The sequence below is a fragment of the Streptomyces sp. NPDC093546 genome (genome assembly GCF_044765045.1).
In the GTDB taxonomy this organism is placed as follows: Bacteria; Actinomycetota; Actinomycetes; order Streptomycetales; family Streptomycetaceae; genus Streptomyces.
This window is the reverse complement of the sequence record NZ_JBIWJG010000009.1, coordinates 31006-146348: the sequence shown is the minus strand read 5'-3', so window position 1 is coordinate 146348 and position 115343 is coordinate 31006. Positions and strand designations below refer to the sequence as shown.

General features: G+C 72.4%; 93 protein-coding genes and 2 pseudogenes (1 of these 95 running past the window's edge). 43 read left to right on the top strand and 52 right to left on the bottom strand.

The window, feature by feature from the left end; all coding sequences use genetic code 11:
• Positions 1–1135 carry the 3' portion of an AAA family ATPase gene (locus tag ACIRNI_RS21005; protein ID WP_403553087.1) on the top strand. Its footprint begins 143 nt before the window's first position, so only the last 1135 of its 1278 coding nucleotides appear in the window; its start codon lies off the left edge, out of view; the stop codon is at positions 1133–1135.
• Positions 1136–1257: 122 nt separating this feature from the next.
• Positions 1258–2568 carry a VWA-like domain-containing protein gene (locus ACIRNI_RS21000; protein WP_403553085.1) on the top strand — a complete coding sequence of 437 codons (1311 nt, stop codon included), beginning with the start codon at positions 1258–1260 and terminating at the stop codon, positions 2566–2568.
• A 33-nt stretch (positions 2569–2601) separates the two neighbouring features.
• On the opposite strand, the gene ACIRNI_RS20995 is transcribed toward ACIRNI_RS21000, so the two are convergent.
• Both ACIRNI_RS20995 and ACIRNI_RS20990 read right to left on the bottom strand, forming a co-directional pair.
• Entirely contained in the window at positions 2602–3012 is a 411-nt protein-coding gene (locus tag ACIRNI_RS20995) for a VOC family protein (RefSeq protein ID WP_403553083.1), read from the bottom strand.
• Positions 3013–3124: 112 nt separating this feature from the next.
• Positions 3125–3415, bottom strand: a complete 291-nt coding sequence (locus ACIRNI_RS20990; protein ID WP_403553081.1) for a hypothetical protein — start codon at positions 3413–3415, stop codon at positions 3125–3127.
• Between the two features lie 202 nt (positions 3416–3617).
• Here ACIRNI_RS20990 and ACIRNI_RS20985 point away from each other — a divergent pair, with 202 nt between their 5' ends.
• Positions 3618–4646 carry a LacI family DNA-binding transcriptional regulator gene (locus tag ACIRNI_RS20985; RefSeq protein WP_403553079.1) on the top strand — a complete coding sequence of 343 codons (1029 nt, stop codon included), beginning with the start codon at positions 3618–3620 and terminating at the stop codon, positions 4644–4646.
• A gap of 49 nt (positions 4647–4695) precedes the next feature.
• Here ACIRNI_RS20985 and ACIRNI_RS20980 read toward each other — a convergent pair whose 3' ends face one another.
• From ACIRNI_RS20980 to ACIRNI_RS20970, 3 genes are all read right to left on the bottom strand, one after another.
• Positions 4696–5583, bottom strand: a complete 888-nt coding sequence (locus ACIRNI_RS20980) for a carbohydrate ABC transporter permease (RefSeq protein ID WP_403553077.1) — start codon at positions 5581–5583, stop codon at positions 4696–4698.
• The gene (locus ACIRNI_RS20975; RefSeq protein WP_403553075.1) at positions 5580–6584 is read right to left on the bottom strand and encodes a carbohydrate ABC transporter permease; all 1005 of its coding nucleotides are present in this window, start codon (positions 6582–6584) and stop codon (positions 5580–5582) included. The genes ACIRNI_RS20980 and ACIRNI_RS20975 overlap by 4 nt, the downstream gene beginning before the upstream one ends.
• A 99-nt stretch (positions 6585–6683) precedes the next feature.
• The gene (locus ACIRNI_RS20970; protein ID WP_403553073.1) at positions 6684–8006 is read right to left on the bottom strand and encodes an ABC transporter substrate-binding protein; all 1323 of its coding nucleotides are present in this window, start codon (positions 8004–8006) and stop codon (positions 6684–6686) included.
• Positions 8007–8267: 261 nt separating this feature from the next.
• Here ACIRNI_RS20970 and ACIRNI_RS20965 point away from each other — a divergent pair, with 261 nt between their 5' ends.
• Positions 8268–10670 carry a glycoside hydrolase family 2 protein gene (locus ACIRNI_RS20965; protein ID WP_403553071.1) on the top strand — a complete coding sequence of 801 codons (2403 nt, stop codon included), beginning with the start codon at positions 8268–8270 and terminating at the stop codon, positions 10668–10670.
• Positions 10667–11695 carry a LacI family DNA-binding transcriptional regulator gene (locus ACIRNI_RS20960; protein WP_403553069.1) on the top strand — a complete coding sequence of 343 codons (1029 nt, stop codon included), beginning with the start codon at positions 10667–10669 and terminating at the stop codon, positions 11693–11695. Before ACIRNI_RS20965 ends, ACIRNI_RS20960 begins: the two co-directional genes overlap by 4 nt.
• 57 nt (positions 11696–11752) lie before the next feature.
• Here ACIRNI_RS20960 and ACIRNI_RS20955 read toward each other — a convergent pair whose 3' ends face one another.
• From ACIRNI_RS20955 to ACIRNI_RS20930, 6 genes are all read right to left on the bottom strand, one after another.
• Positions 11753–13384: a cellulase family glycosylhydrolase gene (locus ACIRNI_RS20955; RefSeq protein WP_403553067.1), complete on the bottom strand. Its 1632-nt coding sequence runs from the start codon at positions 13382–13384 to the stop codon at positions 11753–11755.
• Positions 13385–13638: 254 nt separating this feature from the next.
• Positions 13639–14865, bottom strand: coding sequence for a mannose-6-phosphate isomerase, class I (gene manA, locus ACIRNI_RS20950; protein WP_403553065.1), 1227 nt, complete (start codon positions 14863–14865; stop codon positions 13639–13641).
• 39 nt (positions 14866–14904) lie between these two features.
• Positions 14905–15855: an ROK family protein gene (locus tag ACIRNI_RS20945; protein WP_403553063.1), complete on the bottom strand. Its 951-nt coding sequence runs from the start codon at positions 15853–15855 to the stop codon at positions 14905–14907.
• Between the two features lie 142 nt (positions 15856–15997).
• Complete coding sequence (locus ACIRNI_RS20940; protein WP_403553061.1) at positions 15998–17140, bottom strand: acyl-CoA dehydrogenase family protein; 1143 nt, start codon at positions 17138–17140, stop codon at positions 15998–16000.
• Between the two features lie 52 nt (positions 17141–17192).
• Complete coding sequence (locus ACIRNI_RS20935; protein WP_403553059.1) at positions 17193–17825, bottom strand: TetR/AcrR family transcriptional regulator; 633 nt, start codon at positions 17823–17825, stop codon at positions 17193–17195.
• Positions 17826–17872: 47 nt separating this feature from the next.
• A complete protein-coding gene (locus tag ACIRNI_RS20930) occupies positions 17873–19705 on the bottom strand; it encodes an AMP-dependent synthetase/ligase (RefSeq protein WP_403553057.1) in 1833 nt (610 codons plus the stop codon).
• A gap of 236 nt (positions 19706–19941) precedes the next feature.
• Between ACIRNI_RS20930 and ACIRNI_RS20925 the strand changes: the two genes are divergently transcribed.
• Positions 19942–22107 carry a 3-hydroxyacyl-CoA dehydrogenase NAD-binding domain-containing protein gene (locus ACIRNI_RS20925; protein WP_403553055.1) on the top strand — a complete coding sequence of 722 codons (2166 nt, stop codon included), beginning with the start codon at positions 19942–19944 and terminating at the stop codon, positions 22105–22107.
• Here ACIRNI_RS20925 and ACIRNI_RS20920 read toward each other — a convergent pair.
• Positions 22098–22817, bottom strand: coding sequence for a TetR/AcrR family transcriptional regulator (locus ACIRNI_RS20920; protein WP_403553053.1), 720 nt, complete (start codon positions 22815–22817; stop codon positions 22098–22100). The two genes, ACIRNI_RS20925 and ACIRNI_RS20920, sit on opposite strands and share 10 nt — an antisense overlap.
• 140 nt (positions 22818–22957) lie before the next feature.
• On the opposite strand from ACIRNI_RS20920, the gene ACIRNI_RS20915 reads away from it, so the two are divergent.
• From ACIRNI_RS20915 to ACIRNI_RS20900, 4 genes are all read left to right on the top strand, one after another.
• Entirely contained in the window at positions 22958–24187 is a 1230-nt protein-coding gene (locus ACIRNI_RS20915; RefSeq protein ID WP_403553051.1) for an oxygenase MpaB family protein, read from the top strand.
• A 72-nt stretch (positions 24188–24259) separates the two neighbouring features.
• Positions 24260–25483 carry an oxygenase MpaB family protein gene (locus ACIRNI_RS20910; RefSeq protein ID WP_403553049.1) on the top strand — a complete coding sequence of 408 codons (1224 nt, stop codon included), beginning with the start codon at positions 24260–24262 and terminating at the stop codon, positions 25481–25483.
• A gap of 77 nt (positions 25484–25560) precedes the next feature.
• A complete protein-coding gene (locus ACIRNI_RS20905; RefSeq protein ID WP_403553047.1) occupies positions 25561–27939 on the top strand; it encodes a molybdopterin cofactor-binding domain-containing protein in 2379 nt (792 codons plus the stop codon).
• A 15-nt stretch (positions 27940–27954) separates the two neighbouring features.
• Entirely contained in the window at positions 27955–28431 is a 477-nt protein-coding gene (locus tag ACIRNI_RS20900) for a (2Fe-2S)-binding protein (RefSeq protein ID WP_403553045.1), read from the top strand.
• 136 nt (positions 28432–28567) lie between these two features.
• Here ACIRNI_RS20900 and ACIRNI_RS20895 read toward each other — a convergent pair whose 3' ends face one another.
• Together ACIRNI_RS20895 and ACIRNI_RS20890 are read right to left on the bottom strand one after the other, a co-directional pair.
• Positions 28568–29398: a LuxR C-terminal-related transcriptional regulator gene (locus tag ACIRNI_RS20895; protein WP_403553043.1), complete on the bottom strand. Its 831-nt coding sequence runs from the start codon at positions 29396–29398 to the stop codon at positions 28568–28570.
• A gap of 662 nt (positions 29399–30060) precedes the next feature.
• Positions 30061–31401, bottom strand: a complete 1341-nt coding sequence (locus tag ACIRNI_RS20890; RefSeq protein ID WP_403553041.1) for a PLP-dependent aminotransferase family protein — start codon at positions 31399–31401, stop codon at positions 30061–30063.
• Between the two features lie 226 nt (positions 31402–31627).
• Here ACIRNI_RS20890 and ACIRNI_RS20885 point away from each other — a divergent pair, with 226 nt between their 5' ends.
• Both ACIRNI_RS20885 and ACIRNI_RS20880 read left to right on the top strand, forming a co-directional pair.
• The gene (locus ACIRNI_RS20885; RefSeq protein WP_403553039.1) at positions 31628–32194 is read left to right on the top strand and encodes a hypothetical protein; all 567 of its coding nucleotides are present in this window, start codon (positions 31628–31630) and stop codon (positions 32192–32194) included.
• Entirely contained in the window at positions 32187–32834 is a 648-nt protein-coding gene (locus ACIRNI_RS20880) for a LysE family translocator (RefSeq protein WP_356647993.1), read from the top strand. Before ACIRNI_RS20885 ends, ACIRNI_RS20880 begins: the two co-directional genes overlap by 8 nt.
• Here the strand turns inward: ACIRNI_RS20880 and carB are convergent.
• The 11 genes from carB to ACIRNI_RS20825 all read right to left on the bottom strand — a co-directional run bounded on the left by carB (position 32756) and on the right by ACIRNI_RS20825 (position 47770).
• On the bottom strand, positions 32756–36145 hold the full coding sequence (gene carB, locus ACIRNI_RS20875; protein WP_403553037.1) for a carbamoyl-phosphate synthase large subunit: 3390 nt from the start codon (positions 36143–36145) through the stop codon (positions 32756–32758). The genes ACIRNI_RS20880 and carB overlap by 79 nt on opposite strands.
• Entirely contained in the window at positions 36138–37283 is a 1146-nt protein-coding gene (gene carA, locus ACIRNI_RS20870; protein ID WP_403553035.1) for a glutamine-hydrolyzing carbamoyl-phosphate synthase small subunit, read from the bottom strand. The genes carB and carA overlap by 8 nt, the downstream gene beginning before the upstream one ends.
• Positions 37280–38530: an acetyl-CoA carboxylase biotin carboxylase subunit family protein gene (locus ACIRNI_RS20865; RefSeq protein ID WP_403553033.1), complete on the bottom strand. Its 1251-nt coding sequence runs from the start codon at positions 38528–38530 to the stop codon at positions 37280–37282. Before ACIRNI_RS20865 ends, carA begins: the two co-directional genes overlap by 4 nt.
• Positions 38527–38817, bottom strand: a complete 291-nt coding sequence (locus ACIRNI_RS20860; protein WP_355360508.1) for a hypothetical protein — start codon at positions 38815–38817, stop codon at positions 38527–38529. The genes ACIRNI_RS20865 and ACIRNI_RS20860 overlap by 4 nt, the downstream gene beginning before the upstream one ends.
• A 135-nt stretch (positions 38818–38952) precedes the next feature.
• Complete coding sequence (locus ACIRNI_RS20855; protein ID WP_403553031.1) at positions 38953–40206, bottom strand: ATP-grasp domain-containing protein; 1254 nt, start codon at positions 40204–40206, stop codon at positions 38953–38955.
• Positions 40207–40276: 70 nt separating this feature from the next.
• Complete coding sequence (locus tag ACIRNI_RS20850) at positions 40277–41230, bottom strand: TauD/TfdA family dioxygenase (protein WP_355360515.1); 954 nt, start codon at positions 41228–41230, stop codon at positions 40277–40279.
• Between the two features lie 41 nt (positions 41231–41271).
• The gene (locus ACIRNI_RS20845; protein WP_403553028.1) at positions 41272–41421 is read right to left on the bottom strand and encodes a hypothetical protein; all 150 of its coding nucleotides are present in this window, start codon (positions 41419–41421) and stop codon (positions 41272–41274) included.
• A gap of 126 nt (positions 41422–41547) precedes the next feature.
• Complete coding sequence (locus ACIRNI_RS20840) at positions 41548–43386, bottom strand: carbamoyltransferase (RefSeq protein WP_403553026.1); 1839 nt, start codon at positions 43384–43386, stop codon at positions 41548–41550.
• Between the two features lie 99 nt (positions 43387–43485).
• Positions 43486–45759, bottom strand: a complete 2274-nt coding sequence (locus ACIRNI_RS20835) for an iron-containing redox enzyme family protein (RefSeq protein WP_403553025.1) — start codon at positions 45757–45759, stop codon at positions 43486–43488.
• 216 nt (positions 45760–45975) lie between these two features.
• Positions 45976–46989, bottom strand: coding sequence for an Inducer of phenazine A (locus tag ACIRNI_RS20830; protein ID WP_403553023.1), 1014 nt, complete (start codon positions 46987–46989; stop codon positions 45976–45978).
• Complete coding sequence (locus ACIRNI_RS20825; RefSeq protein ID WP_403553021.1) at positions 46973–47770, bottom strand: SDR family oxidoreductase; 798 nt, start codon at positions 47768–47770, stop codon at positions 46973–46975. The genes ACIRNI_RS20830 and ACIRNI_RS20825 overlap by 17 nt, the downstream gene beginning before the upstream one ends.
• Before the next feature lie 540 nt (positions 47771–48310).
• Here ACIRNI_RS20825 and ACIRNI_RS20820 point away from each other — a divergent pair.
• Positions 48311–48877, top strand: coding sequence for a VanZ family protein (locus ACIRNI_RS20820; protein WP_403553019.1), 567 nt, complete (start codon positions 48311–48313; stop codon positions 48875–48877).
• A gap of 110 nt (positions 48878–48987) precedes the next feature.
• On the opposite strand, the gene ACIRNI_RS20815 is transcribed toward ACIRNI_RS20820, so the two are convergent.
• The 4 genes from ACIRNI_RS20815 to ACIRNI_RS20800 form a co-directional block, all read right to left on the bottom strand.
• Complete coding sequence (locus ACIRNI_RS20815) at positions 48988–49575, bottom strand: hypothetical protein (RefSeq protein ID WP_403553017.1); 588 nt, start codon at positions 49573–49575, stop codon at positions 48988–48990.
• 10 nt (positions 49576–49585) lie between these two features.
• Positions 49586–50965: a (2,3-dihydroxybenzoyl)adenylate synthase gene (locus ACIRNI_RS20810; protein ID WP_403553015.1), complete on the bottom strand. Its 1380-nt coding sequence runs from the start codon at positions 50963–50965 to the stop codon at positions 49586–49588.
• 95 nt (positions 50966–51060) lie between these two features.
• Positions 51061–51627 (bottom strand): protease inhibitor I42 family protein, encoded by a 567-nt coding sequence (locus tag ACIRNI_RS20805; RefSeq protein ID WP_403553013.1) that lies wholly within the window; start codon positions 51625–51627, stop codon positions 51061–51063.
• A gap of 41 nt (positions 51628–51668) precedes the next feature.
• Positions 51669–53612, bottom strand: coding sequence for an SMI1/KNR4 family protein (locus ACIRNI_RS20800; RefSeq protein ID WP_403553011.1), 1944 nt, complete (start codon positions 53610–53612; stop codon positions 51669–51671).
• A gap of 240 nt (positions 53613–53852) precedes the next feature.
• On the opposite strand from ACIRNI_RS20800, the gene ACIRNI_RS20795 reads away from it, so the two are divergent.
• Entirely contained in the window at positions 53853–55058 is a 1206-nt protein-coding gene (locus tag ACIRNI_RS20795) for a PP2C family protein-serine/threonine phosphatase (RefSeq protein ID WP_403553009.1), read from the top strand.
• 112 nt (positions 55059–55170) lie between these two features.
• Here ACIRNI_RS20795 and ACIRNI_RS20790 read toward each other — a convergent pair.
• From ACIRNI_RS20790 to ACIRNI_RS20770, 5 genes and pseudogenes are all read right to left on the bottom strand, one after another.
• A pseudogene (locus ACIRNI_RS20790) lies at positions 55171–55308 on the bottom strand (class I SAM-dependent methyltransferase); the annotation flags it as partial.
• Between the two features lie 34 nt (positions 55309–55342).
• Positions 55343–56962, bottom strand: coding sequence for a PfaD family polyunsaturated fatty acid/polyketide biosynthesis protein (locus ACIRNI_RS20785; protein ID WP_403553007.1), 1620 nt, complete (start codon positions 56960–56962; stop codon positions 55343–55345).
• On the bottom strand, positions 56959–59427 hold the full coding sequence (locus ACIRNI_RS20780) for a 3-hydroxyacyl-ACP dehydratase (protein WP_403553006.1): 2469 nt from the start codon (positions 59425–59427) through the stop codon (positions 56959–56961). Before ACIRNI_RS20780 ends, ACIRNI_RS20785 begins: the two co-directional genes overlap by 4 nt.
• Positions 59420–65377: an SDR family NAD(P)-dependent oxidoreductase gene (locus tag ACIRNI_RS20775; protein ID WP_403553004.1), complete on the bottom strand. Its 5958-nt coding sequence runs from the start codon at positions 65375–65377 to the stop codon at positions 59420–59422. Before ACIRNI_RS20775 ends, ACIRNI_RS20780 begins: the two co-directional genes overlap by 8 nt.
• A gap of 199 nt (positions 65378–65576) precedes the next feature.
• The gene (locus ACIRNI_RS20770; RefSeq protein WP_403553002.1) at positions 65577–67886 is read right to left on the bottom strand and encodes an MMPL family transporter; all 2310 of its coding nucleotides are present in this window, start codon (positions 67884–67886) and stop codon (positions 65577–65579) included.
• A 183-nt stretch (positions 67887–68069) separates the two neighbouring features.
• On the opposite strand from ACIRNI_RS20770, the gene ACIRNI_RS20765 reads away from it, so the two are divergent.
• The 3 genes from ACIRNI_RS20765 (at position 68070) to ACIRNI_RS20755 (ending at position 71280) form a co-directional block, all read left to right on the top strand.
• Positions 68070–68702: a hypothetical protein gene (locus ACIRNI_RS20765; RefSeq protein ID WP_403553000.1), complete on the top strand. Its 633-nt coding sequence runs from the start codon at positions 68070–68072 to the stop codon at positions 68700–68702.
• A gap of 132 nt (positions 68703–68834) precedes the next feature.
• Entirely contained in the window at positions 68835–69617 is a 783-nt protein-coding gene (locus ACIRNI_RS20760) for a diiron oxygenase (protein ID WP_403552998.1), read from the top strand.
• Positions 69618–69912: 295 nt separating this feature from the next.
• Positions 69913–71280 carry an MFS transporter gene (locus tag ACIRNI_RS20755; protein ID WP_403552996.1) on the top strand — a complete coding sequence of 456 codons (1368 nt, stop codon included), beginning with the start codon at positions 69913–69915 and terminating at the stop codon, positions 71278–71280.
• Between the two features lie 45 nt (positions 71281–71325).
• Here ACIRNI_RS20755 and ACIRNI_RS20750 read toward each other — a convergent pair whose 3' ends face one another.
• The 4 genes from ACIRNI_RS20750 to lnt all read right to left on the bottom strand — a co-directional run bounded on the left by ACIRNI_RS20750 (position 71326) and on the right by lnt (position 76337).
• Positions 71326–73314 (bottom strand): helix-turn-helix domain-containing protein, encoded by a 1989-nt coding sequence (locus tag ACIRNI_RS20750; protein WP_403552994.1) that lies wholly within the window; start codon positions 73312–73314, stop codon positions 71326–71328.
• Positions 73315–73384: 70 nt separating this feature from the next.
• Entirely contained in the window at positions 73385–74182 is a 798-nt protein-coding gene (locus ACIRNI_RS20745) for a 3-hydroxybutyrate dehydrogenase (RefSeq protein ID WP_403552992.1), read from the bottom strand.
• Positions 74183–74242: 60 nt separating this feature from the next.
• On the bottom strand, positions 74243–74722 hold the full coding sequence (locus ACIRNI_RS20740) for an NUDIX hydrolase (RefSeq protein ID WP_403552990.1): 480 nt from the start codon (positions 74720–74722) through the stop codon (positions 74243–74245).
• A 10-nt stretch (positions 74723–74732) separates the two neighbouring features.
• Positions 74733–76337 carry an apolipoprotein N-acyltransferase gene (lnt, locus tag ACIRNI_RS20735; RefSeq protein ID WP_403552988.1) on the bottom strand — a complete coding sequence of 535 codons (1605 nt, stop codon included), beginning with the start codon at positions 76335–76337 and terminating at the stop codon, positions 74733–74735.
• 326 nt (positions 76338–76663) lie between these two features.
• Between lnt and ACIRNI_RS20730 the strand changes: the two genes are divergently transcribed.
• On the top strand, positions 76664–77737 hold the full coding sequence (locus tag ACIRNI_RS20730) for an O-antigen ligase family protein (RefSeq protein WP_403553282.1): 1074 nt from the start codon (positions 76664–76666) through the stop codon (positions 77735–77737).
• On the opposite strand, the gene ACIRNI_RS20725 is transcribed toward ACIRNI_RS20730, so the two are convergent.
• Positions 77646–78248 carry a hypothetical protein gene (locus ACIRNI_RS20725; protein ID WP_403552986.1) on the bottom strand — a complete coding sequence of 201 codons (603 nt, stop codon included), beginning with the start codon at positions 78246–78248 and terminating at the stop codon, positions 77646–77648. The genes ACIRNI_RS20730 and ACIRNI_RS20725 overlap by 92 nt on opposite strands.
• An 84-nt stretch (positions 78249–78332) precedes the next feature.
• Positions 78333–79124 carry a glutamate racemase gene (locus ACIRNI_RS20720; RefSeq protein WP_403552984.1) on the bottom strand — a complete coding sequence of 264 codons (792 nt, stop codon included), beginning with the start codon at positions 79122–79124 and terminating at the stop codon, positions 78333–78335.
• Positions 79125–79182: 58 nt separating this feature from the next.
• Here ACIRNI_RS20720 and ACIRNI_RS20715 point away from each other — a divergent pair, with 58 nt between their 5' ends.
• The 5 genes from ACIRNI_RS20715 (at position 79183) to ACIRNI_RS20695 (ending at position 85572) form a co-directional block, all read left to right on the top strand.
• Positions 79183–80370, top strand: coding sequence for a glycosyltransferase (locus ACIRNI_RS20715; RefSeq protein WP_403552982.1), 1188 nt, complete (start codon positions 79183–79185; stop codon positions 80368–80370).
• Positions 80371–80617: 247 nt separating this feature from the next.
• A complete protein-coding gene (locus ACIRNI_RS20710) occupies positions 80618–81121 on the top strand; it encodes a DUF6643 family protein (protein WP_403552981.1) in 504 nt (167 codons plus the stop codon).
• A gap of 37 nt (positions 81122–81158) precedes the next feature.
• Entirely contained in the window at positions 81159–81992 is an 834-nt protein-coding gene (locus tag ACIRNI_RS20705; RefSeq protein ID WP_403552979.1) for an MOSC domain-containing protein, read from the top strand.
• Positions 81993–82339: 347 nt separating this feature from the next.
• Positions 82340–82948, top strand: a complete 609-nt coding sequence (locus ACIRNI_RS20700) for a hypothetical protein (RefSeq protein WP_403552978.1) — start codon at positions 82340–82342, stop codon at positions 82946–82948.
• A 170-nt stretch (positions 82949–83118) separates the two neighbouring features.
• On the top strand, positions 83119–85572 hold the full coding sequence (locus ACIRNI_RS20695) for a right-handed parallel beta-helix repeat-containing protein (protein WP_403552976.1): 2454 nt from the start codon (positions 83119–83121) through the stop codon (positions 85570–85572).
• Here ACIRNI_RS20695 and ACIRNI_RS20690 read toward each other — a convergent pair.
• On the bottom strand, positions 85542–87896 hold the full coding sequence (locus ACIRNI_RS20690) for a hypothetical protein (protein WP_403552974.1): 2355 nt from the start codon (positions 87894–87896) through the stop codon (positions 85542–85544). The two genes, ACIRNI_RS20695 and ACIRNI_RS20690, sit on opposite strands and share 31 nt — an antisense overlap.
• A gap of 194 nt (positions 87897–88090) precedes the next feature.
• Here ACIRNI_RS20690 and ACIRNI_RS20685 point away from each other — a divergent pair, with 194 nt between their 5' ends.
• Together ACIRNI_RS20685 and ACIRNI_RS20680 are read left to right on the top strand one after the other, a co-directional pair.
• Positions 88091–88957: a DeoR/GlpR family DNA-binding transcription regulator gene (locus tag ACIRNI_RS20685; RefSeq protein ID WP_403552972.1), complete on the top strand. Its 867-nt coding sequence runs from the start codon at positions 88091–88093 to the stop codon at positions 88955–88957.
• Positions 88958–88965: 8 nt separating this feature from the next.
• Positions 88966–89409, top strand: a complete 444-nt coding sequence (locus tag ACIRNI_RS20680; RefSeq protein WP_403552970.1) for an SRPBCC family protein — start codon at positions 88966–88968, stop codon at positions 89407–89409.
• A gap of 58 nt (positions 89410–89467) precedes the next feature.
• Here ACIRNI_RS20680 and ACIRNI_RS20675 read toward each other — a convergent pair whose 3' ends face one another.
• Positions 89468–90619 (bottom strand): PLP-dependent cysteine synthase family protein, encoded by a 1152-nt coding sequence (locus ACIRNI_RS20675; protein ID WP_403552968.1) that lies wholly within the window; start codon positions 90617–90619, stop codon positions 89468–89470.
• A 189-nt stretch (positions 90620–90808) separates the two neighbouring features.
• On the opposite strand from ACIRNI_RS20675, the gene ACIRNI_RS20670 reads away from it, so the two are divergent.
• From ACIRNI_RS20670 to ACIRNI_RS20655, 4 genes are all read left to right on the top strand, one after another.
• Complete coding sequence (locus ACIRNI_RS20670) at positions 90809–91180, top strand: hypothetical protein (RefSeq protein WP_403552967.1); 372 nt, start codon at positions 90809–90811, stop codon at positions 91178–91180.
• A gap of 202 nt (positions 91181–91382) precedes the next feature.
• Entirely contained in the window at positions 91383–91931 is a 549-nt protein-coding gene (locus ACIRNI_RS20665; protein ID WP_403552965.1) for an ATP-binding protein, read from the top strand.
• 119 nt (positions 91932–92050) lie between these two features.
• Positions 92051–92635, top strand: coding sequence for a TetR/AcrR family transcriptional regulator (locus ACIRNI_RS20660; RefSeq protein WP_403552963.1), 585 nt, complete (start codon positions 92051–92053; stop codon positions 92633–92635).
• A 12-nt stretch (positions 92636–92647) separates the two neighbouring features.
• The gene (locus tag ACIRNI_RS20655; protein ID WP_403552961.1) at positions 92648–93232 is read left to right on the top strand and encodes a DUF4865 family protein; all 585 of its coding nucleotides are present in this window, start codon (positions 92648–92650) and stop codon (positions 93230–93232) included.
• Positions 93233–93255: 23 nt separating this feature from the next.
• Here the strand turns inward: ACIRNI_RS20655 and ACIRNI_RS20650 are convergent, their stop codons facing one another.
• The 3 genes from ACIRNI_RS20650 to ACIRNI_RS20640 all read right to left on the bottom strand — a co-directional run bounded on the left by ACIRNI_RS20650 (position 93256) and on the right by ACIRNI_RS20640 (position 96183).
• Positions 93256–94428 (bottom strand): MFS transporter, encoded by a 1173-nt coding sequence (locus tag ACIRNI_RS20650; RefSeq protein WP_403552960.1) that lies wholly within the window; start codon positions 94426–94428, stop codon positions 93256–93258.
• A 130-nt stretch (positions 94429–94558) separates the two neighbouring features.
• Positions 94559–95155, bottom strand: a complete 597-nt coding sequence (locus tag ACIRNI_RS20645) for a TetR/AcrR family transcriptional regulator (RefSeq protein WP_403552958.1) — start codon at positions 95153–95155, stop codon at positions 94559–94561.
• Positions 95116–96183, bottom strand: a complete 1068-nt coding sequence (locus ACIRNI_RS20640; protein ID WP_403552956.1) for a hypothetical protein — start codon at positions 96181–96183, stop codon at positions 95116–95118. The genes ACIRNI_RS20645 and ACIRNI_RS20640 overlap by 40 nt, the downstream gene beginning before the upstream one ends.
• A 114-nt stretch (positions 96184–96297) precedes the next feature.
• On the opposite strand from ACIRNI_RS20640, the gene ACIRNI_RS20635 reads away from it, so the two are divergent.
• Entirely contained in the window at positions 96298–96903 is a 606-nt protein-coding gene (locus tag ACIRNI_RS20635; RefSeq protein WP_403552954.1) for a TetR/AcrR family transcriptional regulator, read from the top strand.
• Here the strand turns inward: ACIRNI_RS20635 and ACIRNI_RS20630 are convergent, their stop codons facing one another.
• Complete coding sequence (locus tag ACIRNI_RS20630) at positions 96904–98151, bottom strand: ROK family protein (protein ID WP_403552952.1); 1248 nt, start codon at positions 98149–98151, stop codon at positions 96904–96906.
• Positions 98152–98323: 172 nt separating this feature from the next.
• Here ACIRNI_RS20630 and ACIRNI_RS20625 point away from each other — a divergent pair, with 172 nt between their 5' ends.
• The 4 genes from ACIRNI_RS20625 to ACIRNI_RS20610 all read left to right on the top strand — a co-directional run bounded on the left by ACIRNI_RS20625 (position 98324) and on the right by ACIRNI_RS20610 (position 101492).
• Complete coding sequence (locus tag ACIRNI_RS20625; protein ID WP_403552950.1) at positions 98324–98983, top strand: endonuclease; 660 nt, start codon at positions 98324–98326, stop codon at positions 98981–98983.
• A 15-nt stretch (positions 98984–98998) separates the two neighbouring features.
• Entirely contained in the window at positions 98999–99358 is a 360-nt protein-coding gene (locus ACIRNI_RS20620) for a hypothetical protein (protein ID WP_355360653.1), read from the top strand.
• Positions 99359–99455: 97 nt separating this feature from the next.
• Positions 99456–100733: an MFS transporter gene (locus tag ACIRNI_RS20615; RefSeq protein ID WP_403552948.1), complete on the top strand. Its 1278-nt coding sequence runs from the start codon at positions 99456–99458 to the stop codon at positions 100731–100733.
• A gap of 12 nt (positions 100734–100745) precedes the next feature.
• Positions 100746–101492, top strand: a complete 747-nt coding sequence (locus ACIRNI_RS20610) for a maleylpyruvate isomerase family mycothiol-dependent enzyme (RefSeq protein ID WP_403552946.1) — start codon at positions 100746–100748, stop codon at positions 101490–101492.
• A 33-nt stretch (positions 101493–101525) separates the two neighbouring features.
• Here the strand turns inward: ACIRNI_RS20610 and ACIRNI_RS20605 are convergent, their stop codons facing one another.
• Positions 101526–101942, bottom strand: a complete 417-nt coding sequence (locus ACIRNI_RS20605) for a MarR family winged helix-turn-helix transcriptional regulator (RefSeq protein ID WP_403552944.1) — start codon at positions 101940–101942, stop codon at positions 101526–101528.
• An 86-nt stretch (positions 101943–102028) separates the two neighbouring features.
• On the opposite strand from ACIRNI_RS20605, the gene ACIRNI_RS20600 reads away from it, so the two are divergent.
• The 4 genes from ACIRNI_RS20600 to ACIRNI_RS20585 all read left to right on the top strand — a co-directional run bounded on the left by ACIRNI_RS20600 (position 102029) and on the right by ACIRNI_RS20585 (position 105215).
• Positions 102029–103534 carry an MFS transporter gene (locus tag ACIRNI_RS20600; RefSeq protein ID WP_403552942.1) on the top strand — a complete coding sequence of 502 codons (1506 nt, stop codon included), beginning with the start codon at positions 102029–102031 and terminating at the stop codon, positions 103532–103534.
• 76 nt (positions 103535–103610) lie between these two features.
• Positions 103611–103865 (top strand): DUF6332 family protein, encoded by a 255-nt coding sequence (locus ACIRNI_RS20595; RefSeq protein ID WP_403552940.1) that lies wholly within the window; start codon positions 103611–103613, stop codon positions 103863–103865.
• Positions 103866–103945: 80 nt separating this feature from the next.
• Positions 103946–104662 (top strand): BTAD domain-containing putative transcriptional regulator, encoded by a 717-nt coding sequence (locus ACIRNI_RS20590; RefSeq protein WP_403553280.1) that lies wholly within the window; start codon positions 103946–103948, stop codon positions 104660–104662.
• A 97-nt stretch (positions 104663–104759) separates the two neighbouring features.
• Complete coding sequence (locus tag ACIRNI_RS20585) at positions 104760–105215, top strand: hypothetical protein (RefSeq protein ID WP_403552938.1); 456 nt, start codon at positions 104760–104762, stop codon at positions 105213–105215.
• A gap of 58 nt (positions 105216–105273) precedes the next feature.
• Here ACIRNI_RS20585 and ACIRNI_RS20580 read toward each other — a convergent pair whose 3' ends face one another.
• Positions 105274–106497, bottom strand: coding sequence for a geranylgeranyl reductase family protein (locus ACIRNI_RS20580; RefSeq protein WP_403552936.1), 1224 nt, complete (start codon positions 106495–106497; stop codon positions 105274–105276).
• A gap of 176 nt (positions 106498–106673) precedes the next feature.
• Here ACIRNI_RS20580 and ACIRNI_RS20575 point away from each other — a divergent pair, with 176 nt between their 5' ends.
• Entirely contained in the window at positions 106674–108062 is a 1389-nt protein-coding gene (locus tag ACIRNI_RS20575; RefSeq protein WP_403552934.1) for a dipeptidase, read from the top strand.
• A 97-nt stretch (positions 108063–108159) separates the two neighbouring features.
• Complete coding sequence (locus tag ACIRNI_RS20570) at positions 108160–108885, top strand: MBL fold metallo-hydrolase (protein ID WP_403552932.1); 726 nt, start codon at positions 108160–108162, stop codon at positions 108883–108885.
• A gap of 22 nt (positions 108886–108907) precedes the next feature.
• Here the strand turns inward: ACIRNI_RS20570 and ACIRNI_RS20565 are convergent, their stop codons facing one another.
• Positions 108908–109948, bottom strand: a complete 1041-nt coding sequence (locus ACIRNI_RS20565) for an NUDIX domain-containing protein (protein ID WP_403552930.1) — start codon at positions 109946–109948, stop codon at positions 108908–108910.
• A gap of 115 nt (positions 109949–110063) precedes the next feature.
• On the opposite strand from ACIRNI_RS20565, the gene ACIRNI_RS20560 reads away from it, so the two are divergent.
• Together ACIRNI_RS20560 and ACIRNI_RS20555 are read left to right on the top strand one after the other, a co-directional pair.
• Complete coding sequence (locus ACIRNI_RS20560; protein WP_403552928.1) at positions 110064–110678, top strand: TetR/AcrR family transcriptional regulator; 615 nt, start codon at positions 110064–110066, stop codon at positions 110676–110678.
• Positions 110675–112153, top strand: a complete 1479-nt coding sequence (locus ACIRNI_RS20555) for an MFS transporter (protein WP_403552926.1) — start codon at positions 110675–110677, stop codon at positions 112151–112153. The genes ACIRNI_RS20560 and ACIRNI_RS20555 overlap by 4 nt, the downstream gene beginning before the upstream one ends.
• Positions 112154–112159: 6 nt before the next feature.
• On the opposite strand, the gene ACIRNI_RS20550 is transcribed toward ACIRNI_RS20555, so the two are convergent.
• Positions 112160–112720 carry a hypothetical protein gene (locus tag ACIRNI_RS20550; protein WP_403552924.1) on the bottom strand — a complete coding sequence of 187 codons (561 nt, stop codon included), beginning with the start codon at positions 112718–112720 and terminating at the stop codon, positions 112160–112162.
• Positions 112721–112806: 86 nt separating this feature from the next.
• On the opposite strand from ACIRNI_RS20550, the gene ACIRNI_RS20545 reads away from it, so the two are divergent.
• A complete protein-coding gene (locus tag ACIRNI_RS20545; RefSeq protein ID WP_403552923.1) occupies positions 112807–114036 on the top strand; it encodes an FAD-dependent monooxygenase in 1230 nt (409 codons plus the stop codon).
• A gap of 45 nt (positions 114037–114081) precedes the next feature.
• Here the strand turns inward: ACIRNI_RS20545 and ACIRNI_RS20540 are convergent, their stop codons facing one another.
• Positions 114082–114747: a class F sortase gene (locus tag ACIRNI_RS20540; protein WP_403553279.1), complete on the bottom strand. Its 666-nt coding sequence runs from the start codon at positions 114745–114747 to the stop codon at positions 114082–114084.
• Positions 114748–114945: 198 nt separating this feature from the next.
• Positions 114946–115343: pseudogene (locus ACIRNI_RS20535) on the bottom strand (hypothetical protein); the annotation flags it as partial.

Here is a 115343-nt window from a genome sequence, read left to right as displayed (position 1 = left end):
CCTGGCCGTCGCGGCCGACCTGCCCGTCCTGCTCTGGGGCGAGCCGGGCATCGGCAAGACCGCGGCCCTGACGCAGCTCGCCGCCACGCTCGACCTGCCGCTCACGACGGTGATCGCCAGCGTCCACGAACCGTCCGACTTCTCCGGGCTGCCCATCGTGGGCGACGACCCGGCGGTGCGGGGCGTGCCGATGGCGCCGCCGCAGTGGGCGGTGGAGCTCGTACGGGCGGGCCGGGGGCTGCTCTTCCTCGACGAGCTGTCCACCGCCACCCCGGCCGTCCAGGCCGCGCTGCTCCGGGTCGTCCTGGAGCGGAGGGTCGGTGAGCTGCGACTGCCTCCGGGGGTACGGATCGTGGCCGCCGCCAATCCGCGCGCGTCGGCCGCGGACGGCTGGGAGCTGAGCCCGCCGCTGGCCAACCGGTTCGTGCACCTGTACTGGGTGCACGACCGGGAGGTGGTGGTGCGCGGGCTCGGCGGCGTCTGGCCCCGGGCGGAACTGCCCCGGCTGGTGCCGGAGCTCCTGCCGGAAGCGGTGACCTTCGCCCGGCGCGCGGTCTGCGGCTTCCTGAAGGCCCGGCCGACGCTGATCCACCGGCTGCCGAGCACCGAGACGCGGCGCGGCGGCGCCTGGCCCTCGCCCCGGAGCTGGGAGGCGGCGCTGACCCTGCTCGCCTTCGGTACGGCGGCCTCCGTCTCCCGGGAGGTGCTGGCTCTGCTGGTGCGCGGCGCCGTGGGTGACGGGCCGGGGCTGGAACTCCTCGCCCATCTCGACCGGATGGACCTGCCGGACCCGGAGGCGCTGCTGGCCGATCCCGCCGCCGCCGAGCTGCCGGAGCGGGGCGACCTGCGCCAGGCGACGCTGGAGGCGGTGGTGGCCGCCGTCGGGGCGCGGCCGGAGCGGGAGCGGTGGGAGGCGGGGTGGGCGGTGCTCGTCCGGGCGCTGGAGACGGGCGCCCCGGACCTGCTGGTCGCCCCGGCGACGACGCTGGCGGCGCTGCGGCGCAACGACTGGGAGGTGCCGGACGCCGTGGAGCGGCTGACCAGCGTGATCGGTCTCGCCCAGCGGGCGGACCGGTCGGTGGGACGCGCCACGGCGGCGACCGGCGCCGGAACCGCGGCAGGGGCGCGCCGATGACGGAGCCCGCTCAGCGCCCGGACCCGCTGCACGCGCCACACCCGGCCCCGCGCCCGGCCTCGGGCCCCCGCCCCGGTCCGCACGCGAGACCGCTGCAGGTCCCGCGCCCGCTGCCTCGCCCGATGTCCCGGCCCGCGCCGCCGCGCCCGGTGCGGCCCACGCCGCCGGAGCCGCCGCCGGGCTCGGGCGGGTCGGCCGACGGGCCCGTACCCGTACTGCCGCTGGACTGGGAGAAGTTGCTCACCGCCCGGCTCCACGCGGTGAAGGTCCGCCCCTATCTCGCCGACGCGCTCTTCGCGCTGCACGTGGTGGAGGACCGGTCGGTGCCGACGATGGCGGTGGACGCGCACTGGCGCTGCTACGCCTCCCCCGCCTTCGTGGCCCGCACCCCGGTGGAGGAGCTGGCGGGTGTCTGGGTGCACGAGGTCTCCCATCTGCTCCGGGACCACCACGGGCGGGGCGAGCGGTACGCGCGGGAGCACGAGGCGTACGGCGCGGGCGAGCGGCTGCGGCGCAACATCGCCGCGGACTTCGAGATCAACGACGACATCTACGGTGACGGCCTGCCCATGCCGACCGGCGTGGTGCTGCCGAAGATGCTGCGGCTGCCCGAGGGCCTGCTGATGGAGGAGTACCTGCGGACGGCGTCGATGTCCGGGCTCGCCGCGGAGCTCGCCTGGCTGGACTGCGGCAGCGGGGCCGACGGGCAGGAGCGGCCCTGGGAGTTGGGGGCCGACGGGGCACACGGCCTGAGCAGGCAGCAGCGGGACGCGGTCCGCTTCCGGGTCGCGGAGGGCATCAAGGGCAAGCCGGGCAGCGCGCCGGAGGGGTGGCGCCGGTGGGCGGAGGAGGCGTTCCATCCTCCGCAGCCGTGGCGGAAGTTGCTGGGTGCGGCGGTGCGCTCGGCGGTCGGGGCGCCGGGGGTGGGCGAGAACCACAGCTACCGGCGCCCGTCCCGGCGCTCGGCCGGCGTTCCCGGGGTGCTGCTGCCGAGCCTGCGCCGTACGCCGCCCCGGGTCTGCGTCGTGATCGACGCCTCCGGGTCGGTCAGCGACGCCGAGCTCGGCAGCGCGCTGCTGGAGGTGGCGGCGATCTCGCGGGCGGTGGGCGGGCGGCGCGACCTGGTCTCGGTGATCTCCTGCGACGCGGCGGCCCGGGTCGCCGTCCCGCTCTGCCGCGCCGAGAGCATGGAACTGATCGGCGGCGGAGGGACGGACCTGCGCTCCGGTTTCGCCCGGGCGCTCCGCTCCGGGCCGCGCCCGGACGTCATCGTCGCCCTGACGGACGGTCAGACTCCGTGGCCCTCCGCGCCCCCGCCCTGCCGCACCGTCGTCGGTCTCTTCCCCCGCCCCGCCCGGGCCACGAGTGAGAGGAACCCCGACTACGTCCCGGACACCCCGCCGCCGTGGGCGCGTGTCGTCACCATCGGCTGAGCGAGCCCGGTGGCGCGGCGCTCTCCCGTTGGCTCAGCCCTGCGCGGCCCGGTCGGCGTCCGAGTCGGCGTCCTGCGGATACCAGCGCAGTTCGACGGTGTTGCCGTCGGGGTCCCTGACGTAGACGGACTGGGCGGTGCCCCGGGCGCCGAAGCGGCTGACCGGGCCCTCCAGGACGTCGAACCGGCCGGAGTCGATGACCTCCTGCCAGTCCACGGGGTCCACCACCAGGCAGATGTGGTCCACGTTGGACTCGCCGCGGGGGCGCTGCAACAAGTCGATGATCATCGTCGGGCTGACCCGTACGGACGGGAACGGCACCTTGCCGGCCCGCCACTCCTCGACCCGTACCGGCTCCAGGCCGAGGGGTCCGCAGTAGAACTCCAGGGACCGCTCGACGTCCTCCACATTGAGCACCACGTGGTCGAAATCCTTGACCCTCACAGGGCCACCCCCTCCAGTGGTCCGGGCCGCACGGCCGGGACCGCTCGTACGACGGACGGACGGTCTCCCGGTGTTACGGGTGACCGTCCGCCCACAGTAGCGAGGTGCCCTGTCAGCTGACGCCGGGCACCAGCCCGAGCACGGGTGCCACCGGCGCGACGAGCTGCCGAAGCTCGCCGAGGCGATGCACCCCGCCGAGCCCGCCGAGCTGCCGGCTCAGCCTCGGCACCTCGGAGCGGCGCTCCGGGGGCACGGAGCTCACCAGCAGTTCATCGACCTGGCTGAGGAGGGACGGCCCCTGCGGCCCGATGGGAAGGGCGGCCGCGTCCGCCGTGGGGGCGGTCAGCGCGGAGGTTGCGGCGGCGAGGGCGAGGGAGGCGAATACGCGTTGGGTCTTGGTCACGACCGGACCAACGCCGTGCCCCGGCGGAGGATGCGGCCCGCTACGCCATAGGGGTGCGGTGCGGCCTCGCCTCCTTGACCACCGCGCCGCCGTACACCCGGGCGCCCGGTCCGGCGCCTGCGGGACACCGGCCCGTCCCCGGCCGGTAAAGTCACCGGCGGGTACGAAGGACCTGATCAGGCTCGGGTGGGAGGCGTGGCGAGTGAAGCGGCCGACGATGGCGGACATCGCGCGTCGCGCCGGCGTCTCCAAGGTCGCCGTCTCGTACGCCCTCAATGACCGGCCCGGCGTGTCCGACGCCACCCGGGCGGCCGTCAAGGCCATCGCGGAGGAGCTCGGCTGGCGTCCCAACAGCGCCGCCAGGGTGCTCGGCGGGGCGCGGGCCCAGTCGGTCGGGCTGGTCGTGCGGCGGCCGGCGCGCACGCTGGGTGTCGAGCCCTTCTTCATGGAGTTCGTCAGCGGCATCGAGAGCGTCCTGTCCGCGCGGTCGTACGCGCTGATGCTGCAGATGGTCGATTCCCACGAGCAGGAGAGCGCGGTCCACCGGCGGTGGTGGGGCGAGGGTCGGGTGGACGGCGTCTTCCTGGTGGACCTGCACTCCGCGGACCCGCGCGTGCGGGCGGTCGAGGAGATGGGTCTGCCCGCCGTCGTCGTCGGCCCTCCGGAGACCTCGATGTCCCTCCCGTCGGTGTGGTCCGACGACGGCGAGAGCATGCGCGAGATCGTGCGCTACCTCGCCGCGCTCGGCCACCGGCGGGTCGCCCGGGTGGCGGGCCCCGCCGCGCTGGCCCACACGGCCGCGCGCGACGCGGTGATGCTGGACGTCTGCCGGGAGGCGGGCCTGCCGGGCCCCGCGATCGTCCACACCGACTACACGGGCGACGAAGGGGCGCGCGCGGCACGGCGCCTGCTGATCGGGCCGGACCGCCCCACCGCGATGGTCTTCGACAACGACATCATGGCGGTGGCGGCCCTGTCGGTGGCCCAGGAGCTGCGCCTCGACATCCCGGGCGACCTGTCCATCGTGGCCTGGGACGAGTCGCCCCTCACGCAGGTCGTCCGCCCCGCGCTGTCCGCCGTGTCCCGGGACATCCCGGCCTACGGGGCCCATGCCGCCGAGGCGCTGCTCTCCCTCATCGCCGGTGAGTCCGTCACCGATGTGCGGGAGGCCCACGCCCGGCTCGTGCCGAGGGGCAGCACCTCCCCTCCTGCGCGTACCGGTGCCGCCTGACGGTGACGGCCCATGACCGTCCATGACGGTCTAGACGGTCTATTTCGTGCTATTTCGTGGCGCCTTGCGCGAATCCGTTGTAGATCCAGCGCTGGAGCAGCAGGAAGACGATCAGGGTGGGGACGATCACCAGGATCGCGCCCGCCGAGATGGCCTCCCAGTGCGCTCCGAAGGGGCCCTTGAAGCGGAAGAGGGCGGTGGAGATGGTGCCGAGGTCCTCCGAGTGGAGGTAGAGGAAGGGGATGTAGAAGTCGTTGTAGGTGGTGATCCCCTTGATGATCACCACGGTCGCGATCGCCGGCTTGAGCAGGGGAAAGATGATCTTCCGGTAGATGGTGAAGGCGTTGGCTCCGTCGAGCCGGGCCGCCTCGTCCAGCGACACGGGGATGGAGCGGATGAACTGCAGGAAGATGTAGACGGAGACGATGTCCGTCCCCATGTAGAGCAGGATGGGCGCCCAGCGCGTGTCCACGAGCTCGAAGCTGTTGATCACCTGGAAGGTGGCGACCTGTGTCGTCACGCCCGGCACGAGCGTCGCCACCAGGAACAGCCCCATCACGAGCTTCTTGGCGCGGAACTCGAACCGGTCGATGGCGTACGCCGTCATCGAGCCGACGATCACCGTGCCGCCGATCGAGAAGAACAGGATGAACGCGGTGTTGCCGAAGGCGGCGAGCATGTGGCCGTCGGTGAACGCCGTGGCGTAGTTGTCGACGTTCAGCCAGTTGCCGGGGAGCGAGAGGGCGTTCCCGCCGGAGACCTCCTCGGGCGTCTTGAGGGAGGTGAGGAAGACGACGGCCAGGGGCAGCAGGACCACCAGCGTGGCGGTGAGCAGCGACAGATAGGTCAGGACGGTACCGAGAGGGAGACGGCGGCCGGCGGTCGGGGCAGTCGGAGCGGTCAAGGCGGTCGGGGCGGCGGTCGGGTTCGTGGTCATACGAGGTCCACCTTGTCGTCGGGCACGAGGCGGCGCTGGATCCAGGTGATCAGGAGGATGATCGCGAGCAGCACCACGGCGGCGGCCGAGGCCAGGCCGGTCTTGTTGAACTGGAAGGCGAGCTTGACCGTCTGGATCACGAAGGTCGACGTGCCGGTCGCGCCGCCGGTCATGATGTAGGGGATCTCGAACACCGACAGCGAGCCGGAGATCGCGAGGATGGCGCTGAGACCGAGCACCGGTTTGATGCTCGGGGCGATGATGTGCCGGAACTGGTGCCACTTCCCGGCGCCGTCGAGCTGGGCGGCTTCGTAGAGCTCGCCGGGGATGGACTGGATCGCGCCGAGGAAGAGGACGAAGTTCAGCCCGGTGAAACGCCATACGGAGACACCCGCGAGCGAGACGTTGGCCGAGGTCGGGTCGCCGAGCCAGGCGTGGTCCGTCCGTACGCCGAGCCAGGACAGGACGGAGTCGAGCGTGCCGCCGTCCTGGAAGAAGTACAGGAAGACGAAGCCGATCGCGACGCCGTTGACGAGGTAGGGGAAGAAGAGGATCCCCTTGAAGAAGTTCCGGAAGCGGAGGTCGAAGCTGAGGACGGTCGCGAAGTAGAGCGCGACGGCGATCTGGAGGACGGACGCGGCCAGGTAGTAGCCGCTGACGAAGAAGACCCGGAAGAGCTCGGGGCGGCTGAAGATCTGTACGTAGTTGTCGACGCCCGTGAGGTTCCGGTCGGGGCTGACGCCGTCCCAGTCGGTGAAGCTGTAGAAGACCATGTTCGCCACCGGGACGTAGGTGAACGTGATCAGCAGGGCGAGTGGCGCCGCCAGGAACAGCCACGGCGTGCTCCGCCGGAGCGGCGAGCGGCGCCACGAGCGCCCCTGCGGCTCCCGGCCGCCCGGGTGCCGGGCCGCCCCGCGCCCGGTCGTCCGGCGGGCTTTCCCCGGCGAACGCCGCGAGCCCGCGAAAGCGGCCCGGGGTGCGGTGTCGGTCGTCTCGGTCATGTCGGCCTTTCGTATCCGCGGGTGGGAGAGGGACAGGGGGCCCGGGTCGTCGCACCCCGGGCCCTCCTGGTCGCGGGGCGCCGGACGTTGGGGGCGAGGTCAGGAGCCGGCGGACTTCGCCGCCTCGTTCCACCGCTTGTCGAGCTCGGCGAAGTAGTCCTGGAGGCTGCCCTTCTGGGCTCCGCGCGCGAGGTCGATCAGCTTCTGGCGGTAGTCGGGCTTGTTGAGGCCCACCTCGGCCGCGTTGTCGATGGCGTTCACCTCGCCCGTCCGTGCCTCGGACCGCTCCACGAAGGTGACATCGTTGTCAACAAACTCCTTGAGCGTGGCCGGCATGGGCGCCGCCTTCAGCGCCGGCACCGCCCCCTCCTTGGCGGAGTAGCCGGACTTGGCCGTGAACCAGTCGATCCAGGCGCGGGACGCCGACTTGTGCGCGGAGTGGATGCTGACGGCCTGCTGGTAGTCGGAGACCAGCGTGGCGCAGAACCTGCCGTCCCGCTGCGCGGGGAAGGGCATGAAACCGATGTCGTCCGGGGAACCGCCTGCGTCCTGCGCCGCCGCCCGCATCTGGGTGACGGCCCAGGACCCGAGCATCATGGCGCCGATCTTCCCCTTGCCGAGAAGCCCCTTGGACGCCTCCCAGTTGGTGGTCGTCGGGTCCTTCTCCGACAACCCCTGCCGCACGATGTCGTGGAGCAGCGTGTCGATGGCCCGGAGGTCGCCGCCCTCCCTCCAGGGCGAGACCGCGCCCGCCAGCCCGTCGGTGGCCTTCGCGTCACAGCCGACCGAGCCGACGTTGGCGGTCCACTGGACGAGGGGCCAGCCGTCCTTGAAGTTGGTGTAGTACGGGACCGCACCGGTCTTCACCTTGACCGCCTCCAGCGCGGCCGTGAACTCCCGCGGCGTCCTCGGCCACCGCGTGACGCCGGCCCGCTTCCACAGCGCCTTGTTGTAGACGAAGCCGTTGGCCGTGCCGAACTGCGCGATGCCGTAGACCTTGCCGCCCACCTCGGTCTTGTCGCTGAAGCGGTACGTACGCGACAGCTCCGCCGCGGTCCCGAGCGGGGCGAAGAACTTCGGGTAGTCGTTCTTGGCGACCGCCGCGGGGATCATCAGGACGTCGCCGTACGCCTTGGTGTTCATCCGTATCTTGACCTCCCCCTCGTAGTCGGTGATGCCCTCGAAGGTCACCTTCACCTTGGGGTAGGTCTTGTTGAACTCGGCGGCGTACCGGTCCATCGCCCCGCTCTGGACCAGGTCCGTGCGGTGCGTCAGCACCTTGATCTCGCCCGAGACCGCGCCCGGGTCGGCAGGGGCGGCCGCCGTCTCGCCGGAGGCGCCACCGCCTCCGCCGCCGCATCCGGTCACGGTCAGCATCGCGGCGGCGAGAAGCGCGCCCGCGAGCCTCTTCGACTTCCCCATGTGCCCAACTCCTTCAGGGTTACGGCTCAGGTCTACGGGTGGGATGTCGGCACTATGTCAGCCGTGAGGTGAACCGGTAAAGCAAAAGCGTCCGCCGTGATGCGCAATCGTTACCGATATCCCAAGACCACCGCGTCTGAGCCGCACAGTTGCCCTTCACCGTCCAGCTTTACCGGTTCATGGACACGGAGAGTTGATCCGGTTAGGTTGTCCCGCGTCGCACACGCACCCCGCCTCGTCAGGCGATTGGAGCCGCACACCATGAAGGACGTCACCCCACTGACCGACGGCTGGAGCCTGCGCCACGACGGGGCGCTGCTCCCGGCCCGCGTTCCCGGCTGCGTTCACACCGACCTGCTGGCCGCCGGGGTCATCCCCGACCCGTTCGTCGGGCAGAACGAGACCGAGACCGCGTGGGTCGACAGGCAGGCCTGGTCGTACGTCACCGAGCTCCGCCACGGCAGCGCGCACGAGCGCACGGACCTGGTCTTCGACGGCCTGGACACGGCGGCCACGATCGCCCTCGCCGGCGAAGTCCTGGGGACGACGCGCAACATGCACCGCGGCTACCGCTTCGACGTCACGGGGCGCACGGGCTCCCTGGAGGTTCGTTTCGCCTCCGCGTACGACGAGGCCGCGGCCGTCCGCGCGCGGACCGGTGAGCGGCCGAACGTCTACCCGGAGCCGTTCCAGTACATCCGCAAGATGGCCTGCTCCTTCGGATGGGACTGGGGCCCGACCGTGGTGACGGCGGGCATGTGGCGCCCGGTGCGGCTGGAGCACTGGTCCACGGCGCGGATCGACCGCGTCCGCCCCCTGGTCACGGTCGACGGCGGGACGGGCCGGGTGGAGGTACGGCTCCGGGTGGAGCGCACGGAGCGCGGCGCCGGGCGTCCGCTGACCGCCCGCGCCACCGTCGAGGGCCGCGAGGCCGAGGTCACCTTCACGGGCGAGGAGGCCGTGCTGCGCCTGGAGGTCGCGGAGCCCCGGCTGTGGTGGCCGCGCGGCTACGGCGAACAGCCCCTGTACGACCTGGAGGTGACGCTCCTCGACGACGGGTCGGCGCTGGACGCCTGGCGGCGGCGGATCGGATTCCGCGCCGTCGGGATCGACCGGTCGGCCGACGCGCACGGCACCGGCTTCACCTTCGTCGTCAACGGCGTACGCATCTTCGCGCGCGGCGTCAACTGGATCCCCGACGACGTCCTGCCGTCCCGCGTCACCCCCGAGCGGTACCGGGCGCGGCTGGCCCAGGCGGCGGAGGCGAACGTCGACCTCGTCCGCGTGTGGGGCGGCGGCATCTACGAGGACGACGCCTTCTACGACGCCTGCGACGAGCTCGGCCTGATGGTCTGGCAGGACTTCCTCTTCGCCTGCGCCGCCTATCCCGAGGAGCAGCCGCTGCGCGGCGAGGTCGAGGCCGAGGCGCGCGACAACGTTGTCCGCCTGATGCCCCACCCGAGCCTGGTGCTGTGGAACGGCAACAACGAGAACCTGTGGGGCTTTCGCGACTGGGGCTGGGAGCCCTCTCTCGCGGGTGACTCCTGGGGCGAGGGCTACTACCTGGGGCTGCTCCCCCGGATCGTCGCGGAGCTCGACCCGACCCGCCCCTACACGGCCGGCAGCCCCTGGTCGGGCTCCTGGGACCACCACCCGAACGACCCGCGGCACGGCACGCACCACTCCTGGGAGGTGTGGAACCGCGAGGACTACGCCGCGTACCGGGCGAGCGTGCCGCGCTTCGTGGCGGAGTTCGGCTGGCAGGCGCCGCCCGCCCTGGCGACGCTGCGGCGCGCCCTGCCCGGTGAGGAGCTCGCCCCGGACTCCCCCGGCATGCTGCACCACCAGAAGGCCGAGGACGGCAACGGCAAGCTGAACCGCGGTATCGCCCGCCACTTCGCGCTCCCCGAGGGCGACTTCGACCGCTGGCACTACCTGGCCCAGGTCGTCCAGGCCCGGGCGGTCGCCTCCGGCATCGAGCACTGGCGGGCGCATTGGCCGGTGTGCGCGGGCACGGTCGTCTGGCAGCTCAACGACTGCTGGCCGGTGAGCTCGTGGGCGGCCGTCGACGGCGACGGCCGCCCCAAGCCGCTCTTCCACGCGCTGCGCCGGGTGTACGCCGACCGCCTGCTGACCCTGCTCCCGGGCGACGAGGGACCGGTGCTCGCCGTCGACAACCAGTCCGCCGCCCCCTGGCGTACGGCCGTGACCCTGCGGCTGCTCGAAGCGGACGGCCGGGTGGTCCGGGAAGCCGTCATCGAGGTGGCGGCCGAAGCGCGGTCGGTGGTGCGGACGGTGCTTCCGGAGAAGCTCTCTCCGGCCCCGGGCTCGTCGAAGGAGTTCCTGGTCGCCGACGCGGACGGGCTGCGCGCGCTCCACTTCCCCGTACCGGACAAGGAGTTCGCGTACCCCCGGGCGCGGTACGACGTGCGTACGGAGCCGGTGCCCGGGCAGAGCGGCGCCGTCGATGTCGTGGTCACGGCGCACACCCTGCTCAGGGACCTGCTGCTGCAGGCGGACCGGCTCGGGCCCGGAGCGGTCGCGGACAGCGGTCTGCTGACTCTGCTCCGGGGTGAGGAGGCCCGGATCCGGGTGACGGGGTGCGACGCGGGCGTGGAGGCGGCGGCGGTCCGCGCCGCGCTGTTCAGCGTGGACCCGGCGTGAACCCGGCCTCCCCGCGCGTCACCATCAACGACGTCGCCGCGCGCGCCGGCGTGTCGAAGGGCGCCGTCTCGATGGCGTTCAACAACCGGCCGGGGGTCTCCCAGGCCACCCGGCAGCGGATCTTCGAGGCCGCTCGCGAGCTGGGTTGGTTCCCGCACCAGACGGCGCGCAGCCTCTCCAGCCGGCGGGTCGACATCGTCGGCCTGGCGATCTGCCGCCCGGCGAGGCTCCTCGGCCTGGAGCCCTTCTACATGGAGTTCATCTCCGGCATCGAGAGCGTGCTGGCGGAGCGCTCGTGTTCGCTCCTGCTCCGCCTGGTGCGCGATCTGCGCGAGGAGATCACGCTGTACGAGGGGTGGTGGCGCGGCAAGATGATCGGCGGCGCCATCCTGGTCGACTTCCACGAGAACGACCCCCGGGTCCCGGCGCTCCGCGCCATTGGCCTCCCCGCGGTCGCGGTGGGGCACCCGTCGCTGACCGGCGGCTTTCCTTCCGTGTGGACGGACGACGCGACGGCCGTGTCGGAGGCGGTGCGGTACCTGGCGGCGCTCGGCCACCGGCGCATCGCCCGGGTGGGCGGCCCCGCCGGTCTCGGGCACAGCGGCATCCGGGCGGCGGCCTTCGAGGCGGCGATGGCCGGACTCGGCCTGGACGGCCGCCGCCAGGTGGCCACCGGCTTCGCGGGCGAGGACGGCGCCCGGGCGACCCGCGGTCTGCTGCTGGCGCCGGAGCGGCCGACGGCGATCGTGTACGACAACGACATCATGGCCGTCGCGGGCGCGGCGGTGGCCTCGGAGATGGGGCTGACCGTGCCGGACGACGTGTCGCTGCTCGCGTGGGACGACTCGCAGCTGTGCCGGCTGACGCATCCGCCGCTGTCGGCGATGAGCCACGACGTGCACCACTTCGGTGCGGTGGTCGCCCGCGGCCTGTTCGGGGTGATCGACGGCTCGGGTGGCGCGTCGCTCCAGGTCCCGACACCGTCGCTGACGCCCCGCGGGTCCACCGGGCCGCCGCGGCGTTAGCGGTACGCGGCCGGGGCCGGGTTTCCGGGCCCGGCCCCGACGTACGCGCGGTCCGGGTCAGCTCTTGGCGCAGGCGGCGCCGTTGAGGGTGAAGGCGGCGGGGACGCCGTTGCCTCCGGTGGAGGAGCCGTTGATGCCGAAGCTCACCGATCCGCCGGCCGGGATGGTGGCGGTCCACTGCTCGGGGGTGGCGCGGACCTGGGCGCCCTGCTGGACGGCCTTGGCGTTCCAGGCGGAGTTGAGCGTCTGGCCGCCGGGGAAGGCGAAGTCGAGCTGCCAGCCCTTGATCTCCCGGGTACCGGTGTTGCGGATGGTGACGTCGGCGTTGAAGCCGCTGCCCCAGTCGCTCAGGCGGTAGGAGACGGCGCAGGTGCCGGCGGCGGGACCGTCGGCGGTGGTGACGACGACGGTGGCGGAGCGCGGGGAACGGTTGCCGGCGGCGTCGCGGGCGTAGACGGCGAAGGTGTGGGCGGTGGCCGGGGTCAGGCCGGTGAGCGTGGCGCCGGTGGTGGCGGTGGTGGTGACGGGCGTTTCCCGGGCGCCGTCGACGCGTACGACGTCGTAGGCGGTGACGCCGGTGTCGTCCGTGGCCGCGGGCCAGGCCAGCCGTGCTCCGGTGGCGGTCACGTCCGAGGCGGTGGGCCTGCCGGGGGCCGTCGGGGCCTGGGTGTCACCGCCGCCTCCGGAGCCGTACACGCTGGCCTCGCGGGAGGTCTGCTTGATCCCGTTCTGGCCGTCGAAGAAGCGCGTGCCCCAGGGGGACAGCCGGCCCGCGTCGAAGCCGGTGGCCATGTCGAGGTACTCGACGCCGCCGCCGTTGCCGCTCCAGGACCAGCCGAGGTAGCCGAGGTCCAGCTGCTGGGCGGTCGCCATGATGGCGTCCTCGTCGGGGTTGCCGTCGGAGTGGGCGTCGCCGAACTCGCCGACCACGATGGGCAGTCGGCGGGAGACGAACCGGCCCAGGTAGTCCTGGACCTCGGCGGCGGTGTCGTACACGCCGTACATGTGGATGGAGAAGACGGTGTTGCCCTGCGGATCGGCGGCGAAGACCGCCGGCGCGTTGTCCCGCATGGTGAAGGACCAGTCCTGGCCCCAGTTGGGGGCGTCCGCCATGAGGGTGTGCTGGAACCCGGCGGCCCGCATGCGCGTGATGGCGTTCGTGGTGTCCGCGGTCCAGGCCGCGTAACCGGTGTTGCCGTGCGGCTCGTTGCCGAGGTTCAGGATGACGTACTTCTCCTGCCCCTTGACCGCGTTCTGGACCTCGATCCAGTAGTCGACGGCCTTGGAGAGCGAGACCGCTCCGCTCTGTTCGCCGTACCCGGTGGTGTCATGGGGTTCGAGGACGCAGACGAGCCGGTTGGCCTTGCACTGGCTGACGACGTTCGCGACGTCGGCGGTGTCGTTCTTCGTCCAGCGGTCGCCCGTACTGAGCACGACGCGCACCGAGTTGGCCCCCAGGGCCTTGATGTCGGTGAGGGCCTGGGTCGTTCTGGTGGTGTACCAGGTGTGGGCGTGGTTCACGCCCCGGAGGACGAAGTCGTTGCCGTTCGCGTCGAGGAGCCTGCCGTCCCGTACGTGGAAGCCGGCGGCGGCCGGCTCCGCGGCCGCCTGGGCGGCCGGGGGGCCGGTGAACATGGTGGCGGCGACGGCCAGCAGCGCTCCCGCCGCGGTGGCCAGTTTCCTGCTCATGGGGTGCTCCGATTCGGTCGCGCGCACACCGCGGTCGTGAACTGCGCGGCGTGCGGCTGTCCTGGTGTGGAGGGTGCTGTGCGCCCGGTGGCTCGACGCGTGCTCCGACGGCTGTCGGCGGTCTCCTCGGTGGCCGTCGGGGTGGTACGCGTACGGGCGTCGAAGCCGACCGGTGGCCCGCTGAGGAGCGGGCGCGGTCGAGGCTAGAGCGGGGCGGTAAGCGAAAACAAGAGAAACAACGGAACCGGTTAAGTTTAGTGAGGGGTGCGGTTCGGCCCCTCGCCGGTCACGCCGGCGGTGGTCACACCGGCGGTGGCGCGGAAGACCTCGCCGTCACCGGCCACGGTGACGTGTTCCCAGGCGGGTACGTAGACGGCACCGCCCGGTCCGATCCTCAACGAGGCGTCGACGGACGCGAGGTGTGCCTCCCCCCGGGTGCACAGGACGATCTGCGCGTCGCCGGGGTCGAGCGGCAGTGGCGCCGTCTCTGGGTGGAGTGGGATGCGGGAGAGGCGGAAGTCGTCGACGGGCGCGGGATACACGAGCTCCGCCCCTTCCCGGCGGGGGACGAGGGCGCGGCGGGGCGGGGCGTCGAAGCGGACCACGCGCACCAGCTCGTCGCGGTCGACGTGTTTGCCCGTCAGGCCGCAGCGCAGGACGTTGTCGGAGCCGGCCATGATCTCCACGCCGAGACCCGAGAGGTACGCGTGCGGCACGCCCGCCCCGAGGAAGAGCCCCTCCCCGGGGGCGAGTCGCACGTGCCGCAGCATGAGCGCGGGCAGGAGGCCGGGGTCCCCGGGGTGGGCGCGTGCGACCGCCCGGTAGGCCACGAGGTCCGCGCGGTGCGGTCCCGCGCGGTCCACCTCGCGCGCCACCGCCTCGGTGACGCCGTCGAGCAGGTCGGCACCTGGTGACAGGAAGGCGGTGAACACCTCCTTCAAGGCGGCCTCCGCCGGGCCGGTGCGCAGCCTGCGCAGGTGGGGCTCCAGGCCCGGCACGCCCAACCGTTCCAGCAGAGCGGCGCACGCGCGGGGCGTCCTGAACCCGCAGAGTCCCTCGAACGGCGTGAGGGCAACGATCATCTCCGGCTTGTGGTGGCCGTCCCGGTAGGTGCGGTGCGGCGCGTCCACGGGGATGCCCCGGGCGTTCTCCGCCGCGAAGCCCGCCGCGGCCCGGGCGGCGTCGGGGTGGACCTGGAGCGAGAGCGGGGCGTCGGCGGCGAGGAGTTTCAGCAGGAAGGGCAGCCGCGGCCCGAACCGGCGCACGGCGGCCGCGCCCAGCTCCCTCTCGGGGTCGGCGGCGATGACGCGGTCGAGCGGCAGCGCGCCACCGCCGCGGTCGACCCGCGAGGGCGCGGCGGGGTGCGCGCCCATCCACAGCTCGGCCTGGGGTTCTCCGGTGGGCGGTGTGCCCATCAGCCGGGGCAGTGCGGTGGTGGAGCCCCAGGCGTAGGGCTGGACGGTGTTGGCCAGCGGGTCCATGACGTCGGCGTTCCTTGTTGTTGCGTGGCTGGGGGTGGCTCAGGGGCGGGCGGCGGGCAGTCCGGTGGCTGCCGCGGCGACGGCCGCCGCACCGATCAGGCCCGCGTCCAGGGCGAGTTCGGCGGGTACGACCGGCACGTCGCGGGCGAAGTCGAGGACGGCGTAGGCGTCGAGGTGGCGGCGGAGCGGGCCGAAGAGCGTCTCCCCGGCCTGGGCGACGCCGCCGCCGATCACCACGAGATCGAGTTCGACCAGGTTGATCGTCGCGGCGATGCCCGCCGCGAGCGCCCGCGCGGCGCGGTCGAAGGCGGCGAGTGCCCGCGGGTCGCCCTCGCGGGCGGCCTCGGCGACGGCCGCCGCCGTCGGTGCCACGCCGGCCGGTGTCGCCCAGCCGGAGTCCAGCGCGTGGGCGGCGATGGCCGTACCGCTGGCGAATCGCTCCACGCAGCCGCGCGCGCCGCAGGGGCACAGGGGGCCGTTCACGTCCACGGTGATGTGACCGATGTGGCCCGCGTTCCCCGAACCGCCGGTGTGCGGGGCGCCGTTGAGGATCAGTCCGCCGCCCACGCCGGTGGAGACCACCATGCACAGGGCGTCGCGCACCCCTCGGGCGGCACCTCTCCAGTGCTCGGCCGCCGCCATCGCGACCGCGTCGCCGACCAGCACGGGCCGGATGCCGGCGGGCACCCCCGGGTGTGCGCGCACCCGCTCCACGAGCGGGAACGCGCGCCAGGACGGGATGTTGACAGGGCTGACCGTACCGGCGACGGTGTCGACGGGGCCGGCGCTGCCGATGCCCAGACAGGACAGCTCGGGCCATCTCCGGTGCGCGGCCAGCTCGTCCAGCACGGCGTCGACCGCCGCCATGAGCTCGTCCGCCGGCCCCTGGGCCGGGGTGGCGCGTCGGCAACGGGCCACCAGGCGGCCGTCGGCGTCGACGAGCGCCCCGGCGATCTTCGTACCGCCGATGTCGAGTGCTGCGTACACCATCGCATGGACCCTTCCGTCGCGGTGAAGCTGCGGGTGTGTGTCCGTCACTGTGCACGCGGGTTGACAACGTTGTCCAGTAAACCAGTTCAGTTAAGTCAGCGTTCAGTAAAGGAGCAGGTGGCCCCCCTGGGGGGGGCGGTGCCTACAGTCCGTACGACCTGCCGATGATGTCCCGCTGGATCTCGCTCGTCCCGCCGTACACCGTGGACACGACGGCCGAGCGCAGCAGGGCTTCCATGCCGTACTCCGTGGCGTAGCCGTACCCGCCCATCATCTGCATGCCCTCCAGCGTCACGTGCTTGGCGAGCTCGGTGCACTTGAGCTTGGCCATGGAGGCCTCGCGGGCGAAGACCCGGCCGGGCTCGGCGTCGATCGCGGCCGCGGTGTCGTCCAGCAGCAGCCGGGCGCACTCGAGTTCGGTGGCCATGTCCGCGATGCGGTGCTTGAGCGCCTGGAAGGAGCCGACGGGCCGGCCGAACTGCTCCCGCTGCCGTACGTACGCGAGGGTGTCGTCGAAGGCGCGCCGGGCGAGGCCCAGCATCAGTGCGGCGAGGATCATCCGCTCCAGGTTCAGCCCGGCCATCAGCTGTGTCCAGGCCCGGCCGGGCGTGCCGACGACCGCCGCGTCCGGTACGAAGCAGTCCGTGAAGTACAGGTCGTTGACCTCGCGGCCGCCCATCGTGTCGATGCCGCTGATCCGCAGGCCCTCGGCGCCGGTGTCCACCATGAACTGGGTGAGCCCCCGGTGCTTCGCGTCCTCCCGCGACGTACGGGCGATGAGCAGGACGTGGTCGGCGAGGTGCGCGTTGGAGCACCAGGTCTTCTGGCCGTTGATCAGGTAGCCGCCGCGGGTGCGCTCCGCGCGGCAGGTGAGCGCGCCGACGTCGGACCCGGCGCCGGGCTCGGACATCGAGACGGCTTCGACCCGTCCCTTGACCACCCCTTCGAGGACGAGCCGCTTCTGCTCCTCGGTGCCGAACCTCTCGTACGCCGCCGCGGCGATGACCGTGGTCCCGAAGCCGCTGATCGGCGCGAGCCCGTAGGAGGTCTCCTCCAGGAACAGGCACAGCTCCGCCATCCCCTGGCCCCCGCCGCCGTACTCCTCGGGGAGGGAGATGCCCAGCCAGCCGAGGTCCGCCATCTTCTCGTAGAGCCCCTGGTGGTGCGGCTCCCGGCCGTGGGCGGTGAGCTCGTCCCGCTGTTCCTTGGTGCCGCACTCGCGGCGGCAGAAGTCGCGTACCGCCGTGACGAGGTCGCGGCGCTCGTCGGTGAGGGCTCGGGGCATGGGGTGCCTTCCTCCTTGAGGCGTCGGTGACGCCCGTCATCGGTGACGCCCGTTACCGGTCGTCGTCCCCCCGCACGGCGGGGAAGACCGTGTGCACGAGGTGGAGCACCGTGCGCGTCAGCATCACGTGCAGGTCGCCGCGGCTGAGCGTGCCGCGCACCAGCCATTCCCGCGAGGCGGCCTTGAGCATGCCGCTGTGGGCGCGGATCATCGCCCGCAGCTTCTCCCGCCCCTCGGTGACGTCGGCCATCATCGCGGCCTCGAGGACGCGGTCGGTCGCGATCTCGTCGGCCTCCAGCATGATCCGGTCGATCTCCGGGTCGTTGCCGAGGGCTTCCAGGCCGATCGCGGACAGCCACATCTCCCGGTTGCGCTCCACGACTTCGAGCCAGCGGTCGACGCAGATGGACAGGCGCTCCTCGGGGGTGGTCGGGGGCAGCCGCTCCGAGACGGAGGCCGGGACGACCATCATCTGGCGGACCACTTCGAGGTAGAGCTGCCGCTTGCCGCCGAAGTAGTGGTTGATCAGCGCCCGGGCGACCCCGGCCTCGGCCGCGATGTCCGAGGTGGACACCGTGGAGTAGCCGTGCGCCCCGAACCGCCTGCGCGCTGCGCCGAGGATCTCGGCGCGCCGGGCGTCCGGCTCCATCCTGCGTCGCTGTGCCGCCTGGCGCTGACCGCCCATGCCGTCGTTCCTCTCGTCGTTCTCGTGCCGTCGTGCCGTCGGCCGGCCTATGTGCGCGTCGACGTGTACATCGACGCGATCGTCGCGGTGTGCAGGTGTGCGATGGCCTTCCGCCGCAGGCTCAGTTTCGGCGTCAGCTCCCCCGACTCCGCCGTCCAGGGCCCGGCGAGCACGCGGTACGTCTTCACCTGCTCGGCGCGGGAGAGCGCCGCGTTCGCCTCCGCGACCGCCTCGTCGAGCGCGGCGAGGACGTCGGGGTGGCGCGACAGCTCCTCCGGGTCGGTGGTGGGCAGGCCGTTGGCCTTCGCCCACACCGGGGCCGCCTCCTCGTCCAGCACCAGGAGCGCGGTGACGTACGGGCGCCGGTCGCCGATCGCGACGGCGTGGGCGACCAGCGGGTGGGCCCGGAGCAGGGACTCGATCCTCGTCGGGGCGATGTTCTTGCCCCCGTCGGTGATGATGATCTCCTTCTTGCGGTCGGTGATGGTGACGATGCCCCGCTCGTCGACCGTGCCGATGTCGCCGGTCGGCAGCCAGCCGTCCGGGTCGGTCGCGGGCTCGATGCCCCCGTCGGCCCGGAGGTATCCGGGGACGACCACGGGGCCGCGTACGAACAGCTCCCCGTCGTCGGCGGCCCTGACCTCGACGCCGGGCCCGGGGCGTCCGACCGCGCCCAGGGCGAACACCTCGGGCGTGCTCACCGTCGCCGCCCCGGTGGTCTCGCTCAGGCCCCACACCTCGTACACGGGCAGTCCCACGCTCGCCAGGAACTCCAGGACCGCGGTGGGGATCGGTGCCGCTCCGCTGAAGGCGCGGCGGCAGTCGTCGAGTCCGACGGCGGCCCGGACGGGCCGCAGCACCTGCGCGTCGAGCTGTTCCAGCGGCGCGGTGAGCTCCGCCGGGACGGCCTTGCCCGCGGAGCGCAGGCGGAACACCTCGAGCGCGATGCCGCGCGCCTGTTCCACCGCCGCGGCCTGCTCCCGGGGAAGCGTGCCGAGGGTGGCCCGCAGGCCGGCGGCGAGCTTCTCCCACACCCGGGGCACGCCGAAGAACCCGTGCGGGCGCACCGCGAGCAGTGTGGGGAGGAGCTGTCCGGGGTCCGGGCAGAGGGTGACGTGGCCGGCGTTGCAGATCGGCATGTAGATCCCGAGGACCCGCTCCGCGATGTGCGCCATCGGCAGGTACGCCACGGACCGCGGGTGCTCCGGTACGGCGACGAGCTGGTCCTGCATCAGGGACTCGTGGATGACGTTGCGGTGGGAGAGGACCACGCCCTTGGGGTCGCCGGTGGTGCCCGAGGTGTACACCACGGTCAACGGCTGGTCGGTGCCGGCCGCGTCCGTGAGCGCCTCGAACGCGGCGGCGTCGGGCCGTACGGCGCCGCGCACCGCCGCGTAGGCGACGAAGCGCGGGTCGTCGGCCGGGGCGGCGTACGGATCGAGGACGACGACGGCCCGCAGGTGCGGCAGGTCCTCCTCAAGGACCGGCTGCCAGCGGCGCAGCTGCTCCTCGCCCTCCAGGACGAGGACGGTGGCCGCGCTGTGCCGGGCGACGAAGCGGATCTGCTCGGTGCTGAGCGTGTCGTACGTGCTGCAGGGCAGGGCGCCGAGGTGGATCGCGGCCAGGTCGGCGATCCAGTGCTCCGCCCGCTTGGACATCGCGATGAGCATCCGGTCGCCCCGGCGCAGGCCGAGCGCGGAGAGACCGCGGGTGAGGGCGGCGACCTCGGCGCGCAGCTGCGACCAGGACAGGGTGAGCGCGTCCGGCCCGATGCCGGTGGTGAGCGCGGGACGGTCGGCGAACTGCCGGCCGTTGCGGCGCAGCAGTCCGGTGATCGTCAGGCCCTCGACGGACTGGTGCAGCTGCTCTGCTGTGGCCACGGCGGGCTCCCTCCCTCGCGAACCGTGCACGGACTCGTCGAGCGGTCCCACGGTGGACCTGTTGTTGTCAGGGTGTCAATGGGTTGCGCACGAAGCGGTGCCGAGGCACCGCACGTCATGGCATTTCCCGTACACCGCAAGGCTTTTGAAGGCTCACCCCTCTATTGACAGGGCGCCAACAGCTGTCCTTACCTGTCCACGCCGGACACAGCCTTCTCGGAAGGAACGCCGTCCCCATGCCGGAGAAGAACATGATCCGTTGGGAACAGGGCTCAGACGGTGTCGTCGTGCTGACCATGGACGACCCCGACCAGCCGGTCAACACGATGAACCGGACGTACATCGACGCAATGGAGGCGGCCGTCGTCCGCCTCGAGGCCGAGCGGGAGAACGTCACCGGGGTCGTCCTCACCTCCGCGAAGAAGAGCTTCTTCGCCGGCGGCGACATCGGTTTCATGAGCAGGGCACGGCCGGAGGACGCCGCCGAGCTGAGTGAGGTGTGCACGGTCCTGAAGTCCCAGCTGCGCAGGCTGGAGACGTTCGGCAGGCCGGTGGCCGCCGCCCTGAACGGCACGGCGCTGGGCGGCGGGTACGAGATCGCGCTCGCCTGCCACCGCCGCATCGCGCTGGACGCCCCGGGCAGCCGCATCGGCCTGCCGGAAGTGACCCTGGGGCTGCTGCCGGGGTGCGGCGGAGTCAGCCGGACCGTCCGGCTCCTGGGACTGGAGCGCGCGCTGGCGGACGTCCTGCTCCGGGGGCAGCGGTACCGGCCGGCGGACGCGCTCGCCAAGGGGCTGGTGCACGAACTGGCCCGGACGCCCGGGGAGATGCTGGCCAGGGCCCGGGAGTGGGTCCTCGCGCATCCCGGGGCCGCGCAGCCGTGGGACCGCCCGGGATACCGGATCCCCGGTGGCGCCCCTTCCCACCCCAGGGTCGCGGCGGCTCTCCCGGCGTACGCGGCCCGCCTGCGCAGGGAGTTGCGGGGGGCGGACCTGCCGGCGCCGCGCAACATCCTCGCGGCCGCGGTCGAGAGCGCGCAGACCGGCTTCGAGACGGGGCAGGGGATCGAGACGAGCTATCTCGTGGAGCTGATGACGGGGCAGGTCGCGAAGAACATGATGGGGGCGCATTCCGACCTGCGGCACATCCGCTCCGGCGGCAGCCGCCCGGCCGGCCACCCGCCCCACGCGGCGCGGAAGGCGGCCGTGCTGGGCGCCGGCATGATGGGCGCGGGGATCGCGTACTCCTGCGCCCGGGGCGGCTTGCGGGTCGTCCTCAAGGACGTGTCGTACGAAGCTGCGCAGAGGGGCAAGGAGTACGCGGGGAGGCTGCTCGCCACAGCCGTGGCCCGGGGGCGGATGTCGCGGGAGGACGCCGACGGGGCCCTCGCGCGGATCACGCCGACCGCCGATCCCGCCGACCTCGCCGGCTGCGACCTGGTCATCGAGGCGGTCTTCGAGGATCCGGCCCTCAAGCGCCGGGTCTTCCGGGAGATCGAGGACATCGTCGCGCCGGACGCCGTCCTGGCGACCAACACCTCCACGCTGCCGGTCACGGGGCTGGCCGAAGGCGTGGGGCGGCCGGAGGACTTCATCGGGCTGCACTTCTTCTCCCCGGTCGACAGGATGCCCCTGCTGGAGATCGTCACCGGCGAGAAGACCGGCGACCGCACCCTGGCGAAGGCCGTCGACATCGCTCGGCAGATCGGCAAGACACCCATCGTCGTCGACGACGGCCGGGGCTTCTTCACGAGCCGTGTCATCGCCGTGTTCCTCGACGAGGCGGTGGCGATGGTCGGCGAGGGCCTGCCGCCCGCCTCCGTGGAGCAGGCCGGCGCCCAGGCCGGCTACCCGGTGCCCCCGCTGCGGCTGCTGGACGAGCTGACGCTGACCCTGCCCCGGACGATCCGCGAGGAGACCAAGGCGGCGGTGCTCGCCGGGGGCGGGCGGTGGCGCCCGCACGGTTCGGAGGCGGTCGTGGACCGCATGATCGACGAGTTCGGCCGGCGCGGGCGCTCCTCGGGCGCCGGCTTCTACGCGTACGCGGAGGACGGCGGGCGCACGGGCCTGTGGCCCGGTCTGTACGAGCACTTCACCGTGGCGGGACGACGGATCCCGTTCGCGGACATGAAGGAGCGGATGCTCTTCGCCGAGGCGCTCGAGGCGGTGCGGTGCCTCGACGACGGCGTGCTGCGGTCGGTGTCCGACGCGAACGCCGGCTCGCTCCTGGGCATCGGCTTCCCCGCGTGGACCGGCGGCGTCCTGCGCTACGTCGACGGCTACGCGGGCGGGCCGTCCGGCTTCGTCGCGCGGGCCAGGGAGCTGGCCGACCGGTACGGGGAGCGGTTCGAGCCGCCCGCTTCGCTGGTGGCCCGGGCCGCGAGGGGCGAACGCTACTCCTGAGCGGGGACAGTGGGGACAGCGGGAACAGTGGGGAGAGTGGGGCCCGGCGGCTCGAGCATCGGGACGAGGAACCGCCGGGCCACCGCGCGCATCTGCTCCTCGTCGTCGACGTCGAGGACGTGGCTCGGGACAACCAGGAACGACGCGGAGACCCGGACCATCATCTCCGCCACGACCTCCACGTCCACGTCGCCGGAGACGGTTCCCGCCTGCTGCTCCCGGCGGAGCCTGCCCGCGAGGAACTGCCGTACGGCGGCCAGCGTACGGCCGCCGTCGCCGGTCATGGACAGCACGACGGCGTCCGGTTCGACGGCCATCAGGCCGCCGATGAGGGGGTTGTGGCGAATGGCCCGCAGCGAGCTCACGAAGCCCAGGACGACCCGGTCCGCGACGGTCTCGGCCCCTTGGATGTCGAGGATGAACCGGTCGAAGTACCGCCGGAACTCGCGCCGTACGACGTGCTCGACCAGCACGTCCTTGGAGGCGAAGCGGCGGTAGACGGTGATCCGGGAGACGCCCGCGAGCCGTGCCACGTCCGCCATCGTGGACCGCTTGATGCCGATCCGCTGGAAGGAGTCGTACGCGGCGTCGAGCACGCGCCTGGTCGTCTCGTCGTCCTGGCCGGCGCCTTCGGCGGCCTCGGTGAACGCGAGCTCCAGCAGCGACGGGGCGTCCGAGGCGCCGCCGAGCGCCGGCAGCGCGGGTTCCACGGTTGCTTTCCCCGAGTCCACGGTCGCCTCCCTGTTCCTGTGTGCGGCCTCTGGCGTTCATGTCCTGTCTGTGCTCCTCTGGGGATACACAGATACACGAAGTGTTTCACCGTATCAGGACTCAGGAGGAGTTCGGAGCGATGGAGGAACTCAGCAGGCGCAGGATGTTGCTCGCGGGCGGGGCATTAGGGGCGCTCGGCGCACTGGGCATGGCGTCACCGGCCCGGGCGCGCACCCTGTGGACGTGGTCGCCGAGCGGTTCGGTGGCGGGGTCGGGCGCGGGCACCGACCCGGAGTGGGTCTGGGACGAGGAGGCCGACCCCCTGCTCGCCGCCGTGATCGACCGCGGCGACGTACCCAAGGTCAACCAGCTCCTGCGGTCCTGGACCCGCAACGACCAGCCACTGCCCGACGGACTCCCGCCGGACCTGCGGGACTTCATGGAGAGGGCACGCCGACTGCCCTCCTGGGCGGACGCGCGCAAGCTGGAGGTCGCGGCCGGCTTCAACGAGACCAGGGGCATCTACCTCAACCTGCTCAACGGGGTGGGCGGCGGCATGCTGAGCACCGCCATCCCGCGGGAGGCGCGCGCCGTCTACTACTCCAAGGGCGGCGCCGACATGGAGGACCGGGTCGCCAAGACGAGCAGGCTGGGGTTCGCCATCGGAGACCTGAACGCCTACCGGCCCGACGGGAAAGTCATCGTGGAGGCCGTCAAGACCCGGCTGGTGCACGCGGCCGTGCGGCACCTGCTGCCCAAGTCACCGGGGTGGTCCCAGACGAGCGGCGGCCAGACGATCCCCATCAGCCAGTCGGACATGCTGGTCACCTGGCACAGCCTGCCCACCTACACCATGCGGAAGCTGATCGAGTGGAAGGTCCCGATCACCCCCGCCGAGTCGGCGGCCTATCTGCACCTGTGGCAGGTCACCGCGCACATGCTCGGCATCCGCGACGAGTACATCCCCGCCACCTGGGACGAGGCCGACGCCCAGTCACGGCAGATCCTCGATCCCGTCCTGGGCCCCACGCGCGAAGGCGTCGAACTGACCGACATCCTGCTGGGCCAGCTCGCCGAACAGACGAGCCCCGGCGGCATCGACCGCCCGCTCGTCAACGCCCTCGCCCGCTACCTGGTCGGCGACCGGGTCGCCGACTGGGACGGCATCCCGCGCGAACCGTTCTGGGAGAAGGCGATCGCGGCCGCCTGGCCGAAGCTGGTGGCCTTCCGGGAGAAGCTCATTCCGCTGCCGCTGGTGCCGCCGCTCGCCTGGACGATCGACGAGGCGGCGCGGCAGTACATCATGTTCTACCTCACCAAGGGGCGGGGCACGCAGATCGAGATCCCCGACACCAACCGCCCCTCCTGACGCACCCCGCTCTCCTGAAGCACACCACCCCCTGGAAGCCCACCCCACGGAACGCGAAGAGGAGTGCACGGCATGGACGAACTCAGCAGGCGCAAGATGTTGCTCGCCGGCGGAGCGTTGGGAGCGCTCGGCGCACTGGGCATGGCGTCACCGGCCCGGGCGCGCACCCTGTGGACGTGGTCGCCGAGCGGTTCGGTGGCGGGGTCGGGCGCGGGCACCGACCCGGAGTGGGTCTGGGACGAGGAGGCCGACCCCCTGCTCGCCGCCGTGATCGACCGCGGCGACGTACCCAAGGTCAACCAGCTCCTGCGGTCCTGGACCCGCAACGACCAGCCACTGCCCGACGGACTCCCGCCGGACCTGCGGGACTTCATGGAGAGGGCACGCCGACTGCCCCCCTGGGCCGAGCAGAGCAAGCTCGACGCGGGGGCCCGGTTCACGAAGAAGAAGGGCATCTACACCGGCGCCCTGTACGGGCTGGGCAGCGGTCTGATGAGCACCGCCATCCCGAGGGAAGCGCGCGCCGTGTATTACTCCAAGGGCGGCGCCGACATGAAGGACCGTGTCGCCAAGACCGCGAAGCTCGGGTACGACGTCGGGGACCTGGACGCCTACCGGCCCTCGGGCTCGATGATCGTGACCGCGGTGAAGACCCGGCTGGTGCACGCGGCCGTGCGGCACCTGCTGCCGAAGTCCCCGGGCTGGTCGCAGACGAGCGGCGGGCAGACCATCCCGATCAGCCAGGCGGACCTGATGGTCACCTGGCACAGCCTGCCGACGTTCGTCATGCGCAAGCTGCTGGAGTGGAAGGTTCCGGTCTCCCGCTCCGAGTCGGACGGCTTCCTGCACGTGTGGCAGGTGACGGCGCACATGCTCGGCATCCTCGACGAGTACATTCCGGCCACCTGGGACGAGGCGAACGCCCAGTCCAAGCACGTCCTCGATCCGGTCCTGGGCCACACCGCCGAAGGCGCCGAACTGGCCGACGTACTGCTCGACATCGTCGCCGAACTCGACGCCGGCCTCACCCGGCCCCTGATCAACGCGTTCTCCCGGTACACGGTCGGCGACCGCATCGGCGACTTGATCGGACTGGACCGCGAGCCCTTCTGGCAGCCCCTGATCGGCGCCGCATGGCCGCTGCTGGTGGCCTTCCGCGAGGGCCTGATCCCCCTGCCGCTGGTTCCGGAGGCCGCCTGGGCCGTGGAGGAGGCACTCCGCAAGTTCGTGCTGCTCTTCCTGTCGGAGGGTCGGGGCATCCAGCTCGAAATCCCCGACGCGAACCGTCCGTTCTGAGCCACACCGGTGCCGCCGGGGCACGGGATCCCGCCGCTCCCCGGCGGAAACGAGTGGCGGGAGGGGAAGATGACGAGATGACGGGTCCTGATCGAACGAGTCACCCCGAGCCCGGTGCGCCCGCGCCTGCGGCTGGGGTTGCGGCTGCACCCTCGCCCGCGCCTGCGGCCGCGCCCGCCCTCGCGAGGCGGCGGTTCCTCGGTTACGTACTGGCCGCGCCGACGCTGGTGACCGCCGCCGAGCTCGGTCCGGCGCCGAGGGCCGCCGCGGCCGAGGCCGCCTCGCCGGCCATCCCCTCACCGGACGTCACGGAACTGGTCGACCTCAACGACGTGATGACCGCGGCGGCTCTGCCGACCTCGCACCTGATCACCGTCGAGGTCAACGCGGACGGCACCGTGTCGTTCGCGCTGCCGCGGGCCGAGGTCGGGCAGGGCATCACCACGTCGACCGCCATGCTGATCGCCGAGGAGATGGACGTTCCGCTGGAGCGGGTACGGGTCACGCTGGCCGACGCCCGCCCGGAGCTCGTGTTCAACCAGCTCACCGGCGGGTCGAACACGACCATCTCCACCTACACCCCGATCCGGGTCGCCGCCGCCCTCGCCCGGGCCCGGCTGCTCCAGGCGGCGGCGAGCGAACTCGGCGCGGCCGTCACCGACCTCACTCTGAAGGCCGGAGTCGTCACCGGCCCGGCGGGCCGGAGCATCGGCATCGGCGACCTGGCCGGGAAAGCGGCGAGCACCGCGACACGGCGGATGTCCGTGGAGCTCAAGCCGCGTGAGCGGTTCACCGTCATCGGCAGGCCGCACAGCCGTGTCGACGCGCTCGCCGCGGTCACCGGGCGCAAGAAGTTCACGATGGACCTCGACGTCCCGGACGCCAAGCCGACCATGGTGTGCCGTCCGCCGACCATCAACGGCAAGGTCGGTTCGGTGGAGAACCTCGACGAGGTCCGCGCCATGCCGGGCGTCACCGATGTCGCGGTCGTCTCCACCGGCGTGGCGGTGCGCGCGGAAACGTTCGGCCAGTGCATCGACGCCGTGCGCGCCCTGCGGGTGTCGTGGAAGCCCGGCACCGCGGAGGGAAAGTCCGACGACTCCGTACGCAAGGAGCTGCAAGCCGCCGAACTGCCGCTCGGGCTGCCGCCGCTGACGCCGACCGTGGAAGGGAAGTTCACCTTCCACTTCCGGAGCAACAGCGCGCTGGAGCCCAACTGCGCGATAGCCGACGTGCGGCCCGACCGCGCCGAGATCTGGTCGAGCCTCAAGGCGCCGATCGTCGCGCAGCAGACCATCGCCGCCAAGCTGAGGCTTCCGACGCACGCGGTCAGGGTGCACGTCACCGAAGGCGGGGGCTCCTTCGGGCGCAAGTTGTTCTTCGACGCCGCGCTGGAAGCCGCCGAGATCTCCCAGCGGATCGGCAAGCCGGTCAAGCTCATGTGGCACCGCGCCGACGACGCCCGCCAGGGGCTCACCCACCCCATGGCCACCTCGCGCGTGCGCGTCGCGTACGCCGGCGACACCGTACTCGGCTACAAGCAGCGGCACACCAGCGTCTCCACCGACTTCGGCCACGGCTTCGGCGAGATCCTCACCGCCATGGCGGCGAGGCTTCCGGTGGGCGACATCGGGTTCTCCGAGACGTTCTTCCAGCTCTCCCAGTCGATGCCGTACGACTTCGGCCCCACCAGCCAGCTCCTGAGCGAAACCGACAAGGGCTTCAACACGGGCAGCATGCGCAACGTCTACTCCCCCGACGTCACCTGCGCCCGCGAGCTCATCGTCGACCGGCTCGCCGCGAAGATGGGCAAGGACCCCTTCCGGTTCCGCCGGGAGTTCCTCCGCGACGACCGCTCCCGGGCGGTGCTGGAGAAGGTCGCCGAGGCCGGGGAGTGGGGCCGGTCCATGCCGGCCGGCACGGCGCAGGGCATCGCGTTCCACTCCGAGTACCACGCCGTCAGCGCCGTACTGGTGGAGATCGACTGCCGGTCCGAGACCGTCGACCGCCCCATCCGCGACGGGGTGGCCGGGCCACGGGTCACCAAGGCGGTCGTCGCCGTGGACGTCGGTCTCGCCGTCAATCCGCTGGGTCTGGAGGCGCAGATGATGGGCTGCGTCATGGACGGCATCGCCCAGACCCTGACGGCCGGCCTCCACCTGCGGGACGGGCACTTCCTGGAGGCCAGCTGGGACAACTACTTCTACACCCGGCAGTGGAACACGCCGCCCGAGTTGCAGGTCATCGTCATGCCGGCCACCACGGAAGAGCCCGGCGGCGCGGGGGAGCTCGGCGTCGCCGCGTCGATGGCCGCGGTCGCCTGCGCCTACGGCCGCGCCACGGGAACCATGCCGACCACGTTCCCCATCAACCACGGCACGCTCTCCTTCACTCCGAAACCGACCGTGCCGCCCATCCCGCAGTCCCCCACCGACGGCCTGGACCACGTCCGCTGACAGCTTGGAGATCACGTGCCGGAGCACACGTTCCGCCTCAACGGGAAGCAGGTCACCGTCGACGTCGCCGACGACATGCGGCTGCTGTGGGTGCTGCGCGACGTCCTGGGCGTCACCGGACCGAAGTACGGGTGCGGCATCAACGTCTGCAAGGCGTGCACGAGCCACCTCAACGGCAGGGCGGTCAACCCGTGCGCGGTCCCCGTCAAGGACCTGGGTCCGACCGACGAGGTGACCACGATCGAAGGGCTTCCGGCCACGGTGGGCGCGGAGCTGCACCCGATGCAGCGGGCGTGGCTGGAGCAGGACGTGGCGCAGTGCGGCTACTGCCAGCCCGGCCAGATCATGGCCGCCGTCGCGCTGGTGCGCCGGGTGGCGGAGGAAGGCCGCGAGGTCACCGAGGAGGACCTCGACTCCCTCCGCAACATCTGCCGGTGCGGCACCTATCCCCGGATCCGCGAGGCGATCAGGACGGCCGCCGCGCAGATGTGAGCGGCCGTGCGCGAGCAGGCGGCACCGGGGTCGGCGCCCCGGTGCCGTGCGGGCGTGAAGGCGCCGCCGGGTCCACCGGCGGCGGTACAACGATGTCACGGCGCCCGGGCGGTGTGAGGCGCGGGAGGCGGGAGCGTCAGCCGCAGTGCTCGCGGGTGGTCTGCCGGCGCGGGCGCGTCTGGGGGCGGGGGGTTTCCCCGGGCGGGGCGGCGTCCGGTTCGAGGAGGCGCCGCTGGGACAGGAGGTAACCCAGCTCGGCCCTGCTGCGGCTCCCCAGTGCTTCGGAGACCTTCCGGATGTGCGTGGAGACGGTACGGGCGCTCACACCCAGCCGGGCCGCGATGGTCTCGTCCGTGTGGCCGGTCACGACCATGCGGAGGACGGTCCTGCGCACGGAGTTGGTGAGTAAGTCGGGACGGTGCTGCTCGGTGGCGAGGGCGATCGGCTCCGCCCGCTCCCACATGTGCTCGAACACCTTGGTGAGGAACTCGATCGCACCGGGGTGCCGGATGGCCAGTGCGGCGCTCTTCCGCTCCGGAGCACCGGGGATGAAGGCGATCGAGCGGTCGCAGATGATGACGCGTTCGAAGATCTCGTCCAGCGTACGGACCTGGGCGCCTTCGGCCAGGACCTGCTCGATGTACGCCAGGGTGGGGCCGTGCGACCGCACACTGTGCTGATAGAGGGTGCGTTGTCGTACCCCCTTCCGTACGAGCGCGAGGTCGCGGGGCAGCGCCTCGGCGAGCAGCGCGGGCGAGCGGCCGCCGCCGGGCTGCGCGGTGAGCAGCTCCTCCTTGCAGGAGCCGACGGCCAGCCGCAGCGCCTCTCCGATGACCTCCTCGCCGCCCAGGTGCTCGATGGGAAGCTCCGCTTGGCGCTGGACCTTTCGATAGACGGCTTCCGCCGTGAGAAAGGAGGAGCGCAGGGCCTCCAGCGTTTTCCGGCGCTGTTCGATGTCACGCTCCACGGGACGCGTGAGCTGCGCCTCCGCGATTTTCGGAGGAACGGGGACGAACAAGTTCTGCCCCCCGGGCAGCGGCCTCAGGAGCCCGCACCGGATGAGGCACCCGGGCACATCGCCCGATACCGTCCCCGTCTCCAGCGCCTCGCGGTACCACCGCAACCCCTCTTCACACAGGCGTACCACTTCGGAAGTTGCCGCTATGTCCGAATGTTGACGCATTTGCCCATCCTTCGTGTTGCCGCAGTTCGCGATCAGGATGGCAGTCAGGCTCGCATCGCCGCCGGAATATGCGCAGGATGGATGTGACGCAAAGAAAGTGGCCGAACGAAAGAGAAGTGACACCTTCCGGAAGCCGGTTCACCGGAATCCGCGCCGGATGTTTCACACTCAGGAACCGCGCACCGTTAAACGTGGAAACAATCACATCGATAAGGTGACGATATGTGTTGGACCGTCAGCGCTGCATACACTTGCTTTTCCGCGCCCACACACCCCACCCCTCACGTGCGGTACGACTCGGCCTGGGGCTGACACACGTAGGCCACAGACCGCGCAATTCGCTATCCGGCCCTTTTTTCCCCTCGATTTCACCTCGATTTGTCTCATCATGTGAGACACATCGAGGTGGCCGCACGTCGGCCGCCCCACGGTCCGCCTTCCCGGGTCTAGTCATGGGCGAGGTCGTCCGGGGCCGACCGGGCGAGGTCGCCCAGGGTCTCGAGGGCGCGCGAAAGGGTACTGGTTCCGGGTGAGGCAAGGCCGAGACGGATAGCGTGCGGGGCGCGGTGACGCCCGACCGAGAACGCCGCGGCGGGGGTCACCGCGATGCCGTGCCGCGCGGCGGCGGCGACGAAGGTGTCGGCACGCCACGGGCGCGGCAGCTCCCACCAACGGTAGTACGAACGGGGATCGCCGCGCGTCACGAAGTCGCCGAGGTGGCGTTCGGCGATCTCCTGCCGTGCCGCGGCCTGCCGCTGCTTGGCCCGTACCAGCGTCCGTACGGTTCCGTCCGCCTGCCACTGGGTCATCGCCTCCAGCGGGAACCGCATGGGCGCCCAGCCGCCCGAGCGCAGCGACGCGGCGACACCGCCCGCGACGGCGGCGGGAGCGACCGCGAACCCGAGGGACAGCCCCGGGGACACCCGCTTGGACAGGCTGTCGACGAGGACCGTCCGCCCGGCCGCACGCGACGCGAGGGGCGGCAACTCGTCCCGCAGGAAAGCCCAGACGGCGTCCTCGATCGCATGGATTCCGCAGGTCAGCAGCGTATCGGCCAGGTGGTCCAGCCGCCGCTCCGACATGGTGAGCGACAGCGGGTTGTGCAGGGTCGGCTGGACGTAGACGGCGTGCAGCGGGCCGGCGCGGTGCGCTTCCTCCACCGCCTCGGGGATGAGCCCGTCCTCGTCCATGGCCAGGGGCACGAGGGTCACCCCGAGCCGGGTGGCGATCGCCTTGAGCACCGGGTACGTCAGCTCCTCGACGCCCAGCCGCGCGCCCGGCCGCGTCAGCGCCGCGACGACCGCCGAGATCGCCTGCCGGCCGCTCCCGGCGAACAGCACCCGCGCCGGGTCGGGGCGCCAGCCGCCGCGCGCCAGCAGATCGGCCGCAGCCTCACGCGCGGCGGCGGTGCCGGCCGGGCCGACCGGCCGCAGCACCGACTCCAGGCTCTCCGGGTGCAGCAGCCTGCCGAGCCCCTCGGCGAGCAACCCCGGCTGCTCGGGGACCACCGGGTAGTTCAGCTCCAAGTCGACGCGACTGTCGGCCGGTTCGGACAGTGCGGGGACGGCGGTCGCGGCGGAGGCCGCGCGCACGAAGGTGCCGCGGCCCACATGACCGACGGTGAGACCCCGGCGGGCGAGCTCCTGATAGACGCGCGTGGCCGTGGAGTTGGCGATGCCGTACTGCTGGGCGAATTCCCGTTGCGCGGGAAGCCGGTCGCCCGTTCTGAGCCGCCCCGCTCTGATCTCCTCCGCCACCGCGTCCGCGACGCTCCGATAGTCCGCCATTGGCCGCACCTCCCGTACCGATCGGCATCGAAGCACAGGATTGCCCTGAGTTCAATATTGCGGATTGAACCGAGGAAAGGATGGAGCTTACACTCGAGTTGCTCCGATGTTTGACTCCGCGGCAGACCGGAAGTGCGCTGAACGGCCGTGAGAATTACCGCAGTTGGAACCAGTAGAGACCAGAGTTGGAGCCGTCGAAGCTTCCCAAGGAAGGAACCTTGAGCCGGTGAGCACCACGGCCCGCACGACCCCGAGCCGGACCGCCCTTCCGCCGCCCCGGTGCGGCCGATGCGAGTTCACGTCCCTGCCGTACGACCGCGAGCGGGCCGCGGGCCTGCTCCTGGAATACGCGGGCCGCTGGCAGCGGGTGCTGGCGCGTCCCGACACCGGACGGCGCTCCAGCGGCGCGCCCGTACGGTCACCGCTCCAGCAGGGCTGCCATGTGCGGGACATGTGCCTCTTGTTCCACCGGCAGATCGACGTGACGCTCGGGGCACCCTCGCCGGCCGCACCGCCGGCTCACCAAGACGAGGACGCGGGCCGCGTCTCCGAAGAACTGGGCAGGGCGGCCGAGGCGTTGGCGGAACGTTTCACGGGGCTGACCGCCGCCGACTGGGAGCACGAGGACCCTCGCCTCCCGGAGCTGCGGCTCACGGTCGACTTCCTCACCCGTCATTTCCTGCACGACATCGTCCACGACCTCTCCGAGGTACTGCGCGGCGCCCACGAGGACCCCTCGGGTGCGGCGGCACATCACGGATTCGCACAGAAAGCGGCGGGCAGCCATGGTTGAGTTGAGCGGAGTACTCGGTGTCGCGATGGTGGCCCTGGGGATGGTGCTCACCCCCGGTCCGAACATGATCTACCTCGTCTCCCGGAGCATCACCCAGGGGCGGCGTGCCGGAGTCGTGTCCCTCGGCGGTGTGGCGGTCGGCTTCGTGGTCTACCTGCTGGCCACGAACCTCGGCCTGTCGGTGGTCTTCATCGCGATACCCGAGCTGTACGTCGCCGTGAAGCTGGCCGGCGCGGCGTACCTCGCCTACCTGGCCTGGAACGCCCTGAAGCCCGGGGGCGTCTCCGTCTTCGCCCCCCAGGACATCCCGCACGACTCGCCGCGCAAGCTGTTCATGATGGGCCTGATGACGAACCTGCTCAACCCGAAGATCGCCATCATGTACCTCGCCCTCATCCCGCAGTTCATCAACCTGGAGGCGGGGCACGTGCTGTTCCAGGGCATCCTGCTCGGCTCCGTGCAGATCGCGGTGGCCCTCACCATCAACCTGACCATCGTCCTGGCGGCCGGAACCATCGCCGTCTTCCTCGCCCGCCGCCCCTCCTGGCTCAAGGTGCAGCGCTACATGATGGGAACGGCACTCGGCCTGCTGGCCGTCTCGGTGGCCATGGACACCTCGGCCCCGGCCAGTTCGAGCTGATCCCGAAGGAGGGCCGCGGTCAGGTGGTGGGCGTGTTCCTGGAGGGAACGGACGCCCACGCCGCCGTGGTTGAGGGCGTCGATGCCCTGGACGGCGGCGGCGAGCGCCTGGACCGTGGTCAGGCACGGGACGCCGCGGGCGACGGCGGCGGTGCGGATCTCGTAGCCGTCGAGACGGCCGCCGGTGCCGTAGGGGGTGTTGACGATCAGGTCGACCTCACCGTCGTGGATCAGACGCACGATGGTCTTCTCCCCGCCGGGTCCTTCACCTTCGGACTGCTTGCGCACGACGGTGGCGTTGATGCCGTTGCGCTTGAGGACCTCGGCGGTACCGGAGGTGGCCAGCAGCTCGAAACCGTGCGCGACCAGCTCACGCGCCGGGAAGATCATCGACCGCTTGTCCCGGTTGGCCACCGAGATGAACGCCCGCCCCTTGGTCGGCAGTGGACCATACGCGCCGGCCTGCGACTTCGCGTAAGCGGTGCCGAAGACGGCGTCGATGCCCATGACCTCACCGGTCGAGCGCATCTCCGGGCCCAGGACGGTGTCCACACCCTGGCCCTGGACGTCGCGGAAGCGCGACCACGGCATCACGGCCTCCTTGACGGAGATCGGCGCGTCCAGCGGCAGGGTGCCACCGTCGCCGGTCTTCGGCAGCAGGCCCTCGGCGCGCAGCTCCGCGATCGTCGCTCCCAGGGAGATGCGGGCGGCGGCCTTCGCCAACGGCACCGCGGTCGCCTTCGAGGTGAAGGGCACCGTGCGCGAGGCGCGGGGGTTGGCTTCCAGGACGTAGAGGATGTCGCCGGCCATCGCGAACTGGATGTTGATCAGGCCGCGTACGCCGACGCCGCGCGCGATGGCTTCGGTGGAGGCGCGCAGGCGCTTGATGTCGTGCCCGCCCAGGGTGATGGGGGGCAGGGCGCAGGCGGAGTCACCGGAGTGGATACCGGCTTCCTCGATGTGCTCCATCACGCCGCCGAGGTAGAGCTCGGTACCGTCGTACAGCGCGTCGACATCGATCTCGATCGCATCGTCCAGGAAGCGGTCGACCAGGACCGGGCGGGTCGGGGAGATCTCGGTGGACTCGGCGATGTACGCCTCCAGGCGCGCCTCGTCGTACACGATCTCCATGCCGCGCCCACCCAGCACGTAGGAGGGGCGCACCAGGACGGGGTAGCCGATCTCGTCGGCGATCGCCTTCGCCTCCGCGAACGTGGTCGCCGTACCGTGCTTCGGCGCCGGCAGCCCCGCCTCGTGCAGGACCCGGCCGAACGCGCCGCGGTCCTCAGCGGCATGGATGGCTTCCGGGGAGGTGCCGACGACCGGTACGCCGTTGTCCTTCAGCGCCTGGGCCAGACCCAGCGGCGTCTGGCCGCCGAGCTGGACCACGACACCGGCGATGGGGCCGGCGAGGGACTCGGCGTGGACGATCTCCAGCACGTCCTCGAGCGTCAGCGGCTCGAAATACAGGCGGTCGGAGGTGTCGTAGTCCGTCGAGACCGTCTCCGGGTTGCAGTTGACCATCACCGTCTCGTAGCCCGCCTCCGACAGGGCGAAGGAGGCGTGGACGCAGGAGTAGTCGAACTCGATACCCTGCCCGATGCGGTTCGGGCCGGAGCCCAGGATGATCACGGCGGGCTTCTCCCGCGGCGCGACCTCGCTCTCCTCGTCGTAGGAGGAGTAGAAGTACGGCGTCTTCGCCGCGAACTCCGCCGCACAGGTGTCGACCGTCTTGTAGACCGGGCGGACGCCGAGGGCGTGGCGGACCTCGCGGACGACGTCCTCACGCAGGCCGCGGATCTCGGCGATTTGAAGGTCCGAGAAGCCGTGGCGCTTCGCGTACGCAAGCAGGGACGGGGTGAGCTCGCCGGCAGCCGCCAGTTCCCCGGCCACCTCGTGGATCAGGAAGAGCTGGTCGACGAACCACGGGTCGATCTTCGTCGCGTCGAAGACCTCCTCCGGGGTGGCACCCGCACGGATCGCCTGCATGACCGTGTTGATCCGGCCGTCAGTAGGCCGCTGGGCCTCCTGAAGAAGGGCGGCACACTCTCCCGGCTCCCCCACGAACGTGAACTGGCTGCCCTTCTTCTCCAGCGACCGCAGCGCCTTCTGCAGCGCCTCGGTGAAGTTGCGGCCAATCGCCATCGCCTCGCCGACCGACTTCATCGTGGTCGTCAGCGTGGAGTCCGCGGACGGGAACTTCTCGAACGCGAACCGCGGCGCCTTCACCACCACGTAGTCGAGCGTCGGCTCGAACGACGCCGGAGTCTTCTCCGTGATGTCGTTCGGGATCTCGTCCAGGGTGTAGCCGACGGCGAGACGGGCCGCGATCTTCGCGATCGGGAAACCAGTCGCCTTCGACGCCAGCGCGGAGGAGCGCGAGACGCGCGGGTTCATCTCGATGACGATGACCCGGCCATCGACCGGGTTGACGGCGAACTGGATGTTGCAGCCACCGGTGTCGACACCGACCTCGCGGATGATCGCGATACCGACATCACGCAAGATCTGGTACTCGCGGTCGGTCAGGGTCATCGCCGGGGCGACGGTGATCGAGTCACCGGTGTGCACGCCCATCGGGTCGAAGTTCTCAATCGAGCACACGACCACGACGTTGTCGTGCTTGTCGCGCATCAGCTCCAGCTCGTACTCCTTCCACCCCAGGATCGACTCCTCCAGGAGCACCTCGGTGGTCGGCGAGAGGGTCAGGCCCTGCCCTGCGATGCGGCGCAGTTCTTCTTCGTTGTGGGCGAAGCCGGAGCCGGCGCCGCCCATGGTGAAGGAGGGGCGCACGACGACGGGGTAGCCGCCGAGGGTGTCGACGCCCTTGAGGACGTCGTCCATGGAGTGGCAGATCACCGAGCGGGCCGACTCACCGTGGCCGATCTTGGCGCGGACGGCCTCGACGACGCCCTTGAACAGGTCGCGGTCCTCGCCCTTGTGGATCGCCTCCACGTTGGCGCCGATCAGCTCCACGCCGTACTTCTCCAGCACACCCTGCTCGTGCATGGAGATCGCCGTGTTCAGCGCGGTCTGACCACCCAGGGTGGGCAGCAGGGCGTCGGGGCGTTCCTTGGCGATGATCTTCTCGACGAACTCGGGGGTGATCGGTTCGACGTAGGTGGCGTCGGCGATCTCCGGGTCGGTCATGATCGTCGCGGGGTTGGAGTTGACCAGGATGACCCGCAGGCCCTCCGCCTTCAGCACGCGGCACGCCTGGGTGCCGGAGTAGTCGAACTCGGCGGCCTGGCCGATCACGATCGGGCCGGAGCCGATGACCAGGACGGACTGGATATCGGTGCGCTTAGGCACGCTCGGCCTCCATCAGGGATACAAAACGGTCGAACAGATACGCGGCGTCGTGCGGTCCGGCCGCCGCCTCCGGGTGGTACTGCACACTGAAAGCCGGCTGATCCAGCAACTGCAGGCCCTCCACCACGTTGTCGTTCAAACACACGTGGGAGACCTCGGCGCGGCCGAAGGGGGTGTCGGACGGCTTGTCCAGCGGCGCGTCCACGGCGAAGCCGTGATTGTGCGCGGTGACCTCGACCTTCCCCGTCGTACGGTCCTGCACCGGCTGATTGACCCCGCGGTGCCCGTACTTCAACTTGTAGGTGCCGAACCCCAGCGCGCGGCCCAGAATCTGGTTACCGAAGCAGATACCGAACAACGGCGTCTTCCGCTCCAACACCGCCCGCATCAAAGCCACCGGATGGTCGGCGGTAGCAGGGTCACCGGGGCCGTTGGAGAAGAACACACCATCCGGACTGACCGCGTACACATCCTCCGCGGTCGCGGTGGCGGGCAGCACATGCACCTCGATGCCACGCTCGGCCATCCGGTGCGGGGTCATCCCCTTGATACCGAGGTCGATCGCGGCGACAGTGAACCTCTTCTCACCGATCGCCGGCACGACATACGGCTCACTCGTCGCCACCTCGGCCGACAGGTTCGCGCCCTTCATCTGCGGCTGCGCCAGCACCCTGGCCAGCATGTCGGCGTCCCCGACGATCGCGTCACCGGAGAAAATGCCCACCCGCATGGCGCCGCGCTCCCGCAGATGCCGGGTCAGAGCACGGGTGTCGATGTCGCTGATACCCACCACACCCTGAGCCGCGAGCTCCTCGTCCAGCGTCCGCGTAGCGCGCCAGCTCGACGTGACACGGGCAGGATCCCGCACCACATAACCCGACACCCAGATCCTCTTCGACTCCGGGTCCTCGTCATTCACACCCGTGTTACCGACGTGCGGCGCCGTCATCACCACCACCTGCCGGTGATACGACGGATCGGTCAGCGTCTCCTGATAACCGGTCATACCGGTGTTGAAAACCGCCTCACCAAACGTCTCCCCCACCGCGCCGTAAGCCCGCCCCCGGAAACTCCGCCCGTCCTCCAGAACAAGCACCGCGACGCGAGGGCCCCCCGCCCTCGCCATGCCGCCGGTCATCGATCCAGTCCGCAGGCCACGCGTGCTGCTCGCTCCGGGGTGCACTCCAGGCGGAACTGGGCCGCTGTCCTGAGGACGGCCTTCTCCACGTCTCCGCTCGATCCGCCGCGGAACCGGAACCGGGCGCCCACGTGCTCGTATCCGCCCACCCGGGGGACGACCTGCCCCACCGCCGGGATCACGGACGCGTACGGGCCCTCCTCGGGGGTCGGGGGTTCGGGCAGCTCCCACGCCGTCACGCGGCAGGGGGCCGGAACGGGTGACGGCACGAGCAGCCAGCCGCCGGTGCGCCAGTGGGCCGGTACGGGGAGGTCGGGGCGGCGGCCGAGCTGGATGTCGACGGCGGCGTGCATCAGGTCGATGCCGTGGACCTCCCGCCAGACGAACGGGATCTCCGCGCCGCCGACCCGGTAGCCCGCCTCCAGGAACCGGATGGAGGGCGTGCCGTCGGCGGACGTACCGACGAAGGCCTCCAGGTGGAAGACCCACGGTTCCGGGCCTAGCGCGCTCGCGGCCCGGGCCGTGAACGCGGCGAGCGGGGTGAGGAGGTGGGGGTCGTCGACCTCGACGGAGCCGAGGGCCTCACCCTGGGTGAAGTCCACGCAGGTGTTGACGTACCGGGAGGCCCGCCAGGGGCCGAGCTCCTCGCCGGTCCAGAGGCCGTCGATGTGGAAGATCTGGTCGCCGCAGAAAGCCTGCACGAGGCGCGGCTCCGGTGGTGAGGTGCGCAGCAGCGGCAGGTCGGCCGGGGAGTCGAGGCGTACGACGCCCCGGCTGGCGGTGCCCTTGCGCGGCTTGACCACCACGGGCCAGCCGTGGCGCTCGGCGAAGGCCAGGACGGCGGCCTCGTCGGGGGCGTCCGCGAAGGCGGGGGCCGGTATTCCGGCCTCGGCGATCACCTGGTTCATGGTGAGCTTGTCGCGGAAGCGGGCCAGCGGGCCGGGGGTCTGGCCGGCGCAGCCGAGTCGTTCGCGTACGAGTGCGGCGGTGTCGAGGTCGCCTTCGTTGAGGGCCACCACCCGCTCGGGGTCGCCGAAGTGGGTGCGCAGGTCGGTCACCGCCTGCCAGACGGCGTCGAGGTCGTCGGTGGCGGGGACCACGCGGGCGGCCGCGGCGCCGACGGGCACGGAGGGGAGGGCCAGTTCCGTGGTCACGTAAGTGACCCGGTGGGTGCGGTGGTCGAGGTAGTCGTCGTACCGGGCGTGCTGGTCGCGCCAGCGGTGGATGACGACGATGTGCCGGCTCATGCCCGCTCCGTCCCGTTGGCCGCCATGTCCCGGATCCGGCCCACCGCGAAGGTCGCCGAGACCACCGCGGCACGGGCCGAGCCGAGCGCGCCCCGCGCCGCGTCGAGATCGCCGTCGGGGAGCTGGCCCACGATGTCGGTCGCGCAGTCGATCAGGTGGAGCGCGGCGCGGGCGAGGGGCTGATCACCGCTGTACTGCTCCTCGACGAGCCGGCGGACGGTGTTCAGCTGGGCGACGGGGTCCGGCAGGGAGCCCTCCGCCAGGACGGGGGAAGTGATCGTGTTCATGGTGATTCCATCCCAGGAGGCGTTCAGAGGGGTTGAGGAGGGGGAGGAGCGGGACGCCTTGCCCTGCCGGGCAGACCGGCAGACCGGCAGACCGGCAGGGCAAGGAGGGGCGGGCGTCCGGCAGGTGGTGCGGCCTCAGCTCGTCTTGAAGCGGATGCGGTCGTTGACGACCTCGCACTTGGCGACCGCGTCGTCGGCGTCGCGCCCGGAGGCGATGACGTAGCCGGAGACGCAGTCGGCGACGGTGAGCAGCGGGGGTACGGTCTCGCCGACGTCCTTGCCGATCACGGCGGCCACCTCGGTGTCCATGAACTCGTCCAGGTAGGGCAGGAAGACGTACAGCTTCTCGCCCTTGGGGACGCGCCGGATCTCATCGGCCGCGTCGTCGTCGACCTCGATCGCGTCGATGGTGCCCGGTTCGGGGGTGAAGAACCGGACCGCCGCCCCGCCCAGCGGCTCGGGCGAGGTCTGCGGCAGCTCGTCGATGCCGAGGGGGACGGTGAGGAACATCCGGTTGAGGTTGAGTCCGAAGGCGCGGCGCACGAGCTCGGGCGCGCCGCTGCCGGCCAGCCGGGCGTGTGATTCGAGGACGCGCGGGCCCTTCTCGGTGAGGACGAACTCGCTGTGCGAGGGGCCTTCGGTGAGGCCGACGGCGTCCAGCAGCTTCGGGGTCAGCTCGCGGAGTTCGGCGAGCCAGGGCAGGGCGTAGCGGCTGGGGGTGGAGACCTCCCACTCGACGTACCGGTCGTTCATGCGGTACTCGGAGTAGCCGATGGTGAGGTGCCGGCCCTCGTACGAGAAGGAGTCCACGCTGACGACGGGGCCGTCCAGGTACTCCTCGGCGATGATCTTCGAGATGCCCGCCTCGCGCAGTGCCTCCCAGGCCCTCTGGGCGTCCTCGGGTCCGTCGACGGGGTGGATGTGGAGGCTGGCCACGCCGTCCACCGGCTTGACGATGATGCGCTCACCGACCTCGGCCCGGAAGGCCGCGATCTCGTCGGCGCTGTTCACCATGCGGTAGCGCACGGGGCTGAGTCCGTGCCGGTCCAGCAGCTCCCGGGTGAGCGCTTTGTCCTTGAGGGCGCGGGCGGTGGCCTCGGTGACGCCGGGCAGGCCGAGGGAGTCCACGACGAAGCCGGTGGACTCGGCCGCCGGTTCGGTGGTGGTGAGGACGCGGTCGAAGGGGCGCTCGTCGTGCAGCGGCTTCAGTACGTCGAGGATGGCCTGCCCGTCGTCGAGGGGGGCGTGCACGATGCGCTCGCAGTGCTGGGCCACGGCCACGTCATAGGCGCCCTCCTCGTGGACGAGGACGACGTCGATGCCGAGTTCCTTGGCACCCGCGACCGGTGCCGGCCGACCGCCGATGACTGCCACGCGGTACTTGCCCATGGGATTCCCTTCGGGGGGTGATGTGGGGTGGTGGGTGTGGAGGTGGGGGGTGCTGCGCTGTGGCAGTCCGTCAGGCGGCGTAGCAGCGGCGCAGCCAGCGGGCGTTGGTGTGGGGGTGCGGCGTGAACGCCTTGCGGCGGTGCAGGACCCGGTGGTTGTCGAAGATCATGAAGTCGCCGGTTTCCAGCACCAGGTCGGCCGACGGTACGGTCTTGAGGGCCGACGACCATCGCTCCAGCGCCTCCTGGGCGGCGGGCGTGACGCCGGTCGTCGTCCCCCGGTCGTAGCGCGCGCGGTGGCGGCCGTCCGGGGCGGTTTCCAGGACCGCGGCCTTCGTCAGTGGGCCGATGGCCTCTCCGTCGTTGGAGTCGGGTGCGCCGACCTCGAACTCGGGCGCCATGAGGCCGGCCCGGGTCTCCTCGTCGAGCCGTACGACGACGTCGTCGAGCGCCGCGATCTCGGTGGGTACCCGCTCCTCGTTGCGTATGGCGAAGAAGGTCAGGTACGACGGCGTGTACAGGCGGGGGTCGGAACCGGGCGGTCCGAACGGCTGGTGGGGGTTGTCGGTGTGCCAGAAGAACTCCGAGTCGGCGCCCCAGGAGCTGGTGGTTCCGGAGGCGGCCGGGTTGGGCACCACGTTGCGGATGAGCCGGCCGTCGTTCTCGTAGCTGACGGCGAACGGGGTGCACCCGAGGATCCGTATCAGCCCGAGGTGGATCGCGTTGGTCACGGCGAGTTGGGCCTCGTCCGCGAATCCGCTGACCGGCGTGGCCGGGAATTCCTGTGCGGGAAGGTTGGACAGGAGCAACGCGTGGGAGCCCGCCGCCGTGAACACCTGGATTCCCTGGAGGATGTCGCCGGGCAGATGGCGCCGCAGTGCGTATGCGCCGATGCCGCCGAGGATCGCGTCGTCGAGGTCGGAATCCAGGCTGGTCTCCGACACCCGTGCGGAGATCTCCTTGGTCACCAGGTCCCGGGCACTGTCCTCGAGACGGTACCGGGCGAACTGGAGCAGGCTGGTCATCGTTGTCTCCGTTCAGTCGGTTGCACGCCTTTGTGCGCCACTCAGCGAGCCGGTGACGGGGTCGGCGGGTTCCAGTACGTGTCCGCGCGCCGTTCCCAGCGGCGGGCGAGGGGGTCGTTGACGAGGCGGCTCAGCAGGCCGAAGGGCGTCACGACGAGGTAGTAGACGAGGAGGAGCAGGAAGCTGCGCATGAACGTTCCGTTTCTGTCGGCGGTCGGCAGTCGGCGGTCGGCGCTCTCCGGTCGGCGGTCGGCGCGGGCTTGGGCGCAGGCGCCCGGACCCGGACCCGGGCTTGGCCTCGGGCCCGGTGGGGCCGCCTAGTCCAGGGGGATTTCCTCGCGCCAGTCGGACGTCTCCGTCCAGGCGGGCTGTTCGTGCTTCTCCAGCAGGAAGTTCCCGAGCGCCAGCATGTCGATGTTGGTGCGCATGAAGCAGGTGTAGGCCTCGTGGGGCGAGTTCACGATGGGCTCGCCGCGCACGTTGAATGAGGTGTTGACCAGGACCGGGCAGCCCGTCAGGGCCTTGAAGGCGGTCAGCAGCCGGTGGTAGGGCGGGTTGCTGTGCTCCGTCACCGTCTGCACCCGGGCCGAGTAGTCGACGTGGGTGACGGCGGGGATGGTGGAGCGCTGCACCTTCAGCAGGTCCAGCCCGGAGGCGCCCTGCTCCTGGGCCTCCAGCCGCTGGGCGGCGGCGACCTGGGAGACGACCAGCATGTACGGGCTCTCCTGCGGCAGGTCGAAGTAGTCCTTGGCGTCCTCGGCCAGCACGGCCGGCGCGAAGGGACGGAACGACTCCCGGAACTTGATCTTCAGGTTCATCGCCGACTGCATGTCCGGGTTGCGCGGGTCGCCGATGATGGACCGGGCGCCGAGCGCCCGCGGGCCGAACTCCATGCGCCCCTGGAACCAGCCGACGATCTTGCCCTGGGCCAGCCCGTCCGCGACCTGCTCGGCCAGGGTGGCGCTGTCCAGCCGCCGGTGCGGGATGTTGCGGGACTCCAGGTAGGCGGCGATCTCGTCGTCGTCGTACGCGGGGCCGAGCAGGGAGCCGCTCATCGCGTCGCGGCCGGTGCGGGGGTGGTCGCGCCGCACGCCGCGTTCCATGGCGACGGCCTGGGCCGCGCCGAGGGCGCCTCCGGCGTCGCCGGCGGCGGGCTGGATCCACACCTCGTCGAAGATCCCGGCGTCGATCACCTTGCCGTTGGCCACGCAGTTGAGCGCGACGCCCCCGGCCATGCACAGCCGGGACTCGCCGGTGCGCTCGCGGGCCGTCTTGGCCAGCCGGAGCACGGCCTTCTCGGTCACCGCCTGCACCGAGGCCGCCAGGTCGAACTCCCGCTCGGTGAGCGGGCTTTCGGGGGCGCGCCGGGGGCCGCCGAAGAGCTTCTCGAAGCCGCGCCCGGTCATCACCTGGCCGCGCAGGTACTCGAAGTAGCGCATGTCCAGGCGGAAGGACCCGTCCGGCTTGAGGTCGATGAGTTGGTCCTCGATGAGGTGCGCGTAGCGGGGCTTGCCGTAGGGCGCCAGGCCCATGAGCTTGTACTCGCCGGAGTCGACCTTGAAGCCGCAGAAGTAGGTGAACGCCGAGTACAGCAGGCCGAGCGAGTGCGGGAACCGCAGCTCCGCCACGGGCCGCAGTTCGGTGCCCCGGCCGTGCCACAGGGTGGTCGTGGCCCACTCGCCGACGCCGTCGATGCACAGCACGGCCGCGGACTCGTAGGGGCTCGGGAAGAAGGCGGACACCGCGTGCGACTCGTGGTGGCGGCGTACGGAGACCTCCGGCACCCGGCCCCGGCGCAGCGCCGCGAGCTCGGCGCGCACGGTGTCGTCGGTGCGCAGCTTGCCGCCGCGGCCGAGCCAGGCGGGCAGGGTGTCGCGGAAGGAGGCGAAGCCGGTGGGGGCGGCGCCCGCGAAGGTCGCCATCACCCGCCGGAACTTCAGCCGGGGGTCCTCGTAGTAGGCGACGGCGGAGACGTCGTCCAGGCTCACGCCCTGCTCGTCGAGGCAGTACTCGACCGCACGCGACGGGAACGAGGAGTCGTGCCGACGCCTGGTGAAACGTTCCTCTTGGGCCGCGGCGACGGGCACGCCGTCGGCGATCAGCGCGGCCGCGCTGTCGTGGTAGAAGGCTGAGACTCCGAGAATCAGGTCAGACACCGCTGCATTCCTCCGCCTGGGGGTCGATGGCCACGCCGCGCGTGGCCGGGTGCGTAGTCGCATCGCCGGGTGCGTCGTCACGTCGCCGCATCGCGGGCCTCACCGGCGCCGGCCGGTGAGCCGGCTGCGGCGGGCGGCCAGCCGCGCGCCCATGCCGCTCGGCGGGTTCAGCGAGCGGTAGCCCACGCGCACGCGCTCCCACACGTCCGCCCTGCCGCCGGGGCCGGGCGTGTCGGGCAGCGAGGCCAGCAGGGTGTCCACGGCGTCGGCCGCCCAGGCGGAATGCCCGGTGGCGACGTTGTCGATGGTGTTGTGGATGTCCACGAAGCGGGTGCTGAATCCGTACGCCTTCAGCGCCAGCCGCGCCCTGCGGTACGTGCCGCCCACGCCCGACAGCTCCATGGCCAGGTTGAGCCCCAGGACCTCCGGCAGGAAGGTCCGCGGGAAACGGCCCACGCACAGCCAGTACACCGGCAGTTCCAGGGACTCCTCGCGGAAGCCGGACCACCGCGCGAACGCGGCCGAGGCCGTCGGCGGCAGCTCCACGCCCATCTCCTTGAGCACGTCGCGGTAGATGAGGGGGTGGTTGAGGTGCGGCTCGCCGTTGCCGAGCTCGTCCCAGTACGTCTCGAAGAGGGAGTGCCCGATCGCGGACGACGCCTGCTCGTAGTCGGTGAACCCCTGGAGCCAGCTGCCGTCGATCAGGGTCAGCGGCGCCGTCTGCACGGTGTCGTCGACGACGGCCTCCCGGGACGGCAGGGGAACCTCCGCGTTCTCCTCGAACTCCGCGCCGTGCCGGTCGTGCTGGGCCTGCAGCCAGGGCCGCAGCCCTTCGTGTCCCCAGCGCTCGGGGAGCGGCATGTTCGTACGGTCCATGCCGTGCCGGGAGCGCGCGAGCCAGCCGGCCACGTACTCCATGGCCCAGGAGCGCAGCGCCGGGGTGTCGGTCCGGTTCATCAGGAGGTGGTACGCCTCGCGCAGGCCCGACGGCGTACGGCCCGGGGAGCGCGACCCCGCCCGCAGCGCGCCGGCGACGGCCGCCAGGGGGTCCTCCTTCGTGCCCGCGGTGGCCGCCCGGGCCGCAGTGCCCGCGTCCTGCGCGTCCTGCGCGTCCTGCGCGGACGGCTCGGTGGGGAGGGAGTCGATCCAGCGGCGCAGGACGACCAGGTCCTCCGGCGAGAAGACCCGGAACATCGGCCCCCGCTCGCCCACCAGCCCCCGTACCAGGGAACTGGCGTGTGAACGACCGGGCTTGACCAGCTTGCTGCGCGCCAGCACGTCGAGCAGCGGCCCCGGGTCGGTCCGGCACTCCGCCAGCCAGGTGGCCAGCGACTTGCCCTCCAGCAGGAACTGGTGGTGGTAAACGGCGCCTTCACGGGACCGCAGGCGCATCAGCTCCGCCATGTCGAACGCGGGGTCCCCGGCCGCCACCAGCTCCGCGTGGAGCGCCTCGGACCACTCGCGCAGAGCGGCCAGCGCCCAGTGGAAGCCCGCGCGCACCGCCTCGGCGGCCCGCTCGCCCTCCTCCGCCAGCAGCTCGTCCACCGCGGTGCGGCACTGCTCGGCGGGCGAAAGGCCCTCGGGGTCGCGCCGGCGCGAGGGATCGATGGCGTCCCAGTCCGCCTCCGCCGGAAGCGCCGCCCGGACCATCTCCAGGGCGGGCAGCAGCCCGACGGCGCGCAGGCACAGGTCGGCCCCGAGGATCTCTCCCCGGAAGTCCTCCGGCCGTCTGCTCATCGCCAGCAGCAGTGCCGGAAGGCGGAACGCGCCGTCCGTGATGCGCTGGTCGCCGGTGAGCCGCACCGCCGGTGCTGCGTTCTCCGCGAGCCGCAGCCTGCGCAGCAGTTCGAGGTACGCGCTGCCCCGGGAGGCCGCCGGGTGGCCGGCGCCGACGTCGGCGGCGTACAGGGCGAGGATCCTCAGCACGAGGGGGGCGTCGGCGTTGCCGGGAGCGCTCAGCCACTGGAGCCATGCGCCGGACATGAGGGACAGCGGGGCGCAGCTGAGGACGGCGCGGCGGACGAGCACCTGGCGGTGTCCTTCGGGGCGGTCGCCCGGCTGGGCCTGCGCCGTGCCCTCCTCGCCTTCGGCGCCGAGCAGCGCCCGGTACCGCCCGCGCTCGTCGGACGCCCAGTCGGCGGCCCGGCGGACCAGCTCGTCGAGCGGGTCGTCGCCCGCGGCCGGTGCGGGGTGGTGGTGCAGTACGTTGCGGATCTCCTCGACGAACCTGCCTTCGGGGAGGGACGCCTCCGGGTCCGCCGCGTACGCGTACACGGTGCGTGCGGAGCCACCGTCCTGCGGCAGCCCGTGCGGGCCGTCCGTCCGGTGCTGCGCGGACAGCGTCGCCGTGGCAGCTGCCTCTGGGCCTTGCATCGTTCCCCTCTCTTTCCCGCGTGGTCGAGCACCCGGGCTGTGCGGTGCACGTCCGGTCAGAACATGGGGTAGATGGACGCGTCGTTCTTCGCCTTCCGCTTGCGCCTGAACAGCTTGGCGATGACTTTTCGCACGAACGACATGGCTGAATGCCCTCTCTTCTGGTGCGTGGACTCGGGCGTGGGCTCGGGCTTGCTCGGGCTGGTGCGTGCGGCGCTAGGAGAGGCCGAGGGAGTCGGCGAGGAGGCGGGAGACGATCTCCGTGCCGTGGTCGGTGAAGTGCGCGCGGTCCACGTACAGCCAGTCGTTCACCGTCACCTCCGCGGCGAGGACCGGGCTCATGTCGAGGAAGCGGACCTTCTGCGCTTCGCAGGCGACGCGGAGCGCCTCGGCGTACCTGCGGCCCGTCTCGATCGTGGCGATGTCGCCGTACAGCTCCCAGAAGTTGGAGACCTCGTCGAGCTCGCCGAAGACCGCCTTCTCCTCGGGCGATCCGGACTCCCGGACCCAGGTCGCGAGCGGCTGCAGGACGTAGGTGATCCGGGCGCCGGTCGGTGCCGCGAGCAGCTGCAGGGCGGCGAGGTGGCGGGTCGTCAGGTCGACGGCGTACTCGATCCGGTCGGCGAGCGGGGGCACCTTGTGGTTCTCGGTCCCGGCCGCGGCGCCGGGGCGCCGGCCGAAGCCCCGCTTCTGCTTGCGGTGCTTGACGCGCAGCTCCTCCATCTGGTCGAAGTACTCGCCGCAGTTGAAGAAGGCGCCGTGGTTCCCGCGCTGCGCGTCCGGCAGCCTGCTGAGGGCCAGGTCGTTCAGGCCGGAGAAGACGACGATCTCCTCCACCTCGGGCAGCAGTTCCCGGTGCATCAGGAACAGCAGCAGTTCCTGCATCGAGTTGTGGCTGCGGCCGGCGAAATTGAGCCACGGCACCGAGGGCGCGTACCGGGACCAGAGACGTGACGCCATCGTGGCGGCGTCGCTGGTCGCTCCGATGCCGAACGGGGTGGAACTGCCGGCCAGCAGCCGGACGGGGCCTTTCGGCGCGTTCTCCACCGAGCCCTGCCCGGTGGCGCCGTGGGAGATCCTGAATCCCAGTCGATCGGTGTTCACCGTCGCGGAACGGTATCCCGCCCGATGGAAATACATCAGGTACGGCAGGTACCGGGTTTCCGCGCGGTCGTCGAAATCGTCGTACCGCAGCATCTGCGGGGTGAGGCGTTCACGCTGGGAATTCACGGGTAGGACGCTCCTCGATTCCGTGCTCGTTCTTCCGATGGATCAGCGGGCCGCGGTGGAGTCGGTGCTGGGCCGCCTGCGCGAGAGGGCGCACCACGAGGTGGTCGATGTTCACGTGCTGCGGCAGGCCGACGGCCAGCGCCACGCACGCGGCGACGTCGTCCGCGGTCAGGGGGTGGTCGACGCCTTCGTACAGGGCGGCGGCCTTGGCGGCGTCGCCGCGCAGGCGGTTGAGGGCGAACTCGTCGGTCTTCACCATTCCGGGAGCCACCTCGATGACCCGGACCGGCTCCCCGCACAGCTCCAGCCGCAGGGTCTCGCTGAGCGCGTGCTCGGCGTGCTTGGCCGCGCTGTACCCGCCGCCGCCCTCGTAGGTGGTGAAGGCCGCGGTGGAGGTGATGGTCACGACGGTGCCTCCGGCGCCCTGCCGCAGCAGCGGCAGCAGCGCCTGGGTGACCCGCAGGGTGCCGAGGACGTTGACGGAGAACATCCGCTCCCAGTCGTCCACCGACGCGGTCGCCACGCTCTCCGCGCCCAGGGCGCCTCCGGCGTTGTTGACCAGGACGTCGCAGGCGTCCAGCGCGTCGGCGAGCCGCCGTACGGCGCCGGCGTCCGTGATGTCCACGGGCAGTGCCCGGGCGCCGGTCTCCCGCGCCACCTCGCGCAGCCGGTCGGCACGCCGGGCGACGGCCACCACGTCGTAGCCGTCCTTCGCGAGGCGGCGTACGGTCGCCGCGCCGATCCCGCTGCTCGCCCCGGTCACCACCGCTGTACCGGCCACGGGACACCACCACCTCTCCGCTCTTTTCCGCGCTCCACGTTCCGCATGTTGCCTTTCGCTTTGCATGCGAAAGGCGCAGGGGCGCTCCTCCGGTTTTTTCGGCTTTTCCGGTGGAGCCGATTCCTCTTTTCGCTTCCGGCGCCGGGATTCCGCTGGGGCGTGCGCCGTTTCCGTACGACGAGAGTTTTGCCTGTTCTCGACTCCGACTGAACCGAGCCTCGAGGTCGGGAACGCGCAACGCGGGTTCTCGAAGGGGGGACATATACGGCAAAGACCGGCAGCATCGGCATTTGTAGGGGCAGCCGTCGGGAGGGGTGGCCCTGTACCGCGCTGATGAACCGGCCGTGCCGGTTCTCCGAAGGCACGGCCGAAAGGCCCCTGTCGCCGCTCGCTATGCGGTCCGGGTGCTTTCGACTGGTTGGCGAGGGTAGACGAGCTCGCATGACGTACGGACCCGGGAGGAGTGGCCGGCAGGCCCTGGCCGCGCTTCCCGGGGCGTGGGCGTGACGGAAGCGGACCACCCTGAGAGGGAGTTTTCTGATGGCACGGACAGTCGTGCAGGGGAGGACTGAGGAAGAGCGAGAGCCACCGGGACGAGCGGCGTCGGACCGGCCGCTGCTGTCGCCCGTGGTACGGGCCATGGCCATGCTGGTGGCCTTCGTGGGGATGGTGGCGTTCGCGGTCCTGCTCGCACGCCTCACCCTGGAGCCCTCGGCGGCCTCCGAGTCGTTGACGCACAGCAACCTGCGTCCGGGTGACTCCATCCGCGACTATCTCGGGCAGCCGGACGTGCGGGACACCGTCAAGCAGATCGGCGGGAACGTGGTGCTGGGTGTGCCGTTCGGTCTGCTGCTGCCGGTCCTGGTCCCCCGCGCCCGAGGGCTCGTACGCGTCGCGGTGGTCACCGCCCTGGCGATGCTGCTGGTCGAGCTGGTCCAGGGTGCCCTCATCACCGGGCGTGCCTTCGACATCGACGACGTCCTGCTCAACACCACGGGCGCGCTGATCGGTTACCTGGTGCTGGGCCGCCTGCTGGGACGTGCCGTGCACCCTCGGCGCCGTCATTGGTGGCACCGGTTCACCAAGCGGAGCACGAGCGCCGTCTGACGCGTCGGGCGCGTACGGGTGCGTGCCCGACCCCACGGAAAAGCCCCGCTGGTCGTGGAACCAGCGGGGCTTTCCTCCGGGAGGTCCGCGGTACGGAGGACCTCCGGCCGTCAGAGCGGACGGGCGGGTCCCGGTGCGAACAGGGTCAGGCCTCCCCCGGTGCCCTCGCTCCTCAGCTCCGGCGACGACCTGCAGAGCCGCTCCGCGAGCGGGTCGCGCACCAGCACCCGGTCCGGGAAGTGCGACGGGATCTCCCCGTCGTACAGCACGGCCGAGTCCCAGTCCTCGGGGTCGCCCTCCCCGTCCCGGTCGACGATCACGGCGCGGCCCGGCACCGGCAGTGCCGTCGCCGCCGCGACGACGGCCGCTTCGACCGTGTCGGCCTGTTCCGGGGTGAGGCCGTCGAGCCACAGCGTCTGGATCTCGCAACCGAGCGGTTCATACGCGTACGCGGCGACCACGTCGGCGTCGGCGGAGAACCACCAGTTCATGGTGAGCGACGCGATGCGCAGGCCCAGGAGCCGGCCGAGCTCCTCCGGGCTCATGAGGACACCGTCCCCCTCCACGTCGAGCACCACCGCCGCGCCCCTCACCGGGTGGACGAGCCCGAGGCCGTGGGCCGCGAAGAGCTCCGCCTGCGCGGCGAAGGCGGGCGTGGCCGCCGACTCCCGGTACCACCGGATGAATCCGTCAGTCATGGCGCGCAGCTCACACCGGCCTCGTCGGCGGCGTACCCGCTGTGGAGCGCGGGCGACCGGTCACGACGAGGCTGCCGTCCGGGGTGCGCCGCGCGAGACCGCCGGTGCGGAAGTAGCCGTCGGCGGTGAAGGAGCGTGCGGTGTCGTCGGGCGCCCGGTAGTAGCCCCGCACGGTGTACGGGCCGCGGGCGAGGAGTTCGCCGTACTCCCCGTCGGGTACGTCGTTGCCGTCGACGTCGACGATGCGGACCTCGTCGTCGGGCGAGAGCGGACGGCCCTGCGTGGCCAGCACGGTCTCGTCGGGATCGGCGGGCCGGGTGAGGGTGAGCAGCCCCTCGGCCACACCGAAGACCTGCTGCAGGCGGCAGCCCCATGCGGGGCCCATCCGTTCGGCGGTCGCCCGGGGCAGCGGAGCGCCGCCGACCTGCACGAGGCGCAGGCTGCTCATGTCGGCCCCGACCGTGGCATGTACGTCGAGCCACCGCTCGACGGCGTCGGGCTCCACCGATGTGAGGGTGACCCGCTCCCGTTCGACGGCCGCGAGGCACTCGGCGGGTTCCGGGTGTTCGACCAGGACGACGGTGCCGCCGACGGAGAGGGTGCCGAGGATGCCGGGGCAGCCGAAGGCGAAGTTGTACGCGGCGGGCAGCGCGGCGAGGTACACGTCGCTCTCGGTGAGTGAGACCAGCTCGGCGGCCGCCCGCGCCTGGTAGGCGTAGTCGTTGTGGGTGCGCGGGACGAGCCGGGCCTCCTCGGCGGTGCCGCCGGAGAGCAGGAGGAACGCGACCTGGCCCGCGTTCTGCGCGAGCGCCGGCTCGGGCGGCGCCTCGACGGAGCCCAGCGGGAAGTAGTGGCAGCCCGACGGGTCGGTCGCGAGGCCGCCGTACGGGGACGGTCCGCCCGGCGCGTCCAGGGTGAACACGCGCCGCAGGAACGGCCCTTCGGCCGCGATGTCCGCGGCCATCGCCGTGTGGTCGAAGCCCTGGTACGTCGAGGGGCCGACGTAGCCGACGGCCTCGGCGACGCGCACGAGGCGGGACACCTCGGGCGCGCGGTGGGAGACCGGGCACAACACGGGGACCGCGCCGACGCGCATCAGCGCGAACACGGTGATGACGAACTCGGGAACGTTCGGCAGCTGGACGACGACCCGTTGCCGGGGCCGGAGTCCGCGCAGCCGGAATCCGGCGGCCATTCGGTCCACGCGCCGGTTCAGGTGCGCGTACGTGATCCGGTCGCCGTCCTGTACGAGCGCGGTCCGGGGTCCGTACCGCAGGGCCCAGCCGCGCAGCAGGCTGTCGAGTGTGTCGCCACGCCAGTGCCCGGCCCACCAGTAGCGGTCGACGAACTCCTCGGGCCAGGGCGTGCAGCCGTCGAGCAGGGATCTCATTCGCGCCATCCAATCCGCCGACGACCCTGCGGGCAATGTGCTGTCCCGACCATGGGCGGTGGGTTCCCTCGGCGGAAAGTCCAAGGGGCGGCCTTTCAGCGGACGGTGATCTCGTAGCGGAAGAACGCCGGCTCGTCGCCCGGCTGTTCCGTCGCGCCCGCCGTGGGGACGGGTGAGGCGGTGGCCGTCGTCCGGGCGGCGCCGCCGCACCGCGCCATCGGGCAGTGCAGCAGCGTCACCGTCGTCGTGCCCTTGCCGCGGGCGGTGAAGTCGAAGTACGCCGTGCCGTCCCCGCCGCCGGCGATGCCCTCCTCGGTGCCCTCGATCTCCTCGTGGGTGCCCCGGTAGCCGAGGACGCCGGCGTCCGGCCTCGGGCCGGCCAGGTACCAGTGCTCGCCGATGGAGGGCCGGGCCGGGACCTCGAGGGTGAACTCGTCGCCGACCGCCACGGTGATGCGGCGCTCACCGGTGTCGTACACGGTGGGGCCGAAGAAGCCGGTGACGGCGAGGACGAGGACGCAGGCGAGGGCGGCGCAGGCGGCGACGAGCAGGGAACGGGCCGTCTTGGAGAGCGGCGTCTTGGACAGCGGTGTATTGGAGAGCGGTCTCGCACGTTTGATCATGTCGGGCCGGGAATCCAGCACCGCCCGGGAGGTCGCCACCAGCGGGCCCGCCTTCCACCAGGGCGCGGGCCCGCCCGCGTTCAGGACCGGTGCCGCCCGAAGCTGATGTAGGCGAAGCCCTCGCCCGCGCGTGGCGCCCGGGTCCAGGACCGGGTGGTGAAGGTGTGGAGCCTGCCTCGGGTCAGCGCGAAGCGGGGAAGCGAGAGCCCCAGTTCGGTGTGCAGGGCCTCCAGCACCCGCAGTTCGTTGTCCCGCTCGGTGTCCTCCGGCCGGAACAGCCGTGCGGGGTCCAGGGCTTCGGGTATCGCGCCGGAGCGCTGGATCTCCGTGCCCCGCACGGTGAAGGCGTAGAGCTCCTCGCCGTGTTCGGCCACCGACAGATGGAACGCGGCCGGGTGGTCTCCCGGGGGCGAGCGCCTCGGGTCGGACCACACCACCACCGCACGGCCCGACGAGGAGGCCGCCGCCGCGGGCGACCGGAACAGGTCGCTCAGGTACTGGTGGGAGTAGCCGCCGAAGGCGAAGGCCCACCCGTCACCCGTGCCGCCCGTGCCGCCCGTGCGGCCGACGGCGACGACGGCCCGGTCCTCCCAGAGCTCCACGCCCTCCCGCTCGTGGGGCCGGGGTGCCCGCGCGGAAGCCCTCTTGGGATCCACGGGCGCGCTCAGTTCCGCGCCTTCCTCACCGATCAGGGCGGGCAGGCGGGCGGGGTCGATCCCCTCGACCCAGACACAGCGGTAGCCGTCGGACGGCTGCCGGTTCGCAGTCGGCTCCCTCAGCCAGGTGAGGCCCGGCGGGTCGTGTGCGGGCGCCGGTTCGGGAGCGGGTCCGGTCTCTCCGGCCCGCGGTGTCGCGAGGATCTCCCGCCCGCGCTCCGGAGTGATCAGCGGCCCGAGGACGGGGTCGGCGAGCACGCCGAGCGGGGCGATCAGCAAGGGTCCCGGCGGCTCCCACAGCGGGAGCGCCTCCCGCAGTGCCCGCCACGCGGCGTCGGACGCCCCCCAGCGGGCCGACTCCCGGGCTCCGGCGACGGCCCGGCCCCACGGCCCGGGCGGGGCGTAGCGGTGGGTGCCGTCCCGCACCGCGCTCAGGACGGCCTCGGCGGTCTTCGGGGCGGCCCCTCGGGCGGTCATCATCCGGAGCCAGTGCTCGTCTCCGTCCGACCGCCATCCGCCGCCGCGCGCCGGCGCCATCGCCATCGCCATCGCCTCGACGGGCAGAACCTCGGGCAGGTAGCGCGGGTCGGCCACCATGGTGCCGTAACTCCGCGAACTGCTCGGGGCGAGCAGATGCCGGAGCTGGTCCAGCAGGGCGGCGCTACGCGGCCTTCCGAAGGACGACGCCTCCTCCAACAGGGGCATGGCCTCCTCGTACCGTCCGCGCAGGGCCAGCAGGCGGGCCTGCTCCACATGGGCGTCCTGGGCGCGCGTGGTCGCGTTCACGAAGTCGGGCCGTCCCGCCCGGTTGGAGTGGAAGCCGCGGTACATGGCCTCCATGTACGCGCGGAACGACGGGTACCGGTCCGGCAGTTCACCGCTCCAGCCCTTGTAGACGTAGAGCGCCCACTCGCCGTCCTGGTCCGTGTCCTCCGGGTCGAGCAGGGCGTACGACATGTCGGAGTCCGTCTCCAGCCGCAGCGCCCGTCGCCACATCCCGGCCAGCAGGACGTCCTCCTCGCGCGGGTCGTCACCCAGATTCTGCTCGTACAGCGGGGTCATGCCGTACGGATCCCCGAACCAGTCGATGTCCGCGGTGCCACCGAGCTGGTAGATCGCGGCCGTCTGGTCGACCTGCCACCCGTCGCTCACGGCCAGGAACTCCCGGTACGAGGGCGGCAGCCGCCGCCCCAGCCGCTCCTCGGCCGCGGCGATCGCCGCCTCGTCCGCCCCGGGCCTGCCCAGGCGGACGGGGGTCTGCTCGCCGACCTCGCCCTCGCCGTCGTCCTCATCGGCGTCCGCGGGCGGAACCCACTCCTCCTGCCACCGTCCCAGGAACTCGTGCCAGTCGAAAGATGCGCTGCTCATGGCCGGATGGTGTCATCCGGCACTGACAACGGCAGCGGGCCCGCTTGCCGACACGTCCGGGCGGGCCGGGGTGGGGCGGCCGGAGGCCGTCGGGAGGAGGACCGTCGTGAAGCGGGGCCCTGCGTGATCCGAGCGCGGACCCGCCGCCTCTGCGGGCGGCCGCCGGAACGTGCCAAGCTGGTAGAGGGGCTGGTGGAAGGGACCGCGCGCGTGAGTGGTGGACAGAGCGAACTTCCCCGATTGCTGACGGCAGCGGAAGCGGCGGCGCCTGCGGACGCCGTCGCGGTGGTCGCGGAGGACCTGCGGCGTCGCTTCCACGCCACGGAGGTCTCTTTCCTCATCGTGGACCTGACCGGGAAGTCGGTGGCGCGGCTGTCCACCTCCGCCGCGGGAAGCGGGCGGGAGACCGAGCGGATCTCCCTGTTCGGCAGCGTCTACGAGGAGGTGATCCGCACCCAGCGGCTGTATCAGGAGGCGACCGACCGGGGGCGGAGGGTGATCGTGCCGGTCACCAACCGGGGGGATGCGATCGGGCTACTGGAACTGCTCCTGCCGTCCGATACCGGCCGGCTCACTCTGGACGCGGTCGCGGAGGCCGCACACGTCCTGGCCTACATCGTGATCGCCAACGGTCGCTTCACCGACCTCTACACCTGGGGCAAACGCTCCAGGCCCCCCACCTTGGCAGCCGAGATCCAGTACCAGCTGCTCCCCCCGTCGCTGTCGTGCGAGGCCGCGCAGTTCACCCTGTGCGGGAACCTGGAGCCGTCCGAGGACCTCAGCGGTGACACCTTCGACTACGTAGTGGACCGCGACACCTTGCACGTGTCGGTGACCGACCCCATGGGCCACGACATCGATTCCGCCCTGGCCGCCACGGTCCTCGTGGGCGCCCTGCGCGGCGCCCGCCGTGCGGGCGCCGACCTCGCCGAACAGGCCCACCTCGCCGACCGGGCACTCATCGATCACGGCCACGGTCATGCCACCGGGCAACTGCTGCGCATCCATCTCCATACCGGGCGGGCCCGACTCGTCAACGCAGGTCATCCCTGGCCACTGCGCATGCGGGAGGGGGTCGTGGAGGCGATCCCCTGCGAGGTGGATCATCCCTTCGGCCTGTCCGAGCTGACCCCTCACCCCTATCGCGTGCAGGACCTCAGTCTCCAGCCCGGTGACCGTCTGCTCATGTTCACCGACGGCATGCTCGAACGCCACGGCGAGAAGGTGGATCTGCCCGCCCTGCTGAAACGCACCCGGCACCTGCACCCGCGGGAGACCACGCTGGTCCTGACGTCCGCGGTCCGGGACGCCGCCGACGGCCGGCTCGGAGACGATGCCACCGCCGTGTGCCTGGACTGGCACGGTCCCCAGGAGACCCAACGGCACGTCGGCTCCGGCGCGGACATCCGGCAGGCCTCAGCCCCGCGCACCGCGAACCAGCCCTGATCGCGCGGCGTACGCGGCGTACGACGGTCAGGAAGCGGTCCAGCCAGCACCGGCATGTGCGGGCGTAGTCAGCGCCGTCTCGGCGTGTGCGCAGCAGGGACAGAGCGTTGTCGCCCTGCGCCCACATGGCGCAGGAGTAGGTCAGGGAAGGGTCCAGCCACAGGGCGTAGAAGTCGTTGGACAGGTCGTAGTGATGTTGGGTCGCTTCCGTGGACGCACCTGCGTAGTCGGGTGAGGAATGCGCGGACATCCCGGGCCTTTCGTGGTGGCGCGTCATGGCTGGTTCACGCATGTGCGGTCCGCAGACGCGGGGAGAGCCGCTGTGTCGGCGGTACCGGGCGCGGTGTGTCGGCCGGGCGCGGAGGCAGCCGGTAGTCGGTGCACGACGAGGGGAGCCGCGTTCCGCCAGCGTGCAGGTGGTGCACACGCGTGAGATAGGCGGCGCCGCGCATCAGATGGTGCGCGATGGCGATGACGTGCCGGTTGTCGACGGGTTCCAGTGTGCTGCCCGCCGCCCAGGTGTTGAAGGCGCCCATGGCGGGACCGCACCAGACCTGCCAGTCCTTGGCGTGCGCGGCATCGCCCGCGATGGCCCATCGCGAGGACATGGCCAGGTACCAGCGGAAGGTCAGAGCCATCCGGTGCTTGGCGTCGCGCTCGGCGCGGTGGAGCTGGTCCGGATGGTGGGCGGCGAGGTAGTCACGCGTGTCCGCCCACACCTCGTCCACCGGCCGGCCGAGGACGCGCTCCTCGAGTGCGCGTCGCTCCTCCGGTGGCAGGTTCTCCAGGCTGTCGTGGTCGCGGTAGAGGCGGTAGAGGCGACCGGCGCGGCCGGGGAAGAGCGTGCCGCGGCCGAGCACCTGGACGGTGACGCCCTGCTCGAACATGTCGGCTGCCGGTGCCATGGTGCAGTCGGCGAGCCCTGCCTGCGCCAGCAGTTCCTTGACGGCGGGAGAGGTGTCGGCCTCGACACTGGCCTGATTGACCGAGCCGGTGACGACGTAGTCGGCGCCCAGCGCGAAGGCGGCCGCGACGGCGTGCGGGGTGCCGAGAGCGCCGGCTGCTCCGATGCGTACCCCTGACGGGGGATGCCGATGCCCGGACGTCTCCCGCGCGACGCGGTCCCGCAGGCTGGTCATGGCGGGCAGCAGGACGGTGAGCGGGCGCCGGTCGGTGTGCCCGCCGGAGTCCGCCTCTACGGTGATGTCGTCGGCCATGGGCACGGTGCGGGCGAGCCGGGCCTGCTCGGCCGTGATGTCGTGACGGGCCACCAACTCGGCGAGGAGCGCTTCGGGAGCCGGCCGCAGGAACCGCTCCGCGACCTCGGGCCTGGACACCTTGGCGATGACGCGGTGGCCGACGACCACGCCGCCCGCCGGTCCGGGCCGCAGGCCGGCGGCCCGGTAGCGCACGACCTCGGGGGTGAGGTCGACGAAGGCCGAGGCTTCCACGCACCGCACGTTGTGGCGCAGGCAGAGATCGACGCAGGCACGCTCGCTGCGCGGAGCCATGGGAGAGTGGATCAGGTTGCAGGCGTAGGGCGTGTCCCCGAGCCGACGGGCGAGAGTCCGCAGGGCCCCCTCGATCCGGTCCTCGGAGAGGCCCGCCGCGCCGAACGAGGCGAGGTATCCGGCGCGCGCCATGGAGGTGACGAGATCGGTGCCGGAGATTCCTCCGGCCATGGCACCGGCCATGTAGGAGGCGCGTACGCCGTGGTGCTCACGGAAGCCCGGGGATCCGAGGCGGCCGGGCGGCAGCGGCGAGGCGGCGGCGAGCACCGTGTCACCCGGCAGGGGCGGGCGCGTCGTGATGCCGACACGGTCGCCCGAACGGACGACGTAACAGGGCTGGTCGAGTGCGGACAGCGCCGCGTGGACGCCTTCGGGGTCGTGCCGCATGCTCATGGTCCCACCTCCGTGAAGGCCGGGGAGGCCGGGGAGGCGGCCACCAGCGCGATGTTCCTGATGTGGTAGATGCGCAGGTCGTCGCGCCACACGCTGCCGTCGGCGCGGAGGAACACGTGATCGGGTTCCCGCCGCACCTCGCGCAGGTGCACCTCGCCGCGTACGCGCTGATGCTCCCGGAGGATCTGCCCCCGGTACGACCAGTGCAGTTCCTCTCCCACAGCCGCGCGGAACCACGCGTGGGGCAGGTGGCCGGTGAGACCGGTGTGCAGTGCGAAGGCCTGCACCGCCTGGTAGAGCATCTGCACCCCTGCCGAGCCGGGCATGACCGGGTCGTGCAGGAAGTGCCGGTCGAAGAACCAGTCGTCGGCGCGGACCGGTTTCGCGCACAGTGCGTATCCCTTGCCGTGCGCGCCTCCCGCCGGCACCACGGTCGTCTCCTCCAGCAGGGCCATTCTGCCCCGGCCGAGGCGGGCGTCCTCGCGTGCGTCGAAGTGGTGTGTGCCGGGCGGCGTGGTGTCCTGGAGGTCCAGCCACGGAGCACGGTACTGGCCGTGGTCCAGTCCTTGCTGGCGGGCGAGGACGTCCGCGGTGAAGTAGCCGTGCACGGTTTCGCCGACGTAGAAGGGCAGCCCGTCCGAGCTGAGCTCGAAAGCGTACGTGTGCATCACCGCCCCGGGGAGGTCGGTGGCGGAGCGGAGGCGTACCTGCTGCCCCACGGTGGTGCCGCGCGGATCGACGAGGTGGGTCAGCCGGGCCCGGCCTTCGAGATTGCGGCACACGAACGGCTCGTCCGGGTATTGCGTGGCCAGGCCGAGTGCTCCGGCGAGCAGGCCGGTGGGCTGCAGTGCCATCTCCATGAGTGCCAAGGGGGGAACCCCGTCGGTGCCGGCCTCCCGGTGGTACCAGGGCTCGGTGGGCATGTCGTACTCGGTGGCCGCCGAGGCTCCGATGCCTCCGGCGACGTCGCCCTTCTCGAGCCTCAACCCCCGGTCCACCATCAGGAGATCGCCCCGGGGAAGGCGCGGTCGCACCGCGGTCCGTGCCGGTGGAGCCCCGCCTCCGGCCAGCACCTGACCGAGGTCGCCCTCGGCGATGTGCGCCATGTGCAGTTCGTTGAGGGGGGCCGGCTCCCCGGTGGAGGCCAGTCGGCAGGGTGTCCGCTTCACGTGCAGCAGGGCGTCTTCCCGCGGCTCGCCGTAGACAGCGAGGCTGAGACCGCTCAACCTGGCCACCACCCGTTCGTCGTTCGCCGTGATCAGGCAGTCGGCCGTCACGAACGGGCGTGGTGACATCCCGGTCCGCACTACCACGGCGCTCAGCTGTGTGGGGGTGCTGTGCACGGCATCGGTGTCGTAGACCTCGATGTGCGTGGAGGCCTCGGGCAGCGGAACCGGGTGCGCGGCGGGCAGACACAGGTGCAGGCCGCGGTGGAGGGCGTAGACGTACAGTGCCTCGGCCGCGGCCGAGACGAGGTAGGGGACCTGCGAGGGGGTGGCGCCGTCTCCGGCGGGGCGGAGCGTGGCGGTCAGCGCTCCCAGGCCGTGCGCGCCTCCCGTCGGGTCGATGTGCTCGACGCCCTCCAGCAGGCGGTCCCGCCACGGCTGAAGGCGCAGTGCCGGAGGCAGATGGGACTGGTCGTAGTCGTCCCCCAGGACCGCGGCCACTCGGCCCGTGACCATGGTGTCGAGGTCGGCGGCCAAGAGCCGGGTTACCGATGTACGCGCCAGGGGGCGAGGGTCCGGCGGGTGGGCCGTGGCGGAGCCCTGGGTTCCGGTCGGCACACGGTCGGACGTGGCCTCAGTGAACGTGAGGAGTGGACGGTCACCGTCGTCCACGCGGCAGGCGCGTGCGCCGGTGCCGGCAACGGGCAGGCTCAGGGTGCGGAGGTCGCTCGGAGCGGTGGTGACCGGAGCGTGCCACGTCATCTCGTAGCGGCGTCGGCCGGTGGGGGGCGCGTCGCCGGTGGCGTGCGGCAGGGCCGCGCACGCGGTGGAGAGGAGCGAGCGGACGGCGCCGAGCCCGCTGTGCGGTGGCGGCGCCGGGGTGGCGGCCGTCTCGGCGGACGGCGGGCTGTCGTCGTTTTCGAGGCCGGTGCGTGAGGCCGGAAGCCGGAGCCTAGGGGCGTTGCTCGCCGGTGCGGGGACGTCGTCGCTCGCCGGTGCGGGGGCGGCCACGGTATCGCGTCGGGCCACGTTCCGCGTCTGCCACAGGCTGATGGCGTGATGCGCGTCGAGAACCGAGGCGTGGGCCCGTTGCAGGCTCAGAGCCATGCGCTCGGCCAGTCCGGCCGGGTCCTCGGCGCCGCCGCGCGCGGGCGGGGTGCTCCCGGAGGTGCGGGGAGGGGCGCCGTCCTCATTGTCCGGTGCTGTCCTCACCGGGACGTGGAGCAGTGGCTCGCCGCTGAAGGAGAGGGCGTCGTGTTCCGCGCCCGTCTCCGCGCCTGCTTCATACCAGTCAGCCATGGGTGCCCGCCAAGGTCGCAGAGGCCGCCGTGAGCAGGCGGACCGCCTCCTCCTCCGTGATCCGGAGCATGCGGAGCCCGGTCCACCGCTGAAGGACTTGCCCCGTGCTGTCGCAGGCCGTGACGGTGCAGTGCACGTCCATCGCTCCGACCTCTCTGGCTTCCGCGACGATGACGAACGGTTCGTCATCGGGAAGCGGTGCGAACAGCTCGATCTTCTCCACGCTCACCGGCCCGCAGAAGTCCGCCGGGGAGGTGCACCACGCGAGACCCGCGGCCTGCAGCAGCAGGTCGGCCAGGCCAGGGCTGAACAGGTGGCCTGCGTAGGCGCCATGAGCCAGTACGGGGTCGGTGAGGCGTGCGGCAATGACCAGCCGCTCCTGGCTCCTCTGCTCCCCCGCGCGCAGTCCGGCCAGTGACGGGCCGTGGAACAGGGGCCCGTCGACGTAGGCGGGGTGGAGTTCGCCGGTGAGGTCCACCGGCGGCAACTGGACACGGGGAGCGGGCTCGTTGCGCTCGGCGAGGCTGACGACTCCGTCGAAGTGGAGCGTCTCCGCGCGGCCGTCGGCCCGGTACGCGGTGACGCGGACGCTCTGCCCCGTGGAGTCCGGTGCCACCTGCATGCCGATCCGCTGGGGCTCGTTGCCGTCGAAGTACACACCGCGCCTGATGGTGAAGTCACGGCATTCGACGACAGGCCGTACTCCGCCCTGCGCCCGTTCCACGGTGTGCAGGGCCCAGCCGACGGCCGCGGTCATGGGCAACAGCGCGTTGCCGCCGATGCGGTGATCACACAGCATCGGTTCACCGTCGAGCCGGTCCAGCCCGCGGGTGGCGGTCAGCCCCGTGGCGGGCAGGGGTGTCTCCACCCGCAGCCACGGTGCCGCGGGGCCGATGACGGTGACGCCTTGCGTACCGCCGTCCCGCCGCATCTCCGCACGGAAGTGTGCGCAGCCGGCGTCCCGGGAGAGCACGGGTACTCCGCTCTCCGCGAAGAACTGGTGCACGGGCGCGGCCATGCCGCCCTCCCACGGACCCCAGGCGACGGGTGTGACACGGCAGTGCGGGTGGGCTGCCTGGTAGGCGCAGGCGTAGCGGTTGACCGCCTCGTTCGCCAGCGCGTAGTCGCTCTGCCGGACGTTGCCCCAGATACCGCTCACGGAGGTGAAGACCACCAAGTGCCGCAGGCGGGCGGTGTCGAGGGCGGTGAGTACGTGGTGGAGGCCGGACACCTTGGTGTCGATCACGCGGGCGATCGACTCGCCGTCCATCTGGCTCAAAGGCTGGTCACCCAGGACGCCGGCGCCGTGGATGACACCGGTGATCCGGGATGCGTAGGGGGCCAGTGCGGCAGCCACCGACTGGGGGTCGCGGACGTCCGCGCTCACGTAGGTGACGTCGGCGCCGCGTTCACGGAGTTCGCTCAGGGTGCTGCGGATCGTTCGCTGGGCGGGGTCGTCCACCCCCGTTGCCCCCTCCGGTTCGTCCGTCAGCGGGGTCCGGCCGAGCAGGACGTAACCGCACCGGTGCTCCGCGGCGAGCGCGGTGACGCACCAGGCGGTGATGCCCCGGGCCCCTCCGGTGACCAGCAGCAGGTCGCTGTCGGTCAGTTCCGCGGTGTCCGGTTGCGCGGGCAGCAGTGCGTCCGGGGTGGCGGACAGCTGTGGGGTCCGGCGCCGCTCGCCGTCCCACGCGACTTCCCGCAGATCGGTGGCCACATCATGCAGCTCGGAGTGGAACACCTCGCTGACGGCGTCGAGCGGCAGCTCGGGGGCGTAGTCCAGCGCCCGGCAGAACACCGGGGCCATTTCCAGCGCCGCTGTCTTGACCAGGCCGCCGAGGCCGCCCGCGAGAGCGGCGGCGGGGTCTCCCCCGGCGCCGGCGTAGCCGAGGGCGCCGTCGAGCTGGGTCACCGTGACGAAGGCGGCACGGTGACCGTCTCGTGCGGTCTTCGTGAGGGGCGCCTGGGCGTGTTTGGCGATCAGGACGGCGTGTCGCAGCCGCTGGGCGGCCTCGTCGGCGGATGTGCTGCGTGACCGGCTGACCGGCAGCAGACACAGGTCGAGCCGGGGGCAGTCGGCCAGCACGGCGGTGAAGGCCGCGTCCAACGCGCCCTCCGTCCAGTCCTCGAGTGATCCGCTGTTCACGCCGTCGCGCGAGACCCCCGGGAGGCCCAGGTGGTACGTACGCCAGCCCCGCGTCCGCAACGTGTCGGCGAGGGCGGCGGTCAGCTCGCCGCCGTCGTCCAGGACGAGCGCGCAGGGCTGGTCCGCGTAGGCGCCGGCCCGCTCGTCCACCGCGGGCACGGTCCGCAGCGTGACGAAGGAACGCCGCAGTTCGACCTCGCCGGTGTGGCGCAGGGCGGAGCGGGAAGCCGTGAGGGTCTCCACGAACATCTCGCTCAGCTCGCCGATGGTGCGCGCCTCGGTGAAGCGGAAGAGGTCCTCGCGCTTGATCGAGGGATACAGGCGCCACAGCTCCGCGCCGATCTCCACCTGCTTGAGGGAGTCGACACCGAGATCTTCCTGGATGTACATGTCGGGTTGGAGCATGTCGATGTCGTAGCCGGTCTTCTGCGCCACGATGGCCCGGCACGCCTCGGTGATCTCCTCGAGCGACAGTCCCGTCATGTCGGTCAGTGCCTGGTCCGGCCGGTCGTCTTCGCCGGCCAGCAACTGGGCCAGCGCGGAGCGGCCCTGGGGCGGGGTGTCGTCCTGTCGCAGAGCCGGAGCCGGAGCTTCGGGTTGCGGGGGTGTGTCCGTCGGCGCCCACTGGGCCGGAACCGGAAGGTCGGCACGCCGGACCGGACCGTCACCCGCGTCACGGAGCAGGTCGGTGACGGCCGCGGCCGCCTGGGCGTGCGCCTCGCTGAGGGCCTGCCCGTGGTCGGCGATCGCCGAGACGGCGGTGACGAGCTCCTGGTCGAGCTTCCCGTTCGCCGCCCGGGTGCGCAGCAGATCGGTGAGTTCCTTGGTGGTGTCCGTCTGCTGGTGCAGGAAACGGGTGTGGGCGGCCAGGTGGTCGGTGGCGGCGCGGGTCAGGACGGTGACGTCCGTGGTGGCGTCGGGGGTCCCGGTGTGGAGTGCGGCGGGGACGGCCTCGGTGGGAGAGGCGGCGGCCTCGCGGGAGGTCGCGGGCCCCATCTCCGCGATGCACCGGTGGTATGCGTCGCGGCGGCTCTCCGCCGCGAACATGGGGCCCTCCAGCAGCCGGGCCACCGACGAGGCGTCGGGGCGGGGTGGGGCCGGTGGGGCGTCGTAGCGGTTGAGATCGCTCAGGGGGACGCCCAGGACGGCCAGGCGCAGCGCCGCCTCCTTCAGTGCGGTCGCGCTGCTCTCCGGGTTTCCGGCGTCGCACGGCACCGTCTCCACGTCCTGCGCCGGGAGTGTGCGGGCGACCAGGCGGGTCAGGACCTGCTGGGGGCCGAACTCGACGAACACGCGGAAGCCGTCGTCGTACATCTCCCGCAGGCGGCCGGCGAAGTCCACCGGGCGCCGCAGCTGCTCGGCCAGCACCGCACGGTTGGCGTCGCCGTCCGGCCCGTAGGCGGTGTCCGCCGTGTTGGCGTAGACGGGCAGCCGGGGAGAGTGGAAGGAGGTGCCGGCGCAGGCGGCCCGGAAGGGTGCGACGGCATGGTCGACCAGGGACGTGTGGAACGCCGCGGCCACCGGCAGCGGCCGTACGGTGATGCCGGCGTCCTGGCAGGCACGTACGAAGCGCTCCACTTCGGGGGCCGGGCCGCCGACCACCTGCTCGTCGGGGGCGTTGTGGTTGCAGAGCGTGAGTTCGGGGTGGTCGGTCGCGAGCATGTGCTCGGCCGTGTCGCGCGGCAGGCGGACGGCGGCCATGGCCCCGGGATCGGCGCTGTCCGTCGGGGGGCGCATCGCCCGCCCCCTGGCCTGTGCCAGCGTGGCGAAGGCGTCGTCGTCCAGAACGCCGGCGGCCCACAGCGCCGTCACTTCGCCGAAGCTGTGTCCGAGCAGCCCCGCGGGGGTGAAGCCCAGTTCCCGGAGGTAGGTGTACTGGCCGGACGCCAGGGCGCCGACCGCCGGTTGTGCGTAGTCGGTACGGCGCAGGCGCGCGGTGTCGCGGCCCTTGTCGGATCCGGGTGGGGGGAACACCGTGCGGGCCAGCGTGTCCTCGGCCGGAGAGAGCGCGTTGGCCCGGTCGAAGGCCTCTCGTACCGGGGGGACGGCGAGCAGGGCCGTCAACCCCATGTTGACGTACTGGCTGCCCTGGCCTGCGAAGAGCGCGGCGACCTTGGCGTCGGCCGGCAGGGCCGTCCGGCGGTAGTGGATGCCCTGCGGGACCGGCACCTCCCGCGTGGTGTCCAGAAACCGCACCGCCTCGGACAGGAGGTGGGTGTACTGCTCGTCGTCCGCGGCGACGAAACCGAGCCGCGCGTGGTCGGCCGGCACGGGGCCTTCGTCGGGGGCGTCGCCGCGCCGCAGCCGTACGAGGAGGTCCTGCGGCTCGGGGGCGTGCCACAGGAAGGCGCGGGGGGTGCGGTGCAGGACCTGCTCGCGGCGCCCTTCGGAGGGTGTGTGCTCCTCCAGGACCGCGTGGTAGTTGACGCCCCCGAAACCGAAGGCCGACACCCCGGCCCGCCGGGCCGGACGGGCGGGGTCGCGTACCCAGGGCCTGCACTCCGTGTTGACGTACACGGCGCTGTCCTCGCGGCCTGCGGGGCCGGTGGGGTGGTCGACGTTCAGGGTGGGGGGCAGGACGCGGTGGTGCAGGGCCAGGGCCGCCTTGATCAGTCCGGCCGCACCGGCTGCCGCCTTGGTGTGCCCGATCTGCGATTTGACGCTGCCGACGGCGACATGGCGGCTCTGTCCGGGTGTGGCGAGGAGCTTGTCCAGCGCGGAGAGTTCGACCTCGTCGCCGGTGGCCGTCCCGGTGCCGTGGGCCTCGATCAGTTCGACCGTGCTCGGGGAGCAGTCCGCGTCCTCGTAGGCGTGGCGCAGGGCCGCCAGCTGTCCTTCGGCGGACGGGGCGTAGATGCTCTTGGCGCGCCCGTCGCTGGAGCTCCCCAGGCCCCGGAGCACCGCGTAGATCCGGTCCTTGTCCCGCTCGGCGTCCTCGAGCCGCTTGAGCGCCAGCATCCCGATGCCTTCGCCGATCAGCGTGCCGTCGGCCGCCGCGTCGAAGGGACGCACCTGGCCGCTCGGCGACAGAGCGGGGGTCTGACTGAAGCACATGAACGCCACGATCGAGTTGTCGGCGTCGCATCCCCCGGTGAGCATCAGGTCGGCGCGGCGGCACAGCAGTTCGTCCACGGCCGTCCGCACCGCGGCCAGGGAGCTGGCACAGGCCGCGTCGACCGTGTGGTTCGCGGCGCCGAGGTTCATCCGGTTGGCGATCCGTCCGGAGACCACGTTGCCCAGGATGCCGGGGAAGGAGTCCTCGGTCCATGACGGCAGCGCTTCCAGGTACGCCCGGACGAAGCGCCGCACGTCCTCCTCGGGTGTACCGAGATCCCGGAGGATTCCCGCACCGGTCGGCACCATCAGCCGGGCGGCGAGCGGTACCAGGGTCGAGTTGCTGCCGCACACACCGAGTACCACACCGGTACGGGCCGGGTCGTACCAGGCGGCCTTGTCGCACCCGGCGTCGGCCAGGGTGTCCCGGGCGACGAGCAGGCTCAGCAGCTGGACGAGCCCGATGGAGTCCAGCGTCCGCGGTGGCATGCCGAATTCGCGCGGGTCGAACAGTGTGGGCGACAGGAAGCCGCCGCGCCTCGCATAGGTCTTGTCCGGGGCGAAGGGGTCGGGGTCGTAGTGGTCCTCGGGATCCCACCACTTCAGCGGCACGTCGCCGATGCAGTCCCGGCCGGTCACCACGTTGTCCCAGAACTCACCGAGTCCGGTTGCCTGGGGGAAGAGACAGGACATCCCGACGATGGCGACCGGGTCGCGGGCGAGACGGCGATCGAAATCAGCGGCGTTCACCAGGTACCTCGTTTCCATAACGGCCACGGCTCATGGCCCACACCTGCGGTAACTCTGAACCTTCAGTGGAAAGGGGGCCGAGGTCCCTCGACCCCCTGCAGTACGTCGAGAAGACGGCGCGTGAGGAGATGTTCATTCGCCCGTCCGCACACCATCTCGTCCCGCGAGCGGCAACGCCGGTTCCCGGCGCGGGTACAGCTCATCGCGAGCCTGGATGCGCACCTGGTGGGGGCCGCTGCCCCGTCGGTGACTCGGCGACCTCCCGGGGCGCTGGAACCAGATCGCCGGAGAGACTCGCGGGGTGCTTGTCCATGCCGAGACCGAGGCGGCGGTGGACCGCGGCCAACGGGCGCGGAGCCCACCAGTTGGCATGGCCGGTCACCTGCATGAAGGCCGGGACGAGAAGCCCCCGGACGATGGTCGCGTCCACGAGCACGGCCAGCGCCAGGCCGCAACCGACCAGCTTGAGCAGGGTGATGTCGGACGTGACGAGAGGAAACAGCGCGACGGCGAGGATGAGCGCGGCGGCTGTCATCATGCGTCCGGTGCGGGCGACGCCGGCGACGACGGCGGCCCGGTGGTCGCCCGTCGCGCGGTACTCCTCCTGCATACGCGAGACGAGGAAGAGCTCGTAGTCCACGGACAGGGCGAAGGCGGCGCCGAACACCAGCACCGGCATGGAGGTCTCCAACTCCCCGGTGACCGGGAAGTTCCCCAGCACACTGCGCAGGTGCCCGTCCTGGAACACGTAGACCATGGCACCGAAGCTCGCCGTCAGGCTCAGGATGCCCATGAGAACGGCCTTGACGGGGATGAGGACCGAACCGGTGAAGAGGAAGAGCAGCAGCAGCACGCTGCCGATGATGACGGCCGCCGCCCACGGCATGAGCTCGAGCACGGTGTTCTTGGTGTCGAGGACTCTCGCCGGCCGGCCGGCGACAAGGTGGTGGGTTCCGGGGGAGGGCAGCGCGCGCAGTGTCTCCACCAGGCGCTGGTCCGCGTCCGGGGACCCGCTCGCGGTGACACCCAGCCATGTGGCGCCGTCGGTGATGTGTGTCAGCGAGCCCATGGTGGGTCCGGCTGTCTGCCGACCGTGCGCGTACCAGCCGCCCGCCGCCGACACCTCGTGCACCCCGGGGAGCGCCGAGATCCGGCGGGCGTAGGCGTCGAGTTCGCTCTGCTGGTCCACCGCGTCGACGTCGGGCAGCAGGACCGTCACGGTCCGGTTCCACGGGAGGGGGAACTCGCGCTCGATGAGGGTGGCGGTCGCGTGCGACTCGACGTCCTTCGGGAGCACCCGCTCATCGGTGACGCCGAACCGCACATGGCCGAAGGGGATGGCGAGGGTGACCAGGAACAGCAGGGCCATGCCACCGACGAGCACCGGCCGCCCGGTCGCCAGCCGGGCCATCCGGCTCCACAGCGTCTCCTGCCGACCGCTGCCGCCACGCCGGCGCCGCAGCGGCGCGAACAGATCCCCACGGTCGATCCGGGTACCGATGACCGACAGCAGAGCGGGCAGGACCAGAACGGTGATCACCGCGGCCAGTACGACGACGGTGATGCCCGCGACTGCCAGGGACCGCAGGAACCCGAGCGGATAGAGCAGCAGAGCGCTCAGGCAGGCCACCACTGTGCTCGCGGAGAAGAGGACGGTCCGACCGGCCGTGCGCATGGTCCGGGCGATGGCCTCGCCGGGGGCGAAGGCGGCCAGTTCCTCCCGGTAGCGGGTGACGACGAAGAGGGCGTAATCGATCGCCAGGCCCAGACCGAGCGCTGTCGTGATGTTCGACGCGAAGACCGACACCGGCATCACATCCGTCAACAGCCGCAGCACCGCGAGCGTGCCCACGACGGACAGCCCGCCCACCACGGCGGGCAGCAGCGCCGCGGTCAGCGAGCCGAACGCGAACAACAGCAGCAGGACCGCCAGGGGCAGGCCGATGAGCTTGGTCCGGAACAACTCCTGCCGGCTCAGCTCGGTGGCCTGGGCCATGACCCATGCGGAACCGGTCGCGGAGACGTGCAACTCCCCCTGTACGCCGGTGAGCCGGGGAACCAGCGTCGCGGCGTGCCGGGCGGCCTCGCTGTCGTCGCCGCGCAGGTCGACGACGACGAGCGCCGCGTCCCGGTCGTGGCTGACCAGCCGGGATTCTCCCGTCGTCCAGTACGACAGCGCCTCGCGCACCTCCGGCCGTTCGGCCACGCGCTGCGTGAAGTCCGCCCCCGCTCGGGCCACTTCGGGATCGTCGACGGACCTGGTGACCTTGATGTGCAGCACCAGGTCCGAGATTCCCGCGTCGAACCGGTGCCGCAAGACCGTCTCGGCACGGGCCGCCTCGGTTCCCTCGGCAATGTAACCGCCACTGGAGAGACGTTCGTCAGTTCCCAGAGCCGCGAACCCCAGCAGCGCGCCCATGACCATGGTCACGGCCAGGACCCACCCAGGGCGGCGCACGGCCCAGCCGACTGACGTCAGCAATTGGCGGGCCGGGAGGCACCATCGCATGAACCGGGTCCTTCCGTCGGGAATCGGCGGGAACCGCAATCCTTTCGAAACGCGGGTTGAGTCACCAAACTCGCCCTAGCCCGAATGAGTTAAGGAGCAGGCCGGGCATCCGCGCCGTCCGGAATCCTGAGTAGGGTGCGGCTGACAATTCGAATGAACCCGGTACGACAAGGAGACGATTTCATGGCGGAGGCACGAAACGCTCGTGTGCAATCCATGGTGCGGGCGCCTCGAAGCATGCGGGCCGCGGCCGTCATCACCGCGGCCTTCGCCCTGCTGACGATCGGCCCGTCATCCGGACACGCCCAGCCGACGGCGCGGGGAACCGCATCGGCCGCCCAGCGCGCCGAAGCCACCCTCACCTGCGCCCTGCAGACGCCGCGAGGGGGACGGATCACCTTCTCCCCTCCGGTTTCCACCAGGCCGCGGAGTGTGTCCGCCCAAGGCACGGTGCAGTTGAACTCCTGCACCTCGCCCAACGGCCGGCAGCCGAGGATCAAGTCCGGCAAGCTGACCCTGCGGGGCAGCGGGACCGCCACCTGCTCCCGGATGAACGGCGTACGCGGCTCCGCCACCGTCACCTGGTACGCCGGGTCGAACCGTACCGGGCGCGTCATCGGGCGGTCGGTCATCGCCCCCGCCGCCGGTAGCGGTGGTTATTCGCCGCTGGATCGCTTTCTCAGTGGTCGCGTCTCCTCGGGCCTCATGGCGGCACGGTCCGTATCCGGAAGCATGGTGCCGACCAACGACGCCAGGAAATGCTTCGGTGGCGGCCTCGATCACGTTCAGGGCCGCGGGCGTCTGACAGTTTCCTGATTTCGGGTGGACACCGGGACGTTTCCCGCGGCCCGGGCCCCCAGAAAAGCCGTAATGAAAAACCAAGAAGAATACCGAAGAAAGATGACTTGAATGACGATCTCTTCGGCTCGGCAACCAGGTGATGCCGACGTGGAGAAGGTCGCGGACCGGCTGCTGACCACATCCGCCGCGCACGCATCCGATCCCACTGTGGACATCGACTGGCAGACGCCTCTGTCGGAGGACGCCTGGTACTGGCAGCCGGAGAGGATCTCGCTCTACGGCACACCGCTGTGGCAGCGGATGGACCAACGGCAGCGCCTGCTGTTGTCGCGCAGCGAGGCCGTCAACGCGCTGAGTACCGCGACATGGCTGGAGTTCTGCCTGATCCGGATGCTGGCCCGCCACCTGAGCTCGGGTGACTTCACCGACAGCCGTAGCCGTTACGCGCTGGTCGAGATCGGGGAGGAGACCCGGCACTCCCTGATGTTCGCTCAGCTGATCCTCGCGCTCGGCTCCCCCGCCTACCGTCCGCCGGCAACACCGCGCTGGCCCTTCGAAGTGTTCGAGAAGCTTCTTCTGCGGGGCCCCAGCCTCTTCGCACTCACGCTCGTGGGGGAGGAAGTCTTCGACCGATGGCAACGGGCAACCATGGCGGACGAGCGAGTTCAGTCGCTCATCCGGCAGGTCTGCCGCTTCCACGTCATCGAGGAGTCCCGGCACGTGCGCTTCGCACGTACGGAGCTGTCACACGCCGTCGCACGGACGTCCCCCGCCGGACTCGCCCGCCACCGCCAGGTGACCGCCCTCGCCGCTTGCCTCTTCATGAGCATCTCCACCAATCCGGAGATCTACCGTGCTGTCGGCCTCGACCCGGACGAGGCCGGACGCCAGGCCAGGCGAAACCCGCATTTCCGGCGGACCACGAGGTAGCTCGGCGAGAAGCCGGTCAACTACTTGACGGAAGTCGGCATGATCAGTCGGCGCAAGCACCACTGGTGGCGGAAAGCGGGACTGATGGAGTGACGCCGCGCGCGCATGCGGAACCGCGCGGACCGAGCTGCGGGACGGGTTCGCCCCCGGCCGTCACCGCAGGCGGCCCCCATGGTGGCCCCGCGCACACCCGACCCCGGAACTATGGTGTCCCACCACATACGCCTCTGACCTGCACGTTCCTACGGTATGGCGACACACAACCGTCCCCGTCAACCGCCAGGAAGTGGTGCCGATGTCCTCCCCCGCGACCGCTCCACCAGCACCGTCCAGCCTCAAGCGCATCGTCGCCGCCAGCCTCATCGGCACCACCATCGAGTGGTACGACTTCTTCCTCTACGGCTCCGCCGCCGCGCTCGTGTTCAACAAGCTCTTCTTCCCGGAGTCCGATCCGCTCGTCGGCACCCTCCTGTCGTTCCTGACGTACGCCGTCGGGTTCGCCGCGCGGCCGCTCGGGGCGCTCGTGTTCGGGCACTACGGGGACCGGCTCGGGCGGAAGAAGCTGCTCGTGCTCAGTCTGCTGCTGATGGGCGGGGCCACCTTCGCCATCGGCCTGCTGCCGACGCACGCCACCATCGGGTCGGCCGCTCCGGTACTGCTCACCGTGTTGCGGCTGGTGCAGGGGTTCGCGCTCGGGGGTGAGTGGGGCGGGGCCGTGCTGCTGGTGTCGGAGCACGGGGACGCCCGGCGGCGCGGGTTCTGGGCGTCGTGGCCGCAGACCGGGGCGCCGGCCGGGCAGTTGCTGGCGACCGGGGTGCTGTCCGCGCTCACCGCGCTGCTGTCGGACGCCGCCTTCACCTCGTGGGGCTGGCGCATCCCGTTCCTGCTGTCCGGTGTGCTGGTGATCGTCGGCCTGTGGATCCGGCTGTCCGTCGACGAATCCCCCGTCTTCAAGGCCGCGTTGGCCCAGGCCGAGGCCCGCAGGGCGGAGTCCGGGCAGCTGGAGAAGATGCCGCTCGTGGCCGTGCTGCGGCACCACTGGCGCGATGTGCTGGTGGCGATGGGCGCCCGGATGGCGGAGAACATCAGCTACTACGTGATCACCGCCTTCATCCTGGTGTACGCGACGACGTCGGCCGGGCTCAGCAAGCAGACCGCCCTCAACTCCGTACTCATCGCCTCCGTCGTGCACTTCGCGGTCATCCCCGCCTGGGGTGCGCTGTCGGACCGCATCGGGCGGCGGCCGGTGTACCTCATCGGAGCGGTCGGTGTCGGGTTGTGGATGTTCCCGTTCTTCGCCCTGATCGACAGCGGCAGCTCCGGCAGCCTGCTGCTCGCCGTGACCGTCGGGCTGGTCCTGCACGGGGCGATGTACGCGCCGCAGGCGGCGTTCTTCTCGGAGATGTTCGCGACGCGGATGCGGTACTCGGGTGCCTCCATCGGTGCGCAGTTCTCCTCCGTGGCGGCGGGTGCGCCGGCGCCGCTCATCGCGACGGCGCTGCTCGCCGACTACGGCAGCTCCACGCCGATCGCGCTGTACGTCATCGCCGCCGCGCTGCTCACCGTGGTCGCCATCGGGTGCGCCCGGGAGACCCGCAACCGGGACCTGGCCGATCCGATGGTGGCCGAGGACGCCCCGGGACGCGTCACCGCGGACCGCTGAGGCACGGACGGGACCGACGGCCGGCCGCACCCGCGGCCGGCCGTTTCAGTGGTGGCCGTTTCCGTGGTGGCCGTTTCCGTGGTGGCCGTTTCCGTGGTGGCCGTTTCCGTGGGTGACCGCGGCCGACATGGAGTGGAGCCGCAGCGCCAGCTGGACCTCCAGGACGCGGGCCGGGGACTGCCAGTCGGGGCCGAGGAGGCAGGCGATCCGTTCGAGGCGCTGCGCCACCGTGTTGACGTGGACGTGGAGCGCGTCCTTCGTGCGGGCCGGGCTCATCCCACTGGCGAAGTACGCGTCAAGGGTCCGGACCAGGTCCGTGCCCCGGCGCCGGTCGTACGCGATGACCTGGCCGATCGTGCGGGTGACGAACCCGGAGATGTCGCGCGTGTCGGCGAGCAGCAGCCCCAGGAAGCCGAGGTCCTGCGCCGCGGCGCCCTCCCCGGAGCGGCCGAGCAGGCGCAGGGCCTCCAGGCAGCGGCGGGCCTCGGCGTACGCTGCGGCTATCGCGCCGGGCCGGGCGGCGGGCTCGTCGACGGGTGACGAGGCGCCGACGGTGACCGGTTCGCGCAGGGCTCCGCCGAGGTGCCTGGCCACCTGGCGGGCGAGGTCGGCCGCGGTGTCGTCGGGGCCGAGCGGCAGCAGCAGGACCGTGCCGCCGTCCCGCGCGGAGGCCAGTCCGTGCCGGGTGGCGGCCAGGTGGGAGGCGGCCGACCACAGGCGCTGCCGGTCGGCGCCGTCCCGTTCCACGCTGCCGGGCGCGGGCCGGTCGATCCGGGCGGCCAGCACGGCGTGCGGGACGTCGAAGTCGGTGCGCAGGCGGGCGGCGCGTTCCTCGAGTAGCCGCCGGTCGCGGTCGGGCGCGTCCAGCAGGTCGTCGAGGAGTTCGCCCCGTACCCGCTGCTCCGCCTCGCCGGCCGAGCGGCGGGCGAGCAGCAGCAGGGAGGTGACCATCGCGGCCCGCTCCAGGGTGCGCCGGTCGACCGGGTCGAGGTCCGGGTGGCCGTGCACGACGAGCGCCCCGAACACCTCGCCGCCCGCCGAGACGGCCGCCACCCAGTCGTCGCCGTGCCGTACGGCGTGGCCGTCGCCGTGCGCCGCCGGGAGCGGCCCTTCGGTGAACTCGACGGTTCCGCCGAGCACTTCGGCGAGCGCGGCGGCCACGTCCTGCACGCCGCCGCCGCGCAGCACCAGCTCGGTGAGCCGGTCGTGGACGTCCGAGGCGCGTTCGATGACGCCGCTGTGGGCGCGAATGATCTCGTTGGCCCGCTCCAGCTCGGCCAGCGCGGTGCGGGTCTCGGCGAGGAGGTTGGCCGTGTCGATGGCGACGGCGGCGTGGGCGGCGAACGAGCCGAGCAGGGCGATCTGTTCGCGCTCGAAGACCCGGGCCCGGCGGTCGGCGGCGAACAGCACGCCGATGACCTGGCTGCCCAGCATCAGCGGCACGCCGAGGATGGCGACGAGCCCTTCGTCCCGTACGCCGGAGTCGATGGCGCGGGTGTGGCGGAACCGCTCGTCGTCGAAGTAGCTCTCCGTCACGTACGGCCGGGCGGTCTGGGCGACGAGCCCGCCCAGGCCCTCCCCCATGCCCAGGCGCAGCTGCTGGAAGCGCGCCGACACCGAGCCCTCGGTGACCCTCATGTAAGTGTCCCCGGCGGCCGGGTCGTTGAGGCTGAGGTAGGCGACCTCCGTGCCGAGCAGGGACCGGGCGCGCTGCACGATGGCCCGCAGCACCGCGTCGAGGTCGCGCAGCCCGGCGAGGTCGTGCGCGGTCTCGAACAGGGCGGACAGCTCGGCCTCCCGGCGCCGCCGCCCCTCCAGCTCCGCGCGCACGCGCAGCGCGAGCCGCTTGGCCCGCTCCAGCTCGGCCAGCGCCTCGGGGCCCGCCCCCTCGGCACGGGCGAGCAGCACGGGCCGGTCGTAGGCCTCCCCGGCCGCGCCACGGGCGAGGAGCTCCAGGTACGGGAGCTGCTCGGTGTGCGGGAGCTGGTCGGGCGAGTCGGGCTGGTCGGTCGGGTCGGGCTGGTCCTCGGACATGGTCACAGGATTCCTGTCGTACGGGTGATCGCACCAGCCCTGTGGAAAACCCCGGGGCGCCGCACCGGACTCAGTGCGCGGTCCAGCCGCCGTCGAGGACGAGCGAGGTGCCGGTGACGAAGGAGGCCTGCGGCGCGCAGAGGTACGCGACGGCCTCGGCGACCTCCTCGGGCTCGATGAGCCGCTTGAGCGCCGAGTCCTTCAGCAGGACATCGGTGAGGACGCGCTCGCGCGGGATGCCGTGCGCGGCGGCCTGGTCGGCGATCTGCGCCTCGACGAGCGGGGTGCGTACATAGCCGGGGCTGACGCAGTTGGAGGTCACTCCGTGCGGGGCGCCTTCGAGGGCGGCGGTCTTGGAGAGTCCCTCCAGGCCGTGTTTGGCGGCCACATAAGCCGACTTGTAGGCGGAGGCGCGCAGCCCATGGACGGAGGAGATGTTGACGATACGGCCCCACTTCTGCGCGTACATGTGCGGCAGCGCGCCCCTGATCAGGCGGAAGGGTGCTTCCAGCATCACGGTGAGGACGGTGTGGAAGACGTCCGGGGGGAAGTCCTCCAGGGGGCTCACGCGCTGCAGCCCGGCGTTGTTGACCAGGATGTCGGTGCCGGCGGCGGCCTCTTCGGCGGCGTCGAGGTCGGTGAGGTCCAGGAGCTGCGGGGCGACCGCGCCGGGCAGGCCGGGCGTCGCTTCGGCGAGTGCGGCCAGCGCGGCGAGGCCGTCGGCGTCCCGGTCGACGGCCCTCACCTTGGCCCCGGCGGCCGCGAGGCGGAGCGCGCAGGCCCGGCCGATGCCGCTCGCGGCGCCGGTGACGAGCGCGGTGCGGCCGCCGAGGTCGAGGGGGGTGGCGAGGGGGTGGGGTGCGGTCATGCTCGGCACCCTATGAAGCCGTGAGTCAGCGACGTATGTGCTCCGGCTCCATACTTCGCTTTATGGGGCCGTGGTGGCGAACCATGTGGGGTCGTCCGTGAGGGCCTGCTTGATGCGGAACAGTTCCGGCTCCCGCAGCGGCGGCAGCGCGTCGACCGGGAACCAGCCCACCTCCAGCGACTCGTCGTCGTTGACGCGCGCCTCCCCGCCGACGGCCCGGCAGCGGAAGGTCGTGTCCATGAACTGGCACTGGTCGCCGTTCGGGTACGTCACCGGCTCCGGCTGCGCCTCGACCAGGACGACCCGTTCCACCACGCACTCGACGGCGGTCTCCTCGTACACCTCCCGTACGGCGGTGACGGCCGGCTGCTCGCCCGGCTCCGGGATCCCCCCGACGAGCGACCACTTGCGGGTGTCCGCGCGTCTCGCCAGCAGCACCCGGCCCGCGTCGTCGAAGACGACGGCGGTGACTCCCGGCAGGAGCAGGAGCTGATGGCCGGCGGTGGCCCTCAGGGCCCGGATGAAGTCTGGGGTTGCCATGCCCCCGACCCTAAGCGGTGGCCGACCGGCGGGTACGGCGCGCCCGGGCGGCGGTCCAGCCGAGCCCGGCCGCGGCGATCGCCACCAGGGCGGCCTCCGGGAGGGTGCCAAGGCGGGTGGCGGGGGTCAGGGAGGACCGCAGCGGCACCTCGGCGACCAGGGCGTCCGGCGTGAACATCCGGGACTCGCGGACGATGGTCCCGTCCGGCCGGATGATCGCGCTGACGCCGCTGGTGACGGGAACGACCACGGCACGGCTGTGCTCGACGGCCCGGACGCGCGACATGGCGAGCTGCTGGTAGGTCATCTCGCTGCGCCCGAAGGTGGCGTTGTTGCTGGGCACGTTGATGAGCCGGGCCCCGTGCGTGACGGTGTCCCGTACCGCCCAGTCGAAGGCCGCCTCGTAGCACGTCGCCAGCCCCACCCGGGTCCCCGCGAGGTCGAAGACGCCCACCTCGTCCCCCGGCCCGAAGTCCCGGCTGACGCGGTCGACGTCGCTGTTGAAGATCCGTACGAAGGACCGCATGGGGATGTACTCGCCGAACGGCTGCACATGCCTCTTGTCGTACGTGTCGACCGGGCCGCGCCGCGGGTCCCACTCGATGAGCGTGTTGCGCAGGTTCCCGGTGTCGGGCGTGAGGACGGCGCCGACGACGACGGGGACGCCGATGGCCTTGGCGGCGCGGTCGATCGCGTCGCGGGCGTCGTCGTTGCGGTAGGGGTCGAGGTCGGAGGAGTTCTCCGGCCACAGGACGAAGTCCGGCTTCGCGGCCTTTCCGGCGGCGACGTCGGCGGCGAGCTGCACGGTGCGGTGGACGTGGTTGTCGAGGACCTGACGACGCTGGGCGTTGAAGTCCAGGCCCAGGCGCGGCACGTTGCCCTGGATGGCGGCGACGGTCGCGGTGCCGTCCTCGGCCGCGTCGGAGACGAGCGGCTGTGCGGCGACGGCCGAGGTGACCGGGACGAGCACGGAGAGCAGGGCCGCGGCGAGCGGTGCGCGCGGCAGGGCGCCGGTCCTCCGGTACGCGCGCAGGGCGCGCACCCCCTCGTACAGGCCGAAGCCGCACAGGGCGACGGCGAAGCCGAGGACGGGCGTACCGCCGACGGCGGCGAGCGGCAGGAACAGGCCGTCCGCCTGACCGAAGGCGATCTTCCCCCAGGGGAAGCCGCCGAAGGGGACACGCGCGCGGGCCGCCTCGCCCAGGATCCACACGGCGGCGGCGAACACCGGCCAGGCGGGGAGCCGTGAGACGGCGGCGGTCAGGAGGCCGACGGCCGCCAGGAAGAGCGATTCGACGGCGACGAGCGCGAGCCACGGCACGGCGCCGACCTCCTCGCCCGTCCACACCAGCAGCGGGAGGAGGAAGCCCAGTCCGGCGAGGTAGCCGAGACCGAAGCCGGCCCTGAGGCGCCGGCCGCGCAGCGCCCACCCGAGCAGGGCGAACCCGGGCACGGCGAGCCACCACAGGGGGCGGGGCGGGAAGCTGAGGTACAGCAGGACACCGGAGAGTGCCGCCGCCCCCGGTCTGGCCAGCCGCCGCAGGAGCCGTACGCTCCGCTCCTCGGCGGCCGCGGGCGGGGGTGCGTCGTCGACGGGGGTCATGGTGGCGCTCACGAGCGGAGTCTACGGCGGCGCCCCGGAGGGGCGGGAAGCCGGTCCGGGCGGCTGCCCACCTCCGTCTCGCCGTCCGCCTCGACGCCCGCCTCATCGTTTCTGCACAGGCCCTCCACATCTCGGTTCACGTGTCCTACGGTGAGTGACGGACCCCTTTCACCAGGGGGCCCGTCGCTTTCGGGGGGTTGACGGGGATGTTTGCTGTGCCGAAGCCGGTCCCGGACCGGTACCAGGAGACGGTCTCGAGGCGGGTCGCGGAGCTGGTCCCGGAGCCCGTCGCGGGAAGTCCGGGCGAGCGGGACGCGGAACACCGCAGGGGGTCGGACGTGGTCGGCGCCGCGCTGCTCGGTGCCTGCGCCGTCGCGGCGCTGATCAGCGCGGCCGGGCGGGACGCGCGCCCCGAGGGGGTGCTGCTCGCGGTGCTCGCCGTCGCGGCGGGGTACGCGTGCGGCCGGATCGCCGGGGCACTGCTGCCGGTGGCCGCCGCCGCGGGTGCGGCGCTGGGGATCGTGGGCCTGGCACTCGCGACGCGGCCCGGGCTGCCGGGCGCGACGGCCGTCGGCCCGGCCTTGCCCGGAGACACCGGCGCGTACGCCGCGCTGACGGCGCTGGCCGTGGGCTTCGCCTGCTGCGCCGCCGCGGCCGCCCGCCGTCCGACAGCCCGCCTCACCCTGCGGCTGCTGGCCCTCGGCGCGGCGTGCGCCGCCCTCGCATCGGGGTCGGTGACCGGGTGCGTCGCGGGGTCGCTGGTGCTGCTGTGCTCGCTGGCGGCGGCGCGGATACGCAGGCGGCTGCCGGCGCTGGCAGGGCTGGCCCTGGCCGGGGGGCTGCTGGCCGGGACGCCGTGGGCGGTGGCCGGGGGCGCCGTTCCGCCGGGGCCGGCCGCCTCCGTGGAGGGCCCGCTCACCGCGTACCGGGTGCAGGTGTGGCGGGAGGCGGTCGGTGTCGCCCGGACGGACCCGCTTCTGGGGGCGGGCCCCGGCCGTTTCGGCGACCTGAGCGCGACGGCGCAGCAGTCGCCGCGCTCGGACGGCAAGCCACACTCGGCGCCGCTCCAGCAGGCGGCCGAGCAGGGGCTGGTGGGCGTTGGCCTGCTGGCGGCGCTGTCCGGCTGGCTGCTGTACGGCCTGTGGCGGTCACCGCGCCCGACGCCCGTGGTGCTGTCGGCCGCCGCGGCGCTCACGGCGCTGGCCGCCTTCGCGGCCGTCGGCAACGCGCTGAGCTTCACCCCGGTGACGACGGCCGCCGGGCTGCTGGCGGGCCTCGCGTCGGCGCACGCCCCGGCGGCGGCTCCGGTGGGTTCCGGCCTCAGAGATCCTCGCGGAGATCCTCGAGGCGGTTCTCGAGGCGGTTCTCGTGGCGGTTCTCGCGGCGGTGGAGGTGCAGACGGTGGCGGATGAAGCGGACCGCGCCCTCCGCGTCGTCGACCGTCACCGTGAAGCTGCGTCCGTCCCCCAGAGTGAGGACCAGCGCCTCGCCCCGGCGCACCACCACGGCCGTGCCCTTCTCCGGACGCCAGCGGTAGCCCCAGCCACCCCATTGGCGCGGGGTGACGGACGCGGCGAAGTCGGCGCCCACCACCTGCGTCAACGGGATGCGGCGGCGCGGCAGGCCCATGTGGCCGCAGCGCACTTCGAGGGCGTCGTGGTCGACGGTGAGCTCGACGTGGACGAAGGCGAGTGTCCCGAAGAGCACGAGGAGGCCCGCCGTGACACAGCCGACCACCGCCATCAGCAGTGCCGCGACGCCCGAGGTCCACGGGGATTCGACGGCCAGCTCGATGCCGAGGGCCACGCAGGCCGCGCCGGCGGCGGCGAGGAGCCACTGGACGCGGTTGGTCGCGCGTCCCGTCCAGACCTCGGGCGCCGGGTCCACGGGAGGGGGCGGCTCACTGCGGGGGAGGTCCCTCATGCGTAGCAGCGTACTCACGTTCCGCGTTCACGGCCCCTCGGCGGCGCCCCTCGGCGGTACCCCTCCCCCACCGCCCAGGGGGTCTCAGCGGGCGGGCGTGACGGCGGCCAGCACGCGGCCTTCGGCGTACGCCAGTGCCGCCTGCGGGAGCTCGGAGGGCCGGCCGCTGAGCAGCACCTCCAGGCAGGTGCTGGGCGTGGCGGCCGGGTCCGGGTCGGCGCCGATCCGGCGCAGCGCCTGGGCGGCGACCGCGTCGGCGGAGCCGTACAGGGCGACGGGCGGCAGGCCGGCCGGCTGAACGGCGGCACGGATGCGTTCGGCGAGCAGTTCGTAATGGGTGCAGCCCAGGACGACGGCCCTCACATCGTCGGGTGTGAGGGCGGCCGCCGCCGCGATCGCCCGGTCGATGGCGTCCTCGTCGGCCTGCTGCACGGCGTCGGCGAGCCCGGGGCACGGCACCTCCGTGACGTCGACCGAGTCGGCGAAGTCGCGGATGAGCCCGCGCTGGTACGGGCTGCCGGTGGTGGCCGGGGTCGCCCAGATCGCCACGGGGCCCCCGCCGGCCGCGGCGGGCTTGATGGCGGGAACGGTGCCGATGACGGGGATCTGCGGCTCCAGCTCGGCACGGAGTGCGGGCAGGGCGTGCACGGAGGCGGTGTTGCAGGCCACGATGAGCGCGTCCGGCCGGTGCGCGGCGGCGGCCCTGGCCACGGCGAGCGCGCGCTCCGCGACGTACCCGGGCCCGTGCGTGCGCGGCCCCCAGGGCATTCCGTCGGGGTCCGAGGAGAGGACCAGATCCGCGTCCGGCCGCAGCCGACGCACGGCGGCCGCCGCCGGCAGCAGGCCGATTCCGGAGTCCATGAGCGCGATCTTCACCCGGTCACCCTAGCCGACGCCCCTTGCGCTGCCGTCATTGTGGGGCAGACTGCGACGAATGAGCACCATTGCGTGGATCGCGCTGGGATCGTCGGCGGCATGGGTCTGGCTGCTGCTCGGACAGGGCTTCTTCTGGCGGACGGACCAGCGCCTGCCGCGCAGGGAGGCTCCGGCCCGCTGGCCGTCCGTGGCCGTCGTGGTGCCGGCCCGGGACGAGGCCGAGGTGCTGCCGGTGAGCCTGCCGTCGCTCCTGGCCCAGGACTATCCGGGTCCCGCGTGGATCGTCCTGGTCGACGACGGCAGCAAGGACGGTACGGGCGACCTCGCCCGCGCGCTGTCCGTCCGGTACGGGGGGCTACCGCTGACCGTGGCGTCGCCGGGCCCGCCGGAGGCCGGCTGGACCGGGAAGCTGTGGGCCGTACGGCACGGCATCGCGGTGGCACGCACGGGTGAGGCGTGGCCCGAGCCCGCGTACCTGCTGCTGACGGACGCGGACATCGCGCATGAGCCCGACAGCCTCCGCGAGCTCGTGGCGGCGGCCACCACCCACTCCATCGACCTCGTCTCGCAGATGGCCCGGCTGCGGGTGGCGAGCGGCTGGGAACGGCTCGTGGTGCCGGCGTTCGTGTACTTCTTCGCCCAGCTCTATCCCTTCCGCCGGGTCAATGAGGCCGGTGCGCGGACGGCCGCCGCCGCGGGGGGCTGCGTGCTGCTGCGTACGGAGATGGCCGACCGGGCAGGTGTGCCGGAGTCGATCCGGCACGCCGTCATCGACGACGTGTCACTGGCGCGCGCGGTACGGCGAGCGGGTGGACGGCTGTGGCTGGGGCTGGCGGAACGGGTGGACAGCATCCGCCCGTACCCGCGCCTGGGCAGCCTGTGGCGGATGGTGTCGCGCAGCGCGTACGCCCAACTCCGGCACAATCCGCTGCTCCTGGCCGGAACGGTGGGAGGGCTGCTGCTGGTGTACGCGGCACCGCCCGCCGCGCTGGCCGCGGGGCTGTTCGGGGGCGACACGGCGGCCGGGCTGCTGGGCGCCGGCGCGTGGGCGGTGATGGCGGGGACGTACATGCCGATGCTCCGCTACTACCGCCAGTCGCTGTGGTCGGCCTTCCTGCTGCCGTTCACGGCCCTGCTCTATCTGTGCATGACGGTCGATTCGGCGGTGCAGCACTACCGCGGGCGCGGGGCGTCCTGGAAGGGCCGTACGTATCCGCGTCCGCGGACACGGCATTCGCGCGCTTAATCATGGACATGCCCATCGACTGAGCGCCCCTTGATCGTCGTTCCGGCCGCCGTAGTTTTATGTACCGGCCATCGAAAAGAGGGCGGCTGACCACGGGTAACCCCCTCCTCAGCATGGGTTTTACCAGAAGAGGCGCCCCTTTTCCCCACGTTCGCTCGCATTGAGCCTCGGTGGCCGCTCAGTACACGTAAAACAACCCTCTTATCGGACTCCCCACTCAGCACATCGTGGGCTTAACTTATGTGCCATGACCTCCCCCCGTTCCTACGGCGGCGCTTACTACGGCGCGCCGTCGTTCCCGGACACCCCGATCTACGACTCCCTGGTCGCAGAGCGGGGCACGCCTCAGATCGCCCCGATCCGAGTGCCCGCCGCGTACGACACCGGCAGCAGCCACCTGCCGGCCCTCCCTTCGGCGCTGCCCGCCCTCCCGGCAGCCCCCTCCCAGCCCAGCCCCTCCTACGGCGGCTCCTACGGTTACCCCCAACCGCAGCCGCAGCCGTATCCACAGCCGGTCCAGGTCCAGATGCCGCAGCCCACGCCGCTGCACCAGGCGCCCGCGCCGTACATCCCGCAGCAGGCGACGGCTCCGCGCGGCTATCCGGCTCCGCAGCCCGCCCCGTACGCGCGACCGGTGGCCACCGGGTACGAGGCGATGCGCCCGGCGGCGCCGCGCCCCGCTCCGGTGCCCGTCCAGCCCGCTCCGTACGACGACCCGTACAACCGCCCCTACCAGGGCGGTGGATACTGACCGACCGTGCGCCGGGAGCGACTGGCAGGATGAGGCCATGCCCACTCCTGTACTGCGCTCCCTGCACATCCACCCGGTCAAGTCCCTCGGCGGTTCCACGCCCGCCGAAGCGGTGGTGGAGCCGTGGGGGCTCGCCGGTGACCGCCGCTGGATGCTGATCGACACCTCGGGGAAGGCGGTCACCCAACGCGGGCACGCGCGGCTGGCGTTGGCCTCGGCCGAGCTGCTCGCCGACGGGTCGCTCCGGCTGTCCGCCCCGGGGTGCGAGCAGCTCGTCGTCGCCGTGCCGTCCGGGTCGGCGGGGACGGTCACAGTGGAGATCTTCGGCACGAAGGTGGAGGCCGTACCGGCCGGCCCCACCGCCGACGCGTGGTTCCGCGACTACCTCGACGACGAGGTGCGGCTGACATACATGGACGATCCCGCGCACCGCCGCCCCATAGACCCGGACTACGCGCTGCCCGGCGAGACGGTCAGCTTCGCCGACGGCTACCCGCTGCTGGTCGCCACCACCGCCTCGCTGGACGCCCTGAACTCCCTCATCGCGCAAGGGGACCACCCGGACGAAGGCCCCCTGCCCATGGAGCGCTTCCGGCCGAGCGTCGTCGTCGACGGCACGGAGCCGTGGGAGGAGGACCGCTGGACGCGGATCGCGATCGGCGAGGTCACCTTCCGTGTCGCCAAGCCGTGCGGCCGCTGCATCGTGACCACCACCGACCAGCGCACGGCACAGCGCGGCAAGGAGCCGCTGCGCACCCTCGCCCGGCACCGCCTCCTCGGCAAGCGGATGGTCTTCGGCCAGAACCTGGTCCCGGAGAACACCGGCACCCTCCGGGCCGGGGATCGGGTCGAGATCCTCGGGTACAGCTAGGGGGTGTCTTGCCGATCTTGCCGGGCTCGCGTCGCCTGGCACGCGCCTCGCCGCGTTGTCGTCGGTCGCCAATGGCCCCCGTAGCCCTTCGGGCACGGGAGGTGCCCCCACCGCAGTGGCTCCCTCCTCCGCCTTGCGATCCGTCCCCTCGGCCCCAGGGGGCCTGGGGAGACCCCTGCACCAGACGCCGCTCGCTGATCCGGCCTGATCGACAAGACACCCCCTAGGAGCAGCGCCCCTGCAAGGCCGGAACCGTGCGCATGGGCGGTGCAGTCACGGGAACCCGGGAGGTCCGTACGCGCGTTGACGGACCGCCTTGACGGACACGGAAAGGGGGTGCTGGCCCGTTGCACACCGTCCTCGGGCTCTGGCGCTGGCGGCACAACCCCCTGCGCCGGACCACCGATCTCGCGGAGGCGTGGACCGCCTTCGCCGCCCTGCTGCTGATCTGTCTGGTCGCTCCCGCCGTGGGCTGGGTCTCCGGCGCGGCGACCGAATCCGCCCTCCAGCGGACGGCGCGGATCCAACACGAGCAACGTCACGCGGTCACGGCCCAGGCGACGGGCCCCGCCCGCGGACGCGAGGCGGAATCGCGCGACCCCGAGGCATCCGCCGAGCACCGGCTGCGCGAGCCGATCGCGGCGCGCTGGACCGCGCCGGACGGCACGGAGCGGACCGGGGTGGTGACCGTCGCACGGCACAGCGTGGAGCCGGGTGACACCTTCCGCGTCTGGACGGACGACCGGGGCCGCCCGGTGGACCGGCCGATGGACGCGGACACGGTCCGCGACCACGCCGTACTGGCGGGGATCGGCGTCGCGGTCGGGTTCGCCGGCCTGGTCGAGGTGGCCCGCAGACTCGTCGTGGGGCAACTGACGCGGCGGCGGTACGCGCACCTGGACCAGGAGTGGGCCAGGGCCGGCCCGGATTGGGGCAGGACGGGCGCGGACAGCTGAAGGGCACGGGGCCCGGGAGACCCGAGGGCGCCTGCGGAGCCTGACAGCACCTACGGGAACCTGGGCGCACGCAGGGCCCCCGACCGGTCAACTCGCCCTCGCCGCGCGCGCTACGGTGGTGCGACCGTTTCGGCAGCGACGCACGACGAGGTGGGGGGCTCAGCAGCACCATGGCACAGGGCACGGTCCAGGTGACGCACACCGGCACATCGCGGTGGCGGCGCCGCACGGGCGAGTACGCCTCCCTCGCCGCGGCCCTGGAGGCGGCCGCGGACGGCGACGTCCTGACCATCGCCCCCGGTACGTACCGGGAGAACCTGGTCCTGCGCCGGGCGGTCACGCTGCGCGGCACGGACGGGGCCTCGGGCTCCGTCCGGATCGCCCCGGCCGACGGCGTACCGCTGACCGTACGGGCCTCCGCGACCGTGCAGGACCTCCAGGTGGAGGGCCAGGACGGCTCGGCGCCCGCCGTGCTCATCGAGGACGGTACGCCGGAGCTCCTGGACCTGCGGATCGTGACCCGTTCGGCGTCCGGGATCGAGGTGCGCGGGGCCGCGCGGCCCACCGTACGGCGCTGCACCGTCGACAATCCGGCGGGCGTCGGCATCGGCGTACTGGACGGCGCGGGCGGCGTGTTCGAGGAGTGCGAGGTGGTGTCGGCCGGGCAGTCCGGCGTCTCGGTGCGCGGCGGCGCGCATCCGCGCCTGGAGCGCTGCCGGATCCACCACGCCTCCGGCGCGGGCGTGTCCGTGACCGGCGAGGGCACCGGCCTGGAGGCGATCGGCTGCGAGGTGTACGAGATCAAGGGCAGCGGCGTCCAGGTGTCCGCGCGGGCCACGGCGCACCTGACCGACTCGTCCGTTCACCGCACGACGGCCGACGGCGTCACCCTGGACACCGACGCCGCGCTCACCCTGTCCGACTGCGACATCCACGACGTCCCGGAGAACGCCGTCGACCTGCGGTCGCGCGCCGTGCTGACGCTGACCCGCTCGACGGTACGGCGGTTCGGCCGCAACGGCCTGTCCGTGTGGGACCCGGGCACCCGCGTGGACGCCAACCAGTGCGAGATCCACGACAGCACCGGCGACTATCCGGCGGTGTGGGTCTCCGACGGCGCGGCCGCGGTCCTCGAGGGGTGCCGCGTGCGCGACGTGCCGGACGCCCTCTTCGTCCTCGACCGCGGCTCGCGCGTGGACGTCGTCGACAGCGACCTGTCGCAGGTGCGCAACACCGCGGTGTCGGTCAGCGACGGCGCGCTCGTACAGCTGGACGACTGCCGCATCCGGGAGGCGTCGACCGGCGCCTGGTTCCGGGACCACGGCAGTGGCGGCACGCTCAGCGGCTGCACCATCGACGCCGTGCAGACCGGGGTCATCGTCACCAAGGGCGCCGACCCGACGGTCGAGCGGTGCACGGTCACCTCCCCCGCCGAGGCGGGTTTCTACGTCTCCGCGGAGGGCCGCGGCACCTTCCACGGGTGCCGGGTGACGGGCAGCGGAGGGTACGGCTTCCACGTCATGGACGGCTGCCGTACGACGCTGAGGCGGTGCCGTACGGAGCGGTGTGCGCGCGGTGGGTACGAGTTCGGTGAGGACGGCCCCGTCATGGAGGAGTGCACGAGCGACGAGAGCGGCGTCCTCACCGTGGCGGAGGGGGCCGCGCACGGCACGGTACGGACGGCGGCGCAGGCGCCCGGAGGGGGACTGTTCGGTACGGTCCCGGCCCCGGCGGTCCCGGCGCAGGTCTCCGCCCTTCCGGAACGGGCCCCGGCCGCGGCGATCCCCGCCCCGGCGGCGGCGGACCGGCCCGTACGGGGCGCGCAGGACGTCCTGGGGGAACTGGACGCCCTGGTGGGGCTGGAGAGCGTCAAGCGGGAGGTCCGCACGCTCATCAACATGATCGAGGTCGGCAGGAAGCGCCAGGAGGCGGGCCTCAAGGCCGCCTCCGCACGCCGCCATCTGGTCTTCACGGGCTCCCCCGGCACGGGCAAGACCACCGTCGCCCGCCTGTACGGCGAGATCCTGGCCTCCCTCGGTGTGCTGGAGCGCGGTCATCTCGTCGAGGTGTCGCGGGTGGACCTGGTGGGCGAGCACATCGGCTCCACCGCGATCCGCACCCAGGAGGCGTTCGACCGGGCGCGGGGCGGGGTGCTCTTCATCGACGAGGCGTACGCCCTGTCCCCGGAGGACTCGGGGCGGGACTTCGGTCGTGAGGCGATCGACACGCTGGTGAAGCTGATGGAGGACCACCGGGACGCGGTCGTGGTGATCGTCGCCGGGTACACCGCCGAGATGGAGCGGTTCCTGACGGTCAACCCGGGCGTCGCCTCCCGGTTCTCACGGACGATCACCTTCCAGGACTACGCGCCCGACGAGCTGGTGCGGATCGTCGGGCAGCAGGCCGAGGAGCACGAGTACCGGCTGGGCGAAGGCACGGGCGAGGCGCTGCTGAAGTACTTCACGGAGCTGCCCAAGGGCCCCGCCTTCGGCAACGGCCGCACCGCGCGCCAGACGTTCGAGTCGATGGTGGAGCGGCACGCGGGCCGGGTCGCCGAGCTCGCCGAGACGAGCACCGACGACCTGACCCTGCTCTATCCGGAGGACCTGCCGGACATGCCCTGAGCCTCGTCCGTGCGCTGCTGCGGGACGGGCAGCGGCAGGGCGGGCGGGAGCCGGTCGAGCAGGATGGTCCGCTCCCTGGCGAAGACGGGGTCCGCGCGGTAGTCGCCGTGGCCCAGAACCGGTTCGGGCAGCGGGTGTTCGGGGGTGCGGCCGTACACCACCGGATCGCGCAGCGCCTTGTGGTCGACCTCCGGTTTGTCGCCCTCGGCGGGGAGGTTCACCGGGCCGCCGATCGGGTCCGTACGGCGCCACAGGTTGCGCCAGCAGTGCACCTCGCGGTGGAGGGCGGCCAGCGGGGCGGGGCCGAAGTAGGCCGGGAACCACCGTCCGTAGAGCCGCTCCAGCGGGGAGCCGTGCGTGAGGAGCGCGACGCGGCGGCGGGTCGCGGCCGGGAGCTGCCAGACGGCCGCCGCCGCGAGCACGCTGCCCTGGGAGTGGCCGGAGATGACCAGGCGGCCGCCGGTCCGGCCGGTCCACGACGACATCCGCCAGGCCAGGTCCGGGACGGCCCGCTCGGCGTAGCAGGGCGGCGCGAACGGATGGGCGGCGCGCGGCCAGAACGTACCGACGTCCCACAGGATGCCGATGGTGCGCCGCGCGGAGGCGTCCCGGTAGGCGCGCCGGCCCCAGGTGACGAACAGTATGAAGCCGAACCCGATCAGCCATGAGCCGACCGCCTGCGCGGCCTCTGCCACGCTTTCGACGAGGGGGTGCGTCCCCGCGAAGGCCTTGCCGGGCACCGTTCCGCTCGCCCGCGACCCGGCGAGGGCGACCGCGCCGAACAGCAGGGTCGCACCGGAGAGGATGCCCACGAGACCGGGCGCCGAGTCGGTGAGCGCCGCCCGCGCGCGGACGGCGGCGATGCGGCGGGTCCGGACGGGGTCGGGCTTCTCGCCCTCGTACTCCGCCTCCACCACCGGTCCGAGGCGGCGGGCGGTGAGCGCGGTGCGGACGGCGAGGAAGAGCGCCGGAATCAGTAACACGAGCAGCAGCACGGGGATGACGGAGGCCTGCCAGCTGAGCAGCACCGGCGGGCCCACGATGGGCCCCTGTCCGGTGCCGGGGGTGGCGGGCCCGTCGAGCCAGTCGGCGACGCGCTGGGCGACCCCGCCGCTCATCACGCCGCCGAGCGCGCAGGCCAGCATGGCTACGGTGGGACCGCCGAGCCCGTACAGGACGGTGCGCGTGTGCGGGGCGCGGCGGTGGAGGTGCAGGGCGACGGAGGCGAGGGCCAGGACGAGGACGCCCTGGGCGAGGGTGATGACGCTGAAGGCGGTGTCCCCGGGGAGGGTGTGCGCGGAGCGCCAGCCGGGGCGGGACCAGGCGGCGTACCCCATCGCGAAGGCGAGCAGGGCGAGGGACGAGCCGGGCAGCCAGCCGACCAGGGCGCGGTCGAGCCGGTTGTCGAGCCGCTTCTCGCTGCGCCCGCGACGGCACACCACCCACGCGACGACCACCGCGCCGAGCAGCAGGGCGCCTTCGAGGGCCCAGCCGAGCAGCTCGCGCGTGGTGCTCCCCGCGCTCCGGTCGTGGCGGGCCGCCGCGCCGCCGACGGCGGCGGCGATGGTGAGGAACCCGGCGGCGGTGTGCGCGGCGCGCAGCCGGGCGACGAGGCGGCGGCCGTACCAGAAGCCGGGGCGGCCGAGCGCGGGGCGCTGCTGCCGGCCGGTCGTGCCGTCGCCGTCCTGCTCGCCGCGGGGCGGGCGTTGCGCCTCGTACGCGCTCCACGTGCGGTTGGAGAGGTACCACAGGAGCCCGACGAGCGCGGCGGGGACCAGCGCGGCGAGCGCGAGGCGGCGGCCGGGCTGCGACCACCAGCCGCCGTTGGTGACGGACAGGAAGCCGAGCCAGGGCCGCTCGTCGGCGCAGCGGGCGGAGCCCGCGCACTGCCAGGCCGTCAGGTCCAGGGCGACCTCGCAGGCGGCGGCGGTGAGCAGGACGGTGAGGCTGAGCGCGACGAGCCGTACGAGCACGCCGTAGAGCCGGACGGCGGCGGCCCGCCCTTCGGCCGGGGGCCGCATCCAGTGCGCGAGGTTGACCACCATGAACGGCAGGAGCAGCAGCCACAGGGCGCGCGATCCGTTGCCGGAGGTGAGGTTGCACCAGCAGTACGCCTCCGGGACGGGGCCGTGGCGGAAGCGTTCGGGCTCCTTCTCGGCGTCCTTGTCGACGGTGCGGCGGAAGATGGCGGCGGTGTTGTCGCCGGTCACCCGTACGGTACGGGGGTCGTCGAGCATCTCCTCTGGCGTGGTGCCGCCGACGCCGTGGACGAGGAGTTCGAGCGCGGCTCCGGGGCCGGCGGGCTCCGTGGTGGCTGGGTGCACTTCGGCGGCTCGCTCTCTGCGTGGCGGAAAGGGGCGGGGCGGGATGGGAGCGCTTGACAAGAATCGTCCATGGGGGCGGCGATGTGTACGGCTCATTCACGCAATCTCCCCGCCGTACCGCCCTGTGGGGCGCGTGGCAGGATGAGGGGTCCCTGGCGAGCGGCGTCGACGACGTGGAAGGACCGGCCCCTGCGGTGAGCGACAACCAGAACCTCCTCGCGGAGCAGCGGCGCGCCTTGATCCTGGAGGAGGTGCGGCGGCGCGGCGGGGTGCGGGTCAACGAACTCACCCGCAGGCTCAACGTGTCGGACATGACCGTACGCCGCGACCTGGACGCGCTGGCCCGTCAGGGCGTCGTCGCGAAGGTGCACGGCGGGGCGGTGCCGGTGGCCGAGGCCAGCACGCACGAGCCGGGCTTCGAGGCGAAGTCGTCGCTGGAGCGGAGCGCGAAGGAGGACATCGCGCGGGCGGCCGCCGCGATGGTGGCGCCGGGCAGCGCGATCGCCCTGTCGGGCGGGACCACCACGTACGTGCTGGCGCAGCACCTGCTGGACGTACCGGACCTGACGGTGGTGACCAACTCGGTGCGGGTGGCGGACGTGTTCCACGCGGCGCGGGGCACGGCGCCGGGCGCCGGCGCGCCCCGGCCGGGCGCGGCGACGGTGGTGCTCACCGGCGGGGTCCGGACGCCGTCGGACTCGCTGGTCGGGCCGGTGGCCGACCAGGCCATCCGTTCGCTCCACTTCGACGTGCTGTTCCTCGGGGTGCACGGCGTCTCGGTGGAGGGGGGCCTGTCCACGCCGAACCTGGCGGAGGCCGAGACCAACCGTCGTCTCGTGCGTTCCGCACGGCGGGTGGTGGTGGTCGCCGACCACACCAAGTGGGGCACGGTGGGCCTGAGTTCCTTCGCCCGCCTGGACGAGGTCGACCATCTGGTGACGGACGCGGGTCTGTCGGCCGAGGCGCGCGCGGAGATGGCGGAACACCTGCCGGGCCTGATCGTGGCGGGTGAGGACGGCGGCGCGGACACCGGCGCTGACGCGGGCGCGGACGCGGGCTGATCCTCGGGATGGCCGTTTTCCGGATCGAGCGATGGGCGCCGCTGGACGCCGCCGAGGCGTGGCGGCGGGTGACCGACTGGCCGGCGCACGGGGCCCGCGTGCCGTTGACCCGGGTGACCGTGGTGCCGGACGGGCCGACGCACGGCGGCAGCCGGATCAACGCGCGTACCGGGGTCGGGCGGTTCGGGTTCGACGATCCGATGGAGGTCGTGCGCTGGGAGCCTCCCGGGCCCGGGCGGGCGGTGGGCCTGTGCCGGCTGGAGAAGCGCGGGCGGGTGGTCACCGGGTGGGCCGAGATCGCCGTCCACGCGGCCACGGACCGCCGTACACGTGTGACGTGGACCGAGGACCTGCGCGTACGGGGCCTGCCGCGCGCCTGCGACGGGCTGCTGGCGCGCGCCGGGCGGCTGGTCTTCGGACGGGCCCTGGCCGGGCTGCTCGAACCCCGGTGAGCTGCTCGGCTCGGCGTCTCGCCGAGGCGGCCCGGCGCGGGTCACCTCGCCGCCGCCCTCACTCCGGCCAGGAGCCGCTGTGCAGGAACTCGTCGATGGCGGCGCTGTACGGGGCGATGTCCAGGCCCTGTTCGGCCAGCCAGTCGTCGGAGTAGTACTTGTCCAGATAGCGCTCGCCGGGGTCGCAGATCAGCGTGACGACGCTGCCGGTGCGGCCTTGCGCGACCATTTCGGCCACGATCTTCAGCGCGCTCCACAGGCCCGTTCCGGTGGAGCCGCCCGCTTTGCGGCCGATGGCGTTCTCCAGCGCCCGGACAGCGGCGATGCTCGCCGCGTCCGGCACCTTCATCATCCGGTCGATGACGCCGGGCACGAAGCTCGGCTCCATGCGGGGGCGGCCGATGCCCTCGATGCGGGAGCCGCAGTCACTGGCGGCCAGCGCGTTGCCGGTGGTCCACCCTTCGAAGAAGCAGGAGTTCTCCGGGTCGGGGACGCAGATGCGGGTGTCGTACTGCATGTAGTGCACGTAGCGGGCGATGGTCGCCGACGTGCCGCCCGTGCCCGCCGTGGCGACGATCCACGCCGGTTCCGGATAGCGCTCCAGGCGCATCTGCTGGTAGATCGACTCCGCGATGTTGTTGTTGCCGCGCCAGTCGGTGGCGCGCTCCGCGTACGTGAACTGGTCCATGTAGTGGCCGCCGGTGCGGGCGGCGAGGGCCGCGGCCTCCTCGTACATCATGCGGGAGTCGTCGACGAAGTGGCACTGGGCGCCCTGGAATTCGATGAGCCGGATCTTCTCGGGGCTGGTGGTGCGCGGCATGACGGCGATGAAGGGCACGCCGATGAGGCTCGCGAAGTACGCCTCGGAGACGGCCGTCGAGCCGCTGGACGCCTCGATGAGGGGCTTGTCGGGGCGGATCCAGCCGTTGCACAGCCCGTAGAGGAAGAGCGAACGCGCCAGGCGGTGCTTGAGGCTGCCGGTGGGGTGGGTGGACTCGTCCTTCAGGTAGAGGTCGATCCCCCACCGCTCGGGCAGCGGGAAGCGCAGCAGGTGCGTGTCGGCGGACCGGGTGGCGTCGGCCTGGACCTTGCGTACGGCTTCCTTCAGCCATGCACGGTAGTCCGGATCGCTCCGGTCCACATCGAGGGTGGGCGCCGGTTGGTTGGTCCCGGCGGCCCCTGTCGTCCCAGCCTGCTCAACAGGGCTCACGCGTTGCGCTCCTCAACTGTCTCCACTGCTGTCTCTCTGCGAACATACCCTCCTCACCTGCGCAAACGTTCACTTTGATGCTCCATAGGACCGGCTTGGGGAACGGCCGGCCGACGCGCCCTGGTGTACACGCGGGTACTTGGGCAGACTGACCGGACCGGCAAGCCGCACGAAGGGGGCGGGAGAGTCATGGCTGGGCCTGATTTCAGCGCCACGGGCGTACGGATCGAGCGGTGGCCGCGTTCGCTGACGAGGGCGGGCGAGGTCCTGATCGAGGACGGCAGGCTGGCCCTGCTCACCAGCTACGGGCGGGTGATCGACAGTGCGCCGGTGCGCGCGGTCCGGGCGGGCAGGCCGTGGTTCGCGGGGCGCGGCGACGCGACCGTGGCGACGCTCAACGGCCACCGCTACCGCCTGACCATGGGGCGGCGCGGCCGCGGGCCGGGCGGGGCCACGGCCCTGGCCGGGCGCTTCCTGGAGGCGGTCCGCACGGCCGGCACGGCCAGGGACCGAGCCAGGGACCGGGCGACGGACCGGACGACGGACCGGGCCGGCGCTTGAGCCAAGGACCGAGACAGACATCGAACCGCGATCGGTGGCCGCAAGTTGCACAACGGTCACCGCTGGTTCACGCTGGTTTGACATCACTACTCAGGGTGCACCGGCGGTGACGCTGCGATCCAGCCCGCCGGAACCGAACAGCCAGCCATCCACTGGATCCGATCTCCGTCTTCTTCCGGACCTATTTCGGGGAGTCGCAGCCGTGATCAGCCAGGCAAGCAGGCAGTGCACGGTAGAGCTCCAAGCCCTGCCGTCGCGGATCGGTCAGGTCCGCAGAATCGTGTCGGCGCAACTGCGCTACTGGAATCTCGACAGTCTGATCGAGAAAGCCGCACTCGGTGTCACCGAGCTGCTGACCAACGTCCACCAGCACGCCCGACCGGACAAGGTGTGCACCGTCGAGCTCGAGCTGCTGCTCGACCGGCTGACGGTCTCGGTCCACGACCACGACCCCCGCCTCCCGACGGTCCTGGAACGCAACCCCGCCGACCCGCTTCCCACTTCGGGGCGCGGCTTGGCCCTGATAGAGGCGTTCAGCGAGAGCTGGGGCGCGCAGCCGCAGGGCGACTCCGGCAAGGTCGTCTGGTTCACGCTTCCGGCGCCTTCGGCCACTCCCCTGCCGCCGATCCCGTCGCTCCCGGTGTACGGGGCGGCCGGCGGCACACCGTTCACGGAACCGGTCCCCTTCGAGACGGTCGAGGCCGTGCGCGAACGGCCCCCGGCCGACCGGTCGCCCGCCGTGGCGGGCTGACCGGACGGCACGGCACACGGCCGGATGCCACGGCCGGATGCCCGTACGGCGGCGAGGAGCCCCTCGTCGCCGTACAGGTATGCACCCCCTCTGTACCTACTGTTATGTACAGTACGATCATGAGCACTCACGACCGGCTGATCGAGGCCACACGGGACCTGCTGTGGGAGCGGGGTTACGTCGGCACCAGCCCCAAGGCCATCCAGCAGCGGGCCGAGGCGGGCCAGGGCAGCATGTACCACCACTTCGCCGGGAAGCCCGCCCTGGCGCTCGCCGCCATCCGCCGTACCGCCGAGGAGATGCGCGCCGCCGCCGAGTCCGCCCTGGGCGGCAGCGGACCGGCGTACGCGCGCATCGAGGCCTACCTGCGGCGGGAGCGCGACGTGCTGCGCGGCTGCCCGGTGGGACGGCTGACGATGGACCCGGACGTCATCGCCGACGCGGAGCTGCTCGCCCCGGTCGAAGAGACACTGGCCTGGCTGCGCGACCGGCTCGCCGGGATCGTCCAGGAGGGCCTGGACTGCGGAGAGTTCACCGGGCCGCTCGACCCCCGGGACACGGCGGCGGCCATCGTCGCGACCGTCCAGGGCGGTTACGTACTGGCCCGCGCGTCGGGCTCCCCCGCCCCCTTCGACACCGCCGTGAACGGCCTGCTCACACTGCTCGCCGCCCGCACCGACCGCACTCCCCGCACCGCCGCCTGAGGAGACCCCGCCGTGCACGCCATGCAGTACGAGATCACCCTGCCCGCCGACTACGACATGGACGTCATCCGCCGTCGGGTCGCGACGAAGGGGCACCTCCTCGACGACTTTCCGGGGCTGGGCCTGAAGGCCTACCTGATACGGGAGCGCGCGGACGGCTCCCCCGTGAACCAGTACGCGCCCTTCTACCTGTGGACGGCGCCCGAGGGCATGAACGCCTTCCTCTGGGGACCCGGCTTCCAGGGCATCGTCCAGGACTTCGGACGCCCCGACGTACAGCACTGGACCGGCCTCTCGTACGAGGAGGGCCCCGCGGCCGCGGCCGCGCCCCGCACCATGACGCGCCGCCGGGTGCGTACGGACGGGAGCGAGAAGCCCGCCGACGCCGTGGGGCGCGCACTGGAGGAGCACCGGTCGCAGGCCGGCGCGGAGGGGGTGGTGGCCGCCGCCCTCGCCGTGGACCCGCGCCACTGGGAGCTGCTTCACGTCACGTTCTGGGCCGGGGACGCACCGCGTCCGGCGGGCGGTGAGGTGTACCGCGTCCTGCATCTGTCGGCGCCGGAACGGCACCGGCTGCCCCGGGGCCGGCAGTGGTGAGGCGCGGGCGGCTCGGATGAGCCTCAGCTCGCCTGGGACGACACCGTGTGCGGTGCGGGGATGGAGCGGCGGGCGAGGTCGGGCAGGACGGTGGCCAGGCCGGCCAAGGCCATGGCCGCGCCCAGCCAGAGGGGGGCGCGCAGGCCCCAGGTCTCGATCACGACGGCGCCCATGGAGGAGCCGAGGATGATGCCGAGGGTGATGAAGGAGGAGTGGACGGTGTTGACGAGCGGGCCGGGGTTGCCGGCCCGCTGGACGCGGGTCGCCATCGCCGGGTTCATGGTGACGCCGGCCAGGCCGATGCCCATCATGCAGACGACGGCCGGGGCGGGCAGGTCTGCGAAGAGGGCGAAGCCGGTGAGGAACAGCAGGTTGAGCACCAGCCCGATGGCGAGCACCGGCACGGTGTGGCGGTCGGCGAAGCGGCCGACGATGTTGTTGCCGACGACGGTGGCGGCACCGTAGGCGATCAGCAACAGGGGGACGGTGCCGCGGGAGAAGCCGGTCACGTCGGTGAGGATCGGGTTGAAGTAGCTGAAGGCCGAGAAGGTGGCACCGATGATGAGGGTGCTGGTGGACAGCGCGACCCACAGCTTGGGCTTCCGGAAGACGCCCATCTCCCGGCGGAAGCCGCCCCCGTCCTCGGCGCGCTCCATGCGTGGCACGCCGAACAGCGTGGCGACGGCGGCGATCACGGTGATCAGGGTGATGGCCCAGAAGGCCGCGCGCCAGCCGAACCGTTCACCGACCAGCGTGGCCATCGGCAGTCCGAGCAGGGTGCCGAGCATCAGGCCGTTCATCGCGACCGCGATCGCGCGGCCGCGGACCTCGGGACGGGCGAGCTGGACGCACAGGGAGATGCCCACGCCGAAGAATGCCTGGGAGGCGATGCCGGTGATGATCCGCGCGGCCATCATCGTGGAGTAACCGGTCGCCGTGGCGGCCAGTACGTTGCCCGCCAGGAAGACGGCGAACAGCGCCATCAGGGCCGTACGCGGGGGCAGGTTCATCAGGGCCACGGTCAGGAGCGGCCCGCCGGCCGCCATGGCCACCGCGAACGCGGTGATGAGGTAGCCGATCTGCGGAATGGTCGCGTTCAGGCCGTCGGCCATCTGCGGCATCAGACCGGCGACCACGAACTCGCTGGTCACCATGGCGAAGATGCCGAGTGCCAGGACGTATACGGCGCGAGGCACGGTTGGTCTCCTTCTCCTTCGGGTGCTCGGCGGACCGGATCAGGTTATGTATCGATCGGTCCAAAACTTGGGCAGGGAACATCGCCGCACAGGGCGACGTGCACGTCAGTGACCGGGTGACTCCGGGGACTCAGCAGGTCAGGGCGTCCATGGTGACGTCGGCGATGGACTCCAGGACGGCCCGGTCGGCGCCGCCCTGACTGGAGACGCGCATGCCGCCGATGGCCGCGTTGACGAAGCGGGCCAGCGCCCCGGCGTCCCGCGTGGACGTGATGCTGCCGTCCCGCCGCCCCTCCTCGATCACCGCGCGCAGGGCCGCCAGCCGACGGGCCGTGTCACGCTCCAGCATCCCCGCCGCGCGGGCGTCCCGACCGGCCAGCTCCACCGTGGTGTTCACGGTCAGGCAGCCCAGGGCGCGACCACCCGCCCGGTGCTCCGTCTCGCCCTCCACGACCATGGCGAACAGGGCACGGAGGCGGTCGGCGGCACTGAGCCGTTCATCGTCGAGAACGGCCAGCTGCGCCGTCGTCATGGTGTCGATGTAGCGGGCCAGCGCGCGCGTGAACAGGTCGCGCTTGCTCTTGAAGGTGTTGTAGATGCTGCTGCGCCCCAACCCCGTGGCTTCGCACAGGTCCTGGGTGGAAGTGGCCTCATAGCCCTTCTCCCAGAACGTACGCATCGCCGCGTTCAGGGCCCTTTCCTCGTCGAACATCCGCGGTCGAGCCATGCCCCGAGCCTAACCGTTTTGGATCGTTCGTTGCAATACCTCGCGCGGACCCGCAGCCGGGCCCACGCGAGCAGCACCAGTACGGCGATCATGAGCGCGGCGTTGGCGCCGTACTTGACCGCGAGGGACGTGTCGCCGAGCGGCTCGACGACGAAGGACAGGGCCGCGTTGACGAGCAAGGCCGCACCGGACACGGCAAGGACATGTCCGGGTCCCCAGTCCCCGCGCCCCGACCACCACAGCAGCACGCCGCCCGCCAGGGCCAGCGCCACAAGGCTCAGCGCAACCCCGCCCCAGCCCGGTGACGACACCTGGTGTGCGCCCAGGAGCACCACGGCCCCGCACCCGACCGCCCACGGCGGCGGCACCCGGTCGCCGGAACCGCGGCCGGGAGACCTCCGCGGCAGCGTGAAGGCGGCCACGATCAGCCCGAGGGCGAGCAGCGCCGTGGCGCCGAACTGCGCGGGCGTGGCCAGGAAATGCTCGCTGTGCTCCTTGAAGATGACCAGAGCGCCCAGCCCGTACAGGACGACCATCACGGTGATGCCGACCCGCCCCAGCCACGGCCGGTCCGCGATGCTCGGGACACAGGACTCCACGACGCCGATCGGTGCGCAGAAACTCCAGACGACATGGCCGCCGACGAAGCCCACCACGTACTTCACGCTGACCCCGAGGCCGGCGATGAAGGTGGGCAGCCGGTCATGGTCCCAGGACGCGTCGTCCACGAAGTCCGGGTTGAACAGGCTCTGGTCGATCACGCCTGCCTGAATCAGTCCGCATGCCGCACTCAGCAGCACCATCGTCGGCCAGCCGCGCCCGGTCCGACGGGCGGCCTCTCGGATCAGCACGGCAACCGTGCCGTACAGCGGGCCGAGCACCAGCAGCCCGGCCAGCATCTCCCATGGATGGCTGATGATCTGGTCATAGCCGATCAGATATTCGGCACAAATGGGCGACAGCAGTAGCAGCCCCACTGCCGCCCCGATCCGTATGCGCCCCGGTACGGGCGCCTGCTCCGACGTCATCCGCGTTCCTTCGTGTGAGGAGAGCACGAATGAAATCATAAACCGAGCACTCGGTCTATTATTGGGATCGCCGGGTGAGGCACCATGGCGGCACACCAGGAGGGAGATCACGGCATGAGGACGGTCGACCCGGCCAAGCACCGGGCCCGGCGGCAGCACATCGTGCGGGCCGCGGCGCAGCTGTTCGCCACGAAGGGCTTCGAGCGCACCACCACGGCGGAGATCTGCAGGGCCGCCGGGATGAGCGCGGGCAACCTGTTCCACTACTTCGCCAACAAGCGGGCGATCTTCCTCGCCGTCTTCGAGGCAGAGGACAGTGACAAGGCCGAACGGATGGCGGCGGCCGAAGCCGCCGACGACCCGTGGAGCGCCCTGCTGGAGGTCGTCGACCTGCTCGCGGCCCCGGCACTGGAGCCGCTCGCCCCGCAGCTGGTCATGGAGGCCATGGTCCAGGCGTACCGGGACCCGGACATCGAAGAGGCGCTGAGCCGGGCCAACGCCGACGAGAAGAAGACGATCGCCACGCTGCTCGGAAGGGCCGCGGCGGCGGGTCGGATCGATCCGGGGCTGGACCCGGACGCCACGGCGTCCTGGGTCGCGAACCTGATCGCCTCGCTCTACACCGGTGCCGCCACCGACCCGAGCTTCAAAGCCGCCGAGCAGCTCCCCACCCTGCGCCTGATTCTGACGCGGTACCTCCGGGCCGAAGCGCGGGAATGATCAGCAAGGGGTCTGGGCCGCCGCCGCGGGCCGGCCCAGGGTGGCGAGCGGGTCGTCGAGGACCGGCTGCCACGCCAGCTCCGCCGCTCCCACCAGGCTGTTGTGGTCCAAGGTGCAGCCCAGGATGGGCACCACGCCGCTGCGGCCCCACAGGCTGCGGTCGGCGACCACGGCACGCAGCCGTTCGGGGTCGGCGGCGAGGAGCTCGCGGTGGAGGCCGCCGAGGATGATCCGGTCGGGGTTGAGGATGTTGACCAGGCCGGCCAGGCCGAGGCCGAGGCGGTCGATGAGCTCCTCGGTGGCGGCCCGTACGGCCGGGTCGTCGCCCTCCGTACGGAGCAGGTCGCGGGCCTGCTGGAGCAGCGACACCTCGGGGCCCGGGTCGCGCCGGGCGGCGGTGAGGAAGGCGAGCGGATCGGTCTCGACGTCGAGACAGCCGCGGCTGCCGCAGTGACAGGGGCGCCCGCCCTCGGGGTGGACGGTGAGGTGGCCGACCTCCAGGGCGAGGCCGGAACTGCCCGTGTGCAGGCGCCCGTCCAGGACCAGGGCGCCGCCGACGCCGCGGTGCCCGGTGGCTACGCAGAGCAGGTGCTGGGCACCGCGGCCCGCGCCGTGGCGGTGCTCGGCGAGGGCGGCCAGGTTGACGTCGTTGCCGGCGAAGGCGGGGCCCTCGATGCCCGCCTTGCGCACCTGTGCGGCGAAGATGTCCCGGACGGGTGCCCCGGCCGGCCAGGCGACGTGCAGCGGGTTGAGCGCCGTCCCCTCCGGTTCGGCGACCGCGGACGGTACGGCGAGCCCGGCGCCCACGCACCGGCGCCCGCTCTCGCGCAGCAGCCGGGCGCCCTCCTCGACGACGGCCGCGAGCACCTGGGCCGGATCGGCCGTGACGGTCACGCAGCCGGGGGCGGTGGCCACGATGCGGCCGCCGAGGCCCACGAGGGCGGCGCGGAAGCCGTCGGCGTGGACCTGTGCCGCGAGGGCGACGGGGCCGTTCTCGTCGACGATGAGCCGGTGGGAGGGGCGGCCCTGGGAGCCGGCCGCCGCGCCGGGGCGGGAGTCGACGCGGATCAGCCCGAGCGCTTCGAGTTCGGCGGCGACGGCGCCGGCGGTGGCGCGGGTGACGCCGAGCTCGGCGGTGAGCACGGCACGGGTGGGCGCGCGACCGGTGTGCACCAGTTCGAGCGCGGGGCCGAGTGCGCTGCGGCCCCTGTCCAGCCGTGATCGGGTCATGGTCGCCTTGCCGTTCATGGGGCCGAGTCTCCCATGATCCAGCATGCGGACGGCCGGTCCGGTCCCGTCCAGTGCCCGGGGCCGACACCCTCCCGCGCCGGTCCGCGAACTGTTTCGGCCGGTCGTGGACGGGTACTGCGGGTGGCTGACGCAAGCTGCGAGGGCGGCGCGAGGTGCGGGAGGAGGTCCCATGTCACGCTCCGACACCAAGGCGGTGGTACGGGCGCTGCTCGACGAGCAGGCGCGCACCTACGCGGAGGAGGCCGGGATCCACCTCAAGGACACCCCGCAGCCGCTGTACCAGCTGCTGGTGCTGGCTCATCTGCTGAGCGCCCGCATCCGCGCCGACATCGCGGTCGCGGCCGCGCGCGCCCTGTTCGCCGCCGGGATGAAGGACGCGCGGCACATGCGCGACGCCACCTGGCAGCAGCGGGTGGACGCACTCGGAGAGGGTGGTTACCGCCGGTACGACGAGCGGACGGCCACCCAGCTGGGGCAGGTCGCCGAGCTCGTCCTCGACGCGTACGGCGGTGATCTGCGCCGGATGCACGAGAAGGCCGGCGGTGACCTGGACCGGTTGCGCGCGCTGCTGCAGGAGGCGCCGGGCATCGGGCCCGCCGGGGCGGACATCTTCCTGCGGGAGGTGCAGGGCGTCTGGCCGGACGTGGCGCCGTACTTGGACGGCAAGACGCTGGACGGCGCGAGACGGCTGGGGCTGCCCACGGACCGCGACAAGCTGGCCGGCCTGGCCGGCGAGGCGGAGCTGCCGACTCTCGCCGCCGCGTTGGTGCGCGCCGCGCTGGACAAGGACGTCGTCGAGGACGTCCGGGAGACAGTCAACGAGACCTGACCAAGGGAGGACCGGATGAGCACCGCCGACCGCGGCGAACTTCCGCTGCCCGACTACGACCAGCTGCCCGTCGGAGCGCTGGAGCACCGCATCCGGGCGCTCAGCGGCGAGCAGATCGACCAGCTGGTGCACTACGAGCACGCGCACGCCGACCGCCCCATGGTCGTCCAGGTCCTGACGGCCCGCAAGCACCAGCTGGAGCAGGGGGCGACCCCGTCCGGTGGTGATCCGGGCGCGTTCCAGCCCGAACATCCGGGCAAGGCCCAGGCCGGCTCGCCGGTCTCGCCCTCCGGTTCGCCGCAGCCGATCCACCCGCCGCCGCACGGCACACCGTTCCAGTCCGGCAAGCCGAAGGGGAACATGGAACGGCCCTGACCGGCCCGCCGCGGAGCCTCACCGCCCGCGGGAGTGAGAGGGGCCGCCCGGACCGGCGCGGTTGTACGCCGGTCCGGGCGGCCCCTATCCTGACTTTGTGCCGCACCTAAACAAACTACGGACGGCCGTTCCGGGGGACTCAGGCGGAGACACCGCCGCACGCTCCCTGGCCCGCCTCCGCACCGCCCTGACCTTGTTCTTCGCCCTCGACGGCTTCCTCTTCGCCGGCTGGGTGGTCCGCATCCCCGCGATCAAGGAGCAGACCGGCTCCTCCCCCAGCGACCTCGGGCTCGCCCTGCTGGGCGTGTCGGCCGGCGCCGTCCTGACCATGACCCTCACCGGCCGGCTCTGCCGCCGCTTCGGCACCCACCCGGTCACGGTGGCGGCCGGCGTCCTGCTCTCGCTGAGCATCGCGCTGCCGCCGCTGACCCACTCGGCCCTCGCGCTCGGCCTGGTGCTGCTGGTCTTCGGCACCGCGTACGGCGGCATCAACGTGGCCATGAACAGCGCCGCCGTCGAGCTCGTCGCCGCGCTGCGCCGCCCTGTGATGCCCAGCTTCCACGCCGCCTTCAGCCTCGGCGGCATGCTCGGCGCCGGACTCGGCGGACTCGTCGCGGGCGGCCTCGCGCCCCGCACGCACCTGCTGGGCCTCACCGTCACCGGCCTCCTCGTGACCGCCGCGGCCGGTTCCGTACTGCTGCGCCATCCGTCCCCCACCCCGGCGGAGGCGCTTGCCTCGGACGAGCCCGCGCCGCGGCTCATGGACCGCCGGACACGCGGCCTGGTCACCGTCTTCGGGGTGATCGCGCTCTGCACGGCGTACGGCGAGGGCGCGATGGCCGACTGGAGCGCGCTCCACCTGGAGCAGGACCTGGACGCTCACCCAGGCGCGGCGGCCGCCGGCTACTCGCTCTTCGCGCTCGCCATGACCGCCGGGCGCCTCTCCGGTACGGCGCTGCTGCAGCGGCTCGGCCAGACCCGGACGCTGGTGGCGGGCGGGTTGGCCGCGGCCGCCGGGATGCTGCTGGGCGCGCTCGCGCCGACGGTGTGGCTCGCGCTGCTGGGCTTCGCGGTGACGGGCCTCGGCCTGGCGAACATCTTCCCCGTGGCGGTGGCCCGCGCGGGCGCGCTGGCCGGCGCGGGCGGGGTGGCCGCCGCGTCCACGCTCGGCTACGGCGGCATGCTGCTGGGGCCGCCGGCGATCGGGTTCCTGGCCGACTGGTTCTCGCTGCCGGTCGCGCTGACGACCGTGGCGATGCTGGCCGCCGGGGCGGCGATGATCGGTTACGCGGTGCGGGGCGCGTCGGCGCGGGACGCGTCGGTGGGGGGCGCGTCGGCGCGGGAAATTCCGGGGCCGGAGGCCGGTGGCCGCTGACACAATCCCCGCATGGAGATCACCGAGTACCTCGAAACCCTGGCCCGCGACGGCCGGTTGATGGCCGAGGCCGCCGAGAAGGTCGGCCTCGACGCGCCCGTGCCGCCCTGTCCCGGGTGGCGCGTGCGGGACGCGCTGCGGCACACCGGCGTGGTGCACCGCTGGGCCACGGCGTTCGTCGTGGAGGGGCACAGCTCCTTCCATCCCATGGCGGACGAGCCCGACCTGGACGGCGACGAGCTCGTGGCGTGGTTCCGGGAGGGCCACGGGCTCCTCGTCCGGGCGCTGTCGGACGCGCCCGACTCCCTGGAGTGCTGGACCTTCCTGCCCGGGTCCTCGCCGCGCGGCTTCTGGTCGCGGCGCCAGGCTCACGAGACGGCCGTCCACCGGGTGGACGTCCAGGCGGCGGCGCTCGACGACGCGGCACTCGGGCCGGTCGACGCGGAGTTCGCGGCCGACGGGATCGACGAACTGCTGTGCGGCTTCCACGCCCGGGAGAAGAGCCGGGTGCGTACGCAGGAGCCGGCCGTCCTGCGCGTACGGGCGACCGACACCGGCGACGTGTGGACCGTACGGCTGTCGGCCGAGCCGCCGCGGGCGACGCGGGGCGACGACGAGGGCGCGGCCGGCTGCGAGCTGAGCGGCCCCGCGGAGCGGCTCTACCTGGCCCTGTGGAACCGGCTGCCGCAGAGCGCCGTGACCGTTACGGGCGACGAGCGCCTGGCGCGGCTGTGGCGGGAAACCTCCGCCATCATCTGACGGTGGGAGTGCTCAGGCCCGGCAGGCGGCCCCCTAGGCGCCCGGCGATCCCGGCTGCGCTTCGGCCAGCGCCCGGCCGAGCACGGCGCGCTGCAGGGGCCGCACCTCGGCGTGCCGTGCGCGCCCCAGGTCCGTCAGGGCGACCTCGACCCCGCGCCGGTCCTGGCTGCACATGCCGCGCGTGACGAGGCCCTCCTTCTCCAGGCGGGCGACGAGCCGGGACAGGGCGCTCTGGCTGAGGTGCACCCGGGACGCGAGCTCCTGAACGCGGTAGGACGAGCCGTCCTCCTCGGCCGCGGCCTCGGCCAGGGCGTCGAGGACCTCGAAGTCGCTGGCGCCGAGGCCGTAGGGATGCAGCTCGCGGTCGAGTTCGCAGGTCGTACGGGCATGCAGGGCACGCACACCGTGCCACCGCTCGACGAGCGCACGCTCGGAGTTCGACGCAGCCATGGGCACAAGTTACCAGAGACGAGGAGTTCGTTGCAACGGAATTAAATGCGTTTGCATTCAATGCAAGCGCATGTACTGTGCTCCGCATGAATTCTCCGCTCAACGGTTCGTCCCCCTCGTCGCAGGAGCGCTGGAGCCCACGCCTGTGGGGCACCCTGCTGGTGCTCTGCGCCGCGATGTTCCTCGACGCCCTCGACGTGTCCATGGTCGGCGTCGCCCTGCCGTCCATCGGCGCCGACCTGGGCCTGTCCACCGCCACCCTGCAGTGGATCGTCAGCGGCTACATCCTCGGCTACGGAGGCCTGCTCCTCCTGGGTGGCCGGGCCGCCGACCTCCTCGGCCGCCGCCGCGTCTTCCTCATCGCGCTCGCCGTCTTCGCGCTCGCCTCCCTGCTCGGCGGTCTCGTCGACTCCGGCCCGCTGCTGATCGCCAGCCGCTTCATCAAGGGCCTCAGCGCCGCGTTCACCGCGCCCGCCGGACTCTCGATCATCACCACCACCTTCAAGGAGGGGCCGCAGCGCAACCGGGCCCTGTCCATCTACACGACCTGCGCCGCCACCGGCTTCTCCATGGGCCTGGTGCTCTCGGGCCTGCTCACCGAGCTCAGCTGGCGCTGGACCATGCTGCTGCCCGCGCCGATCGCGCTCATCGCGCTCGTCGTCGGTCTGCGGATGATCCCGCACAGCGACCGCGAGGACGCCCGCGGCGGTTACGACCTGCCGGGCGCCGTCACCGGCACGGCCGCGATGCTGCTGCTGGTCTTCACCGTCGTCGAGGCGCCCGAGGTGGGCTGGGCCTCCACCCGCACCCTGCTGTCGTTCCTGGCGGCCGCCGTCCTGCTCGCCGCCTTCGTGGCCATCGAACGGCGCACCGCGAGCCCGCTGCTGCGCCTCGGCGTGCTGCGCTCCGGCTCGCAGCTGCGGGCCCAGCTCGGCGCCGCCACCTTCTTCGGCTCGTACGTCGCCTTCCAGTTCATCGTGACGCAGTACATGCAGGGGCTGCTCGGCTGGAGCGCGCTGCAGACCGCGCTCGCCTTCCTGCCGGCCGGCCTGCTGGTGGCGCTCTCCTCCACCAAGGTCGGTGACGTGGTGGACCGGTTCGGTACGCCGCGGGTGATCGCGACCGGCTTCGCGCTGCTCGTCGCCTCGTACGCGATCTTCCTCCAGGTCGACCTCACCCCTCGGTACGCGGCCGTCATCCTGCCGTCGATGCTGCTGCTGGGCGCGGCCTGCGCGCTGACCTTCCCGTCGCTCAACATCCAGGCGACGAACGGCGTGGACGACGACGAGCAGGGCATGGTCTCCGGCCTGCTGAACACCTCCGTCCAGGTGGGCGGCGCCATCTTCCTCGCCGTGGTGACGGCCGTGATCACGGCCGGCGGCGCCGAGGGCGGCTCCCGGCAGGCGGTCCTGGACAGCTTCCGGCCCGGCCTGGCCGTGGTCACCGCCATCGCGGCCGCCGGCCTGCTCATCACCCTGACCGGTCTGCGCCGCGCCCGTACGGGCGGGCCGTCGGTGGTGGTCGCCAAGTCGACGACGCCGGTGGCCCCTGTGACCGACGACGCGGCCGAGGCCGTCGGCGTACGGGACTGACGCCACGCCAGGTGGTTCTCGCGGCCGGTGGGTTGTGCGCTTGCCCACCGGCCGCCCGCTTGTCAGACTGCCAGGCATGGGGACCAGGACACAGGCGCAGCGTGACGCCATGACCGTCGAGATCGGCTACGCCCTGCTGACCGGCGTCTTCGTCGCGGCGGGGCTCTTCTGTCTGGTGGCGGCCCCCGTGGTCGGCCTCGACCTGGACGGCGGCGCCGAGCGGTCGGTGCTGGTCGCGGCCGCCGTCACCGCGTGCCTGGGGTTCGCGACCCGCGTCGTCCGCGTGCTGTGGCGGTTCGGGGACGGTCGGGCGGCCGGGCCGGAGGCGTAAGCCCGTAGGACGGGTTCAACCGCCCACCGTCGAGAACTACCGGCCCGCTCAGGGCGTCGCGCGGTGGCGAGGAGGTCCCGCTGGGGCCGCCGAAGCAGCGGTCCGTGCTCGCCGTGCTGCTCCACCAGGACGGCAGGCCGATGTCGTACGGGGCGCTCGTCGAGGCCGTGGGGGGCGCCGAAGTCCCCGCGCACGTACGGAACCTGGTGCAGAAGTACGTCTCCGGGCTGCGGCGCGCCCTCGCCGGCGGGGCCGGTGGACCGGAGCTCACGTGGACCGGGAGCGGGTACCGGCTCAGCGGTGCGCGGATCGACGACGTGGCGGAGCGGCGCGCCCTGGTCGACGCGGCGGTCGCGGCGCGGGATGCCGGGGACCGGGCGCGGGCGTACGAACTGGTGCGGCGGGCCGAGGAGTTGTGGCGCGGCGAGTACGCCGAGGGGCTGACGGGGCCGTATCTGGATGCCGAGCGGCGGCGCTGGGCGGAGAAGCGGCTGCTGGTGCTGGAGGCGCGGCTGGCGTCCGAGATCGAGCGGGGGCGCGCGTACGAGTGCGTCCACGAGCTGGTCCGCCAGGTCGCGGCGCATCCCCTGCGGGAGGGGCTGACCGCGCTGCTGATGCTGGCCCTCTACCGCGCCGGGCGCTCCACCGACGCGCTCCTCGCGTACGAGGACGCGCGGCGGCGCATCGCCGAGTCCATCGGCGCGGATCCGGGACCGGGGCTGCGCGAGCTGCACCGGCGGATCCTGCGCCAGGACCCGGCGCTCCTGCCGGACGCCGTGCACGCGCCCGCCGGGTAGCGCCCGGTCGGGGGTCCGGTCCGGGGTTCGGTCCGTGTGCGACGATCACGGGATGCGGCGGCCCCAGGCTGCCGGCCCTTACCGAGAGGGGAGTCAGGTGGAGGACGACGAGATACGCGCGCACTTCGACGGCCGCGCACGTGTCGTGCTGCGGCCCGGCCGGTTCACCGACGCGATGCGGCACCGGGCCGACGCGATGGCCCACGCGCTCGGCTACCGGCTGCTCGCCGTCCGCACCACCTGGCCCAGCGGAGTCCAGCTCGACTACGAGCGCGACGACTCCCCACAGGCACACCGCCGCAGGGAGCTGGCCATCGCCCGGCTGCGGGCCGGCGGGCCGCTGTTGTCGGGGGTCGAGCCGCCCCCGCCACCGCCGCCGGGTCCACCGCCGCCGGCTCCCACGGGGCCTCCCCGGCGGCCGGTCCGGCCGCCCGCGGAGCCCCCGCCGCCTCCGTCCAGCGTGGGACCGGCCGGGCCCCGGATTCCGCCGCCGCCTCCGTATCCGCCTCCGCCGCCTCCCCCGCCTGCGCCTCCGGCCGCACCCGCCGGTTGACAGCCCCGCGCCACGCCGAGCGCGCGCGCCGGGCACGCACGCCGGGTGCGCCGCCGCGTCAGCCCTCGACGCGGCGGTCCAGGGCGTCCAGGGCCCGGCGCGCCATCCCGTGTGAGCGGATGAGGCCGGCCAGCGTCGTCACGCCGCGGGTGATGTCCGCGAAGGCGTGCCACGCCGGGCGGAAGCCGGTGATCGCCGCGTGCAGCAGCCCGGGCCGGCGCTCGAACAGCGCCAGCATCCGCCGGCCGACCGCCATCTCCACGCCCAGGCCCGACTTGATGGCGAACGCGTAGTTCAGCGCCTGCCGCCGCGCGTCGACCGCGTCGTGGGACTCGGCGAGCCGCACCGCCCACTCCCCCGCCAGCCGCCCGGAGCGCAGCGCGTACGAGATGCCCTCGCGGGTCCACGGCTCCAGCAGCCCGGCCGCGTCCCCGCACACCAGCACCCGGCCCCGCGACAGCGGCGAGTCGTCGCTGCGGCAGCGGGTCAGGTGGCCCGAGGAGAGGGCCGGTTCGAAGCCGGCGAGCCCGAGGCGGGCGATGAAGTCCTCCAGGTACCGCTTGGTCGCCGCGCCCTCGCCGCGCGCCGAGATCACGCCCACGGTGAGCGTGTCGCCCTTCGGGAACACCCAGCCGTAGCTGCCGGGCATCGGGCCCCAGTCGATGAGCACCCGGCCCGCCCAGTCCTCCGCGACGGTCGGCGGCACCGGGATCTCGGCCTCCAGCCCCAGGTCCACCTGGTCGAGCTTCACGCCCACATGGGCTCCTATCCGGCTGGCGCTGCCGTCCGCGCCGACGACCGCCCGCGCGAGCACGACCTCGCCGTCGGCCAGGACCACGGCGACCGTGCGCCGGTCGGGCACGGCGGTGCCGTGCTGCTCGACGCGCGCCACCGTCGCGCCGGTCCGCAGCTCGGCGCCCGCCTTCTGGGCGTGCTCGACGAGCGCGGCGTCGAACTCCGGGCGGTTGATCAGCCCGAACAGCATGCGCCGGGAGCGGCGCGTCCGCGCGAAGCGGCCGTTCAGCGAGAACGTCACGGCGTGCACCCGGTCCTGGAGCGGCAGCTCGAAGCCGGGTGGCAGCGCGTCGCGCGAGGGGCCGATGATGCCACCGCCGCAGGTTTTGTAGCGGGGCAGCTCCGCCTTCTCCAGGAGCAGCACCCGGCGGCCCGCGACGGCCGCCGCGTAGGCCGCGGACGCCCCGGCCGGTCCTGCCCCGACCACGACGACATCCCACACCGGCGCGGAGTGCTCGTTACCGGCGTCTGCGTTCTCGCTGCTCACGATGTGCTTCTGCTCCTGTCCCGACGTCCGGCCGAACCCGGCCCGTGCCCATGATCTCGATCGCATCCTACGGCTCGGGCGCGCGCCACCCCCTGTGGGAGGATCGGACGTGCGTTCGCCGTACACGCAACGGTCACCACCGTCAGTCCAACGTCGCACCCACCAGGAGCGTGCCCATGTCCGCCAGCACCGCCGACCCGACCACCGCGCCGATCGCCGAGACCGTCGCCTCCCTCATGCCCCGCGCGAAGGCGGAGCTCGCGGAGCTGGTGGCGTTCCAGTCGGTGGCGGACCCGGCGCAGTTCCCCCCGAGCGAGTGCGAGGCCGCGGCGGCGTGGGTGGCGGACGCCCTGCGCGCGGAGGGCTTCCGGGACGTGGCCGTCCTGGACACCCCGGACGGCTCGCAGTCGGTGTATGGGTACCTGCCCGGCCCGGCGGGCGCGCCGACGGTCCTGCTGTACGCGCACTACGACGTGCAGCCGCCGCTGGACCTGGCCGGCTGGGTGACTCCGCCGTTCGAGCTGACCGAGCGGGAGGACGGCCGCTGGTACGGCCGCGGCGCCGCGGACTGCAAGGGCGGTGTCATCATGCACCTGCTGGCGCTGCGCGCCCTCAAGGTGAACGGCGGGATCCCGGTGGGCGTCAAGGTGATCGTCGAGGGCTCCGAGGAGCAGGGCACGGGCGGCCTGGAGCGGTACGCCGAGGAGCACCCGGAGCTGCTGGCGGCGGACGCGATCGTGATCGGCGACGCGGGGAACTTCCGCGCCGGTCTGCCCACCGTGACGGCGTCGCTGCGCGGGATGACGATGCTGCGCGTCCAGGTGGACACGCTGGAGGGCAACCTGCACTCGGGGCTGTTCGGCGGCGCCGCGCCGGACGCGCTGGCCGCGCTCATCCGCGTCCTGGACTCGCTGCGTGCCGAGGACGGCTCGACGACCGTGGACGGGCTGGCGGCGGACGGCCGGTGGGAGGGGCTCCGGTATCCCGAGGAGGACTTCCGCAAGGACGCGAAGGTGCTCGACGGGGTGGACCTGATCGGTCACGACGCGGTCGGCGACCGGCTGTGGGCACGCCCGGCCGTGACCGTCATGGGCATCGACTGCCCGCCCGTGGTCGGGGCCACGCCGTCCGTGCACGCCTCCGCGCGGGCGCAGATCAGCCTGCGGGTGCCGCCGGGCCAGGACGCCGCGGAGGCGACGAAGCTGCTGGCGGCGCACGTGGAGGCGCACACGCCGTGGGGCGCGCGGGTGTCGGTGGAGCAGGTGGGGCAGGGCCAGCCGTTCCGGGCGGACACCACGAGCCCGGCGTACAGCTCCATGGCCCAGGCGCTGCGGGCGGCCTACCCGGGCGAGGAGATGCAGGCGGTGGGCATGGGCGGCTCGATCCCGCTGTGCAACACGCTGGCCGCGCTCTACCCGGAGGCGGAGATCCTGCTGATCGGGCTGAGCGAGCCGGAGGCGCAGATCCACGCGGTGAACGAGAGCGTGTCGCCGGAGGAGCTGGAGCGGATGTCGGTCGCGGAGGCGCACTTCCTGGTGAACTACGCGCACTCGAAGCGGGTTTGAGCCCGGCGCGGTCCGCCCGGCCCGATCCGCCCGGAGCGGAATCCGCGCTCGGCGGAAGGCCGGGGCACAGGGCGCGGTCCGGGCGTACGTTCGCCCCATGAACGATCACTTTCCTGACCTCGACCTCGTCGAGGTGACGCCCCGGCTGCACATGCTCCGCTTCTCGATCGGTCAGGCCTACCTGTGGCGTGACGCGGACGACGACCTGACGCTCGTCGACGCGGGCTGGGCGGGCGCGGCCCCGGCCATGGAGGCGGCGATACGCCGGGCCGGGCTGCGCCCGGAGGGCCTGCGCCGCATCGTGCTGACGCACTGCCACCGCGACCACGTGGGCGCGGCGGGAGAGCTCGCCGGCCGGTACGGCGCGGAGGTGATGGCGCACGCGCTGGACGCGCCGGTGGTACGGGGCGAGGCGCCGGTCCCGGACCCGGTCCTCCTGGACTGGGAGGTGCCGCTGTACGAGCACGGGCTGACGGTTCCGCCGGCGCCGCCGACCCGGGTGGACCGCGAGCTGGCGGACGGCGACGAGCCGGGCTTCGGCGACGGGGCCCGGGTGGTGCACACGCCCGGCCACACGCCCGGCTCGATCGCGCTCCATCTGCCGCGCCACGGCGTGCTGTTCACGGGTGACACCGTGGCGTCGGTGGGACAGGTGGCGCTCGGCGTGTTCCATGTGGACCGCGAGGGGGCGAAGGCCTCGATGCGGCGGCTGGCCGAGCTCGCCCCGGACACGGTCTGCTTCGGGCACGGGGACCCGCTGACGACCGACGCGGCGCCGGTGCTGCGCGCGGCGGCGGACCGCGACGCGGCACCGACGCCCTGAGGCGTGTCCGGGGTCCCGCCGCTCAGCCCACCGGGATGCCCGCCTCCAGGTTCAGCACGGTGCCGCGTTCGCGGGCGCGCAGGGCCCAGCGGAGGCGTTCGTACCGGATCGGCGGGAGGAGCCCCGAGGCCTCCTCCTCGGTGACGAACCGCCAGGCGCGCAGCTCCGCTCCGGGCAGCAGGACCCCGGCGGCCTGGGCCCCGGTGAGGCGGCCGCCGTCGAAGAGGAGGCGCAGGCCGCCGTAGCCGGGCGGGCGGGGCGGTTCCCAGTCGACTAGGAGCAGCTTCGGTACGGCGTCGAGTTCGAGCCCTATCTCCTCGGCGACCTCCCGCATGCCGGCCCGGGCCGGCGCCTCGCCCGGCTCCACGACCCCGCCGGGGAACTCCCAGCCGGGCTTGTAGGTCGGGTCGACGAGCAGGACGCGGTCCTGGTCGTCGAAGAGCAGCACCCCGGCGGCGAGCGTCTCGCCGGTCGGCTCCGGTGTCTGCACGATCTCGCACGCGTCGACCGCCCCGCCGCGCACCGCCGTGGCGATCGCCTCGGCGGTCTCGTACGGAGTGAGGCGGCTGTTGTCGACGGCGTACGCGTCCGAGCCCAGCCAGCCGCCGAGCGCCGCGCGGTAGGGCTCGATGCGGGCGTACGCCCACTGCCGGACGCGCTCGTCGCCGTCCGGGTCGGCGTCGTCTTCCCGGCGCTCGGCGATACGCCTGCGCAGGATCGTTTCGTCCGGTGTCAGTACGACATGGTGTACGGCGATGCGGCGGGAGGCGAGCCCGCCGAAGATCTCGTCGCGGTACTCCTGTCGCAGCAGCGTCATGGGTACCACCAGCACCCCGCCGACCTCCGCGAGCAGCGCGGCCGCGGCGTCGACGACCAGCCGCCGCCACAGGGGCAGGTCCTGGTAGTCGGTCACCTCGGCGAGCCTCTTCTGCGGCAGCAGGTGGTCCAGCGCCCCGCCGATGACCTCCGGGTCGTACAAGGTGCTGTTCGGGATCAGATCGATCAGTTCGCGCGCGGTACTGGTCTTGCCCGCACTGAACGCACCGTTGATCCAGACGATCACGGCTCCCCCTCCTCCGTAGCCCCCAGTGGCTTTGCCCGCACCACACTGCCACGGAAACCCGCGGCCGGACAGACCGGCGTAGACACTGTCTACGCCGTTCTGGTAGACACCGTCCATGACAGAGACGACCTCAGGGCTGAGGGCCCGCTTGATCGAGACCGGCGTCGAACTGCTCCACAGTGAAGGGATCCCGTCCCTGACGCTGCGTGAGATCGCCCGACGGGCAGGGGTGTCGCACGGCGCACCGCGCCGCTACTTCCCGACCCACCTGTCCCTGCTGTCGGCCATCGCCCGGGAGGGCTTCGCCGATCTCGCCGAGCGGGTCGGCGCGGCCCTCGCCGCCGAGGGCGAAACGTCCCCCAGGGACCGGCTCCTGGCCCTGGGGCGCGTCTACGTGGATTTCGCACGGACGCACCACGGCATGTTCGAGCTGATGTTCCGTCACGACCTGCTGGAGAGCGGCGGCGAGCCGGGGCTTCGCCGGACGACGCTGCCCCTCTTCGACGTCCTCGTGGACCTGGTCGCCCGCGCACGCCCCGGCGGCGAACCGGCGCCGGCGGTCGTCGCGGGCGCGCTCTGGGCGAACCTGCACGGCATCGCGCAACTGTGGCGTTGGGGCAGCCTGCCCCTCGCGACCGGCTGCGACGACGTGGAACCGCTGCTGCGCGCCGCGCTCGACGCGCACCTGGGGAACGAGGCCGCGGCGGAGACGGGGCCGGAGAGCCGGTGAACACGCGACGCCATCGGCGGCTCATCCTCACGGGCAGCGTCGCGGGGGCGGCGATCGTCGCCCTGGACGGGACCGTGCTGACCGTCGCCCAGCCCACCCTGGGGCGGGACCTGCACGCCTCCTTCACCCAGGTCCAGTGGACGAGCACCGGGTACCTCATCGCCGTGGCGAGCCTGCTGGTGTTCGCCGGGCGGCTCGGCGACCGGTACGGCCACCAGCGGCTCTTCGCCGTGGGCATCCTCGGCTTCGGCGCGGCCTCGGCGGGCATCGGCCTGGCGCCCGGCGTGGGCTGGGTGATCGCCCTGCGGGTCGTCCAGGGCGTCTTCGGGGCGCTGCTGCAACCGGCCACGCTGGGCATGCTGCGCGCCGCGTACCCGCCCGACCGGATCGGCCGGCCCCTCGGGCTGCGGACGGCCGCGATCGGCCTGGCGGCCGCGGCGGGGCCGGTGGTGGGCGGGGTGCTCACCACGCAGTTCGGCTGGCGGGCGGTCTTCCTGCTCAACGTGGTCCCGGCGGTCGTGATCGGTGTGGCGGCGTTCGCGGTGCGCCTGCCGGAGCCGGGGCCCCGGCGCACGGTGGGGCTCGATCTGCCGGGCGCGTGCCTGCTGGCCCTCACGCTGGTGTGCCTGGTCCACACCCTCGTCGGCATCCCGGCGGCCGGCTGGACGGCCGCGACGACGCCGGGGCTGGTCGCGGCGGCGGCCTGCGGCGGAGCGTTCCTCCTGTGGGAACGGCGTACGGAGAGCCCGCTGCTGCCGCCGGAGGTGCTCGGGTCGGCGACCGTGGCCACGTCGCTGGCGGTCCTGCTGGCGGCGTCGGCCTCGCTGTTCGGCGCGCTGTTCGCCGGGACGTACTTCCTCCAGGAGGTCCTCGCCCTGGACCCGCTGGGAAGCGGCCTCACGGCGCTGCCGCTGGCCGTGATGATGGTCCTGAGCGCGGCGGTCGCGGATCGGCTGCTGCGCCGCCATGGGCCGCGCCGGACGACCGTGGCGGCGATGGCGCTGCTCGCGCTCGGCGCCTTGGCGCTGTCGTGGCTCGCACTGTCCGGAACCGATTCCGGTTCCGCGGCCGGCGGCGGCTTCCTGCTCCTGGGTGCCGGGTTCGGCACGGTCATGGTCACCGCCACCGCCGTTCTCGTACGCCACGTACCGGTCGCGTACGCCGGGGTGGCGGGCGGGTTGCAGCAGACGGCGATGAACGTCGGGCCGGCGCTCGGCGTCGCCGTGGCGACCATGGTGATGGCCCTGACGGCGCCCGGCACCGGCGCGCCGCGGTCGGCGTGGGCCGCCGAGGGCTTCCCCTCCGCGATCGGCGTGACGCTCGCGGTCCTCGCGGCCGTCGCCGCGGCCGGGGCACTGTGCGCGACGGCGCTGCCCGCGCGCGGGAGCGCGAGCGACGGGCCGGGTCGCGGAGGCCGGACCGACAGCCGCGCTGAGAGCCGTGCGAGCGTCGGCTGCGGCGCCGAGCGACGGTGAACCGCCCTACGGGCAGCTGGGCGTGGGGTTCAGTTCCGCGACGCTGTCGAGCGGGATGTCGATGCTCCGGCCCTGGGCCTGGACGCGGACGCGGCCGTCGCCGCTTCCGGAGGCCAGGGTTCCGCAGAAGGTCCCGGCCGGCGTCGTCACCCGCAGCAGCTGACCGGCCGGTGCCGCGGGCGCGGGCGCGGGCCACCACGAGGTGGCCGCTGCCGCGGCGACCAGTACGACGGCCACGAAGGTGAGGGTCAGCCCGGCGCGCAGCCGACGAGCCGCCCGCTCCTGGGCCTGCGCCGCCGGTCCGTCCGCTCCCGCGGCCCCCTGTGTCGCCCCGGGCTCCGGCACCGGGCCCGGCAGCGGCCACGCCACGCGTGCCACCAGGCAGGTCGCCCAGCACGCCACGGCGAGCGCCACCAGGACCAGGACGCCCGCCACCTCCTCGATGGCGCGCGGAGCCGCCGTCGCGCCACCGCCGCCGCTCTTGAGCACCCCGCAGATGCCGATGAATCCGAAGACCGCGAGCTGGACGGTGTGCCAGCCACGCGCGGAGGTCTGCAGGTCACTCACGCCTCGAATGTTACCGTCTGTGCTGATATCGGCACCTGGTGTCATGAGCAGCTCGCCCTTCGACGGGCGGTTCGACGGGAGCGCACGTGAAGATCGCCTGCGTCGGCGGAGGGCCCGCCGGTCTCTACTTCGCCCTCCTTATGAAACGCCACGACCCGTCCCATGACGTCACCGTCCACGAACGCAACCCGGCAGGCTCGACGTACGGCTGGGGCGTGACCTACTGGCCCGGGCTGCTCGACAAGCTGTACGCGCACGACCCCGAGTCCGCCCGTGCCATCGCCGAGCACTCGGTCCGCTGGAGCGGCGGCGTCGCGCACATCCGCGACGAGACCACGGCGCACCACGGCGACGAGGGCTTCGGCATCGGCCGCCGCCGGCTGCTCGGCGTCCTCGCCGAGCGTGCCCGGGACCTGGGCGTGCGGCTGGAGTTCGGGCACGAGGTGACGGACGCCGGGGCGGACGGGCTGCCCGAGGCCGACCTGGTCGTCGCCGCCGACGGGGTGCACAGCGGGCTGCGCGACCGCCACGCCGCGCACTTCGGCACCGAGGTGGCCGTGGGGCGCAACACGTACGTCTGGCTCGGCACCACCAAGGTCTTCGACGCCTTCACCTTCACCTTCGTGGAGACCGCGCACGGCTGGATCTGGTGTTACGCCTACGGCTACAGCGAGGACCACAGTACCTGCGTCGTCGAGTGTGCGCCGGAGACCTGGCGGGGCCTCGGCCTCGACCGGGCGTCCCAGGCCGAGGGGCTGGCGCTGCTGGAGGAGCTGTTCGCGAAAACGCTGGACGGCCACCGGCTGATCGGCCGGGCGCACCCCGACGGCAGCGCGCAGTGGCTGAACTTCCGTACGGTCACGAACCGGACGTGGTACCGCGACAACGTCGTCCTGGTCGGCGACGCCGCCCACACCACGCACTACTCCATCGGCGCGGGCACCACGCTGGCGCTGGAGGACGCGATGGCGCTGGCGGGCGCGCTGCGCGCGTCACCCGCACTCCAGCCGGCCCTCGCCCGCTACGAGCGGGAGCGGACGGCGGCCCTCCTCCCCCTCCGTAGCGCCGCCCGATACAGCGCGCAGTGGTACGAGTGCCTGCCCCGGTACGTGAACCTGACGCCGCCGCAGATGTTCGCGCTGCTGGGCCAGCGGCACTCGCCGCTGCTGCCGCACGTCCCGCCCCAGCTGTACTACCGGCTCGACCGGGCGGCCGATCGGCTGGAGGCGCTGCGCAGGCTCAAGCGATGGCTGGGCCCGAGGGTCGCGGGCACCTTGCAGGCCGCTCGCTCGCGCCAGGGAGTGTCCGCGAAGTAGCGTCGTCCGCCCGCAGGGCGGGCAGACGGACTTTGCGGACAAGACTCAGGGCGCAGCGGGCGGACTCTGCCCCTTGCGGGGCCCTTGCCCGTCTCTCGCCGATTGCGTGACCGCGTCGAGGTGGGCAAAGACGACGGTGTTCTCCGTGTACCGCTTCTTCTCGTGGTCGTAACTCCCCCCACAGGTGATCAGCCGTAGCTGGGCGTCGGCAGTGTCGGAGTAGACACGTTCGTCAGGGAAGTCGTCCTGCGGGAAACTCTCGATGGTGTCGACGACAAAGGTCGCGGTGGTGCCGTCTTTGCGGCTGATGGCGACTCGGTTGCCTGGCTGCACTGTGCTGAGCCGGGCGAAAACAGCCGGGGAGGTCTTGGTGTCGAGGTGCCCGGCGACGACGGCGGTGCCGAGCTGGCCAGGGGAGACACCGGCAGCGAACCAGCCCACCAGGTTCACATCGTCGTCCGGTGGTGCTTCCAGTCGCCCTGACGGGCCGATGGACAGGTCGGTGAAGGGGGCGTCAACGCCGATCGCGGGGATCCGCAGCCGTGTCGGTACCGAGCGGGGCAAGGACAGCGGGGACTGTTTCCCGACACTCGCTCTGGGTGGCTGGGGAGGTGCCGCCACCTGGCGGACCGGCGCGGGGGCGGACGGCGCGCTCACAGGTTCGGCCCAACTGAGCACGACCACCACGAGTGCCAGCGGCCACAGCAGCATCGGCACGACGCGACGGGACGCCTGTACGCCCCGCAATGCCTTTCGTACGGATGCTGGACGGATCCTCATCACCGACAGCCACCTTCTTCGACGCACGATCCGAGGCCTGAGCCTTTCCGTGTCGCGACCGTGGGACCGCAGCGCCCGCGTGCGAGGGCAGCCGCGGTCCCACGTCTTCACTTCCGGCTATCGCGACCTTCAGGCCGCGTCACCGCCGCTCACGCTCCGGCGCCGGACCATGTAGGCGCCGACACCCAGGCCGCCCAGCAGCACCAGCCCTCCGGCCGCCATCGAGCCCGAGGAGGCAAGGCCCCCGCCGCCGGCGTGCACGCCACCACGCGGCTTGTCCTGCTCGTCCTTCTTCTCGTGGTCCTTCTTCGAACCGTCGTCCTTCTTCGAGCCGTCGTCCTCCTTCGACGACTTGTGCTCCTTGTCCCAGTCGTCACCCGACGTCGTGGCCAGCAGACCGCCACCGGCGTGCACGCCACCACGCGGCTTGCCCTGCTCGTCCTTCTTCTCGTGGTCCTTCTTCGAACCGTCGTCCTTCTTCGAGCCGTCGTCCTCCTTCGACGACTTGTGCTCCTTGTCCCAGTCGT

Bases quoted from the DNA above. Each gene is read 5' to 3' on its own strand.
- ACIRNI_RS21000 (WP_403553085.1), top strand. From the start codon at position 1,258: ATGTCCCGGCCCGCGCCGCCGCGCCCGGTGCGGCCCACGCCGCCGGAG.
- ACIRNI_RS20710 (WP_403552981.1), top strand. From the start codon at position 80,618: ATGACCTCCCCCCGTTCCTACGGCGGCGCTTACTACGGCGCGCCGTCG.
- ACIRNI_RS20955 (WP_403553067.1), bottom strand. From the start codon at position 13,384: ATGAGCAGGAAACTGGCCACCGCGGCGGGAGCGCTGCTGGCCGTCGCC.
- ACIRNI_RS20610 (WP_403552946.1), top strand. From the start codon at position 100,746: ATGGAGATCACCGAGTACCTCGAAACCCTGGCCCGCGACGGCCGGTTG.
- ACIRNI_RS20890 (WP_403553041.1), bottom strand. From the start codon at position 31,401: ATGGCGGACTATCGGAGCGTCGCGGACGCGGTGGCGGAGGAGATCAGA.
- ACIRNI_RS20940 (WP_403553061.1), bottom strand. From the start codon at position 17,140: ATGCCCCGAGCCCTCACCGACGAGCGCCGCGACCTCGTCACGGCGGTA.
- ACIRNI_RS20680 (WP_403552970.1), top strand. From the start codon at position 88,966: ATGGCCGTTTTCCGGATCGAGCGATGGGCGCCGCTGGACGCCGCCGAG.
- manA (WP_403553065.1), bottom strand. From the start codon at position 14,865: ATGGACCCGCTGGCCAACACCGTCCAGCCCTACGCCTGGGGCTCCACC.
- ACIRNI_RS20835 (WP_403553025.1), bottom strand. From the start codon at position 45,759: ATGCAAGGCCCAGAGGCAGCTGCCACGGCGACGCTGTCCGCGCAGCAC.
- ACIRNI_RS20850 (WP_355360515.1), bottom strand. From the start codon at position 41,230: ATGACCAGCCTGCTCCAGTTCGCCCGGTACCGTCTCGAGGACAGTGCC.
- ACIRNI_RS20780 (WP_403553006.1), bottom strand. From the start codon at position 59,427: ATGGCTGACTGGTATGAAGCAGGCGCGGAGACGGGCGCGGAACACGAC.
- ACIRNI_RS20965 (WP_403553071.1), top strand. From the start codon at position 8,268: ATGAAGGACGTCACCCCACTGACCGACGGCTGGAGCCTGCGCCACGAC.
- ACIRNI_RS20935 (WP_403553059.1), bottom strand. From the start codon at position 17,825: ATGGGCGGTCAGCGCCAGGCGGCACAGCGACGCAGGATGGAGCCGGAC.
- ACIRNI_RS20570 (WP_403552932.1), top strand. From the start codon at position 108,160: ATGAACGATCACTTTCCTGACCTCGACCTCGTCGAGGTGACGCCCCGG.
- ACIRNI_RS20630 (WP_403552952.1), bottom strand. From the start codon at position 98,151: ATGAACGGCAAGGCGACCATGACCCGATCACGGCTGGACAGGGGCCGC.
- ACIRNI_RS20645 (WP_403552958.1), bottom strand. From the start codon at position 95,155: ATGGCTCGACCGCGGATGTTCGACGAGGAAAGGGCCCTGAACGCGGCG.
- ACIRNI_RS20880 (WP_356647993.1), top strand. From the start codon at position 32,187: ATGGTTGAGTTGAGCGGAGTACTCGGTGTCGCGATGGTGGCCCTGGGG.
- ACIRNI_RS20695 (WP_403552976.1), top strand. From the start codon at position 83,119: ATGGCACAGGGCACGGTCCAGGTGACGCACACCGGCACATCGCGGTGG.
- ACIRNI_RS20725 (WP_403552986.1), bottom strand. From the start codon at position 78,248: ATGAGGGACCTCCCCCGCAGTGAGCCGCCCCCTCCCGTGGACCCGGCG.
- ACIRNI_RS20605 (WP_403552944.1), bottom strand. From the start codon at position 101,942: ATGGCTGCGTCGAACTCCGAGCGTGCGCTCGTCGAGCGGTGGCACGGT.
- ACIRNI_RS20640 (WP_403552956.1), bottom strand. From the start codon at position 96,183: ATGACGTCGGAGCAGGCGCCCGTACCGGGGCGCATACGGATCGGGGCG.
- ACIRNI_RS20810 (WP_403553015.1), bottom strand. From the start codon at position 50,965: ATGAGATCCCTGCTCGACGGCTGCACGCCCTGGCCCGAGGAGTTCGTC.
- ACIRNI_RS20715 (WP_403552982.1), top strand. From the start codon at position 79,183: ATGAGCACCATTGCGTGGATCGCGCTGGGATCGTCGGCGGCATGGGTC.
- ACIRNI_RS20945 (WP_403553063.1), bottom strand. From the start codon at position 15,855: ATGGTGTACGCAGCACTCGACATCGGCGGTACGAAGATCGCCGGGGCG.
- ACIRNI_RS20765 (WP_403553000.1), top strand. From the start codon at position 68,070: ATGGCGGAGGCACGAAACGCTCGTGTGCAATCCATGGTGCGGGCGCCT.
- ACIRNI_RS20855 (WP_403553031.1), bottom strand. From the start codon at position 40,206: ATGGGCAAGTACCGCGTGGCAGTCATCGGCGGTCGGCCGGCACCGGTC.
- ACIRNI_RS20860 (WP_355360508.1), bottom strand. From the start codon at position 38,817: ATGAACACGATCACTTCCCCCGTCCTGGCGGAGGGCTCCCTGCCGGAC.
- ACIRNI_RS20970 (WP_403553073.1), bottom strand. From the start codon at position 8,006: ATGGGGAAGTCGAAGAGGCTCGCGGGCGCGCTTCTCGCCGCCGCGATG.
- ACIRNI_RS20980 (WP_403553077.1), bottom strand. From the start codon at position 5,583: ATGACCACGAACCCGACCGCCGCCCCGACCGCCTTGACCGCTCCGACT.
- ACIRNI_RS20745 (WP_403552992.1), bottom strand. From the start codon at position 74,182: ATGACCGCACCCCACCCCCTCGCCACCCCCCTCGACCTCGGCGGCCGC.
- ACIRNI_RS20865 (WP_403553033.1), bottom strand. From the start codon at position 38,530: ATGAGCCGGCACATCGTCGTCATCCACCGCTGGCGCGACCAGCACGCC.
- ACIRNI_RS20845 (WP_403553028.1), bottom strand. From the start codon at position 41,421: ATGCGCAGCTTCCTGCTCCTCCTCGTCTACTACCTCGTCGTGACGCCC.
- ACIRNI_RS20815 (WP_403553017.1), bottom strand. From the start codon at position 49,575: ATGACTGACGGATTCATCCGGTGGTACCGGGAGTCGGCGGCCACGCCC.
- ACIRNI_RS20750 (WP_403552994.1), bottom strand. From the start codon at position 73,314: ATGTCCGAGGACCAGCCCGACCCGACCGACCAGCCCGACTCGCCCGAC.
- ACIRNI_RS20975 (WP_403553075.1), bottom strand. From the start codon at position 6,584: ATGACCGAGACGACCGACACCGCACCCCGGGCCGCTTTCGCGGGCTCG.
- ACIRNI_RS20575 (WP_403552934.1), top strand. From the start codon at position 106,674: ATGTCCGCCAGCACCGCCGACCCGACCACCGCGCCGATCGCCGAGACC.
- ACIRNI_RS20600 (WP_403552942.1), top strand. From the start codon at position 102,029: ATGAATTCTCCGCTCAACGGTTCGTCCCCCTCGTCGCAGGAGCGCTGG.
- ACIRNI_RS20540 (WP_403553279.1), bottom strand. From the start codon at position 114,747: ATGCTGCTGTGGCCGCTGGCACTCGTGGTGGTCGTGCTCAGTTGGGCC.
- ACIRNI_RS20755 (WP_403552996.1), top strand. From the start codon at position 69,913: ATGTCCTCCCCCGCGACCGCTCCACCAGCACCGTCCAGCCTCAAGCGC.
- ACIRNI_RS20670 (WP_403552967.1), top strand. From the start codon at position 90,809: ATGGCTGGGCCTGATTTCAGCGCCACGGGCGTACGGATCGAGCGGTGG.
- ACIRNI_RS20625 (WP_403552950.1), top strand. From the start codon at position 98,324: ATGTCACGCTCCGACACCAAGGCGGTGGTACGGGCGCTGCTCGACGAG.
- ACIRNI_RS20910 (WP_403553049.1), top strand. From the start codon at position 24,260: ATGGACGAACTCAGCAGGCGCAAGATGTTGCTCGCCGGCGGAGCGTTG.
- ACIRNI_RS20915 (WP_403553051.1), top strand. From the start codon at position 22,958: ATGGAGGAACTCAGCAGGCGCAGGATGTTGCTCGCGGGCGGGGCATTA.
- ACIRNI_RS20560 (WP_403552928.1), top strand. From the start codon at position 110,064: ATGACAGAGACGACCTCAGGGCTGAGGGCCCGCTTGATCGAGACCGGC.
- ACIRNI_RS20820 (WP_403553019.1), top strand. From the start codon at position 48,311: ATGGCACGGACAGTCGTGCAGGGGAGGACTGAGGAAGAGCGAGAGCCA.
- ACIRNI_RS20905 (WP_403553047.1), top strand. From the start codon at position 25,561: ATGACGGGTCCTGATCGAACGAGTCACCCCGAGCCCGGTGCGCCCGCG.
- ACIRNI_RS20635 (WP_403552954.1), top strand. From the start codon at position 96,298: ATGAGGACGGTCGACCCGGCCAAGCACCGGGCCCGGCGGCAGCACATC.
- ACIRNI_RS20595 (WP_403552940.1), top strand. From the start codon at position 103,611: ATGGGGACCAGGACACAGGCGCAGCGTGACGCCATGACCGTCGAGATC.
- ACIRNI_RS20925 (WP_403553055.1), top strand. From the start codon at position 19,942: ATGCCGGAGAAGAACATGATCCGTTGGGAACAGGGCTCAGACGGTGTC.
- carA (WP_403553035.1), bottom strand. From the start codon at position 37,283: ATGACCGGCGGCATGGCGAGGGCGGGGGGCCCTCGCGTCGCGGTGCTT.
- ACIRNI_RS20660 (WP_403552963.1), top strand. From the start codon at position 92,051: ATGAGCACTCACGACCGGCTGATCGAGGCCACACGGGACCTGCTGTGG.
- ACIRNI_RS20740 (WP_403552990.1), bottom strand. From the start codon at position 74,722: ATGGCAACCCCAGACTTCATCCGGGCCCTGAGGGCCACCGCCGGCCAT.
- ACIRNI_RS20800 (WP_403553011.1), bottom strand. From the start codon at position 53,612: ATGAGCAGCGCATCTTTCGACTGGCACGAGTTCCTGGGACGGTGGCAG.
- ACIRNI_RS20705 (WP_403552979.1), top strand. From the start codon at position 81,159: ATGCCCACTCCTGTACTGCGCTCCCTGCACATCCACCCGGTCAAGTCC.
- ACIRNI_RS20785 (WP_403553007.1), bottom strand. From the start codon at position 56,962: ATGAGCATGCGGCACGACCCCGAAGGCGTCCACGCGGCGCTGTCCGCA.
- ACIRNI_RS20770 (WP_403553002.1), bottom strand. From the start codon at position 67,886: ATGCGATGGTGCCTCCCGGCCCGCCAATTGCTGACGTCAGTCGGCTGG.
- ACIRNI_RS20620 (WP_355360653.1), top strand. From the start codon at position 98,999: ATGAGCACCGCCGACCGCGGCGAACTTCCGCTGCCCGACTACGACCAG.